The organism is Synechococcus sp. WH 8101 (genome assembly GCF_004209775.1).
Lineage (GTDB): Bacteria > Cyanobacteriota > Cyanobacteriia > PCC-6307 > Cyanobiaceae > Synechococcus_C.
Map to the genome: position 1 here is coordinate 1 of NZ_CP035914.1, position 111,359 is coordinate 111,359.

A 111,359-nucleotide genomic window follows, 5' to 3' on the forward strand; every position below is an offset into this window, starting at 1 on the left:
ATGGTTTGCCCGGACGTTGACGCCATGAAACTGGTCTGTTCTCAGGCTGAACTCAACGCCGCTCTGCAGCTCGTCAGTCGGGCCGTTGCGTCCAGACCCACCCATCCGGTGCTGGCCAACGTCCTGCTCACCGCGGATGCCGGCACCGGACGGCTCAGCCTCACCGGTTTTGACCTCAACCTCGGGATCCAGACGTCCCTGCCCGCATCGGTGGAGAGCAGTGGTGCCGTCACCTTGCCGGCGCGTCTGTTGGGGGAAATCGTGTCGCGTCTTTCGAGTGATTCACCCGTGACCCTCGCCAGCGATGGCGCTGGCGAACAGGTGGAGCTCACCAGCCTCAGTGGCAGTTACCAGATGCGGGGCATGCCCGCCGATGAGTTTCCCGAGCTGCCCCTGGTGGAAAACGGCACGGCCCTGAAAGTGGAGGCCGCTGCGTTGGCTCGCGCCTTGCGCGCCACCCTGTTCGCCAGCAGCGCTGATGAGGCCAAGCAACTCCTCACGGGTGTGCATCTGCGTTTTTCCGGTTCTCACCTGGAAGCAGCGTCCACGGATGGCCATCGCCTGGCGGTACTCGCCGTGACCGATGCCCTCCGCGAGGCCCCCACACTGGAGGGTGGGGAAGCCAGCGAGGGGGAGGCCTCTGATCTATCCGTCACCCTGCCGGCTCGATCGCTGCGGGAGGTGGAACGCCTCGTGACCAGCTGGAAAGGCGACGATCCAGTCACCTTGTTCTACGACCGTGGTCAGGTGGTGGTGCTCGCTGCCGATCAGATGGTGACCAGTCGCACCCTGGAGGGCACTTATCCCAACTACCGCCAGTTGATCCCCGACAGCTTCAGTCGGGTGTTTGAACTGGATCGCCGTGGTTTCGTCGCTGCCCTGGAGCGGGTGGCGGTGCTGGCGGATCAGCACAACAATGTGGTGCGGATCAGCAGCGAGCCCGAGTCGGGGCTGGTGCAGATCAGCGCTGATGCCCAGGATGTCGGCAGTGGTTCTGAGTCGTTGGCTTCTGATCTCAGCGGTGAGCCCGTGCAGATCGCCTTCAACGTGCGTTACGTGCTGGATGGCCTCAAGGCCATGGAAGCCGACCGGATCAAGCTGCGTTGCAATGCGCCCACCACGCCGGCCGTGCTCACCGCCGCCGATGATGACTCCGGGTTCACGTATCTGGTGATGCCCGTTCAGATCCGCAGCTGAGGCCTTGTCCCGTCCTGATCAGATCCTTCTGAGCGATCTGCTGCGCCATCGCGTGCGTTGCGATCAGGGGCTCGACCATGGTCCTGGCGTCATGGCCTGGATGCATCCGCCTGTGCATCGTCTGCTCGGTTGGGTCAGTCGTCCTTCGGCGCTGCGCACCCGTCGCGCGGTCTGGCGTCTCGATCAGTGGCGCGGGCTCAGTGAGCAGGAGGTGTTTGTGAAGGGACCATCGGCTGAGGCTGATCTCGTCACATTGGAACGGCTTCCCACGCTTCTGGAGGCCGATCTTCTGGATCGACACGGTGAACGGCTGGGGAGCATCGCCGATCTGGCGGTGGTGCCGGCTACAGGCCAGATCCTCCACTATCTGGTCTCGCGCAGCGATCCGCGCCTACCCGGCAGCAGCCGTTGGCGACTCACACCCGACCGCATCGTCGATCAGTGCCCCGGCCAGGTGTCCACGGCGCTGACCGAGCTGGATGAGCTGCCCCTGGCCCGCTCCAGTGTTCGACAGGATCTGCTGCGTCGTTCCCGCTCCTGGCGTGAGCAGCTGCAGCAGATCGGTGATCGGGCCGGAGAGCGACTGGAGGGTTGGTTGGAGGAGCCTCCCTGGGACGAACCTCACGATGCGAGGCCGGAAGCCTGGGACGACGACTGGGGAGACGCCAGTCCGAGGCGGCCTGATCGCCCATCCCGCTCCCCCCGTTCTGATGGGGGTGATGACGATCCGGATCCCTGGATCTGAACCGCTGTCGGCAACACTGGAGATAGCTGATCAACCTCCAGTGGCCCAGTCCCCCGCTTCGGCGCCGTCGTTTGACGTGACGGCCGCTCTCCGCAAGGAGGGACTCACCGAGGAGGACTACCGCGAAATTCAGCGCCGTCTCGGTCGTGATCCCAACCGGGCCGAACTCGGCATGTTCGGGGTGATGTGGTCGGAGCACTGCTGTTACCGCAACTCGAGGCCGCTCCTGCGTGGTTTTCCGACGGAGGGGCCACGCATCCTGGTGGGACCGGGGGAGAACGCCGGGGTGGTGGATCTGGGCGAGGGGCACCGTCTCGCGTTCAAGATCGAGAGTCACAACCATCCCTCGGCGGTGGAGCCCTTTCAGGGAGCGGCCACCGGTGTCGGTGGCATCCTGCGCGACATCTTCACCATGGGCGCCCGTCCGATCGCCCTGCTGAATGCCCTGCGTTTCGGCCCCCTGGAGGAGCCTTCCAATCGGGGACTGCTGGAGGGCGTGGTAGCCGGCATTGCCCATTACGGCAATTGCGTTGGCGTGCCCACCGTGGGTGGTGAAGTCGCCTTTGATCCCTCCTACAGCGGCAACCCGCTGGTGAACGCCATGGCCCTGGGGCTGATGGAAACGGAGGAGATCGTCAAATCCGGAGCCTCCGGCGTCGGCAATCCCGTGGTGTACGTGGGAAGCACCACCGGTCGTGACGGCATGGGGGGCGCCAGCTTTGCCAGCGCTGAACTCAGTGGCGCTTCCCTCGATGACCGCCCCGCTGTGCAGGTGGGTGATCCCTTCCTGGAAAAGGGGTTGATTGAAGCCTGTCTGGAGGCCTTCCAGAGTGGTGATGTGATCGCCGCCCAGGACATGGGAGCGGCCGGTCTCACCTGCAGCTGTGCCGAAATGGCCGCCAAGGGGCATGTGGGCGTGGAGCTCGATCTGGATCGGGTGCCAGCACGGGAAGAGGGCATGACCGCCTATGAATTTCTTCTCTCCGAGTCGCAGGAGCGCATGCTCTTCGTGGTGCGTGCTGGTCGTGAGCAGCCGCTGATGGAGCGTTTCCGCCGCTGGGGGCTGCAGGCGGCCGTGGTGGGACAGGTGTTGGCGGAGCCTGTGGTGCGGGTGTTGCAGCACGGAGCGGTGGCCGCTGAAATTCCCGCCCGCGCCCTGGCGGAAGACACGCCGATCAATCAGCACAGCCTGTTGGCCGATCCCCCCCTCGACATCCAGCAGCATTGGCAATGGCAAGACTCCGAGTTTCCCCTTGCCGCGTCGGAGCACGACTGGGGTGCCGACCTGCTCGCCCTGCTCGATGATCCGACCATCGCCAGCAAGCGCTGGGTTTACCGCCAGTACGACCAGCAGGTGCTGGCCAACACCGTGATTCCGGCTGGAGGCGCCGACGCCGCGGTCGTGCGACTCCGTCCTCAGCAGGGGGAAGGGTCCCTGCAGGGAACCGAGCGCGGTGTGGCGGCCACGGTGGATTGCCCGAATCGCTGGGTGGCGCTGGATCCCGAGCGTGGTGCGATGGCGGCGGTGGCGGAAGCGGCCCGCAACCTGAGTTGTGTCGGCGCCGAACCGCTCGCGGTGACCGACAACCTGAACTTTCCCTCACCCGACACCGATCGCGGCTACTGGCAACTGGCGATGGCCTGTCGTGGTCTGGCTGAGGCCTGCCGTCGACTGAACACCCCCGTGACCGGTGGCAATGTCTCCCTCTATAACGAGACCCGCAGTGACGATGGCGCGTCGGTGCCGATCCATCCCACGCCCGTGGTGGGCATGGTCGGGGTGGTCGAGTCCATCGCCAAGGTGATCGGTCTGGGGTGGCGGCAGGCGGCTGATCCAGTGGTGCTGCTGGGGGTGCCGATCGCTGGGCCGGCTGATGACCGGCTTGGGCTGGCAGGCAGTGCCTATCAGGGTGTGATCCACGGTGCCCTCACCGGCCGACCGCCTCGTCCGGATCTGGATCTCGAGGCGAGGGTGCAGGCCCTGGTGCGGGCGGCGATTGCCAAAGGTCTGTTGGCGTCCGCCCACGATTGCAGCGACGGTGGCCTGGCGGTGGCGTTGGCGGAGAGTTGCCTGGCGGTGGGCCTGGGTGCCGCGATTGACCTAGGCAGCGGCGGGGTCCGTCCGGAGCAGCTGTTGTTTGCGGAGGGAGGCGCCAGGATCATCGTGTCGGTGAAGGCGGAAGCCTTTGAGGCCTGGCAGGCGCTGTTGGCTGGAGCGCTCGGTCGTGATGTTCCGGCCACGCCCCTTGGCACCGTCACGAATCAGGGGCGTCTGACGATGCGCTCGGGAGATCAGGCCTTGCTGGATCTCGAGGTCGCCGCCATGCGACTGGCTTACGACCAGGCGCTGCCCCGACGCATGGCCGCTTCGATGCCGGCAGGTGGTGTGGAGGCATGATGCAAAATTGTGACGACTTCATGACGTCGAGGCGCTCTGTGCATCAGTCCGAGACGGAGCGCCCCGACCGGATGGAGGAGGCGTGCGGCGTCTACGCCGTGCTTGCCGCCGAGCAGCCGGTGGCGAACCTCACCTATTTCGGTCTCTATTCCCTGCAGCATCGCGGCCAGGAGTCGGCGGGAATCGCCGTCTTCAACCAGGGCAAAGTGCGCCTGCACAAAGATATGGGTCTGGTCAGCCAGGTGTTCGATCAGGACGTCCTGGCTCGCATGCCCGGCCATCTGGCCGTGGGGCACAATCGCTATTCCACGACCGGCAGCAGCAGGGTCTGCAATGCCCAGCCGGTGGTGCTGATGACGCGCCTCGGCCCTTTCGCCCTGGCCCATAACGGCAATCTCGTCAACGCAGCGGAACTGAGGCAGCGTGTTGATGATGGCCAGGCCGAATTCACCTCCACCACCGACTCTGAATTGATCGCGCTGGCGATTCAGCAGGCGGTGGAGCGCGGCCTCGATTGGCAGCCGGCGATCACGGAAGCCGTGGCGTTATGTCGTGGTGCTTTCAGTCTGGTGATTGGCACCAATGACGCCCTCTATGCCCTTCGCGACGGCTACGGCATCAGACCCCTGGTGTATGGCCGCCTTGGCGAGGCCAGCGAGGGGCACTGGGTGGTGAGCAGTGAAACCTGTGGGCTCGACATCATCGGCGCCAGCTATGAGGCGGATGTGCAACCCGGCGAGATCGTGCGGTTTCATTGCGGTGAAACGGAGCCATCGATTGCGCGGTGGGTGGAGCCCTCCACTCGGATGTGTGTGTTCGAAATGATCTATTTCGCCCGGCCAGACAGCCGCTTCTTTGGAGAATCGCTGTACAGCTACCGGCAGCGCATCGGTCAGATCCTGGCGAAGGAATCGGCGGTGGAAGCAGATCTGGTGATCGGTGTGCCTGATTCGGGTATTCCTGCCGCCATCGGTTATGCCCAGGCGAGCGGATTGGCGTTTGCCGATGGCCTGATCAAAAACCGCTATGTCGGTCGCACCTTCATCCAACCGACCCAGGCGATGCGGGAAGCGGGGATACGGGTGAAATTGAATCCGTTGCCGGATGTGCTGGCCGGTCAGCGGGTGGTGGTGATCGATGACTCGATCGTGCGCGGTACCACCAGCCGCAAGCTGGTGCAGGCCCTTCGCGATGCCGGTGCCACCGAAGTGCACATGCGGATCAGTTCCCCACCGGTCACCCATCCCTGTTTTTACGGCATCGATACCGACACCCAGGATCAGCTCATCGCCGCCCGTCTCACGTTAGCGGAGATTCAGGAGCATCTCAAGGTCGACTCCCTCGCCTATCTCAGCAAAGAAGGGATGGTGGAAGCAGCGCGGGCCAGTTCGTCCCAGTTCTGCACCGCCTGTTTTGATGGCGCTTATCCGGTGCCGATGGATGAGGCGATGCGCTCCAGCAAGCTCATGCTCGAGCCGGCCGGTGTGGCGGCCTCACTCCGCTGAGTCCTTCGTGCCGTTGATCAGCGGCACCAAAGCCTGAAGCGTTTCGCTCTCTCGCAGCGGCAGCTCCAGGCTGTGATCGTTGCTGATCGCCGTGCCGGCGACCCGTCCATGCCGCCCCTGGCTGGTGATTAAGCCCAGGAGCGGTGCCGCCAGGCAGATGGACACGAGTCGATCGTCCGGTGCAGCCGCTGCATTCAGATCGATCGCCAGATCGCCCAGATCGCCGCGATGGCACAGTCTCAGATCGCCGAGCGGGCGTCGGATCAACCGACCCTGATGCGTGGCGGCGATCAACTGGCCAGGAGCGTCGCCAGGCAGGCTGACCGCCCCGACCGGCTGCTCTCCGGGCAGCAGGCGCAGCGCCACCGGCCCCTGGGCCAGCTTTCCCATCAACGGCAGCGCCGTGTCATCCACCGGCAGCCTCAGCACCCGGCCGATGTTGGTCACCAGGGCGATCGTTCCCCCTTCGGAGCAGATCACTCCAGCCTGGAGGCTGACGCCATCCTTGAGCTTCAGCACGCTGGCGGCCCGCCCCGACAGTTCCTGCAGGTCCTGCAATGGCAGACGCTTGAAACGACCGTCGCTGCTCAGCAGACCGAGGGACAGCGTCCGGTTGGCGTGATCGTCGTCGGTGTTGGGGAGAGGCAACAGGTTGATAACGGTTTCACCCTCCATGGCGGTGGGTAGAAACCGTTCGAGCGGTCCTGGTTGTTGTCCGGCGAATTCCCAGCGCACCAGGGCAACCCGGCCCTGGGCGGTGAGGGCCAGCAACCGGGGTGGTGGGGCGATCGGCAGGATCAGGCGGGCTGGTGATGGTTCATCGCCGAGTGCGGCGGCGTCTTGCAGATGCATCCGGCCCAGCACCTGGGGGCTGATCACCTTGACCTGGCCATCGGCTTGGATCAGCAGACGGGCATCGCCAGGGAGAGCGCCCAGGGCCTGCTTGCGTTGCAATTCGGCATTCGGGCGTTGGGTGGCGGCCCGTTCGGCCATTAGATGATCACCGCCTTCGATCAGGCGGGTGCGTCGCGGCGTGGCGAATCGTTTCTTGAGCTGCTTCAGCTCATCCACCAGAGCCGCTAGCAGAACGTCCCGTTGCTCGAGCAGGCGTTGCAGGCGACTGCGTTCCTGGCGAAGTTCCTCGGCTTCCTTCCGCAGGCTCTCCTGCTCCAGCCCGGTGAGTCGACGCAGCGGCATCGCCAGAACGGCATCGGCCTGTCGTTCGCTCAGGTCGAGGTGCACCATCAGGCTGGCCCTGGCGCTGGCCGCATCCCGCGCCTCCTGGATCATGCTGATCACCTGTTGCAGCGACTCGAGGGCGCGGTTGAGACCCTCCACCACCTCGAGGCGATCCTCGGTTTTGCGCAGGGCATGGCTGGTCCGACGGATCAGGGTTTGCTCGCGATAGTCGAGGAAGGTCTGCAGCAGCTGGCGCAGGGAGAGCTGCTGGGGCTGACCGTTCACTAAGGCGAGCAGGATGGCTCCGAAGTTGCTCTGCAGCGACGTGCGTCGCTGCAGGTCGGCAAGAACCTTGCCTGGATCGGAATCCCGTCGCAGTTCCACCACCACCCGCATGCCGTCGCGGTCGCTCTCATCCCGGATGTCAGCGATGCCACCGATGCGCCCATCGTTCACCTGCTCCGCCAGCTTTTCGATCCAGCCCGCTTTGCTCAGTTGAAAGGGCAGTTCGGTGATCACCACGGCATTGCGCTTGTGGCGCCCTTTGCCGGGCTGCACCTCCTCGATGTGAGCCACGCCCCGCATGGGGATGCTGCCGCGACCGGACAGGTAGGTCTCCCGGATGCCAGTGCCTAACAGCACTTCGCCGCCAGTTGGAAAATCCGGGCCGGGAATCAGGGTCAGGAGTTTGTCATCGCTCAGCTCCGGTTGGCGCACCAGGGCCACCAGGGCATCCACCACCTCGCCGAGATTGTGAGGCGGGATGTTGGTGGCCATGCCCACGGCAATCCCGGCACAGCCGTTGAGCAGCAGGAAGGGCAGCTGGGCCGGCAGCACGGTCGGTTCCTGCTGGGAGCCGTCGAAGTTCGGAGCGAAATCAACGGTGTCGTCGCCGATTTCATCGAGCAGTCCCTGATGGGCGATCGGAGCCAGGCGGGTTTCGGTGTACCGCATGGCAGCCGGCGGATCGTCATCCACGGATCCGAAGTTGCCGTGGCCATCCAGCAGGGGGTGGCGGCTGGAGAAGGTCTGCACCAGCCGCACCAGAGCGTCGTAGACCGCCTGATCACCGTGCGGGTGATATTTTCCCAGCACATCGCCAACGACGCGGGCGCACTTGCGGTAAGGCCGATCCGGTGTCAGGCCCAGTTCGTGCATCGCATAGAGGATGCGGCGCTGCACCGGCTTGAGGCCATCGCGGGCATCGGGCAGGGCCCGACCCACGATCACGCTCATCGCGTACTCGAGGTAGGAGCGCTGCATCTCCTGATGCAGGGCGATCGGTTGAACGCGCTCCTCGGCCATCCGGATCGGAAATTCTGAGGGCGGAAGGGGCTCAGCCTACAGATCTCCCCTGGGATGACCAGTCCTGTCAGCTGGCGCTGCTGGGATCGGCGTTGGCTTCTGCACGCTCCACCGCATCCTGGAGGGCCGGGTTCGCCAGCAATGTTCGCGTCGCCAGCCTCAGGTTCAGCCCCCACAGCTGCTGTTTCTGATGCCCGGGGAGCACGTAATTCGGATCCTCGGCCAGGGCTTGTCGCGCCAGGGTCAGCGCCTCTTCATTACCTGGAGATTGGCTGTTCAGTGCAGCGGCCAGGGCGAGCATGGGTTCGGCGTTGCGTTGGATCGTGAGCACGCGTCGCCAGCGTTGAATCGCCTCACGGGTGTTGCCCATTTCGAACAGCACGATCGCCTGGTTGTTCACCGCTTCCCAGAAGGTGGGTTTGAGGCTGGCGGCTTTTTCAAAGGCCTTGAGTGCGGCGCCATAGCGCGACTGCATCACCCTGGCGTTGCCCAGGTCGAAATAGGCGCCGGGGTTGTTGGGATCGAGCTTCAGCCCCTCATCAAGCAGAGGGATGGCATCCTCCGGCCGGTTGTCGCGCAGGGCCAGGGAGGCCTCGGCAAACCAGAGTCCGGCTTTGTTGGGATTGAGTTCCTTGGCCTTGGCCAGGGAGCGGGCGGCCGCATCCAATTGCTGGCTGCGGAGTTGGGCCTCAGCCAGCACTGACCAGAGCCGTTCATCCTCTGGTTGGAGCCGCACGGCCAGCGCCGCCAGCCGGGCGGCTTCTTCCGGCTGCCCCAGCTTGAGCAACTGCGCCGCCGTGCGTCCGATGCCGATGCCGGAACCCTCCAGTTCCTGCTGGCTTGGCACAAACACCGTGGGAATGAGCGCCTTGGCAGGCAGGGGCAGAATTGCGCCCGCCAGGGCGAGCAGGGTCGCTGCACACCTGGTTGCACCGGGTTTGAAGCGCGCGTTGCGACCCATCACTTTGTTGTTGATCCGTCCAGGGTAGGAGGGCTCTCCATACGCGTTGCTTCGGCGTTGCGTCTCCACATCCAGGGCTTGATTCTGCGCAGCGCCGAACCACGCAGTTTCTCCAGCCAGGTGGCGTCATCCCAGCTCAGGGCCTGGTCGCGCTGCAGGTTGAGGATCCAGGGCCGGGGCTGCACATCGGGATCCTCACTGCAGGGCAGGGGCCCTTCATTCCAGGGGCAGACCTCCTGACAGATATCGCAGCCCGCCAGCCATGGACCCAGGGCAGCCTGGATCGCCTCAGGTAGTTGTGGATTGCGGTTTTCAATTGTGTGATAAGCGAGGCAGCGGCGGGCATCGACCACAAACGGCTCCCGGATCGCGTCCGTGGGGCAGGCGTCGATGCAGCGATGACAGCGTCCGCAGAGGGGTTCGGCGGGTTGATCCGGCGGCAGGTCGAGGCTGGTGAGCAGGTGACCGATCACCATCCAGGACCCCCGTTGGCGGTGGATCAGGTTGCTGTGTTTGCCGATCCAACCCAGACCGGCTTCCTCCGCCCAGGCTTTGTCGAGCAGGGGGTCGGCATCCACGCAGGCTCTCCAGCCCACGCCCAGATGCTGCTGCTCCAGCCAGCGTCCGAGCCGCTTCAGCCGTTGCATGACGACGCGGTGGTAATCCCGCCCCCAGCCATAGCGGGCGATCGCCAGCGTTCCCGGGTTCCGCCTGGCCGCCACGTGATAGTTCAGACCCACTGCCAGAAGGCTCCTGGCACCGTCGAGCAGCCGTTCCGCCGCCAGCCGCCGTGGTGCGGCCATCCAGGCCATGTCGGCTTGATGTCCTGCCTCCAACCAGCGTTGCAGGGCTGCCGTCCGCAGTTGGAGTCGGGGACTGCCCGGTAACCGGGCGAGACCCACCGGCTCGAAGCCCTGCTGCCGCGCTTCCCGCTTCAGGGCCGCGGCCAGCCTTGCCAGATCGGTGTCAGCGGACACGGAAAGCGACCGTACAGTTGGGCGACTTCAGGCATCCTGCCGTGTCCGCTTCTGCTCCAGGTTCCTCGTCCACGCTGCGTCTCGCCCCTGTGCTGCGCTGGCTGGGTCTCACTCTGGTGGTGCTCCTGGTTCTGCAGATCGCTGTGGTGCTCAGTGGTGCCGACTGGGCCGAGGCGTCGTTTCAACAGCTGCTGATCGAACGGCTCGTCAGTCAGGCCCCGATGGGATTTGTCGGCTTGTTGCTGATGTTGATTGGGTCGCGCCTGGATCATCCCGTTGCCGATCGGCTGCCGATTCGTTGGGTGGTGTGCGTGCTTTCGGCTCTGCTGGCGATCGCCATGATCGCAGTGGTGCCGATGGCGATCAGTGGCAATCAATCGCTCGCCGGTCAGGCGGATCAGACGCTGCAGCAGCGCCGCAGCCAGCTGGAGATGGCTCGACAGCAGGGCAAGAATCCCGACAACGTGAAGATGCTGGGCGAGCAGCTGGCCCAGGCCGGGCAACTGCCTGCTGACGCCACCGATGACGACAAGGCCAAAGCGGCCCGGGAGTTCATCGATGGTCAGCTGCAACAGATGAATGACCAGATTCAGCAGGCAGAGCGCCAGCGCAATCTGGCGATGAATCAGCGTCGTTTCGGTGGCACTGTCAGCGCGGTGGTGCTGGCCATTGCCTTTGTGTTGCTCGCATTCGCGGCTGTTCTCTGATCGCTGGTTAGGTTGGTTGGATCACGTCATCGCAAGGACCGGGACCTTTCTTGGTGCAGTCCAACCCCAGACCCGATCTGCCGCTCGGCGCCAGACTTCAGCAGGATCTCAAAAATGATCTGATTGCTGGTCTGCTGGTGGTCATTCCGTTGGCCACCACGATCTGGTTGGCGACCACGGTGAGCCGCTTTGTGTTGGCGTTTCTCACGTCGATTCCAAAGCAGTTCAACCCATTCATCACGCTCAACCCACTGCTGCAGGACCTGATCAATCTGGCCCTCGGCCTGACGGTTCCCCTGCTGGGGATTCTTCTGATCGGCTTGATGGCCCGCAACATCGTGGGCCGATGGTTGCTGGAGTTCGGCGAAGGCACCTTGTCACGGATTCCCCTGGCGGGATCGGTGTACAAAACGCTGAAACAGCTCCTTGAAACCTTCCTTCGCGACAATTCCCAGCGGTTTCGTCGTGTCGTTTTGGTGGAGTATCCCCGCGAGGGTCTGTTCAGCGTCGGTTTTGTGACCGGTGTGGTGGGGCCCTCGTTGCAGGCCGAACTTGAGGAGCCCCTGCTCAGTGTGTTCATCCCCACCGCTCCCAATCCCACTACCGGCTGGTACACCCTGGTGCCTGAGTCATCGGTGCGGGATCTCAATCTCTCGGTGGAGGATGCTTTCCGCACGATCATTTCCGCTGGGATCGTCAACCCGGATGAACGGGAAGCCCCTGTGAATCGCAGTTTTTCCAGTCTTCTCTCCCAGTTGCGCGCCTCCTCCCCGTCGTCGTCCCGTGCTTCGGAAGCTTGATCTTCCTGTGCCCACCTTCGCTTGACCTCCATGCAGTCCCGTTCCCTGGCCCGTGAGCTGGCGCTCCTGGTGCTCGGTCAGCTTCCTGACCGTGATGGCCAGGTGATGGCTGATGTCTCCCTGGAGAGCCTGCTCCAGAAGGCGCTCGACACCCTGATGCAGCACTGGCGGGAGACCTTGGATGGCTGTGCCGCTGATCTGGAGAAGGCCCAGCAGCATCTGCTTGACAGCGAACTACAGGATGGTGGCGATCGAGGCGGCACACAGGTTGCTGTGCGTGACCAGCTGCAGGCGTCGATCGGCGCGGCCGAACAGGTGCTCAATGGTCTCTCCGGCTGCCTGGAGCTGCCCCGTTTGCTGGCGCTGGCTGATCAGGATCAGGTGCGTGATGACGCCCGCCGGCGGGTGGCTCTCGTGCTGGAGCAACGCAGCGCGATCGATGCCCGTCTGGATGGGGTGATGGAAGGCTGGCGCCTCAGCCGTCTGCCACGGATTGATCGCGACATTCTCCGCTTGGCGGTGGTTGATCTCACCGCTCTCCACACGCCGGCAGCGGTGGCCTGCAATGAAGCTGTGGAGCTGGCCCACCGTTACAGCGATGATCAGGGCCGGCGCATGATCAACGGTGTTCTGCGCCGACTGCAGCAGGCGGCAACGACTGCCGCCAGCTTCTGAGCCCCGTCTTCTGACCTCTGGTCACCACACTGCCGCTTCGATGGTTTACGACTGGTTCAACCGCTCGTCCGTTCCCAACGGTGAGGATGCAACGTCTCCACCAACCCCAGAGGTTGGTGAAGCTGCGGCTGAAGCGACTGATCAAACAGCTTCTGAAGCGACGGAGGAGGATCCGCTGGAGTGGGCCCGTCAGGCTTACGCCCGCCTGAAAGCGCAGAAGGCCCAGGCCCAGGCGGCTCAGGACACTCCGAAGCAGGAGCGCGCAGCCGAACCTGACTCCTCGCCTGATCCTGACCCTCCGGTTGCGCCTCCATCACCCCCACCAGCCCCGTCGGCTCCCCTGTCGTTGTTGGAGCAGGCGGCGGCGCAGCGTCAGGAGCGTCTGCAGGATCTCGAGAGTCGGGCCTCCCGCGTCGAGGAGCCCGCACCGGTTCCCCCCGTTCGCACTGCGCAGACCTCGGAGACGGTTCAGGACAGTCAGGAGCCCCAGCTCGGTGACTTTGATGACACCTTCACCTGGTCAGCGGAGGTTCTGGCCGCCCAGGGCCGTCAGGTGGATCAGGTGTCGCTGGAGGAGATCGATTGGCTCGGTCGCCTGCGCCGCGGTCTGGAGAAGACCCGACAGGGCTTTGTCACCAGCCTGCTCGAAACTCTCGGTGATGACCCCCTCACCCCCGAGGTGGTCGATGATCTCGAGGCCTTGCTGCTGCGGGCGGATGCCGGGGTGCAGGCCACCGATCAGGTGATGGAGGCTCTGCGGCGTCGCCTCAATGAAGAGGTGGTGGATCCCGGTGAGGGGATCCGTTTTCTCAAGGAGCAGCTTCGCGGTCTGCTGGAGCAGCCGATTCAGGCCAGCGGTGTTGAACTGCTGGCGCCGGAACGGGGTCGTTTGAATATCTGGTTGATGGTGGGCGTCAACGGTGTTGGCAAGACCACCACCCTGGGCAAGCTCGCCAATCTGGCCGTGCGCAGTGGCTACAGCGCTCTGGTGGCCGCGGCCGACACGTTCAGGGCCGCTGCGGTGCAGCAGGTGGCGGTGTGGGCGGAGCGGAGCGACGTGCCGGTGATCTCCAATCCATCAGCGAACGCCGATCCTGCCGCTGTGGTGTTCGATGCGATCGGTGCAGCCCGCTCCAAGGGTGTGGATCTGCTCCTGGTCGACACGGCCGGACGTCTGCAGACCAAGCACAACCTGATGGAAGAGCTCCAGAAGATCCGGCGCATTGTCGATCGATTGGCTCCGGAAGCCAGGGTGGAGTCGCTGCTGGTGCTGGATGCCAGCCAGGGGCAGAACGGCCTCAAGCAGGCGATGGCCTTTGCCAAGGCTGCTGATCTCACCGGTGTGGTGATCACCAAACTCGATGGCACCGCCCGCGGTGGTGTCGCTCTGGCGGTGGCATCGGAAGCCGGCTTGCCGATCCGGTTCATCGGGGCTGGCGAAGGGATTCGAGATCTCCGGCCCTTCAACAGCTTTGAATTTGTCGAGGCGTTGCTGGCTGGCCGCTGAACCCTTGCTACCTTGCGGGTCCTGCCATGGTCGGCCGTGAGCAGCAAGCCACCACGGCGCCATTCCACTCCGCGTCAACGCAACAGCGTTCAGCCGTTGACGGCCACGGCGTCTCTGCGTCAGCTGCTCGATAGTCTTTCCAACGAGCAACGCACCAACCAAGACCTTCTGGTCTCGCTGGGATTCGCTCTGCGCAGCTTCACCAATCTGCATCGGTTTCTGGAACTGGTGCCGGTGGTCGCCTCCCGTTTGGCGGGCGTGGATGGTGCCTTGCTGGTGCCCTTTCAGCCTGATGGTCGGCTCTGGCGGGAACAACTGCAGGTGCTTCCTGTGGAGCGTTCGCAAGAATTGCTCCGCCAGATCGCGGCCTTTGGACCCGGCCATGCGGTTGGTTTTGCCTCCGAAGAGGCTCAGGTGCAGGCCCTGGATCAGCTTGTGCAGCGCCAGCTCGGCCGTTCCGATCTGTTCGCCACCTCCCTGGTGGCGCGCGGGCGGCAGCGTGGGCGTCTGTATGTCTTCAACAGCACCGGGCCGCTGGTGTGGAGTGAGGTGCACCGCCGCCATGTGCAGCTCGTCGCCGATCTCACTGGCGTGGCGATTGAGAACGATCTCATGCTGCAGGAGGCGCGCCGGCATGAGCGGGTCGATCGACAGCTGAGCATCGGCGCCGAGATCCAGGCCCAGTTGCTGCCGGATCACTGCCCGGTGATTGAAGGCGTGGAACTCTCGGCCCGGTGCCGGCCTGCGTTTCAGGTGGGCGGCGACTACTACGACTTCATTCCCACCCGTCCGGAACTGATCGGTCGCCGCCGGGAGCGGGGGCGTTGGGCTCTGGTGATGGGCGATGTGATGGGAAAGGGTGTTCCCGCTGGGCTGTTGATGACCATGTTGCGCGGCATGCTGCGCGCGGAGGTGCTGAGCGGCCTGCCGCCGGATCGGATTCTTCACGATCTCAATCAACTGGCCCAGGAAGACCTGGCCCAGTCGCACCGGTTTGTGACGCTGTTCTATTCCGATTTCGATCCGCGCACCCGTCGGCTCCGTTTTGCCAATGCGGCTCACAATCCACCGTTGATCTGGCGGGCGCAGCAGCGCAGCATCGGGCGGCTGGATGCGCCTGGTCTGTTGATTGGATTGCAACCGGAAGCGGATTACGGCTGTGGTCAGGTGGTGCTCGAACCGGGTGATGTGATCCTCTATTACACCGATGGGGTCACCGAGGCACCGGGAATCACCGGGGATCGCTTTGATGAGGCCAGGCTCATGCGCACCCTGGAAGGTGCTTGCCGATCCGGGATGGGATCCCAGGGAATCCTCGATCAGCTCTTCACCCGATTGGATCGTTTCGTGGGTGCGGACCGGCAGCTGGAGGATGATGCCTCGATGGTGGTGCTCAAGGTGCGCGAGGAGGTGATGCTGCCGTCCGTCCCCCGTGCGTCCCTCTGACAAGCTGAGGCTGTGTGCTGAGATCGGCAGCGATGACAGGCGGGGTGACGGGCGGCGGAACGACGACCTGGAGTGATCGTTTCGATCAGGGCCTGCATCCGGCGATTGAGCGTTTCAACGCCTCGATCGGGTTCGACATTCAGCTGCTACAGGAGGATCTGGATGGGTCGATCGCCCACGCCAGGATGCTGGCGGAGTGTGGTGTGATCAGCGCCGCTGAGGCCGATCAGCTCTGTAGCGGGCTGGAGCAGATTCGCAGCGAGGCTGCGGCGGGAACCTTTCAGCCCGGGCTCGCTGATGAGGATGTGCATTTCGCGGTTGAACGGCGCCTGATCGCCCTGCTCGGACCGGTGGGCAAGAAGCTGCACAGCGGTCGCAGCCGTAATGACCAGGTGGGAACGGATCTGCGCCTCTGGTTGCGGCGGCGGATGGAGGAATTGGAGCAGGGGATCGTGCGGTTTCAGCGTGCCCTGCTGGTGCAGGCCGATCGCCATCGTCAGACCCTCATTCCTGGGTACACCCACCTGCAGCGGGCCCAACCCCTGTGTCTGGCCCATCACCTGCTGGCCTACGTGGAGATGCTCGAGCGCGATCGGCAGCGGTTCGCTGATGTGCGCACTCGCGTCAACATCTGTCCGCTCGGTGCTGCTGCTCTGGCTGGAACCCCGGTACCCATCAACCGGCGCAGCACCGCTGCGGCCCTCGGATTCGATCAGATCTATGCCAACAGTCTTGATGCCGTGAGCGACCGCGATTTCGCCGTGGAGTTCAGTGCTGCCGCCTCCCTGGTAATGGTCCACCTCAGTCGACTGGCGGAGGAGGTGATTTTCTGGGCGAGTGAAGAATGCGGCTTTGTGCGCCTGAGCGACCGTTGCGCCACAGGCAGCAGCCTGATGCCGCAGAAGAAAAATCCCGATGTGCCCGAACTGGTGCGCGGCAAGTGTGGCCGGGTCTTCGGTCACCTCCAGGGTCTGCTGACGATGATCAAAGGCCTGCCGCTCGCTTACAACAAAGACTTTCAGGAAGACAAGGAAGCGCTCTTTGATGTGGTGCGCACCACGGGGGATTGCCTCGAAGCGATGGCGATCCTGCTCGAGGAAGGTGTGGTCTTCCAGCCGGAGCGTCTTGAGCAGGCTGTGGCCACTGATTTTTCCAATGCCACCGATGTGGCCGACTATCTCGTGGCTCGAGGGGTTCCCTTCCGAGAGGCTTATCAGTTGGTGGGTGCCGTGGTGAAACGGTGTTTACAGGAGGGGCAATTGCTGCGGGATCTGAGCCTGGAGCAATGGCGCGCATTTCACCCGGTGATCGAGGCGGATCTGTTGGAGGCTCTGGTGCCGCGTCAGGTGGTGGCGGCCCGTCTCAGCGAGGGTGGAACGGCGTTTGTCCGGGTGGAGGAGCAGTTGGCGCTCTGGTTGGAGCGATTGCCCGTCACGGCCGGCTGAACGAACCGTCTGACTGGGTCTACGCTGAGCAGGCCAGAGGCTCTTGATCCCTTCCAGGACCATGCACCGATGGCATGTCAGGTCCCATCGGTCCCTTTCAACAACGGTCCACCAGGAAAGTGAGCATTTTCGTCGGCAATTTGCCCTTCCGCGCAGAGCAGGAAGACGTCATTGAACTGTTCGCCGCCTATGGCGAAGTCACCAATTGTGCCCTTCCCCTTGAGCGCGATACCGGACGCAAGCGCGGTTTCGCTTTCATTGAAATGGCAGATGAAGCGGCTGAATCCGCAGCCATTGAAGCTCTGCAGGGTGCGGAGCTGATGGGTCGTCCGTTGCGGATCAACAAAGCCGAACCGCGCGGCAGCGCACCCCGTCGCGGCGGCGGTGGTTATGGCGGTGGCGGCTACGGGGGAGGCGGCTACGGCGGTGGTGGTCGCGGCGCAGACCGCGGTGGCTACGGCGGTGGCGGTTATGGCGATGGTGCCGGCTCCGGAGCGCGTGGTTGGGAAGACCGCAGTTATGGCGGCGGCGCACCTCAGGCCGGTGACGACGACGGCCGCAGCCGGCGTCGTCGCGGTGGCGCTGCTCCCGCGCCTCAGAGTGATGACTACGGCGATTACGGCGGTGCCGAAGGCTGAGCGCTGATCGCCATCTCTGGCGCGATGTTCAGATGGAGGGGTGTTCAGAGCCCGGCAGCTTCCAGTTGTCGGGCGGCATCCTCGAACACGCTCAGGTCGGCCCCCTTGCGCTGGGCGTTCTGACCAAGATCGCGGCGCCAGTGCCGCGCTCCCGGCACCCCTTCCACCAGATGCACCAGGTGGCGGCCTAGATCCCAGAGGCGGCCGCCGCGTTGCAGGTGGCGTTCGGCATGGGGAAGCAGCCCTCGCACCACGCCGGCGGCGCTGATCCTCCGGGCTTGATCGCCATAGATCAACGCATCGATGGCCGTCCATCGCAGCGGATGGGCGTACACAGCGCGGCCCACCATGGCGCCATCGCAGTGCTGGAGAGCTTCAAGGCAATCGTCTGGAGTTTCCAGGCCTCCGTTCAGTTCGATCAACAGCTCCGGTCTGCGTCGCTTCAGGGCGATCACCCGGTCATATTGAAGCGGTGGAATCGTGCGGTTCTGTTTCGGATCCAGACCATCGAGCCAGGCCTTGCGGGCATGCACGGCGAAGCGGCTGGCGCCAGCGTCGGCCAGCCGATCCACAAAGGCCTGCAGCAGAGCATCGCTATCGAGGTCATCGATGCCCACGCGGTGTTTCACCGTCACCGGCAGAGGCGAGGCTCTGACCATGGCCTCGACGCAGCGGGCCACGGTGTCGGGTTCGGCCATCAGGCAAGCTCCGAAGTTGCCCGCCTGCACCCTTGGGCTTGGACAGCCCACATTGAGGTTGATTTCGTCGTAGCCCCAGTCGGCTGCCATTCGCGTCGCCTCCGCCAGGAGGGCGGGATCGTCGCCTCCCACCTGCAGAGCCAGGGGATGCTCCATTGGATCGAAGTCCAGCAGCCGCTCCCGCCGCTCGCTGTGGTGCAGGGCCTGCGCCACCACCATTTCGCTGTAGAGCAGAGCCCGGCGGCTGATTTGCCGCATCAAGATTCGGAAATGGCGGTCGGTGCAATCGAGCATCGGCGCCACGCTGAAACGCCATGGGGGTTCCCGTTCGGGCTCGATCGGAGGCTCCATGTCCCCATGCTGCCTCGCACCGGCTCCCGCCTCCTTTAAAACGGAGTCATTGGGTTGTAGGTCCAGTGATGTCATCGGGACTCTCCGACAGGCTTCTGCCCCGCCGGTCGCTTCTGCTCAGCGGTGTGGCGGGTGTGGCGGCGTGGCTCGCGGCGCCGAGGCCTGTCCTCGCTGCCTCCAAGGCCGGTGATTCTGCCTGGAACCTCTCCGATGCGGAGTGGAAGAAGCGTTTGTCTCCCGAGGCTTATCAGGTGTTGCGGCGGGAGGGAACGGAGCGACCCTTCAGCAGTCCGCTCAATGCGGAAAAACGTTCCGGTACGTATCACTGTGCCGGTTGTGATCTCCCCCTGTTCTCCGCCAAGGCGAAATTCGACAGCGGCACCGGCTGGCCAAGCTTCTGGGCACCGCTCACCAGCGCGATTGCCACAAAAGTAGATTTCAAATTGATCATTCCGCGCACCGAATACCACTGTCGTCGATGCGGCGGACATCAGGGTCATGTGTTCAATGACGGCCCAAAGGCCACAGGAAAGCGCTACTGCAACAACGGCGTTGCCCTGCGTTTCCAGCCCGCTGTATGACCTGATCGTGGTTGGGGGTGGTCCCGCTGGTTATCTGGCGGCGATCACGGCGGCGGAGCAGGGGCTGGAGCGGGTTGCGGTGCTGGAGGCCACGCCCGAGCCCCTCACCAAGGTGCGTCTCAGCGGTGGTGGGCGCTGCAATGTCACCCATGCCTGCTGGGATCCCACAGATCTGGTGCGCCATTACCCACGCGGAAGTCGGCCATTGCGGGGCCCGTTCAGTCGTTTTGCCTGTGGTGATGCGGTGGCCTGGTTTTCTGAGCGCGGCCTCGAGCTGGTGGAGGAGGCCGACGGCCGGATGTTTCCCCGCGCCAACCGCTCGGACGCGGTGATTCAGTGCCTGCAACGGGCGTCCCTGGATGCCGGTGTGCAGCTGCACACCGGATCACCGGTGCGGGGGCTGGTGCGCTGTGCCGAAGGGTTTCAGCTGGAGGGTTCCGGTCGGCCGTCCCTGCCCCGTTCGTCCTGGCAGGCCCGACGCGTGCTCCTCGCCACCGGCGGGCATCCCAGTGGCCGCAAGCTGGCTGCTGGCCTCGGTCACCGGATCATCGCGCCCCTGCCTTCCCTGTTCACGCTGGCCCTTGACGCCCCCGGTTTGACGGCCTGTTCCGGCGTTGCCCTTGATGATGTGGAGCTGGAGCTCAGCCTTCCTGGCGGACGCTGGCAGCAGCGCGGCAGGGTCTTGATCACTCATTGGGGACTGAGTGGGCCGGCGACGTTGCGCCTCACGGCTTTTGCGGCCCGGGCGCTCCATGCCGAGCGTTATCGCGGTGTTCTCACGGTGCGCTGGCTCGACGGGTTGAGCCCCGAGCAGGGGGTGGCGGTTGTGCGAGCGCTCCGCCATGACCAGGCCAGACGCACTCTTGCCGCCGCCAGGCCCTGTCCCGATCGCCTGCCCCGTCGGCTCTGGTTGGCTCTATTGGAGCAGGTGGGGGCGGATCCTCAGCGCCGTTGGGCGGATTGTCCCGCCGCCTGGGAACGGGCTCTGGCGCAGGCGCTCCCCGCCAGCAGCTACAGCATCCGTGGTCGTGGCCCATTCGGCGAAGAATTCGTCACAGCCGGTGGTGTTGATCTGGGCGAGGTGAATTTGGCCACAATGGAAAGCCGGCTGGTGCCCGGGCTGCATTTCGCTGGAGAGCTACTCGATGTGGATGGCGTCACCGGTGGCTTCAATTTTCAGCACTGCTGGAGCAGTGGCTGGCTTGCGGGTCAGGCGATCGCGGCAGCGCTTACTACTTGATCTGATCAAAGACCGTGAACATCGGCAGATACATCGCCAGCAGAATCGAGCCGACAATGCCACCCACCACCACGATCATGGCCGGCTCGAGCATCGAGGTGAGCGCTTTCACCGAGGCGGTGACTTCGTCTTCATAGAAGTCGGCCACTTTGCTGAGCATCTGATCCATCTCCCCCGTTTCTTCGCCGATGGCGAGCATGCTCAGGGCCATCTCGGGCAGCACGTTCTGGCGAATCAGAGCAGCACTGAGCAGCACGCCTTCCTGCACAAGGCCGCGGGAGGCGAGGATTGCATCGGAGATGATCGAATTGCCGGCTGTGTCACTGGAAATCTCCAGCGACATCAGGATGGGCACACCCGCTCGGGTGAGGGAACTGAAGATCCGGCAGAACTGCGCTGTGGCGGTTTTCATGATCAGATCGCCGAACAGGGGAAGGCGAAGTAGCAGACGGTCGATTGCGCGTCGCCCCTTGGCGGTGGCGTAATACCGGCTCAGCATCCACACCGCCATCAGTAGGCCGCCAGCCAGAAGCAGGGACACGGGTGAACGCAGCAGCTCGCTGAGATCCACCATCAACTGGGTGAACAGGGGCAGTTCGGCCCCGAGGTCCTTGAAAATGCCGGCAAAGGTGGGAATCAGAAAGATCGTCATCCCCAGGAAGACGAGAATCGCGATCACCAGCACGGCCACCGGGTATCCCAGGGCTCCTTTGATCTGGTTCTGGAGTCGGGCGTTGTCCTCCAGAAGCTTGGCCAGCCGTTTGAGGGATTCGTCGAGCACCCCACCGGCTTCACCGGCTTCCACCATGGCGATGCTCAACTGATCGAACACCTTGGGCCACTGGCGCATGGCCGCCCCCATGGCTGTGCCCTGGTTGACCTCAAGGCTGATCTGCAGCAAGGCTCGTTTGAACATCGGCAGGCGCTGCTGACGGGCCATCAGATCGAGGCTGCGCACGATCGGCACCCCCGCATCCACAAGGGCCGCCAGCTTGCTGGCAAACACCGCTTTCTCTTTCACCCCCGGGGCTTTTTCCAGCGCTGCGTTCCAATCGATGGAGAGCCACGAGCGTGAGCTCCCCCCAGTGCGCGGTTTATCGCCTGTGGTGCTCGGGTCCGCCACCAGGCTGTTGGCGCGGATGCCGCGACGGCGCAGCAGCTTGCGGGCGCTGCTGACATCTTTGGCCTGAATGCGAATGCTGCGGTTGTCGCCGGCAGGACCGCTGTAGGTGGCAACGAAGCTGGCCATGGCTTAGTCGGATCAGGATCCGCCCAGCAAGCGGTCCAGTTCACCCGGTTTACCCGCTTTGGCCATGGCCTCATCCCGGCTGATGCTGCCGGCTGTCACCAGATCGGCCAGGGCCCGTTCGAGGGTCTGCATGCCCAGATCCGCACCGGTTTGCAGCTGGGAATAGAGCTGGGCGGTTTTGCCTTCACGGATCAGGTTCGCGATCGCCGGAGTGTTGATCAGGATCTCCTGGGCCATCACCCGGCCGAACTGCCCCGGTTTCGGATCGAGCCGACGGCAGAGGGTCTGGGCAAAAACGGCCACCAGGCTGCCGGAGAGTTGCACCCGGATCTGGGTCTGCTGGCCGGGCGGGAACACATCCACCATTCGATCCACCGTCTGGGCGGCGGAGCTGGTGTGCAGGGTTCCAAACACCAGATGACCGGTTTCCGCTGCGGTGATCGCCAGCTGGATCGTTTCGAGATCGCGCATTTCACCCACCAGGATCACGTCCGGGTCTTCGCGCAAGGCGGCGCGCAGCGCATTGGCAAAGCTGCGGGTGTCTTCATTGAGCTGGCGCTGGTGCACCATGCTGCGGTCGCTGCGATACACGAATTCGATCGGGTCTTCGATCGTGAGGATGTGTTCGCTGCGGCTGTGGTTGATGTGGTCGAGCAGGGCGGCGAGGGTGGTGGTTTTGCCTGATCCGGTCGGTCCGGTCACCAGCACCAGGCCTCGCGGTCGGGCGCAGGTGTCCACCACCACCGGCGGCAGCTCCAGCGAGGCGATGCTGGGGATCGTGTTGCCCAGGGCCCGCAGGCAGGCGGCGTAGCTCCCCTTCTGCCGATACACGTTGACGCGGAAGCGGGCCACCCCCTTGAGGCCATAGGCGCAATCCAGCTCCCAGGTTTGTTCGAGGGTCTTGCGCTGGCTGTTGTTGAGCATCGAAAAGATCAGCCGGTTGCAGCTTTCTTCGCTGAGCGGCGTTTCCGAGAGGGGGCGGAGCTGTCCGTTGAAGCGGCCGTAGGGCGGCTGCCCGCTGGCCAGATGCAGGTCGCTGCCGCTGCCCTGCACCAGCTGCTCCATCAGGTCTTCGATCATCAGCTCCATGGCGGGCGCCTCACTGACGTGGGGTCAGACAGTACGGACATTCCAGCCAGCCTTCCTGCAGTCCGCCACCGCAGCCCTCGCAGGTGAGGCTGTGCAGGGCTCGGGCGCGGCGTTCCGATTCCAGACCGGCATCGGTGAGGATCATTCGGCCCACCTCCTCCAGGGTGGTCTGGCCGCGGCGCACCAGTTCCAGGCTGTAGCCCAGCAGCGTCGTCATGCCGCTTTCCAGAGCGAGCCGCCGGATCACGTCGGTGGTGGCGCCACGGGCCACCGCCGTCGCCAGCTCCTCATTCATCCGCAGCACTTCATAAACCCCCACCCGGCCCCGATACCCACTGCCCTGGCAGTGGGGACAGGCCTGGCCGTCGCCATCGTGGTGATGGGCGCGCACAAAGCGCACATCCGCTTCGTTGTGGGTCATCAGTCCGAACCGCCCCAGTTCGCTGGCATCGGGCTGATAGCTCTCGCAGCAGTGGTTGCACACCTTGCGCAGCAGGCGTTGCGACACGATGCCGATCAGGGAGGCGCTGACCATGAACGGTTCCACCCCCATCTCGCTCAGGCGGGCGATGGCACTCGGTGCATCGTTGCAATGGAGTGTGGTCAGCACCAGGTGACCGGTGAGCGCCGCTTCGATCGCTGTCTTGGCGGTCTCCAGGTCGCGGGTTTCGCCCACCAGCAGCACGTCCGGGTCCTGGCGCATGAAGGCGCGCAGGGCGGTGCTGAAATCAAAGCCTTTGTCGCGGTTCACCTGGCACTGCGTGATGCCCGGCAGGGTGTATTCGATCGGATCTTCAACGGTGGAGATGTTGATGCCCGGATCGTTGCGCTCCGCCAGCAGCGAATACAGCGTTGTCGATTTTCCTGAGCCCGTTGGCCCGGTCACCAGGATCATTCCGAAGGGTTTGGCGCCGAGATTGCGCACCAGCTCCAGGGCCGCCGGGTCGGTGATCAAGGTGTCCAGCCCCAGCTGGGTGGCGGAGCTGTCGAGCAGGCGCAGCACAATCTTTTCGCCGAAGCGGCTTGGCAGGCTGTTGACCCGGAAATCCACTGTGCGCTCCTGGAAGCGCCTGCGGATGCGGCCGTCCTGTGCCTGGCGGCGTTCGGCGATGTCCAGGTCGGCCATGATCTTGAAGCGGGAGGTCACGGCGGGCACCAACCGACTCGGCAACGGTTCGCTGTAGCTCTGCAGCACGCCGTCCTGTCGGAACCGCACCTGCAGGCCTGCCTGCTGCGGTTCCACATGAATGTCGCTGGCACCCAGTTGCAGGGCCTGCAGCAGGATCCGGTTCACCAGATTCACCACCGGTGAGGTTTCGGAGTCCCTCAGGCTCTGCTCCAGATCTTCGTGCAGGCCTGCCAGTCGGGCGTTCTCGTCGGGGTCCTCCTCAAGAACTCCCTCCGGGTTGAACCCATCGAGCAGGGATGGGGCTGGGGCGTCGTGGCTGTCGTCGCGGCTGTCGTCGCGCCGGGCCAGGAGGGGTTGCAGCTGCTGGGTCAGATCCTTCCGTCGCATCGCCTCCTGCAGTTGCGCATCAGCGGCAGCGTCGAGACGCTCCGGTACTGGTACCTGGAGCAGCAGCTCCAGCTCCAGTCGTTGCTGGTGCCAAGGGTTCTGTGCAGCGGCGGCAGGTGCGTGGACGGTCAAGCGTCACTCCGGGGCAGTTTCTGGAGCGGCAGGTGCGGGCTTCCGCCGCTTGTGGGAGGTGAGCCTCACCCATCAACATGTTTAAACGTGAATCCGCTTTCGGTCAGCATGAGTGGTGATCCCTCCTCCCCCGCGCAAGAGCCCGTCCATGATGCGACGCCTGAAGGCGAGGTCCAGGCATCGGTGGTCGAGCCTGCCGACGCCAATGCTGCGGCCGCGGATCAACCCGCTGCGAACCAATCCCCCGTTGACCAACCTGCTGCGGGCCAACCCGCTGCGGACAACGAGGCCAGGCTGGAACAGCTGGAGCGCGAGCACAGCACTCTGCGCGATGAGCACGAGACCCTGCGCAGTCAATACATGCGCATCGCTGCCGATTTCGACAACTTCCGCAAGCGCCAGAGCCGGGATCAGGACGATCTCAAGCTTCAGATCACCTGCAGCACCCTGAGCGAAATCCTGCCGGTGGTCGACAACTTCGAACGGGCACGCCAGCAACTCAACCCGGAAAGCGAGGAGGCCCAGTCGCTGCATCGCAGCTATCAGGGTCTCTACAAACAGCTGGTGGATGTGCTCAAGCAGCTGGGCGTTGCCCCGATGCGGGTGGTGGGTCAGGAGTTTGACCCGACCCTGCACGAAGCGGTGCTCCGCGAACCGAGTGATGAGCACGGCGAAGATGTGGTGATCGAGGAGCTTCAGCGCGGCTACCACCTGCAGGGCCGCGTGCTTCGTCACGCCATGGTGAAGGTGTCGATGGGTCCGGGTCCTCAGGATCAGGCCGGGGCAACCCCGGCGACGGAGGCCTCGGCCGAGAGCGCTGAGCCGGAGGGCGGACAACCCGACCATGATCAGGCCTGAGGGGCACAAGTTGGCCCTTAGGGTGACGAAGGGATGACGAGCTGATGGCCGATTATTACGACATGCTCGGCGTCGGTAGGGACGCCGATGCCGACACGCTGAAGCGGGCCTATCGGCGTCTGGCTCGCCAGTACCACCCGGATGTGAACAAGGATCCCGGTGCGGAGGATCGCTTCAAGGAGATCGGCCGGGCCTACGAAGTGCTCAGCGATCCCCAGACCCGTGCCCGTTACGACCAGTTCGGGGAAGCGGGGCTCGGTGGTGCTGCCGGCATGCCCGATATGGGCGATATGGGCGGCTTCGCCGACTTGTTCGAGACCTTCTTCAGTGGGTTCGGCGGCGCAGGTGGTGGCGGCCGACAGCGCCGTCGTGGGCCCCAGCAGGGCGACGATCTGCGTTACGACCTCACGATTGATTTCGAGCAGGCTGTTTTCGGGCAGGAGCGGGAGATCCGGATTCCCCACCTCGAAACCTGCACCACCTGCAATGGCAGCGGTGCCAAAAGCGGCAGTGGTCCCACCACCTGCACCACCTGTGGTGGCGTGGGCCAGGTCCGTCGCGCCACCCGCACCCCCTTCGGCAGTTTCACCCAGGTGGCGGAATGCCCCAGCTGCAATGGCAGCGGTCAGGTGATCGCCGATCCCTGCACCGCCTGTGGTGGTCAGGGGGTGCAGCAGGTGCGCAAGAAGCTGCGCATCAACATTCCTGCGGGTGTGGACACGGGCACGCGCCTGCGGGTTGCCGGTGAAGGTAATGCCGGCCTGCGGGGAGGTCCCGCTGGCGATCTCTATGTGTTTCTCACGGTCAAACCCCATCCCAGCCTGCGCCGGGATGGCCTCACCGTGCTCTCCGAGGTGAAGGTCAGCTACCTGCAGGCGATTCTCGGCGACACGATCGAGGTGGACACCGTGGATGGGCCCGCCAATCTCGAGATTCCGGCAGGGACCCAACCCAATGCCGTGCTCACCCTCGAGAACAAGGGAATTCCCAAACTGGGCAACCCGGTGGCCCGCGGCAATCAACGCATCAGCGTCACGGTGCAGCTGCCCACCCGGCTCAATGACGATGAACGCCGTCTGCTTGAGGATCTGGCCGGACACCATTCGGCCCGTGGTGAGCAACACCATCACCACAAGAGCGGCCTGTTCGCCCGGTTGTTCGGGCAACGCTGACCGTGGAGTCGTCTGGGGCCGATCCAAACCTCGATCTGCGCGGCACGCCCTGTCCCGTGAATTTCATCCGTTGTCGCCTGGCCCTGGAGACGCTTCCTTGCGGCGCTCAGCTGCAGGTGACGCTCGATCGGGGTGAGCCGGAGGCGATGGTGCTTCCTGGTTTGCAGCAGGACGGTCACGCCGTCTCGGTGCTTCACACCGATGCGGATTGGTTGCGGATTGTGGTGACCCGTGGACCGGCCTGAGCGCCAGCCCGGTGTGGTGGTGGCGCTTCAGGCCAATTACCTCGAGGTGGAGTTGGAGAGGATTGAGTCTGGGCTGCGTCTTCTCTGCACCCGTCGCACCCGACTCGCCCATCGGGGTGCGGCGGTGCATGTGGGAGATCACGTCTGGGTGGAGGCGATCGATCGACGCCAGGCCCGGGCGGTTGTGGCATCGGTGGAACCACGCAGCAGTTGGTTGGCACGACCGCCGGTGGCCAACGTCACCGCGGTGGTGGTGGTGCTGGCGGTGGAACAACCGGCTTTCGATCTCGACCAGGCCAGTCGGTTTTTGCTCACTGCCGAACAGACCGGATTGGCGGTGCAGGTGTTGCTGAGCAAATCAGATCTGATCCCGGAGGAGCAGTTGCGCTTGCTGGTGCAGCGTCTGCAGGGCTGGGGCTATGGCGTGCTGCCGGTGTCGAGCCAGACCGGCATGGGCTTGGATACGTTGCGTTCCCGGTTGGCGTGCCAACCGCTGTCGGTGCTCTGCGGGCCTTCGGGGGTGGGCAAGAGTTCCCTGCTCAATGCCCTGATTCCTCAGCTTGAACTCCGGGTCGGAGCGGTGTCTGGTCGCCTGCAACGGGGCCGTCACACCACCCGGCACGTGGAGTTACATCCCTTGGCTTCCGGAGCGCGGGTGGCTGACACGCCCGGGTTTAACCGCCCGGAGTTGCCAGCTGATGCGCACAACCTGGAGGTGCTGTTTCCGGAATTGCGCTCTCGGATCGCTCAGCACCCCTGCCGTTTCCGTGATTGCCTCCACCGGGATGAGCCCGGTTGTGGTGTGGATCGCGACTGGGATCGCTACCCCGTCTACCGGCGTGCAGTGGAGGACCTGCTGGCTGTCAGCCGCCCATCCCGGGGAGGTTGAGGTTGAGCCCACCGGTGAGCTCCTCCATGCGCTCTTTCATGGTGCCGGTGGAGCGTTCGTAGGCGGATTGCAGGGCGGCGAGCACAGCGGCTTCGGCAGCGGCCTGGCCTTCGGCGAGCAAGGCGGGGTCGAGACGCACCCGCAGGGGCTGTTGATTGCCCGAGAGCCAGATGCTGGCCTTGCCATCCTCAGAGCTCCCCTCGATTTCCATGGCATCCAGTTCTTCCTGGAGCTTCTGGGCGTCCTGCTGGATTTGCTGGGCCTTCCGGAAGGCTTCCGTGAGCTGACCGAAATTGGGGAGTCCGAACCCTGCCATGACGCGTTGGGAAGAACAGGAAGGTTACGCGGTCAGAGCGGCGTGGCTTCGGGGAAACCGAGTCGCTTCACCTCCGGGTGCAGATGGATGCCGTGATGCTTGGTCACGGTGGTCTGCACCAGTTCGATCAGGTCGCTGATCTGTTCGGCCGTGGCGTGGCCCAGGTTCACAATGAAATTGGCATGCATTGGTGACACCTGGGCATCACCGATGCGCTGGCCTTTGAGCCCGAGCGCTTCGATCAGTCGTCCGGCTTTCAACGGCTCCGGATTACGAAACACACTGCCGCAGCTTGGCCACTGATAGGACTGAGTTCCGGTGCGATGGCTGAGATTGCTGCTGGTGCGCTGGGTCAGTGCTGTTGGGTCGTGGCCGGGTTCCAGCTGGAAGTGACCCCGGATCACCAGATGGTGGCCGTTCTGTAGACGGCTGTGTCGATAGTCGAAGTCAAGCTCGTTGTGCTTAAGCCTGAGCCTGGCTCCGCAGGTCTCGCCATCGAGACTGAGCACATCCACAGCCACCAACCGCTCGGCGGTGCAGCCCCCCTGGGCTCCGGCGTTCATCACAGCCGCTCCTCCCACGGTGCCAGGAATGCCCACAGCCCATTCCAGGCCGTGCAGGCCGGCGCGGGCCGCTCGCCGCGCCAGCGTCGGAATCGGTTCACCGGCCCAGGCGCTCACCGTTCCGCTGTCGGCATCGAGGTCACTGCCCTGCAGTTTGCGTAGGCAGAGCGTCAGTCCGGGCAGGCCGCCATCGTGGATCAACAGGTTGGAGCCGGCACCGATCACGCGGCAGGGAAGGCCTTCGTCCTGAGCCCACTGGAGCAGGGCATCGAGTTGCTCGTCGTTCGAGGGCTCCGCCAGCCATTCAGCTGGGCCACCCACCCGCCAGGTGGTGTAGTCAGCGAGCGAGACCTGACGCTTGAGCAGGCCGGACTCCACCAGCTGCATCAGGCCGCCAATGGGGAATGCTGGGGCTGGGGCGAGGAAACGCTGTCGTCGGTCAGTCGTGTCCACAGGCTGTTCACATCACCGGCCCCCATGGCCAGCACCAGATCATCCGGGCGACTGTGCTCCTGCACCAGAGCGGTCAGCTCGTCCATGCTGTCGGCCACGAGCACGGCTTGTTCCGGCGCTAGATGCCGCATGGAACCTGCGAGAGCATGGCTGCTGACCTCGGCGATCGGCGCTTCACCGGCGCTGTAGACGGGTGCCAGCAACACCAGGTCGGCCACGGTGAGAGCGGCGGCGAATTGATGCAGGAATTCCTGGGTGCGGCTGTAGCGGTGAGGTTGAAACACCACGGTGAGCCGTTGGGGCTGGCGGGGCAGGGGGCTGCGGCCACTGCTCACCATCAATCGCGCCATGGTGAGGGTGGCACTCACTTCGCTGGGGTGGTGGGCGTAATCATCCACGATCTGACGCCCTTGCCAGTCACCGCGGAAATCGAAACGGCGACCCGGTGCCTGCAACTGCTCCAGTCCCCGTTGCAGTCGGCTGAACTCCACCCCAGCCAAACGGCAGGCGGCAAGGGCGCCGGTCACGTTGCTGAGGTTGTGCAGGCCCGGCAGCGGCAGGGTGATACGGCCCACCAGCCCACCCTTTTCGTAGAAGTCGGCGATGGTGCGATCGCCATCGAGCCGCACCGGGAGGGCCGCGAAGTCAACACCTTCGCGGCGTTCCACCGACCACCAGGCGGTCGCCTGGAAATGGTCCCGCAGGATCGGGTCGTCCTGATTGGCCAGCAGTCGCTCGCAGCCGGAGGCAAAGCGCTGCAGGGTGGCCACGAGGTCATCGAGGCTGTTGTAATGGTCGGTGTGGTCGAGCTCCAGGTTGGTGAGCACTCCCAGCTCGGCCTGGAATTTCACCAGGGACCCATCCGATTCATCCGCTTCCGCCACCAGGTAGCGGCCGTTGCCCGCATGACCATTGCTGCCGTAGCAGGGCACCACGCCACCGATCACAGCGGTGGGATCCTCTCCCGCAGCGGCCAGCAACGTGGTGATCACGGTGCTAGTGGTGGTTTTGCCGTGGCTGCCCGCCACGGCGATGGCCGGTTGTTCCGCGATCAGGGCGGCGAGGATGTCGGAGCGGTGCCAGATGCTGAGCCCCCGGGCCCGCGCTGCAATCAATTCGGGATTGGATTCTGGAATGGCGGTGCTGACCACCACCAGAGGTAGGGAAGCTGCACCCGCGACCAGCCGGTCGATGGTGCTGGCCAGCTGGGCATCCATCACGGTGATGCCACGCGCCATGAGCTGTTGCACGATGGCCGAGTGGCGCGGCTCCGAGCCGCTGACGCTGTAGCCCCGTTCCGCCAGGATCAGGGCGAGGGCCGACATGCCGATGCCGCCGATGCCGATGAAGTGAATGGGCTGCTGGCGGCTAAGCAAACGGGCCAATGGGCTGGATCGTGAGTCCGAAAGATAAGTCAGGCGTCGCGAGAAGGCTTGCTTTTGATTCGCCTCTCCGGCCTGGGATTGCGCCGTGTTACGGACTGTGGTGGCACCGGGCGCCAGGAGGGGAATGGAGCCGTGGCATCAGGGAATTCAGAAGATTTCTGTATGATCGGCGGCCAAACCACCCCATGCGGTAAGCCGCTGTTGCCATGACCCTGCGCGTTGCGATCAATGGATTCGGCCGAATTGGTCGCAACTTCATGCGTTGCTGGATCAGCCGTGGTGCCAACACCGACATCGAGGTGGTGGGTCTGAACGACACGTCGGATCCCAAAACCAATTCTCACCTGCTCACCTACGACACCATGCTGGGTCGGATTCAGGGAGCTGAGATCGGTTACACCGAGGACACCCTGATCGTGAATGGCAAAACGATTCAGTGCTATTCCGACCGCAACCCTCTGAATCTTCCCTGGAAGGAATGGGACATCGATCTGGTGATCGAATCCACCGGTGTTTTCAACACCGACGAGAAGGCCAGCATGCACCTCCAGGCCGGCGCCAAGAAGGTGATCCTCACCGCTCCTGGTAAGGGTGATGGCGTGGGCACGTTCGTGGTGGGTGTGAACGCCGACCAATATCGCCACGAGGATTTCAACATCCTCTCCAATGCCAGCTGCACCACTAACTGCATGGCGCCGATCGTGAAGGTGATCGACCAGGAATTCGGCATCGTCAAAGGGTCGATGACGACCGTGCACAGCTACACCGGTGACCAGCGCATTCTCGACGCCAGCCATCGCGACCTGCGTCGTGCTCGTGCTGCAGCAATGAACATCGTCCCCACCACCACCGGCGCCGCTAAGGCCGTGGCCTTGGTTTATCCCGAGGTGAAGGGCAAGCTCGATGGTCTCGCTTTGCGCGTTCCCACCCCCAATGTGTCCTTGGTGGACATGGTCTTCAACGTGAGCAAGAACACCACGAAGGAAGAAGTGAATGCGGCTCTCAAGGCGGCATCTGAGGGTTCCGCCAAGGGCATCATCAAATTCTGCGAACTGCCCCTGGTGTCCACTGACCATGCCGGCACCGATGAATCCACCATCGTTGATGCTGAACTCACCAAGGTGATGGGCGGTGACCAGGTGAAGATTCTTTCCTGGTACGACAATGAGTGGGGTTACAGCCAGCGTGTGGTTGATCTCGCCGAGATCGTGGCCAAGAACTGGAAGTGAGCTGAGTCTGCATCAGCAACTGTGGCCCCCTCTGCGTCGGGGGCTTTTTAGTTTCAAGACCAAAATCCAGCCTTGAATTAGGCCTGGAAATGTTGAAATTCTCCGCCTGCTGACACGACCCCACGGCCGTCACTCCAGAGGATGCCTGCATTGGTGTTGGTCGTGATCCGGCCGATCCGTTGTCGACCCGGTGCCTGGGCGATCCATGGCTTGGCCCACTCCGGCGGCAGGCTGAGCACGAGTTCGAAGTCTTCCCCTCCGGTGAGGCACCAGCTCTCCCGGTTCAGCTCCTGGGGCCAACCTGGAGCCAGGGGCAGCGTTGTGGGATCCAGTTCAGCGCTGCAGCCGCTGCTGCGGCATAGATCCTGCACGGCTCTCAGCAGTCCGTCACTGCTGTCGGTGCCAGCTGCGCGCCAGGGCAGATCCAATGGCTTGCAGGCCAGGAGGTCACGGAGGGCTGCGAAGCGTGGTTGAGGCCGTTGATGCTGCAGGATCGCCGCTGCATGGAGTTGGTCATCGATTGAGTGGTGGTGAAGGTCGACCTCCCCGCGCAACAGAGCGAGCCCCAGCCGGCTGAGCCCATGGGGCCCACTCACCACGAGCCAGTCGCCGGCCTGTGCCTGGTTGCGATGCAGTCGCAGCGGCCCGCAGTGACCCAGGGCGGTGATCGCGAGCATGCGCTGCTGCCCTCCGGTGCAGTCGCCCCCCAGTAAGGAGCCGCCATGGCGGCTCAGGGCTGCGCTGAGTCCTTCATAGACCCCTTCCACCCAGCGCCATGGCGTCTGCGCTGGTGCCACCAGGCCCACGGTGAGCCCCACGGGTTCGGTCACGCCGCTGGCAGCCAGATCGGAGAGGTTGGCGGCGGCGGCCCGCCAACCCACATCTTGTGGGCTGGTGGTGGTGTCGCTGAAGTGAACACCCTCCACCAGCAGATCGGTGTTGATCAGCAGGGTGTCGTTGTCGCCCTGCACGGCTGCCGTGTCGTCATCGAACTGGCCTGGAGGGGCAAAGCGCGCCAGGCGGCGGATCAGCTCCGCTTCTCCCAGATCGCGCAGGCATTCCGTTATGGCCGCGGTCTCAGGCAGGGCCATGCTTTCAGGCGTGGGCCTGCAGCCGATCGGCGCCGTCCGTCACGGTGATGGTCAGCACCCGGTCGTCCACGCCGAGCTCTTCGAGCACGTCGAAGCCATCCACCACGTAGCCGAAGGCGGCGTTGCGTCCATCCACCAGGTTGAGCCCGGCGGGGGTGAGCTCGGCCTCATACAGGAACATGAAGAACTGGGACGATCCGTCATCCAGCGCCTGATCGGAGTGGGCCCATCCCAGGGTGCCCAGGGTGGCGAAGGGAAGGGTCGGCGTCGCTTTGTACAGCCCCACATCCTCGAAGGTCTGGTTGTAAAGCGTTTCAGGCTCTCCGGGCACCCGGATTTCCAGTGGCACGTGGCGTTCCTGCTTGGTGCTCGGATCGATGTAGCCGATTTCCGGACCTTCCGGATCACCCGTCTGAAGGATGTAGAAATCCTCGGCCCGTGTGAAGGGAAGGCCGTCGTAGAAGCCTTTGAGGGCGAGATCGATGAAGGCGCCCGCCGTCAGAGGGGCGTTGTAGCCATCCACCACGGCCGTCATTGCTCCCTGGGTGGTGTTGATCGTCACGGTGGCCCGTCCCAGCAGGCGGGGCAGGGCGTCGAATTCGGAAGGGATCTCGGGGATCGCGTCCTGCATCAGCATCGCTTCCAGGTCACCGATGCGATTCAGGGTGCTGCGGCGGGTTTGCAGGAAGTCGGCTTTGTCCTGGGCCTCCACCTCCTCCTGGAGTTGATGGATGCCGTCTGAAACGGTGTCGAGCAGGTGCTCAGCGCTGGCCTGCTCCGGTTCGGGAATGGCCTCGAGGATGACCCTGCGCCGCGTGGCGAGCAGGGCCTGGCTGCGGCTGAGCGATCGTGACAGGGCACTCCAGCGCTTGGCGCGCAGGTCATCGCTGGTTCCCTCCAGACGATGTTGTAGCTCGCGCAGATCGGGCTGATCGAAGGGCAGGGCATCCCGCAAGATCGCCGCCGGGTCTTTGACGGCGTTGCCCTGCGGTAAGCCGGCATGGGCCGGTTCAGCCAGGACCAGCCCAACGGCGCTGATCAGGGCAACCAGCAGGGCGGAGAGACGCTGAAGTGCCATGGGGAACCCAGGTGCTGCCTGGACTTTGGCACAGCCGTATGATCCCCTGAACCGTTCAGCGGGAATGATCTCCAGCAACGACTTTCGCACCGGCACCACGATCGAGCTCGACGGTGCCGTCTGGCGCGTCGTCGAATTCCTGCATGTGAAGCCGGGCAAGGGTTCAGCCTTCGTGCGCACGAAGCTCAAGGCGGTGCAGAGCGGCAGCGTTGTGGAGAAAACCTTTCGGGCCGGGGAGATGCTCCCCCAGGCCATGCTTGAGAAGTCGACGCTTCAGCACACCTATATGGAGGGTGAGGACTACGTCTTTATGGACATGTCGTCCTATGAGGAGACTCGTCTCACCGCGCAGCAGATCGGCGACAGCCGCAAATATCTCAAGGAGGGGATGGAGGTGAATGTGGTCTCCTGGAACGGCAAACCCCTGGAGGTGGAGCTGCCCAACTCCGTGGTGCTGGAGATCACTCAGACCGATCCGGGTGTGAAAGGTGACACGGCCACCGGAGGCACCAAGCCCGCCATCCTTGAGACCGGTGCCCAGGTGATGGTGCCCCTGTTCCTGTCCATTGGCGAGAAGATCAAGGTGGACACGCGCAACGACACCTATCTCGGCCGCGAGAACGGATGACCATGCAGCTTGATCACGACCAGCTCCATCGCCTGCTTATGGCGCTTGGTGAGAGCGACATCCAGGAATTCCGTCTGGAAGGCGATGACTTCCGCCTCGAGGTGCGTCGCAACCTGCCCTCGGCCGTGGTGCCTGTTGCCGCTGCCGCACCGGTACAGCCCTCCGTGGTCGCCGCCGCTCCCGAGACCGCCGCAGCGGCTCCAGCCACGCCACCGCCGGCGGTGGCGGCCACCCGGTCTGACCTTCAGGATGTGACCGCCCCGATGGTCGGCACCTTCTATCGCGCACCTGCTCCCGGTGAGGATCCGTTCGTGGAAGTGGGCACGCGGATCGGCGTCGGTCAGACCGTGTGCATCCTCGAGGCGATGAAGCTGATGAATGAGCTCGAGTCGGAGGTCTCCGGTGAGGTGGTGGAGATCCTGGTGGATAACGGTACGCCGGTGGAATTCGGTCAGGTGCTGATGCGGGTCAAGCCCGGCTGAGACAGATCCCAGGCGGCACGCAGTGCCGCCACCATGCTGTCGCTCCGAGCGATCCCACGGCCGGCGATATCAAAACCGGTGCCGTGATCCGGTGAGGTGCGCAGAAAAGGCAGGCCGAGAGTGGTGTTCACCGCCTGATCAAAGGCCAGCAGTTTCACCGGGATCAAACCCTGGTCGTGATAGAGCGCCAGGATTCCGTCCGGGCTGTGGCGCTCCGGTCCCTGCATCCAGGCTCGAGCAGCTGGAAGCCAGCAAGTGTCTGGTGGCAGCGGCCCCTCTAGCTGAACCTCCGGGTGCTCTGACGCCCATTGGCGCAACAGGGGGATCAGCCAATCCCGCTCCTCCTTCCCAAGGTTGCCTTGTTCGCCGGCATGGGGGTTGAGGCCAGCCACCAGCAGGCGGGGTGCGGGATTGAAGCGACGGCAGAACTCCGCCAGGTGGTTGAGCTTCTCCAGCAGCCGGTCCGGCGTGAGTGCCTGGGGAACGGCTGCCAGTGGAATGTGCGTAGTGGCCAGCAGGGTGTTCAGGCGCCAGCCGCTCAGGGGCGAGAGCGCGGTGAACAGCATGGCGGCGCGATCGGTGCCGCACAGTTCCGCCAGCCGTTCCGTCTGGCCTGGATAGTCATGGCCAGCGGCGTGCCAGGCATGTTTGGCGATCGGTGCGGTCACGAGGGCGCGACCCTGACCGGCCAGCACCGCCCTGACGGCGTCAGTCAGCCATTGGAAACTGCACGCACCGGTGAGGGCCGACGCCTCCCCAGGTCGGATCGGGGCTGGCACGGGTCGATCGAGAACCTGCAGCCGCTCCGGGTCGGCCAGGGGGGTGATGCCGCGCGCGCACAGATCGCGGTGGACCGCTTCCAGGCTGCGGCGACAGCCCACCAATAACGGTGTCAGGTCGCGGGGAAGTTCCTCTGAAGCCAGAGCTTTCAGGGTCACCTCCATGCCGATGCCCGCAGGATCGCCAAGGGCAATCAGCAGGGTCTGACTAGCGTCGGTGCACTCAATCGACATGGCGATGCTGCGCTGGTTGCTTCTGGGGCTGTTGTTGTATGGGCTCGGGACGGCTCTGCGTCATGGTTGGCTGGAGGTGCAGTGGCATCGTCTGTTGCATGACGCCGGTCTCACCTTCGTCGATCCGGACAAACCGATCGAGCTCCACGAGCTGCCCCTGTTCAAGCCGACGCCCTCTCCGAAGCAGCCTTCGACGCTGAAGCAGCCGATGCCTTGAAGCCCTCCGCCTTCCAGCAGTCGAGTAGACCGCTGCGGAAGGTGGGATGGAGCAGGGTGTATCCAAGCTCCTCGCAGAGCAGAGCGTTGCTGACGCGCCGGTTTTCCGCCCAGAAGGAGCGGGCCATGGCACTCATGGTCTGGCTCGCGTCGCTGTAGGGACGCGGTTGGGGCAGGGTGATGCCGAGCAGCTCGGCCGCATAACCCTGGATCTGCGCTGAGGGAGCCGGTTCGTCGTCGCTGATGTTCACGATCGGCGGCCGCCTGCCTTGGGCCGCCTCCTGGATCAGGTGCCAGCAGGCTCCGGCGATGTCATCCACGTGCACACGAGAAAACACCTGGCCAGGTTTGTCGATCGGTTGGAGATCGCCGCGAAGAATGGCCTGAAACGGTGATCGCCCAGGACCGTAGATGCCTGGAAGTCGCAGGATCTGCACAGGCCCATCGAAGCGTTGCCAGGCCTCTTCGCAGGCCAGACGGCGTTGGCTGCGCTCCTGCATCGGAGTGGCTGGATCGGATTCGCGCACCCAGGCCCCCTGGCGGTCGCCGTAGACGCCGGTGGTGGAGAGGTAGCCCACCCACTGCAGGGGCAAGCGCTGCAGGGTGTCGCCCAGGCAGCGGATCACGGGATCCTGGCCATCCCGTTCGGGTGGGATTGTGCTGAGCACATGGGTCACCCCCTGGAGCTGGGCCGGGTCGGGCAGTTGGTTCAGCTGGCTGTCGAAGCGCAGGGTGCTGGGGTCGCTGCTGTCGGCGGGGAGTCGCACGCTGGTGAGTACGCGCGTTCCCAGCTGCCGGGCCAGGGCGGCGAGGTGGCCACCACTGAAGCCCGCACCCAGCACCAACAAAGTCGCATCAGCGGGCAGGGGCCGGCACCGGTTGACAAGATCCGAAAGCATCAGTACAAGTGTATTAGTTGTTGGTCATCCGTGGCGAATTCCTGCCTCAGCCTCGTTGCGCCTCCCGCCATCATCGCTCCGCCGCGGCGCCAGCCTTTTGCCTCGCTTCGCCTCGGTGTTGTGGCGGCCGCCTGTGTGACCGGGGCGTTTCTGCTGGCGCCGGAACAGCCCCAGCAGCAGGCGGCGATCTGCGAACGGCATCAGCCGGCGGCGGCCTGTCGGGTCTGGTGAGGTTTGGCTCTAATACCTTGCCAATCAGGCCGGTTGGAGTTGCCAGCCGCCCCTGTGGAGGTCATCGTCGGCATCGCGGTTGTCCAGATCGGCAACCTGTGCGGTGTCGAGATCCGGCTGGGCCCACTGCAACAGGCGGAGCGCCAGGCGTAGATCGCCATCCATCCAGGCCCGGATTGCCATCGCGCGTCGCGGGTCGTAAAAACGCTGCCGACGATACCAATCGAAGGCATCCGCATCGGATTTGTGTCCGTTGCAGGAGAGGCAGGCGGGAACACAATTTTCGGTGACGCTCAGGCCACCACGGCTGCGGGGCAGCACATGATCAATCGATTCAGAGGGTTTGCCGCAATAAATGCAACTTTTTCCGGTGTAAGTGTGGAGCGATTGACGCCATCGTCGGACACGTAACTTCGGGCAGAGATCTTCAAGGAAAACCGCATCCCTGCTGTGCATCCGAGTGCCTCGGTTGGGCGCAGTGTGCCGTCTCCAGCCCCGACGTCAATGTGTCGAAGACTGCATTTCCGCCCTTCTGTTGCTGTGAGCCAGCTGCGATTCATCGCCCACTCACAGTCGACTGGTGCCCTTCGCCAGGCGGGCTAAATTCATAGCTTCCGATGGATTGATCACGGCTTCAACGGCGCAGCGCTGTTATCTCGGTTTGTCTCCCACCGGCCTCGTGCGGGTGATGCATCCTTTTGACGCCGTGACCCACGCGCAGGTGCGACGCATTCGGCCGAGGGGTATCTGGCGCGGTGCCGCTCAGGGTTGGGACTTTCCCCTCGCCGCAGCTCAGAGCCTGCAGGAGCAGCTTGGCCCTCGCTTTCCTGTGCGCGACGACCTGGCGCGCTGGCTGCAGTGGCATCGCCATCCTCTGCCGCCACTGCCGCCGCACCGCCAGCTTGTGGCGCTGGCTGATCTGGAGGCGCCCTTGCCGGATGGCCGTCTGCCCTTGCCCCATCAGCGCTCTGGGGCGCGGTGGTTGCTGGCCCGGCGTGGCGCCGTGCTCGCAGATGAGATGGGCCTGGGCAAGACGCTCACCGCTCTGCTGGCAGCACGGGCCATGCTGCGCGCCCAGCCTCTCGCCCTGCAGGTGATCGCTCCGGTGGGTTTGCATGATCATTGGCGCCGGGAGGCCAGTGGTCTGGATCTGGATCCCACCCTGCTCAGCTGGGCCAATCTTCCGCAGGAGCTGCCGGAGGCGGGCACCCTGTTGCTGGTCGACGAAGCGCATTTCGGTCAGTCCATGGCTGCGCAGCGCACCCAGGCCCTGCTGCGCCTGGCTCGCCACCCCCGCTTGCGGGCGATCTGGCTGCTCACCGGAACGCCGATGAAAAACGGACGTCCCGACCAGCTCTTCCCTCTGCTGGCTGCGATCGACCATCCGATCGCTCGCGATCAGCGTCGTTTTGAAGAGCGCTATTGCCAGGGTCACTGGAGTGAGCGGAGTGGTCAACGCCGTTGGCAGTCGGGGGGAGCCAGCCATCTGGAGGAATTACGCCGTCTCACTCGCCCCCTGGTGTTGCATCGACGCAAACAGCAGCTGCTGGGTCTAGCTCCCAAGCGACGGCGACTGCACCCTCTCGTGCTGTCGGAACCGGAAGCTCGGGGCATGGACCATCGCGTCGATCAGGTGATCGACGACTACCGCCGGCGGGTGCGTGCCGGTCTTGTGCGCTCCGATGCCGAAGCCTTTGCCCTGCTCACGGCCCTGCGACAGATCGCTGCCGAATTCAAGCTGCCGGCAGCCGAGCAGCTCATTCGCAAATGTCGTGCCGAGTCCGACACCGTGGTGCTGTTCAGCACGTTCGTGGAGCCGCTGCATCTGCTGCAGCAACGGCTGGGTGGTGCTGTGCTCAGCGGTCGTCTTCGGCCCAGCGAGCGCCAGGCGGTGGTGGATCGCTTCCAGGCCGGTGGCACAGACCTGTTGCTCAGCACCTACGGCACCGGAGGCCTGGGATTCACCCTGCACCGAGCACGGCACATCATTTTGCTGGAGCGTCCCTGGACCCCTGGTGCTGTGGATCAGGCGGAAGACCGCTGCCACCGCATCGGCATGGAGGGAGAACTGATCAGCCATTGGCTGCAGCTCGGCGTAGCCGATCAATTGGTGGATGGCCTGGTGGCCAGCAAAGCGAAGCAGATTGAGGTGCTGCTGGGCCCGCGCCGTCTGTCGTTGCAGCGTCAGCCCTTGCCGGCGTTGCTGACGCGTTGTCTGCAGGACGCCTGACGCACCTTCAGTTCATGGCGCACCATCGGATCCACCGCTGAGCCCTTGCTGTTCATCAGCGTCATGGCCCGATCCACATCCCGGCAGGCCTGATCGATGCGGCCCAGCAGGATGTAGAGCAGGGAGCGATCGGTGAGCGGTGCCGGGTCGGTGCGATGGGCCTGCACCACCGCATTGCAGCGTTGCAAGGCCTGGTCCAGTTGGCTCAGGTCAAGCTCCTCCAGGCAGGCCTGGCTGTTGAGTTCCGATTGATCGGGTCGGGCGCTGGATTCGGAGCGCCCGGCGCTGCCCAGACCTGCAATCAGAAGGCCTGCCATCAATAGGCCGCCCAGCAGGCGCCTGGGATCAGTAGCTGTAGCGCTGTTCACCGTAGGAAGAGGAGGAGTTGGACCCGTAGCTGGAGGTTTTGGGCTGGTTTTCAGGCAGTTGACCAGAGCCGCTGGAGGCCCCGAACAGATCGCCGAGATAGCGGCCGCAATCGGGATAGTTGCCGGGTGAATTGACCACCGCTTCTGTGATCATCACCGATGCATGCTCCGGCGACGTTTTGAACAGACTGTTGCCTTGCCGTTTGATCACGGCATAGGAGGCTTCCCAGCTGACGCTGTGGCTGTTGCCGTTGCTGCGCATGAAGCAGTAGATCTGCGCGCCTTTGGCAGCGGTCGGGTCCGTGCTGGCCTGATTCGCTTGGGCACTGACACCCAGTCCCGTGCCGGTCAGTCCGGCCAGGGAGAGGGCAGCAGCGAGACAGTGACGGATCCTGACCATGGCTGGACGTTGAGGACGATCTGCGCCAACGTATCGATTCACCTGTTTCTGTCCAGGTCTGTTTCAGGACTCACCGATCCCGAGGGGGGTGAGCAGTTTCACCACCAACGGCAGCACTAACAGCACGGTGATCAGGCGCACGGCATGGAGCGCGGCCACGGCAGCTCCGACGCCGAATTCAGCGCCCACCAGACTCATGCCGCTGATGCCGCCCGGAGCGGCGCCGAGCAGGGCGACCACGGGATCAACCCCGAGCAGGCGACTGGTCCAGAGTCCCACCACGAGGCCGGTCATCACCAGGGTGAGCGTGATCAGCACCGCAGGCCGCCAGAGCTGTTGCAGCTGATGCAGGGCGTCCCGGGTCAGGCCTGTGCCGATCACGGTGCCGATGCCGATCTCCAGGGCTGTGCGCGTGCCGTGAGGCCATTCGGCCACAGGCAGGCGTCCGCTCATGCTGACCAGTCCGGCGCCAAGCAGAGCTCCGGCGAGGGGAGCGGCGGGAATGCCGGTGCGCAGGGCCAGCAGGCCCAGGGTTGCTCCAGCCAGCAGATACACCAGAGGCGTTGCCGGAACAGGCATGGAAGGGATTCCGATCAGGAAGCCTTCCAGTCTGATCTGCCATGTGTTGTCATCGGCTCAGTCCTTCCGGCTCGCCGCGGCCATGACCCAGTCCGTGTCCTTTCGCATCACCCGCACCGCTGAGGATGTGGCCCAGACCCTCAATGCCCTTTCGCAACGGTTGGTGAAACTGGAGCAGCGGCTTGAGAGCCTGGAGCTTCAGCTGCGCCAGCAGCAGCAGGCCGGAACGATGGCCGCCGAGGAGCTTGAGCGCCTCGATGGTGTGGATTTGATCCTGCAGGAGTGTCAGGACCTGCTGCGCGAGTCGGAAGCGATCACGGAACCATCCAGTCGTGATCAGGACATGGCGCTGGAGAGCCTGGCTGCCTGAGGCTGAGTGGCCTTGGAACACCAGCACATCCTGGCCAGAGGTGTCAAAATAAAAAGAAAGCCAACCATGGCACACACCAACTCCCTCTCTTGTGCTCCGGGTGCTTCCCTCCGCCCGGCTCGGATTGCTTCTCCCTCCTGTGCCCGCCGAGGTTTCGTTGAGGGTGGGCATCAGTTGGAGAAACTGGAATTCGCCCTCGCTGTGGCGATGAGCCGCGGCGATGATGGCCGCTCCGCCCAGCTGCGTGAGCAGATTGAAGCCCTCGGCGGCAATGTCGAAGAGCCGGGAACCTGACATCTCTGGCTGCGGCATCGATGCAGCGTCGATGCCGCGGGGCTCACATCGGATGGTTGTTTTGTGCTGAGCAGAGATAAGATTGCAGAAGATTGATTGTTTGCATTGACCTCCACATTGCTGAAGTCCACGCCAGCGCGTTCGCTGTCTGTGGCTGGGGCGGATCAGCGACAGTCGCATCTCAACCAGGCACAGTCATTGTTTGCGGAAGCCCGTGCCCATGCCGATGCCGGGCGCATTGATGCCTCAGCTGCATGCATTCTCAAAGCCCTGGATCAGGAGCGGCGTGCCGGTAGCGTTGGACCACAGGTGTTGCAACTGATCAAACCGAGGTCGTAAACACGGTTGATCGCAGTTGAACACTCCTATTAATTCCGTAAGCGGGTGACCGGACTCGAACCGGCGACGTTCAGCTTGGGAAGCTGACATTCTACCACTGAATTACACCCGCATGAGCGGCAGTGTATGTCACTGCCGCCGGATTTTTGGTCGCGCTCAGCCTTGCAGCGCTTCAGCTGCCGCCGCAACGCCGGCTCCCATGCTGCCCTTGTGCAGACCCAGCCCATGGAGTGTGGCTTCGATCGCCGAGACGGCGGTGAGCACATCGCGATCGCAGACGAAGCCGAGGTGGCCGATCCGGAACACCTGGCCCTTGAGATGGTCCTGGCCACCGGCCAGGAGGATGTCGAAGCGATCTTTCACGGCCTTGCGCAGTTGTTCGGCGTCGAGACCTTCGGGGGCCACCGCCGTGATCGCCGGGCTGCCATGACCTTCAGCGGCGTAAAGGCGCAGACCGATCGCTTTCATGCCGGCCTGGGCGGCGGCCCGGTGGCGGGCATGACGGGCAAAGATCGATTCCAGGCCTTCAGCCTGCATCATCTCCAGGGCCGCTTCTAGGGCGAAATAGAGGTTGACCGCCGGTGTGAATGGATTGCTGTGTTTCGCCGCCGTTTTCCGATACGGACCCAGATCGAGATAGAACTTGGGCAGATCGGAGCGCTCGTAGGCCTGCCAGGCCCGCTCGCTCATGGCCACAAAGCTCAACCCCGGCGGCATCATGTAGCCCTTCTGCGAGCCAGAGGCCACCACATCCAGGCCCCAGGCATCCATCGGCACGTTGCTGGCCCCCAGGCTGGTGACACAGTCGGCGATGGTGAGTGCTGTGCCGTGGGCCTTCACGTGGGCGCTGATCGCCTCCAGGTCATTGATCACCCCGGTGGAGGTTTCCGAATGGGTGAGGATCACGGCGCGGATCTCTTTCTGCGTGTCTGCTTCCAGGGCGTTGCGGAAGGCCTCCGGATCGAGGGGCTGCCCCCATTCGGCCTTGATCACCTCCACGTTGAGCCCATAGGCGCGGGCCACTTTCACCCAGCGTTCCCCGAACTTGCCGTTGTCACCGCAGAGCACCCGATCACCGCGGCTGAGGGTGTTGATGATTCCCGCTTCCATCGCTGCGGTGCCGCTGCCCGTGATCACGAGCACATCGCCGCTGGTCTGATGCAGCCAACGCAACTGCTCGGTGGTGCGTTGCACCACGGCCTGGAACTCACCGCTGCGGTGTCCGATCGGATGCCGGCCCATCGCCTTGAGCACCGTCTCGGGCACCGGGGTCGGCCCGGGGATCATCAGGGTGAGCTTGTCCTGCACGGGCCTCGGATCGGGAATCGGACATTGTAAAAAATGACCACAGGCCTCCTGTTGCAACGCGAACACCCATGGCCGAGGCCCCCCGCATGGATTCGTCTGGTCTGACCCTCCCGGTGTGGGTGGCGGCAGCGGCGCGGGCTGCTCTTCAGTGCCTGCTGGGGATGCCGGTAGAGGAGACGCAGGTGTTGACGCTGCCCGATCGCAGCGAGCCCCTGCGCGTGCCGGTGCAGTCGGTCGCTCCCCTCGCCCAGGGTGAGCAGGCTCTGGCGATCAGTCTGTGTGATCCCGGTCAGGGGCTTGACCTGACCCGTGGGCTGGAGATCTGGGTGCGGCTCTGTTGGCGACTGCCGGCGCCGATCGAAACGGAGGGCGACGACTGGTTGGAGCTGGTGGCCGGGGAAGGGGTGGGGCGGATGGAGGCCGATCAGCGGCTCTGCATCTCCTCCTTCGCGCGCCAGTTACTGCAACGGAATCTGCAGCCGTTGTTGCCCCGGGGCCGCGCCCTCAGGCTCGAGGTGATCCTGCCGGCCGGCCGGGCCCTGGCGGAGCGCACCAGCAATGCCGCCTTCGGGGTGGTGGATGGACTGGCCCTGATCGGCACCCAGGCCGAGGTGCAGGCCAGCGCCTCACCCGACCAGCTCAAGGCGACGCTCGAGCAACTGACGCAACTCACCCGGGCTGCCGCTTTTGAGGGCGCTCTGGTGGTGGTGATCGGCGAAAACGGTCTCGATCTTGCCCGCAGCAGCGGTCTGGCCGATCGGCTGCCCGTGCTCAAGGTGGGCAATTGGATCGGTCCGGTGTTGGTGGCGGCGGCGGAAGCGGGCGTTCAGGAGTTGTTGTTGCTCGGGTATCACGGCAAGTTGATCAAACTGGCCGGTGGGATCTTCCACACCCATCACCACCTGGCCGATGGCCGCCTCGAGGTGTTAGTTGCCCTGGCGGTGCGTGAGGGCTGGGCCTCGGAACGGCTGCAGCCCCTGCTCCAACTCCCATCACTGGAGGCGGCTCTCCTGGCCTTGTCGGAGTGCGATCCCGAGGCGGCCGGCGCTTTGTGGCAGGCGATCGCGGCCGCAGTGGAGCAGCGCAGCCGCACCTACCTGGAGCGCTATGGCCGTTGGCCGCTCCGGATCGGCGCCGCCCTGTTCGATCGTTCCCGTTGCCTGCGCTGGGCCGGGCCCGAGGGCCTGCGCCTACTGAACCGTTGGGGCAGCGGTTTGCAGAGGCCGATCTGAGCCCTTCATTACGCTGAAGATCACGACGGTCGTCCTGATTCGACCCACCTGCCGAGATGTCCTCAACCCAGTCCGATGGCCAGCGCAAGCCGGCCATCGTCATTCTTGATTTCGGTTCCCAATACTCCGAGCTGATTGCTCGGCGCGTGCGTGAAACCGAGGTGTATTCGGTGGTGTTGGGCTACAGCACCTCCGCCGAAGAGCTTCGCGAGTTGGCGCCAAAGGGAATCATTCTCAGCGGGGGCCCCAGTTCGGTGTACGCGGAGGGAGCTCCCCTCTGTGATCCGGCGCTCTGGAGCCTGGGGGTCCCGGTGCTCGGCGTCTGTTACGGCATGCAGCTGATGGTGCAGCAGCTGGGGGGCCGCGTCGAGGCGGCCACCGGCAAGGCGGAATACGGCAAGGCCCCTCTGGTGGTGGACGACCCCACCGACCTGCTCACGAATGTGGACGACGGCTCGACGATGTGGATGAGCCACGGTGATTCCGTTGAGGCGTTGCCGGAAGGCTTCGTGGGCCTCGCTCACACGGCCAACACGCCGATGGCGGCTGTGGCCGACCATCAACGCCGGCTTTACGGCGTGCAGTTTCACCCCGAAGTGGTCCATTCCACCTGCGGGATGGCCCTGATCCGCAACTTCGTGTATCACATCTGCGGTTGTGAACCCGACTGGACCACGGCGGCCTTCATTGAAGAGGCCGTGAGGCTGGTGCGGGAGCAGGTGGGTGAGAAGCGCGTGCTGCTGGCCCTATCGGGTGGTGTGGACTCCTCCACGTTGGCCTTTCTGCTCAAGAAAGCGATCGGCGATCAGCTCACCTGCATGTTCATCGATCAGGGATTCATGCGAAAGGGGGAGCCCGAGTTCCTCATGGATTTCTTCGATCGCAAGTTCAACATTCATGTGGAGTACATCAACGCGCGCAAGCGTTTTCTCGACAAACTCGCCGGCATCACCGATCCTGAGGAGAAGCGCAAGATCATCGGCACGGAGTTCATCCGGGTGTTCGAGGAGGAGAGCAAGCGCCTTGGCCCCTTCGATTACCTCGCCCAGGGCACCCTGTATCCGGATGTGATTGAGAGTGCCGGCACCAACATTGATCCCAAGACCGGCGAACGGGTGGCCGTGAAGATCAAGAGCCACCACAACGTGGGCGGTTTGCCGAAGGATCTGCAGTTCAAGTTGGTGGAGCCGCTGCGCAAGCTGTTCAAAGATGAGGTGCGCAAGGTGGGCCGCAGCCTCGGTCTGCCGGAGGAGATCGTGCGTCGCCATCCCTTCCCCGGACCGGGCCTGGCCATCCGCATCCTCGGTGAGGTCACCGATGAGAAGCTCGACTGCCTGCGCGATGCCGATCTGATCGTGCGTGAGGAGATCAAGGAGGCTGGCCTTTATCACGAGATCTGGCAGGCCTTTGCCGTCTTGCTGCCCGTCCGCTCCGTGGGTGTGATGGGCGATAAGCGCACCTATGCCTGGCCGATTGTGTTGCGTTGCGTATCGAGCGAAGACGGCATGACCGCGGATTGGTCGCGTCTGCCGCCGGAGCTGATGGAGCGGATCTCCAACCGGATCGTCAATGAGGTGAAGGGGGTGAACCGGGTGGTGCTCGACATCACCAGCAAGCCACCCGGAACAATCGAGTGGGAGTAGTTCAGGGGGTCTAATCCCTTACTACAACTACCTGTAGGGGGTTTCACCTGCGTTTCACCCCGTGTTTGGGGTGACTGGGGACAAGGGGTTTGGAAGGTCGGTTTCACCCGAGTTTCACCCAATGCCCTGTCTCCGTCTCTACAGAGATGTCGTCCAACTCTGGTTTTCTCTACGGGTGTGTCTCTACGACGTGTAGAGAATTCGTAGAGAACAAGTCCCTTCCTAAACAGCACTTTTCTACGACACAACGTAGAGAAAACGTAGGAAAATACCTATGTCGTCATGGAAGGGAGAACTGAAGTGGGAAGCAGAGGAAACAATCAGACCTCCTATGCCCTGTATGAGGAACTGATGCACCTACGGGTTAGTCCCGAAGCACAGGTGCCTTACCTGTACAAACGAAGGGACAAGCAGGTGCATCTCCCTGTTGAGGAACGCACCTATCAACTCCGCATCCCTGTCCCCAACACCAAAGGTCTTAGGAAGTCTCTGAGGACCTCTGACAGGTCTGCTGCCATAGAGAAAGCAGCAGAGGAGGTTCTGGAACTCAAGTACGTTCTGAAGAACGGAGGGAGTGTCCTGCCTTTGTCTGTGGAGGACCTGGTGGAAAAGTTTCTCCAGACCAAACGTGCCCTCATACGTGGGGAATGGGAGGGGAAGGAAGACGCAGGACGCAGAAGCATCACCAAGGAGAGGTATGCCCTGATTGCAGGGAAACTGCGGAACTACTTGGTTCCGTTCCTTGGTGCCAAGTCAGATGCCCGCAGCATTCCCTATGCCAAGTGGAAAGAGTGGCAGACGTGGAGGGTTGAGAGCAGGCACACCCGCACTGGTGGAAGGCCAAAAGCAATCACCCTCCAAAACGAGATGGGAATGATTAGGGAGTGCTGGAAATGGGGGATGGAGAACTCCCATCTGCCCCTCTCTCCAAAACTCCCCTTCCAGGACGAGAACCTGGTGACTGACGACAAGGTGAGGAGGGACACCTGGGAACCCGATGAGTGGAAACCCTTTAGACGTCGTCTCCGTGAGTGGTTGAAAGAGCAGCAGCAACTACCCCAGGAGGAGTTCTGGGATGCCTGGGTTGCCTATCAGATGGTGTTTTTCCTTGCCAACTGCGGGATGCGTGTTGGGGAACTCGTGAAGGTCAAGAGGAAGGACCTTACGTTTTTTCAACGCAACGTTGGGAAGAATGGAGAGGACGAAACGATGCTTTGCTGCCTCGTTCAGGTTCATAAGTCCAATAAAACGGGTGCCCGTGAGGTGAATGCGATGGGTGGTCTCTTTGCCCGTCGTGTCTGGGATAAGTCACAGCATCGTTCTATGGATGATTTTCTGTTCTGCCATTTGGATGGAACCCCATTCACTACCAAGCAGTTCAGAACTCAGTTCCGAAGGATGATTGCTTTCACAAAGGAGGAAGAGAGGACTGGCAAGCACCTGGTTCCATACGCACTAAGACACTTTTATGCATCCATCCGTTTGCAGAACGGCACGTCTCGTTCTGCACTTTGTGAAAATATGGGATGTACAGAACCTTATCTGCGGAAGCACTATTCCCACTACCTCAACCGACTTGCGACTGCTGACCTAATGAGGATGAATAAGGATATTGGTCTTGGTGGAAAGGTTATTCCTGAAGGAGAAGATTTCCTCGTTCCTGATGTGATGCTTGATTAGAGTAGACCACTTCTTTTGAGGATGGTGTTATTCCAGATTGCCAACTCTTTTCTTTTGCCTAATACCTCTTCTAAACGCAACTTGTAGTTGTATCGTTGTGCTCTGTCTTCTATGCTTGCCATTAGATATTGCACTTTGGAGACGTATGCCTGTCCGTGTGTCTCCCAGAACTTGTCTCTGCCTCCATCTGTCTTGATGAGGAACCCTGTGAATTGACGTAGGGGTGTGTCTCGCACCTCATCAATGGTCTTGAGGTTGAACTGCTTCTTCACGTCCTCAGGAAGTTGCAAGAACCACTTGTGCGTGAGTTCTCCTTCCAGGACTTCTCTCCAGAAGGCAGCACGTTTGCGTCTCTCCTCTTCTCTCAGAGATGCAATGCCTGCTGTGGTTGCTTGCCTCAGGACCACTCCGTGCTCCTGACACACCCTTCTGAGTGCCTCCTCGAGTGCCTTGGATGCCTTCCCTGCCAGAGGTGTCTCTTCGGGTCTGAAGACACTCCAGAGGTGTTCTTGCTTGGCACCCCAACGACCTTTGTCCCCATCTGTTGCTGCAAGTGCAGGGAACCTGACTTGCTTGGCATATGCCCTTGCTGCACTGACGGAAGTAGCAGGAGTGATGCTCTTGCTTCTGATGCCCGTGACCAGTTCCGCAGGGGTAAGGGAGCAGAGGACGTGGATGGTTGAGTAAGAGGCAGGGAGACCCTTAACCACGTCTCTACGTTCCTTGTCGGTCAGTTGCTTCAGGGTCTTGCCGATGACCCGCAACTTGGAGAACACCTTGTCGTTGATGCCTGTCTCCTCCCTGAAGAGGGAGAACGTTGGTCTCTTCAGACGTGTTGCTGTTGCATCTATCCCCAGGCACAGGGTCACGATTTGCTCTGGGGTGCCTGTGTATGGGTTCTCTTCTGCCAGTCGCACGAAGGTGGCAAAACCTTTCTCCAGTTGGTCTGACACGTCACCCGTCTTCCGTATGGAGACACTCTACTGCGGAACGTAGAGATTTTGTAGAGAAAAGACCCAAGGACAAAGAGCACATTTCTACGACACAACGTAGAGAAATTGTGGGATTATATAAGGGTCAAACAAAGCAAAGGAGATTTCCTTATGTCTAATTCAAAAACCCTCACAATCAAGTTTGATTCTGCTCGAAGTGCTAAGTCATTCATGGATGACATTACCGATCTGATTTACTGGAATGATCAGGAAAGGGATTCTGATGATCGTTGTTTTGAGGGTCCTGATGAGTCCAATCAAATTGGATTTTCGTGGGATGGTGATACCTTTCTCTCTGCTAATTCTGCAAGTCGGCAAATCCGTCAAGAGGTGTATGGGGTTTGTGGTTTCTGAAATGAACTCAGCACAGGTCAATCGCAGGATTGAGGACTACCTTCGGGACCTTGCTGATGAAGGAACCTTCCGTATGCGTAAGAAGACAGGGCATCCTGTCTGTGTTGCTTCCTATGGGGGTGAACAGAGATCTTTCACCCTTTGCTCATCCCCTGGAGGGAACTACCAGAAGTATGCGGTCTGGAACCTGAATCGGTTCGTGTCGTCTCTCCCTTTGGAGGAGGCACAAAGGTTCTCTCTACATAAGTTCTTCGAGGACCTCTGACCCTCGTAAAACCCTGGTTTTGGGGACCAGGAGACAGAAGGTAATAACTCCCCTTTTATTCACTTACTATTGGAGAAAATCTTATGAATTACACACCAGAACAACTTGATGCGATGAAGGCAAAAACTCAATGTCTTCATAATGCTCGGAATGCCCTTAAGAAAGCACTTCGACAGGTTTTGAACTCACCCGAGCATGAACGACTTTCCAACTACTGCAAGGCAGATATCCTGTTGGACTTGGAGAACAATGGTGAATATAACCCTCTCGGGTGATTGATCTAATAGGGGATCAGATAATACCTCCTCCTTGATTGCTTGACCCCCTGGGAACTCAAAAATCCTGGGGGATTTTTTTAGACATATGGATTTTTAGTTCGTTTGAGGATGCATACTTTTGTAGCACTAAAGGCCCCATTGATTTTTATCGTATTATCTGCCATGTCACGAATACCTTCATTCGTGTACATAGTTTACAGGTAAAGACAAATTTAAAAAGATTGAAGTTCCAGAAAATGGTGCAAAAATGAAAATTCTCTTATGCACTCGAACTATGATCCTAGGATGTAAGTCAAATGGGACTAATAAAAGTTGGCAAATTGCTAAAGCATAAGCAACTGAACAATTTCACAAAGACAGAAGTGCTCCTGGATCTTCAAAGCAATGAGAAATCATTTGTTTCCTCTGCGATGCAATTCATATTTGCTTGTATTGCAATGCTTCACAGAGAGAGTCTTTTGATACTGTTAGGATCGGTAAAGTGTTCTGATAGTATTGAATGCATATATTGCCCTTTTTAGTTACTTCATGAATTGATTGACTGGTCAATATGCTTTTCCCGTATGCAGTATCAGGGAAAATCATAAACTTAAATGCATTTGCATCTCCCTGATTGCTTTTATGAATGAGTATATCCGTTTTGCCAATCTCAATATTGTTCAATCTTAGGTAGCATGAGTTGTATTTTGACCACATTCCATATGATGTTTTAGCATCAATCTCTCCATCTGAGTTGCAACTGCTCAAAATTTTGTTTCTATAATCTTCATCAAAAAGTAATCTCTCTTCATCTGATCGAATAGATTTGTCAACTTTTTCTGTGTCTTTTGCCTCTGGAAGAGATTTGCTTTGATTTATCGAGGAGCATGAAGTTAATAAAATAGCAAGGAGAATTAGTGGTTTATGCACTTTCCTCCTCTGATTCATTTTCTCTATGATCTAAAATTTCAATATCTGAACTTTGTTTTTCTTTGCAAAAGGTATACAATGCTTCTCTGGTTACAGAAGAAATGGTTCGATTTTCGATAAATGCAAGTTTTTTAAGAGAAAGATGTAAATCATCGGACACCAAAAGAGTTATTCTTCTCATGTGTTTTTAACCACTACACCAAACTCTCATGTTAGAAGCAGGCATGTCAAGTTGCAGCACTGCATTTTGCTGCTTTATGCAGTTTTCGCATTATGTGCTTTGTGGCAGCACAGCAGCACAGCAGCACAGCAGCACAGCAGTTTTACTCTCTTAAACTGCTATTGACTATGTTTTCTCCAAACAATTTGTTCTCTTCTGCTTGAAGGTGTTCTTTTTTCCAGTGCGATATTTGTTCTTTGAGATAGTTTATTGATGATAAATCTTCCTTTTGCTCTTCGTCCAACGCATATAGTTTTGAATAGTAAAACTCAAGTCGTTCTTCGATTTCACGAATAGAATATGTCTTTTGCATTTCTAAATCTCGTTACCTTTTGTGTTTAGTGTTGTAAGAGTCTCTGATTAGATCTTCCAGAAGATCCTCAATAGAGATTCTTCTCTTTTTAGACAACTCTACAAGCATGTGATAATGAACGTTGCTTAACTTGATTTGTTTCATTGTTAATCAGATAAAAGTCAGATCCTTCTGCTGCTGATGCACTTTGTAAAGATACTTAAGTGCATATTTGTGTAGATCAGAACGAGTAGGTATGCATAAGTCGTCTATAAGTGATTTTTCAAGATTCCAGAAAGCACCTGCTTCTCTCTCCTTATAAGACATCTGGAATCTATTTTGTTTCTTGTTTAATACTGGCATTCTTTGTGACTCCTTTTGGTGTATTGATGTTCAAGTGGGGTTTTTCAGATTATCCTGTAACTTTATTGGTCTCAGTCTAGGATCACCAGACATACTTTCTTCAAACCAATTCTAAATTACTTTCTTAATGCTTTCACTCACCTTCGGTTCGTGAAAATGCCTGCGGCATGAACTCTCTTGGGACTTTATGGTTAAGACCAAAGGGACAATTTCCTGAAACCCCTTATGTATTATATAGACAAATTAGAAGTTTAAGATGCACTCTTGCCTTGAATTCACTATGTTTACATTATAATTGAAATTTGATGCTTTGTCAAGTCTATTTGGCTCAGTAGGGTGTTGACTTATGTGGTGTCTTGTGTCATAATTCACTCATGACTGAAGAGTCAATAATATGCATTTCACACTTAAATCTAATGAATATCACGGATTGCGTTAAACAGATCAAAGATGCCCTTGTCATTTCTGTCGAAGGTAAAACAGTCTATCCAGAAGATTTCCCAATTAAAGATGGTTGGGGGATAGGTTTTAAGTTTGCTTGTCCATATTGCTGTCATAGAAAGCAGAGACCATCCAAGAAAAGAGAAAAGTGTGCGAGGATTTACCCAGTAACAGGTTGTTATACCTATAGATTTAGTTGCAATAAGTGTAATCAGTCTATGAGTATTCACAAATTTCTTGAAAACAAATTCCCTTGTGTATATCAAAGATACATGAGGGAAAAGATGATGCGGCAGAAAGACTATCGTCCAAAATTCAATGATTGATTTTTCCCCTTTGATTTGCGTCAAGCAAGATGGTTTTCATCTTCGGTTCTACAGTAATAATAGATTGCCTGAGAATTCCAAAGAAGAGATAGAAGATATCTAGTTCATGATGCTTGTTTTGCATTTTGCCTCCTTTGTCCCAATGTCCTCCCCTTTCTTGTCGAAATTTGCAAGCAACTCGTTTGTTTTTGCATTGTAAATGAAACTTGCTCTTCCCATTGCGTCGTTGCCCATAGATGCGTAGACAATTTCGTCTATCTCTGCTGATGGCATTACTTCGTTGTAGACTTGATTTCCTATCTTGACGAAGACCAATTCATTTTTCTTGGGTCTGTAGATAAAGGTTTCTTCGTTGGTGCAACTAATTAGGATTTGTGGATTGTCGGAGAGGGTCTTGTAAGCAACTGCTCCTGCTGCTGCAACAACTGCTGTTGCTGTTGCCAAAAGGATTTTCTTCATCGGACTGCCTATGCTTCCTTGATGATGCGGGTAATGGTTGCAAGAGCAAGTCCTGTCTGCTCCTTGATTGACCTGTAGGACTCCCCTTCCTTACGGAGACGAAGCACCAAGGACTCCTTCTTCCCAGTGGTCTTGGGTCTTCCACCAAGGTTCCCTCCTGTTCTTCTGCGGTGCTCCACGGACTCTCTGCTCCTCTCTTGGATCAGAGATCTCTCCACCTCAGAAAGTCCCGTAAGCAGTCCCACGACCAGGGGTGCCATCTTTCCCAGTGCTTGCGTATCGATCAGACCATCCAGGGTCTTCACATGGATCCCCTGCTGTTGGAGGTCGTTCAGTCGGTTGATCACTTCGACCTGAGACCTGCCCAGTCGATCCAACTTAGCAACGCAGAGAAGATCTCCTTTGCGGAGGACTGACAAGCAAGCACGGAGTTGGTGTCGTTGATCCAGGGTCGTGGTGCTGGAGACCTTCTCAGAGAAGACCTCTTCGCAACCTGCTTCCTTCAGTTCTTGGACCTGAGCATCCAGACCCTGCTGTTGGTGGGTCGTGGATGTCCTTGCGTAACCGATTTTCCGTCCCATCTGTTCGGAAAGAGTGAGCCTTTCTAGAATTACAACCCGAACACCCTTTCCGAACAACATCGCACCCAAAAAACTTAGTTCCGTCGGTTGTTCGTTTTTGTCTGAGGAACTCCTGAGTCTCCGAACAGCAACCGAACACCGATCTCTTGCTATGACTAATACGCATGTATTCGTGGAGGGTGATCATGGGAGACGGGTGGTTGTCGGACCCCGAAACGACCTGGACCTATCGGTTCCATCGGGATGACAAGTCCTGGGTGAGAGACCCCAAGGTCTTTGTGGATATGGGTCGTCCGATGTCCGATGGGTCTGCTGCTCTGCTGAAGACTCGTCGGCACATACGAAGGGAGCAAGCAGAGTCCATGTGGAAGGACCTGGTGCGTAAGGGGTGGAAGAAGGTCCCTGCTGTCTGGGGTCCTGACGCAGAACCCTGAGACCGCACCAGTCCCTAATGCACCAGGGCTGCCTGAAAGTCATTCGGAATTCGCCTGCGCGAGCCGAACCCCACCCAACGCCAGCATCCCTTTGATGTCGTAGGCCAGCTCCCGGAAGCCCTGGCGGATTGAGCGATAGCCACCACGGCGCAGCAGGTTCATCACCACGGTTCGCAGGAAGGAGAACACGCCGACACCGGTCCGATTGGTGTAGCGGTGTGCGTCCTCACCGAGCTGCGTATCGCGCACCCAGTGCCACTCGTTCTCAATGCTCCATCGCTGACGGACCAGTCGCAGCAGAGCATCTGGTGTGGTGCGCAGGCTGGTGATGAATCTGTGGCAGGCGATGTCCCGCTTGCCTTTGAGGGTCGTGCTGCTGGTGATCACCTCCACGATCCAGGCGCTGCCTGGCCAGTTCGCCTTGATGTGCTCTGGCGCCTCTTTGGCCTTGAGTTCCCAGCGTGTCTGGCGTCCGTGCCGCTTCTCGACATCCGTTGCTGCAAAAGGGATCTTGCGCTTTCCCTCGAACTGGCAGCCGATCTGCCGGTACAGGATCTTTTGGTTGGATTTGACGGTCAACAGGAGGTCGGCCCCCTGCTCCAGGCACCAGCGAAAAACGCCTGTGTCGTGTGCAGTGCGTCGGCCTGGATCAGGACGCCATTGAGATCAAGCGTGCTGAGCAGCTCCTTGAGCGCTGCCTTCTCACTGGACTCGTGGGTGTCATAGGTCGTCTGGGCCAACGCCACCCCAAGGGCTCGGGCGTAGACGGTGACCTGGGCAACGAACCGGTGGTTGCCGTCATCTGTCTCGATGGCGGAGCCCCGCAGGGTTTTCCCGTCGCAGACCAGTTGGTCCAGACCCTCGGCGCCACCTGGGATCTGGCTGATCATCCAGGCCTGCAGCACCTCGCCAAACTGCTGAAGATGCGCCTTATTGAACAGGTAAAGGAAGGTGGCATCTGACGGCCAGCGCTTGAAGTTCAGGTCCAGGGCCTGGTTCAGCGCCTCCCGGTGCCGCTTGGCAAAAGCCTCCAGATCGCGAGAGCTCCTGCAGCCGCTCAGGATCCCAAGCACCGCCACCAACAGCAGGAACCACTGCGGGTAACGCACGCCACGCCGGTAGCGGCCGTCGGGAATGGCCTTGAGAAAGTTGATCAGATCATCCGGTGCGCTCAGATCAGCTGCAACGGAGGCGGTTTCGGGCATCGGGAGCGGTGAGACCCGCTGACGAAACCCAATGGTGACAGGCCCGCCAAGGACTACAGGGACAGACTTTTAGGCGGCCCTGCCTAATGCACGGGTTTCACCTGCGTTTCACCCGACGGGGACACGATTTCTCTGCGTCTGAAGACGTTCCTTCTGCTTCACGACTTCTCTATAGATGCGTCGTCAGACCCCTCTAGAACCCTCTGTGAGAGGTGCTTCTGGGTTTCACCCCCGTTTCCCCACCTAAACTGGGGTTGAATCCACGAGTCCCCAGCAGGACGGGTGCTGAACTGGACTATCGAGTGGGAATAGGGCCGATCAGGGGCTGGTGATCCAGGCCCATCATCGATACCCTGAGCCCCCGGCCTGATTGTGTTGTGACCGCTGCCCAACAGCAGGACCAGCAGCTGCAGCGGCGTCTGCAGCAGGACAGCATTCAGCTGGCCGGTAAGACGATCTACATCAATCCGTTTCTCTACTGGCGCCGTTTCGACAGCAACACCGATCGCTGGTTGCGGGAGCCCGGTCAGCTGGGTGAAGAGCAGATCCGTAGCAACCGCGGTCGCTTTTATCCCGAACTGGCCTGGGATCTGCTCGACGAGGACGCCGTCCGCATCAAGGACGGTGCCGTGGAGATGTTTCTCAAGAGCCTGGAGCTGATCAGTACCTTTCATCCCGAGCTCACCTCCGGCCAGCTGCTGGAGGTGGAGCGCAAGATGGCGGTCACCAAGAAGCGCTCGTTTGAGCGCTGGGTGGAGAAGTCGTATCGCCGGCGCTTCAAGCAGGAGGTGCGGGAGCGGCGCCGTTTCGCCCGCGACCGTTTCCTGCGGGGGTGGCGGGAGTGGCTGGCGCTCGACACCACCCATCAGGCGATCGCTCCCCTGCTGGCTTTGATCGTGTTGGCGGCGGTGGGGGGGTGGACCCTTGGGGCTTCACAGTCGAGTTGCCCCACATTGATGCTGCCCGCAGAGCAGACTGGAGAGCGCTGATCGCCCCGGGCCATGGCCGACTCCCGACCCTTCGACGCCATGCGGCTGGCCCTGATGCAGGACGTGTTGCCGGTGGGGCTGGCGTTGCTGGACCGGGCGCGGCGTGGTGGTCCCGGCCGGGTGGTGGAGAGCTTCACGACCTCGCCCGAGCCGTTCAGTGATCTGCGCTCGGAGGGAGAGCCGGCGGCGCGTGAGCTGCGCGAACGCCTCGATCAGGTGAGCCCTGGTCTGGGTAATCCGGTGATGGAAGTAGCTGTGGAGGTGGAGGAGACGGTCGACGAGAAGGTGAAGGAGGAGTTGCCCGTGACGGTGGAAGACGAACGGCTGGCCCTGCAGGAAGCCCTGACCCGGATCGAGCAACGTCTTGTGCAGCTGCGGCAGCAGCTTGCATCCTGAGGGCATGGTCTGACCCCGCCATGACACGCGCCATCAGCAGTCGGGACGGGCATCGCCACAGCGGCATGCATCAGCAACCACTGGTGTTGCTGGGAGTGGTGTTGTTGTTCTGCGGGGCGATGCTGACCCGCCTCACCTGGTTGCAGGTGCTGGAGGGTGCCCATTACAAGGAGCTGGCCGACGAGAATCGCATCCGCTTGGTGCCACGCTCACCGATTCGTGGCCGTCTGCTCGATCGCCACGGCAAGGTGCTGGCGTCGAGCAAGCTCACCTATTCGCTTTATCTTGAGCCGCGCCTGGTGGATGAGGCCAGCTGGCCGGATCTGCGCGATCGCCTCGCCCGTCTGCTCAACCTTTCGGCGCAGGATCTTGATGCCCGTCGCGGTCGCGGCGTTGATCGCGATGGTTATCGGATCACCCTGGCCACCGACCTGAAACCCGAACAGGTGCTCCGTTTCAGGGAACAGGCCCTCGGGCTCAAGGGTGCCCAAGTGGATGTAGACATCCTCCGCTTTTACCCCCACGGATCGCTCGCGTCTCACGCCCTCGGTTACACCCAGCCGATCACGGAGGAGGAATACAAGCAGCTGGCTGAGAAGGGATACAAGATCCGGGATCGGATCGGCCGCACCGGCGTGGAGGCGGCCTACGAGTCCTGGCTGCGCGGCAAGTGGGGCGGGCAGATGCTCGAGGTGAATGCCATGGGCGAGGTGCAGCGCAACCTTGGCGATCGGCCGTCGGTGGCGGGCAAAGACCTCACCCTCACCCTCGACCTCGATCTGCAGGAGGTAGCGGAACAGGCGCTGGCGGATAAACCCGGTGGCGCGATCGTGGCCATGGATCCCCGCACCGGAGCGGTGCTGGCTCTGGCGAGCAAACCCAATTTCGATCCCAATTTCTTCTCCAAGCTGGTCACCACCCAGAAGGAATACGACGCCCTGTTCTCCAACCCCGCCAAGCCTCTGCTCAGCCGGGCGATGAACCCCTACGACCCCGGCAGCACCTGGAAACCGGTGACAGCGATGGCCGGGATGGAATCGGGCAAGTTTCCGCCCGACACCAAGCTCAACACTATGGCATGCATCACTTACGGCGGCCACTGCTTCCCGGATCACAACGGTGCCGGTTTCGGCCGGATCGGTTATGCCGATGCTCTGCGCTTTTCCAGCAACACGTTTTTCTATCAGGTGGGTGTGGGGGTGGGCTCCCGCGCCTTGAAGAAAGCAGCCACGCAGCTCGGTTTCGGTGGCAAGAGCGGCATTGAGATCGGCTGGGAGGAGAGTGTGGGGTTGGTGGGCGATGAAGATTGGGCTGCCGCCGGTCGGGGCTGGGCCCAGCCGGGCACCACCCCCTGGATTCCGGAAGACATGGCGAGCGCGTCCATCGGTCAGTCGGTGGTGCAGATCACGCCGCTGCAGCTGGCGCGCGCCTATTCCGTTTTCGCTAACGGCGGTTGGTTGGTGACGCCCCATCTCGCCGATCAGGGACTCGACTGGACCGCTCCCTCCCGGCGCACCAAAGTGGACATGAAACCCTCCACGCTGGCCAAGATCAGGGAGGGCTTGCGCAAGGTGGTTTCCGATGGCACCGGCTACGGCCTCAATGGACCCGGTATCCCCTCGGCGGGAGGAAAAACCGGCACGGCAGAGGACAGCACCGGTGGACCTGACCATGCCTGGTTCGCCACCTATGCCCCTTACCCCGAAGGCGAGATCGTGATCGTGGCGTTCGCCCAGAACACCCCCGGAGGTGGCTCGGTGCATGCCCTGCCGATGGCCAAGAAGGTGATGGAGGTGTGGAACCGCAAGCGGGCGAAGTAAGGATCAGGCGACCTGGGCCAGCTCCGGCTTCAGCACCTTGCGGTAGTAGGTGCGCAGCTGTTCCGTGGCTCCGGCCCAGCCCCAGCGCTCCGCTTCCGTACGGGCCGCCCGGCGCAGGGCCTGCCGTTCGAGATCGTTGCCCAGCAGTCGTTGCGTGGCCTGGATCAGACTGGCGGCGCCTCCATCGGCCCCATCCGGCTCGTAAAGGCAGCCGTTGAGGCCATCGCTGATGATGTCAGGGATGCCACCGCGGTTGGCGCCCACCACGGGACACCCCGCAGCCATCGCCTCCAGCAGCACCAGGCCGAGGGTTTCGGTGCTGGAGGGGAAGAGGAAGGCATCGCCACTGGCGTAGGCACTGGCCAGCTCTTCGCCAGCGAGGTAGCCCACGAAGGTGGTGGCGGTGCCCTCGAAATGGCGCTCGAGTTGCTGGCGGTGCGGTCCGTCCCCCACCAGGGCGAGACGGGCATCGGGGAGGGCTTCCAGCACCGGACGGATCCGCTCGATTTGTTTTTCGGCTGACAAGCGGCCCACATAGAGCAGGAGTGCGCCGCGGTCGTCGTGTGCACCCAGCAGCCGCTGACGCATGGCGTCGCTGCGCAGCTCGGGCCGGAACAGCTCGGTGTCGACGCCTCGCTGCCAGAGGGCGGTGTGCTGGATGCCCTTTTCGCTCAGTTCCTTCACCATGGCGGTGGAGGTGCAGAGATTGAGTTCGGCCTGGTTGTGGGCCGCCTTCAGCAACTCCCAGAGCAGGGGCTCGAGCATCCCCATGCCGTAATGCTCCAGGTATTTCGGCAGATGGGTGTGATAGCTGGCGATCAGGGGGATCGACTTGTTTTTGGCCAGCCAGATTCCTCCGAGGCCAAGAACGGCCGGATTCACCACGTGCACCAGATCCGGCTGGAAGGCGTCAATCGCTTCCGACACAGCGGGCCGCGGCAGGGCGAGCTTGAGCTCCGGGTAGAGCGGCAGCGGCATGGCTGGCACACCGATCACCCCTGCGCCCATGTACTCGCTCGGAGCGCCTTCCGGACAGAACACGAGCACTTCATCGCCGGCCTCCACCAGGTGCTTCACCGTCTTGGTGAGACGGGTGACGATCCCATCCACCTTCGGCAGAAAGGTTTCAGTGAAAAAGGCGATCTTCACGGAGTGGGAGAGCAGGCAGGGAACGCGGAATCAGGCCTTGGCCCGGATCGCTTCAGCTTGTTGGTTGGTCCAGGCTGACACGCAGGGGATCCGCTTCCGATCGCAGCGGTCGGCGTAGCGCGTCGCGATCTCCACCACTTCCTTGAGCAGGCCGTCATCGAGGGTGGTCGGGTTGAGCCCCAGTTCGATGAAGCAGCGGTTGTCCACGATCAGATCGTTCTCGACCGCTTCGTTGCGCGGGTTGGGCAGGTTGTTGATGGCGGCGCCGGTGAGGGCAGCCACCTTTTTGGCCAGTTCGCCCACCTGATGGCTCTCGGTCATCTGGTTGAAGATTTTCACCCGCTCACCCTTCTGTGGGGGGTTCTCCAGGGCCAGCTGCACGCAGCGCACCGAGTCGCGGATGTGGATGAAGGCGCGGGTCTGGCCGCCGGTGCCGTGCACGGTGAGCGGGTACCCGATCGCCGCCTGCATCAGGAAGCGGTTCAGCACCGTGCCGTAGTCACCGTCGTAGTCGAAGCGGTTGGTGAGGCGCGGGTCGCGGTCGGTGGCTTCGGTGTTGGTGCCCCAGACGATGCCTTGATGCAGATCGGTGATGCGTACCAAATCGTTTTTGTTGTAGTAGAGGAAGAGCAGCTGATCCAGCGTCTTGGTCATGTGATAGACGCTGCCCGGGCTGGCCGGGTGGAGAATTTCCTCCTCGAAGCGGGAGCCATCCGGCTGGGGCACCTCCACCTTCAGGTAGCCCTCAGGGATCGTGGCGCCGCGGTGGGAGCCGTAGCCATACACGCCCATGGTGCCCAGGTGCACCACGTGGATGTCGAGGCCGCTTTCGACGATGGCGGCCAGCAGGTTGTGGGTGCCGTTGACGTTGTTGTCCACGGTGTAGCGCTTGGTGGCGCTGCTCTTCATCGAATAGGGCGCAGCGCGCTGTTCGGCGAAGTGCACCACCGAATCCGGGCGCTCCTCCAGCAGCAGATCGAGCAGGCGCTGGTACTCATGGGCAATGTCCATGTGCACGAAGCGCATCGGCTTGCCACCGATCTCCTCCCAGGCCTGCAGCCGCACGCCGATGCTGGTGATCGGGGTGAGCGATTCCACTTCCAGATCGATGTCGATCTTGCGACGGCTGAGATTGTCGACGATCAGCACCTCATGGCCCTGATCCGCCAGGTTCACAGCACACGGCCAGCCGCAGAAGCCGTCACCGCCGAGAACGAGAACTTTCACCCCAAACTCCTGCCGAAGCGTGCAAGCCGCTGATCTGAGGCAAGCTACTACAGGCTTTTCAGCTGATTGCTGCGGAGATGGCCATCAGGCTCAGCACCAGCACGGCCCCGCCGAGAATCAGCAGCCGGGAGCCGTTGCTGCGGCTAGCGGAAGCGTCCATCACCTCCATCCGGGGCTCTTTGGCGAAGGCGTTGAGACGGCCGCCGTCTTCCTGGGTGACCTGCATGGCCCTGAGCTGCATCTGCGCAGACCTTATGGAGTCCGTTCAGCTGTGGCCTGCTTCTGCCATGCAGCTTCACGGCCGGTGATCCTTCGTTACGTCACCCGGCCGCTGGTGGGGGAGCTGGCGGAGGCCTCTTGACGGAGGGGCAGGCGACCGGCGCGATGGGCGAGGCGTCCGGCCCGCACGGCGTCAGCCATCGCTTCTGCCATGGTGGCTGGATCGCCCGCCAGGGCGATGGCGCTGTTCACCAGCACAGCGTCCGCACCCATCTCCAGCGCCTGGGCAGCCTCACTCGGCACCCCGATGCCCGCATCCACCACCACGGGCACGCCGGCGTTCTCGATGATCAGGGCGATATTGGCGGCATTGCGCAGCCCCTGACCGGATCCGATCGGAGAGCCCAGGGGCATCACCGTGGCGCAGCCCACCTCCTCCAGGCGTTTGGCGAGCAGCGGATCAGCGTTGATGTAGGGCAGCACGGTGAAGCCCTCGTTCACCAGCTGTTCCGCCGCTTCAAGGGTGCCGAAGGGATCGGGGAGCAGATGGCGGCTGTCGGGGATCACCTCCAGCTTCACGAAGGTGTTGTCCTCCTGTCCGGCCAGCTTGGCCAGCTCCCGGCCGAGGCGGGCAACCCGAACCGCCTCCTCAGCGGTGGCGCACCCGGCGGTGTTGGGCAACATCAAGATCCTTGTCCAGTCGATCGCCTCCATCAAGCCGGCATGGCCGGCGGCCACAGCCTGCACGCGGCGCACGGCCACGGTCACCATCTCGCAGCGCGAACGCTGGAGGCTGGCCTGCATCGTGCTGAGGTCGGGGTATTTGCCTGTGCCGGTGAAGAGCCGACTGCTGAAGCAACGGCCGCCGATGTGCAACGGATCGTCTGCGGCGGACGGGCTTGCGGGGCTGGAGGTGAGATCCATGGCGCGTGCGGCGGATTGGTGTGAGAACCGGATCAGGGGGCGCTCCCGTCGTTCGGGATGGCACTACCGTGCGCCCATCATCCATTTCCATCCATGCCCGTTCCAGTCGCCGTGGATCTGCCGGTTCAGTCTCCGGTGGTGTTCGAGGCTCCTCTGCCGTTGGATTCCTCCCAGCTGGCGACGCCGATGGTGCTGGAGGGAACGGTGGACACCTTTGATCCGGTGGCACGGGCCGCATCGCTGGCCTCTTCGATGTCGCGTCAATGGTGCGGCTCTTACCGCTCCTTCACCGGCGGCGCGGTGCAGCCCGTGCAGGTGACGCTTGCCAGCGTGCAGCCCATGGGTCAGATGGTGGTGCTGCGCGGCGACATGCGCATCGGCGAGACCAGCACGCCGGTGCAGGGCAACCTGAATGCCAAGTCAGATCAACTCGATCTGCTGCCCCTGGCGGATCCGCTCACCGCGGGCCTCGAGCCCGGTGGTTCCTTCCTTGGCCTGCAGGGTGCCACCCTGGCTGGCTGGGTCGCGCCGCGGATGACCTATCCCGGTGGTCGCCTCAACCTTGCCGCTGAGTGTGGGAGCTCAGAAGCCCTTCCGATCCGCGGCCTCTGGTGAGGCGTTGCTCCGAGCAGCACTGCGGCGCAGCTGCTGCTCGACACGCTTCAGGCGACGGGAGGCCGTGGCGTTCGTGGGCTCCAGCTTGAGCGATTGGCGATAGAGCTCGGCCGCCCCATCCAGGTCGAGAAGTCGCTCCCTGGCGAACGCCAGGTTGTTGAGGGCCACGGGGTAGTCGGGCTTCGCCTGCAGTGCCGCTCTGTAGTGCTTCACCGCCCCCTCGAAATCTTTCTGGGCGGCGAGAGCGAAACCAAGCGCATTTTCCACGAGGGCCCGCGCTTCATCGGGCTCACCGGACAGACGTTTCAGCGCCTGACGCAGGGTGGTTGTGGCCTGGGGATAGAGGCGTTTGCGCAGTTGCACCGACGCCAGTTCATAGAGCTGTCCAGCGTCGCGGGAGGCTGCTGCACCCTCCTGTTCAAGGCGAATGAGTGAGAGTTCGTCACGCCGCACACGCAATAACTGCCGACCTACCAGCACGGCCACGATCGACAACAGGCCGATCAGACCGAGCAGGTAAGTCTGGGGAACGAGGATGTCCATGAACGCTGACTCCTCGACTCAGTGTGACCTCAGGCCTTGGCGGTGGAGACCACGGTGGTGAAGGTGCCCGGATCGACCACGGCGAGCTGGGCGAGCATTTTGCGGTTGATGCGCACATCGGCCTTCTTGAGGCCACCGATCAGGCGGCTGTAGCTCATGCCATTGAGGCGAGCGGCAGCATTGATCCGGGCGATCCAGAGACGACGGAAATCGCGCTTGCGACGACGACGGTCGCGGTAGGCGTTGCAGAGGGCCTTCATCACCCGCTGATTCGCGGTGCGGAAGAGGGTGCCGTTGCTGCCGCGGAAACCGCGGGCAAGGCGAAGAATCTTGTTGCGGCGCTTGCGGGCGACGTTGCCTCTTTTGACGCGAGCCATGGATGTGGGGAGAACTAGTTAAAGGACGATCTGAACGCGGTTCCGTGTCTGCTCGATCGAACAGGCCTGGGACTCAGGCGTAGGGCATCATCAGGGCCACACGCTCTTCATCGGTGCGGTCCACCACTGCTTTGGTGGCGAGGTGACGCTTCAGCTTCGGGCTCTTGTGATCGAGCAGGTGATTGCGGAAGGCGCGACGACGCAGGAACTTGCCAGTGGCCGTCGCCTTGAACCGCTTGGCGGCAGCTTTGCGGGTCTTGAGCTTGGGCATGTCTCTGGCTGCGCGTGGCACAAACGACAACAATACGCCTTCGACTGCCACCCTTGGATGACCCGATTCTCCTCCGTTGTGATGAAGGGATGGATTGCGCCCGCCCTGGTGGCGGTCACGGCCTTCACCGGTGGTTGTCGGGCCCAGGATCTCGCCGTGCCGCCCGCAGCTGAGGAGATCAGCCTGCAGCGGCCCACCCACCGGCAGGTGCCCAAGCCACCGGCGGCGACGGCCCAGGCTCTTTGGGTGGCGCTGGCGGACCATCTCGGCCAAGCCGCAGGCGGTGATCATTCGGCTGCTCTGCTGACCCTGCGCAGTGCCGGGGCGGCTCCGCTGCGGTTGCTGGCGCCCGGCGGTGGCTCCAAGCCCTTGGCGACGGGAGCCAGTCTTCGTTTCAGCTGGCGGGCGGTGCCGCTGGCCAAGCCGGTGGAGCTGGCGCGGCAGGTGGCCGGGCCGTTCGCCAGCTTTGAATCCGCCGATCGAGTGGCGCAACGCTGGCGCGCGCAGGGTGTGGAGGCTCTGGTGGCCCATCCCAAGGATTGGCAGGTCTGGGCGCCTGAATCGGCGGCGCCGCTGCCGAACGTGCCCACCCGGCTCTGGACCGCCACGGTGCAGGCCACGGTGCAGCCGGTGCTGGAGGGGCCCAAGGGTGGCCGCACTCTGAAGGGCCCGCTGCTGATCGAGGCGCCGGATGGCTTGCGCTGGAAGGGTGGGGTGATGCGTGGGCCGTTCCGGCTCCAGGCCGATGCCTATGGCAGCTGGACCCTGCTGGAGCAGGTGCCGTTGGAGCGCTACCTCGAGGGTGTGGTGCCCCATGAGATCGGTGCCGGCTCACCGGCTGCGGCCCTGCAGGCCCAGGCGGTGCTCGCCCGTACCTGGGCCTTGGCGAACAGCCACCGCTTCGCGGTGGATGGCTACCACCTCTGCAGCGACACCCAGTGCCAGGTGTACAGCGATCCGCGGCAAGCCGGACCGGCCGTAAGGCAGGCGATTCAGGCCACCGCCGGCCAGGTGCTGCAGTGGCAGGGATCGCCGATCAGTGCGGTGTATCACGCCTCCAACGGTGGTGTGATGGCCGGGGCGACGGAAGCCTGGGCGATGGAACCGGCGCCCTATCTGCGTGCCCAGGCCGATGGCGATCAGAGCTGGCGCGGTGCGGTGGTGCTGCCGCTGCAGAACGATGCGGCCGTGGAGGCTTTACTGAACAAGCGCCAGGGGGCTTACGGCGCCGGCCATCCCCGCTTCCGCTGGTCGCGCACCTACAGCGCCAGCCAGTTGCAGGCAGCCCTAGCCACGCAGACGCCTCGATTGGGCGTGGTGAAGGCGGTGTCGGTGCTGGAGCGGGGCCCGAGTGGCCGGGTGCTGGCGCTGCAGATCAAGGGTGATGGCCCGGGGTCTCCCCAGGTCTTGCGCTTGGATGGGATCCGGCGCACGCTGCGGCGCCTGCCCAGCACCCTGTTTGTGGTGAAGCCTGCCGGCGCCGGGCTCTGGCGCTTCCAGGGCGGCGGCTTCGGCCACGGGGCGGGTTTGTCCCAGGCGGGAGCAATCGATCTGGCCCGGCGCGGCCAGTCTGTCGAACAAATTCTTCGTCATTACTATCCCGGCACAACCCTGGTTCCTGTGTCCGCCCTCAGGCAGGCCCCTTAGAGTCCGGGCATTCCGGGGTGATGGATGGCCGTGGCCGCAGTGACTGGCGATCACCGACGCGGCAAAACAGCCCTGTTTCTAGCGGCGTGCGGCTGTGCGGGGGCCGCTCCCCACTGGCTGGATCCGATCCGCAGCCTTCTGCCAGCGCTCACGCTCGCCCTGGTGCTGGGCGGCTATGGCCTGCGCACGGTGCTGCGCGCCCGTGGGCCTGCTGGCGGCGCCGATGCGGCGTCTGCCGGGGCGACCCAGGCTTTGGACGCCTGGCCCAGCGTGGATGTGGTGGTGGGCGCCCGCGATGAGGAAGCGGTGGTGGCCCGACTGGTGGAGCGGCTTGCGGCTCTGCGTTATCCGGCCGAGAAGCTGACGTTCTGGGTGGTGGATGACGGCAGCCAGGACCGCACCGGGGCGATCCTCGATGCCCTCAAGGCGGAGCATCCCCAGCTGCGGGTGCTGCACCGACCACGGGGCGCTGGTGGTGGCAAATCGGGGGCGTTGAATGCGGTGCTTCAGCAGCTGCGCGGCGACTGGTTGCTGGTGCTCGATGCCGATGCCCAGCTCCAGGAGGATGTGCTCGAGCGAGTGCTCCCCTATGCGGTGCGGGGGGGATGGGCGGCGGTGCAGCTGCGCAAGGCGGTGGTGAATGCGGGCCAGAGCCTGCTCACCCGGGTGCAGGCGATGGAGATGGCCCTGGATGCCCTGATCCAGCAGGGGCGTCTGCTCGGTGGTGGTGTGATGGAGCTGCGCGGCAACGGTCAGTTGTTGCGGCGCCTCAATCTTGAGGCTTGCGGCGGTTTCAACGAGCACACGGTCACCGATGACCTCGATCTGAGTTTCCGCCTGCTGACGGAGGGATCTCGAATCGGTTTGCTCTGGGATCCGCCGGTGCAGGAGGAGGCGGTGGAAACGGTTCCGGCTCTCTGGAAGCAGCGACAGCGCTGGGCGGAGGGTGGCCTGCAGCGTTTCTTTGATTACTGGCCCCAGCTGCTCTCCAATCGGTTGAGCCCGAGCCAGCGGCGGGATCTCGCCTGTTTCTTCCTGCTGCAGTACGCCCTGCCGGTGGTGTCGTTTGCCGATGCCGTCACCAGTGCCGCCACCCGCACGGTGCCGGTGTATTGGCCGCTCTCGATCGTGGCCTTCAGCGTGTCGGGCCTGGCCTACTGGCGCGGTTGCCGGCGACCGAGCGAGGGTCCGGAGCTGCCCCAACCCGATCTGCTGTCGCTGCTGACGGCCATTGCCTACCTCGGCCACTGGTTTGTGGTGATCCCCTGGGTGAGCGTGCGCATGGCGGTGTTCCCCAAGCGATTGGTGTGGGCGAAAACCAGCCACCGCGGTGAGGCAACGGCGGACGCGTGAGCCTGGTCTCCGAGGCCCATCGACGCCACTGGCAGCAGCGGCGACGCCAAGAAGCGGAACGCATTGCAGTGCGGCGTGAACAGGCGAAGCGCAAAGCCGAAGCAGCGGCAGCGCTTCTGAAGCAGCATTGGCCCCAGATCCAGGCTGTCTGGTTGTTCGGCTCGGTGCTGGAGCCTGGATTTGGCCTCAGATCAGATCTTGATCTCTGCGTTGAGGGTTTGCCCGCTGATGCTTTGTTTGCAGCAATGCATCAGGTGGATCAACTTCAACGGGATGTGGCGGATCCTGAATTGCTCATCCCTGTGGATCTGGTGCGACTGGAAGCGTTGCCAGAACATTGGCAGAAGCGGATTCGCGAGCGTGCCCGATTGTTGCTTCCATGACCGCACTTCCGTCTGATCGTGAGCTGCACGATCTCAGAGTGGACCTCAAGGTCGAGCGTTTGAAGTTGGCTTCGCTCGTGGAGAGCTTGGCGGATCTTCTTGCTGACTGGGAATTGGCATCGGCTGCACAGGAGCGCTGTGATTCAGCGGCTCTGCGTTTGCAGAGTTTCTATACCGGGATTGAACGCTGCTTTGTGCAAATTGTGCGAGTTTTGAATGGTGGACCTCCCGACGGGGCCGACTGGCATCGGCGCTTGTTGGAGCGTATGGCTGTTGCTACCGAGAGTCGCCCTTCGTTGTTGACGGCATCCACGCTGAGGGATCTCGCTGAATTGATGCGTTTTCGGCACGTGGTGCGTCATCTTTACTCCTATGAGCTTGAGAGGGGTCAAGTGCTACGTCTGCTTCAGAAAGCGATCCGGCTTTGGCCCGATCTGATGCAAGAGCTGCAAACATTCGAAGCTTGGCTTCATGATGTTGCGCGTTGATTGGCGCTAATGACTTTTGAACAGAAGCAATCAAAAACCCTCCTGGTCAATGACCGGGAGGGTGTGCTGATGGATGGAGGGTCAGGAAGCTAGGAATTCAACCGACGGCGGGAGTTGCCGGGGTGAGGCCACCGATCGAGAAGCCGACGATGTGGTCGTCGTAATCGAGATCACCGCCACCGAGCTTGTCTTCCAAGCCAAAGAGGTTGCTGCCGAGGGAGCGGAAGTGGGAGAGGCCATCGGGGTTGGCATCGGCGTAGGCAAAGAAGGTGTTGCCGTTCACCTGGGCAAATGGTGCGATGTAGGAGGCGTCCTGAAGGCTGAACTCGGTGGAAGAGGATTCACCATCGGCGATGGAGAGATTGTCAAAAGCGCTGATGCGATTGGCCTCCAGCAGAGCGGCGGCGGCGTAGCCGTCATCATCGGGGGTGAGCAGGGAGCCATCGGCGGCACGCACACTGCCGCTGGTGTCGAGCACGCGGTAGAAACCCGTGATGGCGTCGTAGTCGGCTTCCCGAGCCTGAACGATGGTGCCGGTGATGGTTTCGTCGTTGGTGAAGGCGGTGAAATCGAGCAGGGGTGCCACATGTTGCTCCTGAGCGATCAGAGCGCTGAGGTTTTGATCACTGTTGAGCAGGGCCAGGTCAAAGCCAATGCCGCTGGCGCTGGAGAAGGAGGCCGCTCCCGTTGTGGCATCGACGCTGCCATCAATGAAGGAGAAGCGTGAATCCTCGAGGCTGGCGAGATCCGCCAGGGTGCCGTCGGTGACTGAGAAGAAACGGATGCTCTGGCCGTTGCGCAGCAGGAACTGGCTGTTGAACGTCATCGCCTCGGTGAGGGTCACGTCTTTATTTTCCAGGGCGGAGAACAGGAGGCTGGCGCGCTCCTGGAAGGCGGTGAGGTCGCTGACGGTGGAGGCATCCTCGCCCTCGTTGAGGATCACGTAACCGATCTCCGTGACGGCATTGGCGCGGCTCGTGAGAGAGGCCTGCAGAGCGATGGCAGCGGGCGCGGCATTGGCGGCATCAGCCACCTGCAGAAAGCCGTTCTCAAGTGCGGTGATCACCGGATCGAGGGCGACGGTGCCCATTGCGGAGGGATCGTCGATGACGCCATTTTTGACGCCATCCTTGTCCCCGAAGCCACCATCGGTCATCTTGAGCGAGAGGAAATCGGCGATGCCATCACCATCGGTGTCGTAGAAACGCGCACCTGCATTGAGGAGGGGATCGTAGGAGAGGGGCGAGAGCGCACCTTGGGCATCAATCGCGTAGTAAATCGGAGAGATGGAGGGATCACGCTTGCCATCACCAGTGGTGAGTGTGAGGTCGTCTTGAAGAACGACGAGGGAAATGTTGGCGATGGCTGTTGATGACTCGTTGTCAATTTCAACTTTGAAATCAATGGCCTTGTCGCTGAGGACGATTTCAAGATCGTGGAGGGTGCCTAGATTATTGGCGTTCGCTACGTCTTTTGTGGCAACAATTTGGGCGACGGGAGTTTGAGTGCTGCCACTTGTTGAAACCGAGAGTTGAGAGGGTTTTGTTTCCACAGTGATGTCGACCGTATTAATATCACGATCGGAAAAACGAAGCCTCTCAACATCCAAAAGAGTGTCTATTCCGTCACGATTGGCAATCGAATCGGAAACAACCACTCCACCATTTGAAGTTTTTTCTACAGAGTATTCAGAATATTGCCCTTGGAACAAGGCTGTATCAAAACCTCCTTGGCCATCAACTCGATTGTCTTGAGCATCTCCCTCGATGAAGTCATCCGATTGACCCAGTGTGACATTTTCAATGTCTTGTAGAGTGTCATTTCCGATTTCCTGTCCTTCTGCAGTCCCCAGGCGAAGACTGACGTCAATAGGCGCATTAATTGATGAGGAGTAGACAATTGAATCAAGTCCTTCGCCTCCAATGTAGCGATCGTCTCCCCTGCCATCGCCCCCAACGATGACATCATCTCCATCCCCAGCATTCACAATATCGTTTCCATCGCCACTGTATAGATAATCATCCCCATCCAATCCATTCAGGAAGTCATCTCCACCACCACCTATCAAATCGTCATCACCAATATATCCCCCTAAATATTCATCATCGTCGCCTCCCTCAACCTCTTCTCCATCATCAGAATCCACCAACAAGAAAGAGCTTCGATCGAAAGAAACATCATTAAATTGTACAATTTCAACATCAACAGCTAAGTATTCAGCTTCTCCCTTCCGAATTTTAAATAATGTACTAGTATCAGTCGGCTGTGCATTCATAAAGAAGTTATAGCTAAGGTCTTGGTAGACAATTGAATAACCATTTGTCGACAAATCATTAATTCTTAAAATATCAACTGACTCAGAATGTGAAGCAACATCCATATAATCACCCCTTTGCGGGTCATCGCCATCACCCACAAAAATGTGTGCCGTGTTTACATTTTCATAATCGTCAAATCCCCCATCAAAAGATTCGAAATAACCACTGATTTCCATGACATCGCTTCCGTAGCCGCCAACATAGAAGAAGTTAGTTGCAACTGGATCAATCGAAGCAATATCAATACTTATAAAGTCGTTGTGTATTGAACCTTCCCAGTAAAACCCTTCGACGGAGTACAGCGTCTGTAGGTATGATTCTGTCCCCGTAAAAAGATGCTTAGGGAGCCCTTCCATTGTTATTTTATCACTATCAATTGTGACGTAAACTTGATCGCCAGTAGGCGTATATCTAAGTAGTGAATCAAAACACTGACCATTTTCGTCAAGAAGCTGTGGAAGATTTGATGCAACTGTAAATCCACTACCTCCCTCAGTCACATTGGGACTCCCATTGGGCATAAAATATAAAAAGTTTGGCCATTCTTCTCGAAATGGATCTACAAACCATCCATCTGACATCTCGAAAGTAGGACCTCCCTCGAACAGCTCGTAATTCCAGGCCATAACCGAAAAATACCGTGATGGAAGTATATAACACATTAAAAAATATTTCAGGTCGTCTTGGGTGATCCACGACGGCAGCCTGGACCGCTCCCCCCAGCTGTTGGATCAGCTGGCGAAGCAGCATCCCGGGTTGAACGTGATCCATCGGCCGCGCAATGCCGGTGGCGGCAAGTCCGGCGCACTGAACACGGCACTGGCCCAGCTTCGGGGCGACTGGTTGCTGGTACTGGATGCCGATGCTCAGCTCCAGGAGGACGTGCTCGAGCGCTTGTTGCCTTATGCGGTGGGTGGTGGCGTGATGGAGCTGCGCGGGAACGGCCAGCTGCTTAGCCGTCGCAGCCTTGAGGTCTGCGGAGGTTTCAACGAAGAGACGGTCACCGACGATCTCGACCTCAGCTTTCGCCTCCTGACCGAGGGATCTCGGATCGGCCTGCTCTGGGATCCACCTGTTCAGGAGGAGGCTGTTGAGTCGGTGCCGGCGCTCTGGAAGCAGCGGCAATGCTGGGCTGAAGGAGGTCTTCAGCGTTTCTTCGATTACTGGCCCCTGTCGATGGTTGCGTTCAGTGTGTCGGGTCTGGCCTACTGGCGTGGGTGCCGTCGGCCTAGCTGTGTAGTCCCACCAGGTTGTTCAGCTGACAAGTGGGTGTGAGGTCGTCATGGTCCGGGTGTCACCACCGACCCACTGACCTCACACCGCATGCATACCCACCCGAATGCTCGGCTGACACCCCTCGGCCGTGAACGGTTGCTGCGTCGACACATTGAGCACAGTGAAAGCCTCGCCTCCCTGGCTGATCAGGCGGGGATCAGCGTCCGCAGCGCCTACAAGTGGCTGGCGCGCTACCGCTCAGGCGGTGCCACGGCTCTGGTGGATCGACGCAGTGTTCGCCGCACTCAGCGGCGGACGCTCGATCCACAACAACTGCAACGCGCCGTTGACCTCCGCCATGAGCGCTGCACCTTGCGTCGCGTCGCCAGGGTGTTGGCGGCGCCACTCTCCACCGTTGGTCGGGTGCTCAAGGCCCTGGGTCTCGGCCGACTCAAGAACCTGCAGCCCGCTGAGCCAGTGCGCCGCTACCAGTGGGCACAGCCCGGCGACATGATCCACGTCGACACCAAGCAACTGGCGCGCTTTGAGCGGGTTGGTCACCGGATCACGGGTGAGCGACGCCTGGGCTCTACCCGTGGTGCGGGTTGCGAGAAAGCTCATGTGGCCATTGACGACGCCACACGACTGGCTTACGTCGAGGTGCTGCCGGACGAGAAGCAAGGAACCACGGTGGGGTTTCTGTTGCGGGCCGTGGCCTGGTTCGATGGTCAGGGGATCAGCTGCAAGAGGGTGCTCTCCGATAACGGCAGCGCCTACCGCTCGAAACCCTGGCGAGAAGCCTGCTCAGCGCTTGGTCTCACACCAAAACGCACCAGGCCGTACACCCCACGAACCAACGGCAAAGCCGAGCGGTTCATCAAAACCTTGCTGGCGGAGTGGGCGTATTCGATGGCCTTCCAGACCTCAACCGAGCGGAGCCGGTGGTTGCCTCGCTATCTGGCGATCTATAACGGCCGCAGGTGTCATATGGCCCTGGCTGGCCGCACCCCGATTCAGCAGCTCGGTCTGTTGCGGGCTACTGAATGACCTGGTGAGAAAATACACCTAGCGAAGGCCCGGAGCTGCCGAGGCCCGAGCCCCTGTCAGTGCTGCTGGCGATTGCCTATTTAGGCCATTGGCTTGTGGTGATTCCTTGGGTGAGTGCTCGGATGACCCTGTTCCCGAAGCGGCTGGTTTGGGCGAAGACCAGCCACCGGGGCGAGGCGACGGTCGAGGCCTGAACCTCAGCTCTGGTCGTCGAGATCCACGTCAACTACATCGCCATTAAAGAAATCGGCGAAGCGCTTCACTTTGTCGTCCATCGGTGAGCTCAGGGGTCGGGGCTCCAGTGGCTTTTTGACGGGCACTTGGGCCACCGGGAGCTGGGGTTCGCCAGCGCCGATGGGTTTCGCATCGGGGGTGGTCGCAGTCGCTAGGGGGGCAGATGTCAATGCAGTGGATGGGCCTGTGACGGGTTCGGCAGTCGAAGTCGGCTGACTGGTGTGGGGTTCCGGTGCGGCTGTGGGTTTGATTTCGCTGTTGGCAGCCGCGGCAGGCGCTGTGATCTTCATGCGCTCGCTCAGTGGGGTAACTGACGGACTGACCGGTGCCGCTGGGGTCAAGGTCCCGCTTTGGTTTTCCAGCACCAGCTGACGGTTGCCGCCCAGGGCGCGGCTGATCGCCTGCTCCAACAGGCTGGCGCGGCTCTGCACCATTCCCATCCAGTTGCCGGCCACCTGGACCACGGCGCGGTGGGCATCAAGGCGTACCAGCTGGGCTTGCTGGGAGAGCAGCATGCGGGTGGAGGGCAGCTCCAGGCTGCCGAGGATCTGCTGCCACAGCTCCGTCAGGTTGGTGGTATCGGCCGGAGAAGCTGGCTCTCTTGCTGTCTCCGGAACGGGTTCAGCGACTGTGGCGATTGGCGTTGGGGCCTGTGTCTGGGTTGGGGGCAGGCTCACCGCCGCCTTCGCTGGGGCTGCAGGAGGAGCCACAGCTGGGGTGACCGCAGGGGCTGAGTGCACCCCTTGTGATGGCTGGGCCTGGGACTCAGCCTCCGCCAGCAATCCCAGCAGCAGCACCTCCAGCCACAGCCGCGGTTGCACGCTCTGGCGCAGTTGTTGCTCGCTGCCGCGCAGACGCGCTTGCCACTGGAGCAGCCGTTGGCGGCCAATCCGTTGCGCAAGGGGCGGCAGCTGATCGCGCACCTGCGGTGACACGCTGGTGAGCTCCGGACGCTCGGGTGCAGCCGCCATCAGCACCAGATCGCGAAGAATCGCCGCCAGCCCCTGCAGCACCGCGCCCGGATCGCGGCCCCGGTCGAGCAGGCGACGGCTCCCCTCCAGCAGGGGCAGGGGTTCGCCGTTCGCCAGGGCTTCTGCCAGGCCGATCAGCTCCTGTTCCGGCACGGCCCCCAGCAGCTCCCACACCGCCTCGGCCTTGATCGGTGCCGGTAGCAGGCTCAGCTGATCGAGCAGGCTTTCGGCGTCGCGCAGCCCCCCCTGGGCCCGTTGCGCCACCACATGCAGGGCCTCAGGTTCAATTCCGATCGCTTCCTGCTCGGCGATCCAGCGCAGGTGGGCTTCCAGCGCTTCGAGCGGAATGCGGCGAAAGTCGAAGCGTTGGCAGCGGCTCAGGATGGTGGGCAGCACCCGCTGCGGGTCGGTGGTGGCCAGCACAAACACCACCCGCGGTGGTGGTTCCTCCAGCGTTTTCAGCAGGGCGTTGAAGGCAGCGGTGGAGAGCATGTGGCATTCATCCACCACATACACCTTCCAGCGCGCCTGCACCGGTGCGAAGCGCGAGCGCTCGATCAGATCGCGGATGTTGTCGACGCCCGTATTCGAGGCAGCATCGATTTCGATCACATCGAGGGCGGTGCCGGCGCTGATCGTGGTGCACAGCTCGCAGGTGCCGCAGGGCTCAGGCGTGGGGGTGTCGCTGCTGAGGCAGTTGAGCGAGCGGGCCAGGATGCGGGCGCTGGAGGTCTTGCCGGTGCCGCGCGGGCCACTGAACAGATAGGCCGGAGCGATCCGATCGCTGCGCAGGGCGTGGCTGAGGGTGGCGGCGATCGCGTCCTGCCCCACCAGCTGATCAAAGCGCTGCGGTCGGTATTTGTGATGCAGCGGCTGATAAGCCTGACTCATGCGCTGCCAGCGGGACCCAGAGACTACTCAGCCTGGTTCGGCTTCTTTCCTTCTGGAGCCCCCTCCAGCAGGGCCACGATCCGCTGCTCCATCTCCTCCACCGCGGCTAGTTCATCGGCCAGGGTCTGCCCTGCCTGCAGTAAGCGTCGACTTTGAGAGTTGCCCCGCTCGGCGGCGCCGTTGTCGGGCCCGCCCCGGATCCAGCCTTCCGCCTGCTCGAGGGTGGTTTCCAGTTTCTGAAGCAAGCGCAGCCGCAGCTGTTCCAGCTGCTCCAGGCCGCGCCTCGCCCGTTCGCGCGAGCCTTGATCTACCAGCCCCTTGCGTAGCAGCAGGCCGAGGCCCGTGAGCAGGGCTGCCGGCATCAGCTGGCCCAGGGCCAGAGCGCCGAGGCTGCCGGTGTGCAGCCAGTCCTCCACCTGGCCGCTGCGGTGGCGACCCGTTTTGCACCAGGTGGCGAAATGCTCGCAGTTGTTGAAGAGCAGGTTGTAGCGCTGCTCACCGATGCGGCTCATCGCCCGGCGCAGGGTGATGCCTGCGGGCGAGGCCTGAGGGTGGTCCACCACCCGGATCTCCAGGCCTCTGCTGAAGTCGTTCAGCGGGCTGCGCAGGATTTCGCGGCCCTCGAGGTAGTGGGCGACGCTGCCATCACCCAGATCGATGCCGTGATGCAGAAACAGGCCGTGCTGGCGGGGAACGGTGAGGTGATCGGCAGCAGCCACGGCGGTTCAGATCACAGGCCTAGGCCGATTCCTGCTGACGCTCGTTGCCGGGCAGGGGCAGCACCTTGCCGCCGGTGTGTTCCTCCACCATGGCGCGCGTCACGGTGAAGGTCTTCACGTTCTTGCGAGACGGCAGTTCATACATCAGATCGAGCATCAGTTCTTCCACGATGCCGCGCAGGGCTCGGGCCCCGGTTTTGCGGCGGTGCGCCTCATGGGCAATCGCTTCCACCGCTCCCGCTTCAAAGTCGAGTTGCACGTTGTCCATGCTCAGCAGGGTGCGGAACTGCTTCACCAGGGCATCGCGCGGTTCGGTGAGGATCGATTCGAGTGCGTGCTCATCCAGGGGCTCCAGCACCGCACTCACCGGCATGCGACCGATGAACTCCGGGATCAGGCCGTATTTCACCAGGTCGTCGGGTTCCAGGTGCCGCAGCACCTGGGCCGCCTGCAGATCCCGGTTGGCCCGATGCCGGCCCCGGCCACCGTCGGGCATGAAGCCGATCGAGTTGCGGCCGAGTCGTTTCTGCACCACGTCATCCAGGCCCACGAAGGCACCACCGCAGATGAACAGGATCTGGCTGGTGTCGATCTGGATGCAGTCTTGATACGGGTGCTTGCGGCCCCCCTGGGGCGGCACGTTGGCCACGGTGCCTTCCAGCATTTTCAGCAGCGCCTGCTGCACCCCTTCGCCCGACACATCCCGGGTGATCGAGGGGTTCTCGCTCTTGCGGGCGATCTTGTCGATCTCGTCGATGTAGATGATGCCCCGCTGGGCCTGATCCACATCCATGTCGGATTTCTGCAGCAGCCGCAGCAGGATGTTTTCCACGTCTTCGCCCACGTAACCGGCTTCGGTGAGCGTGGTGGCATCGGCCACGGCGAAAGGCACATCCAGCAGCTCCGCCAGGGTCTGGGCCAGCAGGGTCTTGCCGCAGCCGGTGGGGCCGATCAGCAGGATGTTGCTCTTGTGCAACCGCGTGGCGGTCTGTTCGGTTTCGCCATTGCCATCGCCCTGCCAGGCCAGGCGTTTGTAGTGGTTGTACACCGCCACCGACAGCACTTTCTTCGCCGCTTCCTGGCCCACCACCTGGCGGTCGAGGAAGGATTTGATCTCCTGGGGTTTTGGGATCGAGGCGAGTGTGGGAGCGGGCTTGCTGCTCTTGCGGGGGGCCTGGCCGCCCTTGCGGGCCGGTTCGGCGCCATGGCGGGGATTGCCCTGGGCGTCGATCAGTTCCTCATCGAGGATCTCGTTGCACAGATCGATGCACTCATCGCATATGTACACACCGGGGCCGGCGATCAGCTTCCGCACTTGCTCCTGCGACTTGCCGCAGAAGGAGCACTTCAGATGGGCGTCGAATTTGGCCATCGGGCGCTGATCACTTCAACGGTTTGCAGACGGAGGGGCCGTGCGGCCGATCCGGACTCCAAGGATCGCGGCGGAGCTGAGCCATGTCAGCCCTCCGTAACGATTCCTCCGTCCCCGGAACTGTCCACGACGCGATCAATCAATCCGTATTCAACCGCTTCCGCTGGTGAAAGGAAGTAATCCCGGTCGGTGTCTTCGGCGATTTTCTCCAGGGGCTGGCCGGTGTGTTCGGCCATCAGGCCGTTGAGGGTGTCTTTGAGGAAGAGGATCTCCTGGGCCTGGATTTCGATGTCCACCGCCTGACCCTGAGCACCGCCGAGGGGCTGGTGAATCATGATTCGGGCGCTTGGCAGGGCGAGCCGTTTGCCTTTGGTGCCGCCGGAAAGCAGGAAGGCCCCCATGGACGCCGCCAGGCCATAACAGATGGTCACCACATCGGGTGCCACCTGCTGCATCGTGTCGTAGATCGCCAGGCCGGCGGTCACTGAACCACCCGGGGAGTTGATGTAGATCTGAATCTCTTTCTCCGGATCCTCGGCCTCGAGGAAGAGCAGCTGGGCCACGAGGGCATCGGCCACTTGGTCGTCGATGCCGGTGCCAAGGAAGATGATCCGCTCCCGCAACAGGCGCGAATAGATATCGAAGGAGCGCTCACCTCGTCCCGACTGTTCCACCACCGTGGGCAGCACGCCTGGAGATGCCGATGGCAGTCCCGAGACGGGACGGATGCCCCGCCAGCGGTTCTGAATCGGGTGGTGGAGACGGGCGTCGATCACGCGGCGGCAGGTGGCGTTCTCAGCTCAATCTATGGGTGCTGCTCGGCCTGATGTTGATCAGGCGTCCGCCTCAGCGGTGTCGGGCTCGGCTTTGGCCTTGGCTTTGCTCGTTTTGGCAGCGGCTTTTTTCGGTGCTGCTGGTTTGGCTGCAGCGTCCTTGTCTTCGGTTGGCGTTGCCGCGACCTTTTCCGTGATGCTGCTGTTCTCTTCCAGCCAGCCGAGCAGCTTGTCGCGCAGGAGGTCGTCCACCACGGCATCGCGCAGGCGCTGGGGATCGATGTCGCGCTCGCCGGAGAGCTGGCGCTTCACCTCCTTCAGCTTCGCTTCGATCTCCTCCTCGTCCACCTTGAGGTTCTCGGCTTCGGCCAGGGCGCTGAGGGCGAGGCTGCGGCGCAGGCGTTCCTCCGCCTCAGGCCTGGATGACTCCATCAGGGAGCGCACCAAGTCGGGGGTGAACAGCGACTTCACGTCCATGCCCTGCTGGGCGAACTGGCCGGCGGTCTGTTCCACCAGGTTGCGCACCTCCTGTTGCACGAGGCTGGCGGGGAGCTCCACCTCCAGTTGCTCCACCAGGGCTGCCAGCAGGGCGTCATGACGATTGCTCTTCTGACGACGCTCGGCATCGTCCTTGAGGCGCTGCTCCAGCTCCTGGCGCAGTTCCGCCATGGTGGCTTTGTCGCTGGCCTGCTGGGCGAAGGCGTCATCCAGCTCGGGCAACTCGCGGGTCTTGAGATCCTTGAGGTTGATCACGAAGCTGGCTTTGCGGCCGCGCGCATCCTCCTTGGGGTAATCCTCGGGGAACTGGCAATCCACGGTTTTCTCCTCACCGATTGCCATGCCGAGGATGCCCTCCACGAAGCCCGGGATCATCTGGCCGTCTTCCAGCTCCACATCCATGGAGTCGGCACTGCCCCCTTCGATCGCGGAGCCGTCGTCGCTGTAGGTGCCCTCGAAGCTCACCACCGCCACATCGCCGTTGGCAGCAGAGCGATCCTCCACCGGCACCAGGGTGGCCATCTGCTTGCGCGACTGCTCGAGCATGGCGTCCACCTGGGAGGGATCAAAGCGCACGCTCTCGGCTTCCGCCTTCAGTCCTTTGGTGGCTTTGAGCTTCGGGACCGGGGCCACATCGGTTTCGAGGGTCACGGTGAGGTCTTTGCCCGGATCAAAGGCCTCCAGCAGTGGTTCGAAACCGCCGCTCAGATCCGGTTGCCCAAGGGCTTCGATGTTTTCCTGTTCGATCGCTTCGCGCCACACGGCGTCCACGATCGATTCCAGCGCCGTGGCTCGGATGCGCAGCGGTCCGATTTGTTGCAACAGCACGGCGCGAGGCACCTTGCCTTTGCGGAAACCGGGCAGATTGATCGTGCGACTTAGGCGTGAAATCGCCGCTTCGTAACTCTCCTTGCAACGGGCCGCCGGAACCGCCACTTCCACCGACAGGCGGCTGCCAGGGCAGGCGGTGGTTTTGACGGTCAGGGTGGCGGCGCTCATGCGTAAGGGTTCAGGCAGCCCAACACTGTATGGAAGCGCCAGCGCCGGGCCCGCCACGTATTGTTATGGCAGCGTTTTTCCGGTCATCCGGCCCGTTGCTGCCGCCGGAATCCGAACCAGGGCCTGAGGCCTGCATCTTTCTACCGTTCCCCATCCCCACCGCTTGCCATCTCTTCCATCGCTGTCTCGAGGCTCCCTGCCTGATCGCCCGCTCACCGTTGCCGTGCTTGGTGCCAGTGGTGCAGTGGGACAGGAGCTCCTGCAGTTGCTGGATGAGCGTGCGTTTCCAGTGGGTGAGCTGCGACTGCTTGCTTCAGCCCGCTCCGCTGGAACGACCCAGATCTGGAAGGGGCAGGAGCATTCGGTTCAGAACGTGACGGCTGCCTCCTTCGAAGGGGTGGATCTGGTGCTCGCCTCTGCTGGTGGGTCGGTGTCGCGTCAATGGCGCCAGGCCATTACGGAGGCCGGTGCCCTGATGGTGGATAACTCCAGCGCCTTCCGCATGGAGGAGGGCGTGCCCCTGGTGGTGCCTGAGGTGAATCCGAAGGCGGCCTTCCAGCATCAGGGCGTCATCGCCAACCCCAACTGCACCACGATCCTGCTCACCCTCGCCCTCGCTCCCCTTGCGGCGAAACGTCCGATGCGACGGGTGCTGGTCAGCACCTATCAGTCGGCGAGTGGTGCTGGGGCCCGCGCCATGGAGGAACTGCGCCGGTTGAGCCAGGTGGTGCTGGATGGCGGTGACCCCACCAGTGAGGTGTTGCCCCATTCCCTCGCCTTCAACCTTTTTCTGCACAACTCGCCGCTGCAGCCGAATCTCTACTGCGAGGAGGAGATGAAGATGGTGAATGAAACGCGCAAAATCATGGGCCTGCCCAACCTGCGCTTCAGTGCCACCTGCGTGCGTGTGCCGGTGTTGCGGGCCCATTCCGAGGCGGTGAATGTGGAATTTGAGCAGCCGTTTCCGGTGGAGGAGGCCCGCGCCCTGCTCGCAGCGGCTCCCGGTGTTGAGTTGATCGACAACGTCGAGGCCAACCGGTTCCCCATGCCCACCGATGTGACCGGTCGGGATCCGGTGGCGGTGGGTCGGATCCGGCAAGACATCAGTGATCCCCATGCCCTGGAGTTCTGGTTGTGTGGTGATCAGATCCGCAAGGGTGCCGCCCTCAACGCGATTCAGATCGCCGAACTCTTGCTTCCCTCGTCATGAGCCTCGCCGCTGCCCTTTCCCCCACGCCCTTCGGCCGTCTGCTCACGGCGATGGTGACCCCCTTTGATGTCGAGGGTCGGGTCGACCTGGCCCTCGCCGGCCGCCTTGCGCGTTACCTGGTGGAGGAGGGTTCGGATGGGCTGGTGGTCTGCGGCACTACCGGTGAATCGCCCACCCTGAGTTGGCAGGAGCAGGTGCAACTGCTGGAGGCGGTGCGCCAGGCGGTGGGTCCGGGCGTGAAAGTGCTGGCCGGCACCGGTAGCAACTGCACCGCCGAAGCCGTCGAGGCGACCCGGGAAGCGGCTGCGGCTGGAGCCGATGGCGCTTTGGTGGTGGTGCCTTATTACAACAAGCCGCCCCAGGAAGGCCTGGAAGCCCATTTCCGCGCCGTCGCCGAGGCGGCGCCCGAGCTGCCGTTGATGCTTTACAACATCCCCGGCCGCACCGGCTGCTCCATGGCGCCGGGCACCGTCGCCCGCTTGATGGATTGCGCCAATGTGGTGAGCTTCAAGGCCGCCAGTGGTAGCACCGATGAAGTGACGCAGCTGCGCCTGGCCTGCGGCGCCAGGCTGGCGGTGTACAGCGGCGATGACGCGCTCACCCTGCCGATGCTCTCCGTGGGCGCTGTGGGCGTGGTGAGTGTGGCCAGCCATCTGGTGGGTCGCCGCATCCGCGCCATGATCGAAGCCCAGCTCAGTGGCCGCAACGCCGAGGCGCTCGGACAGCACGAGCAGCTGTTGCCGCTCTTCCGAGCCCTCTTCGCCACCACCAATCCCATTCCTGTCAAAGCCGCCCTCGAGGCCAGCGGCTGGCCGGTCGGAGCCCCCCGTCTTCCCCTTGTTCCCCTCAGTGCCGCCATGCGCGATGACCTGAACCAGACCCTCGCTGCCCTGCGTCAGACCTGACGCCACGGCTGGCAGGCGATCACGCCTTTGTTGTTCCTCTTGATCTCACTTTCACCTCCATGACCTCTTCGATCTCCCAATCTCGCCAGGGCACTGCCGCTACTCAGGAGCCCTGTCTGCGCGTGATTCCCCTCGGGGGATTGCATGAGATCGGCAAGAACACCTGCGTGTTCGAGTACGGCGATGACCTGATGTTGGTGGATGCCGGCCTGGCCTTTCCCAGCGACGGCATGCACGGCGTCAATGTGGTGCTGCCCGACACGAGCTTTCTGCGTCAGAACCAGAAGCGCATCCGCGGCATGATCGTGACCCACGGTCATGAAGATCACATCGGTGGCATCGCCCACCACCTCAAGCACTTCAATATTCCTGTGATCTACGGGCCCCGCCTGGCCCTGTCGATGCTCACCGGAAAGATGGATGAGGCGGGGGTGACTGATCGCACCACGCTGCAGACCGTCGGGCCCCGTGATGTGGTGCGGGTGGGTCAGCACTTCTCGGTGGAATTCATCCGCAACACCCACTCGATGGCCGACAGCTTCTCGCTGGCGATCACCACACCGGTGGGCACGATCATCTTCACCGGCGATTTCAAGTTCGACCACACGCCTGTGGATGGCGAGCATTTCGACCTGGCCCGTCTCGCCCATTACGGCGACAAAGGTGTGCTCTGTCTGTTCAGCGATTCCACCAACGCCGAGGTGCCCGGCTTCTGTCCGCCGGAGCGGTCCGTGTTCCCCAATCTCGATCGCCACATGGCGCAGGCGGAGGGCCGGGTGATCATCACCACCTTCGCCAGCTCGATTCACCGCGTGTCGATGATCTTGGAGCTGGCGCTCAAGAACGGGCGCAAGGTGGGCTTGCTTGGCCGTTCGATGCTCAATGTGATCGCCAAGGCCAGGGAACTCGGCTACATGCGTGCTCCCGATGATCTGTTTGTGCCGATCAAGCAGATCAACGACGTGCCCGATCGGGAAACGTTGCTGCTGATGACTGGCAGTCAGGGGGAGCCCTTGGCGGCCCTCAGTCGCATTTCACGCGGTGAGCATCCCCAGGTGAAGGTGAAGTCCACCGACACGATTATTTTCTCGGCCAGCCCGATTCCCGGCAACACGATTTCTGTGGTCAACACCATCGATCGGTTGATGATGCTGGGCGCCAAGGTGGTGTATGGAAAGGGCGAAGGCATCCACGTGTCTGGCCACGGTTTCCAGGAAGACCAGAAGCTGATGCTCGCTCTCACCCGCCCCAAATTCTTTGTGCCGGTGCACGGCGAGCACCGCATGTTGGTGTGCCACGCCAGAACCGGGCACGCGATGGGGGTGCCCGAAGACAACACCCTGATCATCGACAACGGCGATGTGGTGGAGCTCACGGCTGAGTCGATCCGCAAAGGCGATCCGGTGAAGGCCGGGATTGAACTGCTTGATCAGTCGCGCAACGGCATCGTGGATGCGCGGGTGCTCAAGGAGCGCCAACAGCTCGCGGAAGACGGCATCGTCACGATCCTGGCGGCGATCAGCACCGATGGGGCGATGGTGGCGCCGCCGCGCGTGAATCTGCGCGGTGTGGTCACCACGGCGGATGCCCGCAAGATGTCGCTCTGGACTGAGCGGGAGATCAGCTGGGTGCTGGAGAACCGCTGGAAGCAGCTCACACGCAACAGCGGCGGTAAGACGCCGGAAGTGGATTGGATGGGCGTGCAGCGAGAAGTGGAGGTGGGTCTGGGCCGGCGCATGCGCCGTGAGCTGCAGGTGGAGCCCCTGATCCTCTGCCTCGTGCAGCCCGCACCTGGAGGCACGCCGGTCTACAAGGGCCGAGCCGATGCCGAGCCCGATGACAGGCCCGCACCTCGGGGCCGCGGTGGCCGTGGCGGCCACGGTGGTGGCGGTCAGGGTGGACACCACGGTCGGCGTGAGCGTGCGGCAGCACCGGCGAAGGCGGCACCCGTTTCAGCTCCCACCGCTGCAGCCACCGCTCCTGCTCCTGCAGCTGCCAAGGTGGCCGCAGGACGGCCCGAGCCCGAGCAGGAGATGCCTGCCGGTCGCACCCGTCGCCGTCGTTCGGCAGCGGCCTGAGCACTGCCGGCACCTGGACGGAGACTGTTCAGCGATCGCGCAGATCGAGTCGCAGCAGGGCCCCTTCGAGAAGGATCAAGGGGTCAGGCTGGGGAGCTGGTGTCGGTGGCGAGGTCTCTGACGTCTCTGGCTTGATCGGCTCAGGCTCTGCCGGTGGTTCCGGTGGGGTGGCGTCCTCTACGGTTGGCGTCGCTGTGTCGAGCCAAGGTGTTGCCGAGCTCGGCGTCTCTTCCTGCATGCTCACCAGCACCGCTGGCTCGCTGAGGAAGGGATCGCGGGTCAGGGCGTCGGCCTGATTCGCTTGCGAGGGTGGCGGCTCTGACGCCGTCTGCTCACAGGCTTCCAGGCCCTGTTCTGCCAGCTCTCGCAGGGTGTCGGATGGTTGGCTGTCCAGCACCAGGCGGTACGGCCCGTGTGCGGCGATCGGATCCTTGAGGCCATGAAACTGCACGTGGCCCAGCAGAAGGGCCACAAAGGCGCGCCAGGCCAGTCGTGCTTCGTTGTTGTCGCCGCCGGCCGGCACGCTGTCCAGCTCCTGCAGCAACTGTTCGGTGATCGTTGCGGCACGGCGGTAGTCGCCAGCGCCATAGGCCTGCTCTGCATCGAGATAGCGCTGCTGGAAGTCGTCGTTCATGGCGAGCCGTTGCGCTGCTCCAGTTGTACCGAGCGAGCATTCCAGTGAATCCGCCAACCGGCCGGCAGGTCGCGGCCGGCTGCCGCGGCGCCCGGGCATATGGCCTGGGCCAGCTCGGTCAGGCACGCTGCGGTCACGGTGGGAGCGCCGTTGCGGCGCAGCCAGTGGGCCAGAAGATTGCGGCGGAGGGGCTCCGGTTGGCTGGCCAGAGGTCGCCGGGGTAGGCGTCGGCTGGCCTGTGGGGCAGGGTCTGCGTCCAGGCCCACAAGACCCTGCAGGGCCAGATCCATCAGCTCGCTCTGGCTGTCCTGAAGCCCGGCCATCCGGTCCGCCAGGTCCGCCAGGCGCTCCGTGCAGCCAGGGTGCAGGCTCTCCAGCACCGGCAGCACCTCGGCGCGGATGCGGTTGCGTCCGTAGCTGGGGTCAGTGTTGCTGGGGTCCTGCCACACCGGCAGGGCTAGCTCCTGGCAGATCGTGGCGGTGTCTGTTCGGCTGAAATCCACCAAGGGACGCACCAATGGCAGCTCACCCTCGCTCTCCAGGGGGCGCTGGCTGCGCTGACCACCGAGTCCGGCCAAGTCCGTTCCCCGTGCCAGCTGCAGCAGCAGGGTTTCGGCGCGGTCGCTGGCGGTGTGGGCGGTGATCACCACGCGGCATGGGCTCTGGGGGTGCAGGGCGCTGAGCCGTTCGGCTTCGGCGGCGAGGGCGCCATACCGCCAGGCGCGGGCACCGGCTTCGCTGCGCTCATGGCTCTCCAACGCGGCACGCGTCACTGCCAGATCCAGACCCTCCGCACGGCACCAGGCCTGCAGGTCCGCCGCGATCCGGCTGGATCCCGCATGCCAGCCGTGGTCGCCATGCCAGAGATGGAGCTGCCAGCGATGCAGGGGCTGCAGGTCCCGCAGCAGCGCCAGCAGGGCCATCGAGTCCTGTCCGCCCGAGAGGGCCAGCAGCAGTCGACCGCCCTGCGGCAACCAGTGCGGTTGGCGCAGCAGGCGCCGATGCAGGCGGTCGTGCCAGACGGTCCAGCCCATGGGACGCGGCGAGGGTGCGGTGGGAGAATCGACTGATCCGAACTCGAATCATGACGCGCCTCAGCTCCCTGCCTGCTGCCCTGCGTGAGCGCCTCGCGCAGCGCTCGGCCCTGAAGGTGATCGCCGGCCTAATGAATTTCGATGCCGCGTCCGTGGCCCGGGTCGCCCGCGCCGCCGGACGCGGTGGCGCCGATCTGATCGATGTGGCCTGTGATCCGGAGCTGGTGGCCCTGGCGATGCGCGACTCCGGTGGAGTGCCCGTGTGCGTCTCGTCGGTGGAGCCCGAGCAATTTGTGGCAGCCGTGGCGGCCGGTGCGGCGATGGTGGAGATCGGCAATTTCGATGCCTTCTACCCCCAGGGCCGGATCTTCGGAGCGGCTGAGGTGCTGGAGCTCACGCGCCAGACCCGAGCCCTGCTGCCCGAGGTGGTGCTGAGCGTGACCGTGCCCCACGTGCTGCCGATGGATCAGCAGGAGCAGCTGGCGGTGGATCTGGTGGCGGCCGGTGCCGACCTGATCCAGACCGAAGGCGGCACCAGTGCCAAGCCCTTCAGCGCCGGCAGCCTCGGCCTGATCGAAAAGGCGGCACCCACCCTGGCAGCCGCCCACAGCATCAGCACGGCTTTGCATCAGGCAGGCCTTTCAACCCCTGTGCTCTGCGCGTCTGGCCTCTCGGCCGTGACGGTGCCGATGGCGATCGCCGCCGGTGCTGCCGGTGTGGGTGTGGGGTCGGCCGTGAATCGCCTCACCGATGAGCTGGCGATGGTGGCGGTGGTTCGCGGTCTGCGCGAGGCGCTCGGTAGTGCCCTCACCCTGCGGGTCTGATCGAGCTGGTCAGTTCGGCGCGGTGTCTCTAGCGTTCTGGGAGCATCGCGCTGCACGCCATGAACACCCTTGGCTGGTTGCTGCAGTGGCCGATCCGTGCGTTGGTGTTGCTGCTCGTGGCGGCGCTGCCCCTGGGGGTGGAGATGGCCAACTTCGGCACGGCCCTCTGGGCGGCGGTCCTGATCGGCCTGCTCGGAACCCTGTTGATCTGGCCCCTCAAGCTTGTGCTCGGACCGGCCTGGGCGATCACGTCCCTTGGGGGGCTGATTGCGCCGGTGTCGTTCCTGTTCAACTGGTTGATCACGATCGTTCTGTTTGGGATCGCGGCCTGGTTGATCAACGGCTTTCGCCTCAAGCACGGCCTGTTCAGCGCCATCCTCGGGGCGGTGGTCTACAGCGTGATCAGCGCTTTTGTGCTGCGTGCCCTGGGGCTCGTGGATGTGGAGGCCACCAGGGCGGCGTTGATGGATTACGCCGCCAGCTGATCGAGCACCTGGCGGGCTCGCTGCACCACCGGGGCGGGAACGCCGGCGAGGCGGGCGGCTTCGATGCCGTAGCTGCGGCTGGCGCCGCCGGCCTGTACGCGGTGCAGAAACAGCAGGTCATCGCCGGTTTCCTCCACCAGCACCTGGAAGTTGGCCACATTCGGGCGCTCTGCAGCCAGGTTGTTGAGCTCGTGATAGTGCGTCGCGAACACCGTGCGGGCTTTGAGATCGCCAGCCAGGTGTTCGCTCACGGCCCAGGCGATGGAGAGGCCATCAAAGGTGGCGGTGCCACGGCCGATTTCATCCAGCAGCACCAGGGAGCGATCGGTGGCGTGATGAAGGATGTTGGCGGTTTCCGCCATTTCCACCATGAAGGTGGATTGGCCGGCGGCGAGATCATCGACGGCGCCGACGCGGGTGAAGATGCGATCGGTGATGCCCACCGTGGCTGAATCGGCCGGCACCCAGCTGCCGATCTGGGCGAGCAGTTGGATCAGGCCGATCTGGCGCAGGTAGCAGCTCTTGCCGCTGGCATTCGGACCGGTGAGCACCACCAGATCGGTGCCCTGGCCTAGATGCACATCGTTGGCGGTGAAGCTGCGTTCCACCAGCAGTTGCTCCACCACCGGGTGCCGTCCGGCCGTGATTTTTAGTTCGCGACCATCGCTGATCGTGGGCGCGCACCAGGCGCTGGTGGCGGCCACCTCCGCCAGACCACACACCGCATCCAAGGCGGCTACAGCACGGGCGGCCTGGCGGATCGGAGCGGCCATGGCGCCCACCTGTTCGCGCAATTGGCAGAACAGTTCGTACTCCCGCTGGCAGGCGCGGGCCCGCAGCTGAAAGATCGTGCCTTCCCGTTGTTTCAGCTCAGGGGTGATGAAGCGTTCTTCATTGGCGAGGGTCTGGCGCCGGATCCAGTGGTCCGGCACTGAGGCCGCCTTTGCTTTGCTCACCGCCAGGAAATAGCCGAAGGTGCGGTGATACTGCAGGCGCAGGTTGGCGTTGCCGCTGGTCTGCCGCTCCAATCGTTCCTGCTCGGCCAGCCAGGCATCCTGGTCGTCGAGCTGGTTGCGCAGGCCATCCAGCAGCGCATCGACGCCATCGTGGATCAGGCCGCCCTCGCTCAGCGACAGCGGTGGCGTGTCGATCAGGGCATGACGCACCGCTTGAGCCAGCTCCGCCAAGGCCGGATCCGGCGTGCAGAGAGCCTGGAGCCAGTCGGGGTGCCGATCGTCAAGTCCAGCGTTGAGGCGCCCGGCCAGCTGGGGCAGCCGTTCGAGTCCATCGGCGATCGCCACCAGGTCACGGGCACCGGCATGGCCGGCACCGGCGCGGCCCGCTAGTCGTTCCAGGTCGGCCATGGACCGCAGCAGGCGGCGCAGGCCTTGTCGCAGGCTGCGCTGTTCCACCAGGGTCGACACCAGCGCCTGACGCTGCTCGATCTGATGGCGATCCATCAGTGGCGCCTCCAGCCAGCGCCGCAGACAGCGACCACCCATGGCGGTGAGGGTGCGATCGATCGCCCAGAGCAAGGCCCCCTGCAACTGCCCATCTCGCTGGGTGCTGGTGAGTTCCAGGTTGCGGCGCGTCTGGGCGTCGAGGATCAGGGCATCGCCGCTGTGGACAATCTGCGGCACCTCCAAGGGCACGCGCAGGTCGTCCTCTAGGGGCTGGGTGTCGCGCAAGTAGCGCAACAGGCCTCCGATGGCGCGCAGGGCCAGGGGCTGATCGGCCAGACCGAGGCCATCAAGGTTCGCCAGGCCGTAATGCTGCTGGAGGGTGGCTTCCGCTTCCGGACGGCTGAACGGAGTGGTTGCCATCGGCGTCAACCCCAGCCCCTGCGGGCACCAGGCCGGCGCCGCTGCTTCCTCGGGTGGCGCCGCCCAGATCAGTTCTGCAGCCTCCAGCTGGCTCAGCTGCTGATGCAGGCCTGCACTGCCTGTCTGCTCGATCACCTGCACATCGCCGGTGCTCACATCGGCATGGGCCAGGCCCCAGCGGAACGGTTGCGTTCCCTTCGCGGCTTCCACCACCACGGCGGCCAGCCAGTTGTTGCGCCTGGCACGGAGCATGCCCTCCTCCAGCACCGTGCCCGGGGTGAGCACACGGGTGATGTCGCGCTTGAGCAGGGCTCCTTTAGCGGGGGTGGTTTCGAGCTGATCGCAGAGGGCGACGGAGTAGCCGCGACGGATCAGATCGGCGCAGTAGCGCTCTGCGGCGTGATGGGGGATGCCTGCCATCGGCACCCGGCCGATCGCCTTGCCGCCTTCTTTGCCCGTGAGGGTGAGCTCCAACACGCGTGAGAGTTCGATCGCATCCTCGAAGAAACATTCGAAAAAATCCCCCAACCGGTAGAGCAGCACCCGCTCGGGATGGGCTGTTTTCAGTTCCACGTAGTGGCGCAGCATCGGCGTCAGCTGCCGCGGATCCACCTGGCTGTGATGGGCCCAGGGCGGCGTGTCGTCGCCGGCTTCATTGCTGTGGTCGCTCGCCGGTGTTGCCTCCGCCTCCTGCTCGCGGCGTTGGCGCGGCCGTTGGCGGGCATCAGCGCTCAGGCTGGCGTCGCTGAGGTCTGCCGTTGCAGCGGCGACCTGGTCGGAGCGGGTCCGCGGCGGCGATGGATCCGCGGCGGGTTCAGGAGCGCCGAAAAGATTGCCCTGCAGGGCCTGTTCCGGGGGCTGGGCAGCGGACCTTGGCATGGGGCGCGTCCGGTGCGGGCACTAGCGGGATCGTACCGATCCTGGGTGGGGTCATTCCCCGTAACCTGAACCACCGGCTGCCGGCCTTCGACCCATGCCTGCCTACGAGCTTTCGGCGCCTTACTCGCCCAAGGGCGATCAACCGACGGCGATCCAGCAGCTGGTGGAGGGGGTAAATGCTGGTGAACGTTTCCAGACCCTGCTCGGGGCCACGGGAACGGGTAAGACGTTCACGATGGCGAATGTGATCGCCCAGACCGGCCGGCCGGCTCTGGTGCTCGCTCACAACAAAACTTTGGCAGCCCAGCTCTGCAACGAGCTGCGGGAATTTTTTCCCCACAACGCTGTTGAATACTTCATCTCCTATTACGACTACTACCAGCCGGAGGCCTACGTTCCGGTCAGCGACACTTACATCGCCAAGACGGCATCGATCAATGAAGAGATCGACATGCTGCGGCACTCGGCGACTCGCTCTCTGTTCGAGCGACGCGATGTGATTGTGGTGGCCTCGATCAGCTGCATCTACGGCCTGGGGATTCCGAGTGAATATCTCAAGGCGGCGGTGAAGTTCGAGGTGGGGGACACCTTGAACATCCGTGCTCAGCTACGGGATCTGGTGAACAATCAATACAGTCGTAACGACACGGAGATCGCCCGCGGCCGCTTCCGGATCAAGGGCGATGTGCTCGAGATCGGCCCCGCCTACGACGACCGGTTGGTGCGGATCGAGTTGTTTGGTGATGAGGTAGAGGCGATCCGCTACGTGGACCCCACCACCGGTGAGATCCTCCAGAGCCTGGAGGCGGTGAACATCTATCCCGCCAAGCACTTCGTCACCCCCAAGGATCGCCTCGATTCGGCGATCAAGGCGATCCGGCGTGAACTGAAGGAGCGGCTGGAGGTGCTGCACAGCGAGGGCAAGCTGCTGGAGGCCCAGCGGCTTGAGCAGCGCACCACCTACGACCTAGAAATGCTCCAGCAGGTGGGTTATTGCAATGGTGTGGAGAACTACGCCCGTCATCTGGCCGGTCGAGAAGCGGGCAGCCCGCCGGAATGCCTGATCGATTATTTCCCTGACGATTGGCTGTTGATCGTGGATGAGAGTCACGTCACCTGCTCCCAGCTGCAGGCGATGTACAACGGCGACCAGGCCCGCAAGAAGGTGCTGATCGAGCATGGCTTTCGTTTGCCCAGCGCTGCCGATAACCGACCGTTGAAAGGTGACGAGTTCTGGCAGAAAGCGCGACAATCGGTGTTTGTGAGCGCCACCCCGGGCGACTGGGAGCTCAAGGTGAGCAAGGGTCAGGTGGCTGAACAGGTGATCCGGCCCACCGGGGTGCTGGATCCGATCGTGGAGGTGCGGCCGACGACGGGACAGGTGGATGACCTGCTCGGCGAGATCCGCAGCCGCGCCGCCAAACAGCAACGGGTGCTGGTGACCACGCTCACGAAGCGAATGGCGGAAGATCTCACCGACTACCTCGCTGAAAACGAGGTGCGGGTGCGTTACCTGCACTCAGAGATCCATTCGATCGAGCGGATCGAGATCATCCAGGACCTGCGCCTCGGCGAATACGACGTGCTCGTGGGGGTGAACCTGCTGCGGGAGGGTCTGGATCTGCCGGAGGTGTCACTGGTGGCGATTCTTGATGCGGATAAGGAGGGGTTCCTGCGGGCGGAACGCTCCTTGATTCAGACCATCGGCCGGGCGGCACGGCACGTGGAGGGGGTAGCGCTTCTCTATGCCGACACCATGACCGACTCGATGGCCAAGGCGATCGAGGAAACCGAGCGGAGACGCAAGATCCAGCAGGCCTACAACGATCAGCATGGCATCGTGCCGACGGCGGCGGGCAAGAAGGCGAGCAATTCGATCCTGAGCTTCCTGGAGCTCTCTCGCAAACTGAAAAGCGAAGGTCCTGATGCCGATCTGGTGCAGGTGGCCGGCAAGGCGGTGCAGGCCCTCGAGGATGACGCTGAGGGCATGGCTCTCGATGCCCTGCCGGAATTGATCGAGCAGCTCGAAGCGAAGATGAAGGAGGCGGCCAAAAAGCTCGACTTTGAAGAAGCCGCCAACCTGCGCGACCGGATCAAGCAGCTGCGCCACAAGCTGGTGGGCAGCCACTGATCAGGTGGGCAGTGATCACGAGTCCAGGGGCGATGCCGTGCCCTGGGCTGCATGCCGAACGGCGCCCCCGAGGCCGAAGCCGGCATGTACCGCCTGCAGGGCCGCCACCCCATCCGCTTCTGCCACCACGCAGCTGGTGCGGATCTCACTGGTGGCGATCAGTTCGATGTTGAGGCCAGCCTCGGCCAGATAGCGGAACATGCGGCCCGCCGTCCCGGCGGTGGCGGGCATGCCGGCGCCAACGGCGCTCACCCGGGCGATGGCCGGGCCCTCCTCCAGGGCGGCGCCGGGCCATTGGGCCAGCAGGGAGCCGAGGGCCTGGTCGGCGGCGGCCCGATCCTCCCGCTTGAGCGTGAAGCTGATGTCGCGGCTGCCATCGGCGTGTTGCCGCTCCGACTGCACAATCGCATCCACGCTGATGCCCGCGTCGGCCAGGGCCGAGCAGAGGGCCGCCGCGGTGCCGGGCCGGTCGGGCACATGGCGCACGCTCACCTGGGCCTGGTCGCGATCAAGGGCGACACCCCGCACTTCCGGCTCGCCGGCGCCGGAGGCGGGGGGGTTGATCTGCAGTTGCCGCTCCGACAACTCGAAGGCTTCGCTTGCGGCCCGCAGCGCCTTGCCGCCCATGGGGGCTGCGATCACGCAGCTCACCTTCACCTCGCTGGTGGCGATCAGACGCAGGTTGATGCCCTGCCGCGACAGGGTGTCGAACAGGCCGGCGGCAATGCCGGGACGACCCATGATCCCAGCGCCACTGATGCTCAGCTTGCTCATGCCGCCCTCGGCCACCAGCTCGCCGCCCATGGCGTCGACGAGATCGGCACAGATCCTGCGGGCACTCTCCAGATCCGTTTCCGCCACTGTGAAGGTGATGTCATTGCTGTTGCCCTCGTGGGTGGCCTGAATGATCAGATCCACATTCACATCGCCGGCGGAGAGGGCTTCGAACAGGCGGGCGGCGACGCCGGGCTGATCGGGCACATGGGAGAGGGCGAGCACGGCCTGCCGTTCCACCAGCTCTGCACCATCCACAGGACGGCCCAGTTCCAGACCTTCGCGGCCGATCGGCCGGGCACTGCGGCTGGTGAGGGTCGTGCCGGGTTCATCGCTCCAGCTGGAGCGCACCATCAGGGTGACGCCGTAGTTGCGGGCGATCTCCACGGCGCGAGGGTGGAGCACGGCAGCGCCGAGGCTGGCCAGTTCGAGCATCTCGTCGCAGCTGATCTGTTCCATCAGCTGGGCGTCGGCCACCTTGCGTGGATCGGTGGTGAGCACGCCGGGCACGTCGGTGTAGATCTCGCAGACATCGGCGCCGAGGGCGGCAGCGAGGGCCACGGCGGAGGTGTCGGAGCCGCCTCGCCCGAGGGTGGTGATTTCGGCGGTGCCGCCACTGCTCTGACTGGTGCCCTGGAAACCGGCCACCACCACCACCTGCCCATCGCCAAGGCGGCTGCGCAGGCGATCGGTGCGCACGTCGAGGATGCGGGCCCGGCCGTGGGCCGATTCGGTCACGATGCCCACCTGGGCGCCGGTCATGGACATCGCCGGAACGCCGAGGGCATGCAGGGCCATGGAGAGCAGGGCGATCGATACCTGTTCGCCTGTGGCGAGCAGCATGTCCATCTCCCGCTGGGGCGGGTTGCTGCAGAGGGCCCGGGCTTTGGCCGTGAGTTCATCGGTGGTGTGGCCCATCGCCGACACCACGATCACCAGGTCATGCCCTTCGTCGCGGCGGTTGGCGATGCGGCGGGCCACCGCCTGGATGCGCTCCACGCTGCCGACGGAGGTGCCGCCGTACTTCTGCACCAGCAGGGCCATCCATGCGCCTCATGTTGGTGGCGATTGTCTCACTGAGGCCTTGGATTCACGTCAACCCAACAGCCCATCGCGGAAAGCATCGCCGGGTTGGGCGCCTCGTTTGAGAGCGGCTTCCACATCCAGCAGCCGGCCCAGCAGCTTCAGGCAGCGGGTGGGAGGCCGTCCCTTCAGTTGCTTGCGCATCACGTAGATGCGTTTGGGGTTGCCGATGCCGGCCGCTTTGGCGATCACGCCCACGTCTCGTTCGCCCTGCTGCTCCAGCAGGCTTACCCAGAGCCAGCCGCGGATCTGGCCGGTGAGGGTGGCCACGATGCGCAGGGCCGGTTCGCCCGCTTCGATCAGGCCATCGAGGCGGCTGATCGCTTCGCCCACAGCCCCCTCCAGTAGCGCATCCCCCACCTGCAAGGCATTGCTCGCCTGGCCATCGATCAGTTGGGCGATGGCCGTGGCGCTGATGCTGTCGACGCCGCTGCTCTCAGCGTGGAGGGCCAGTTTCTGCAGTTCCATGCTCAGCCTGGCGCTGTCGTTGCCGATCGCTTCGATCAGGGCCTCCACCGCGTCGGGTTCGAGCCTGAGTTTCAGATCGGCGGCGGTGCGCTCCACCAGCTGGCGCTGCCCGGCGCCATCCCACACCGCCGGCAATTGGAAGTGTTGTTCACTGGCGGTGCCGGCCTTCACCAGCTTCTGCAGGGCTTTGGTGGTGCGCAGGCGCCCATCCGGTTTGGCCGGGTTCACGAGCAGCAGATGGCTGCCCTCGGGGATCAGGGGCACCGCTGCTTCGAAACGATCCGCCAGTTCGCTCGGGCAGGCGTTGCAGAATGGCGAGCGCTGCAGTAGCACCAGGCGGCCGCCGCCGCCGAAGGGGGGCGTGCGCGCTTCCTCCAGGGCTTGCTGGGCCTTGCCTGTTTCAGCGCCATCGAGACGGCTCAGGTTGATGCTGCTCCAAGCAGGATCCACCACATCCGCGATCAGCGTGTTGATGGCCCGCTCCAGAGCGGCACTGTCATCACCCCAGAGCAGGTGGATTGGCATGGACGCGCCAGCAGGGTGGCCTGAGCACTGATGATGCCTGAAGCGATCGGCAATGCCCTGGCCAGCGACCACCCGATCTTCACGGAAAGCATTCGGCGCATTCGTGAGCATCTCGGCGAGACCGGTCTGGAGCCGGTGCCACAGCAGGTGCTGGAGCGGTTGGTGCACAGCAGCGGTGATCTGAACCTGGCGCCCCTGCTGCGCTTCAGTGAGGGAGCCTGCGGGCAGGGGATCGAAGCGCTGCGCCATGGCGCCCTGATCCTCACGGATACGGCGATGGCGGCCGCGGCGGTGGCGCCGATGGCGGCACGCACCCTTGGCAATCCCGTGCGCTGTCTGCTCGATTGGGCGCCGGCCTTGGCTCCTGCCGGCTCCACCCGATCGGCGGCGGCGATGGCACAGGCCTGGCCCGAGCTCACCCAAGCGGCCGCGGACACCGGTCAGCCCATGCCCGTGGTGCTGATCGGCAGCGCCCCCACCGCCCTGGAGCAGTTGTTGGATCAGTTGGCTCGGGATGCGACGGCGCCGAGCCTGGTGATCGGCATGCCGGTGGGGTTTGTGGGGGTGGCGGAGAGCAAGCGGCGCCTGGAGGTCAGTGGCTTGGCCCAGATCCGCCTGGAAGGCAGCCGCGGTGGCGCCGGCCTGGTGGGCGCTGCTCTGAATGCGTTGCTGCGGGCGGCGAGCTCAGAGTTCCCTTAGGGAATCGGTTTTGCTGCGGAAGGTGTTGAGCAGCAGCTGCAGGTAACTGACGCTCCGTAATTTGATGTTGGCGGTGAGAGACATGCCCACCTGCAGGGGCAGGTTGGTGCCGTTCTTGAGCTTCAGCTGTTGGCTGTCGAGCGTGATCGTGGCCGGGAAGCGGTATTCATCACGACCCTCCTGGGCATCGGGCGCGAGGGCATCGGAACCTACCGACGACACACTGCCTTCGAGCACACCGAAATCGGTGGCAGGGAAGGAATCGATGCTGATTTCCGCCGGTTGCCCTTTGCGCACGAAGCCGATCTTGCTACTGGGGATCTCCACATCCGCCTCGAGGGTGTTGAAGGGCACCACCTTCAGGGCTGGCTCGCCGGTCTGGGCCACGAAGCCGGGCGTGGTGAGCTTCAGATCGAAGACGACACCATCTACCGGTGCTCGCAACGACTGGTAGCCAAGGGTGACTTCCGCCTCCGTGATCTGGGAGCGCAGCTGAGCGAGGTCGCTGCGTAAGCCGGCGATTTCGGCATTGATCTGCTCCACCTCCTGGTTCAACACGCTCTGCTGGCGGCGCCCTTCCACCAACTCCTTGCTTACGTTGCCGCGCAGCTCCTCCACCTTGTTCTGCTGCTGCAGATACTGCAGTTCCGAGGAGGCTCCCTCCTGCGCCAGTTTGGTTAAGCGGTTGAGAATCTTCTCTTCCAAGGCCAGCCGGGCTTCGAGGCTGCTGATCTGCTCGCGGTTGATCTCGGCACTGCGCAGTTTTTCCTGCTGTTTCAGGGCCAACTGCTGCTGTTTCTGCTGCAGTTGCTGTTGCTTCTGGCGCTGGGATTCCTGCAGGGATTTCAGTTCCTGACTACTGCTCTTCTGATCGAGTTCGATCAGCACCTGGCCCTGTTTCACCCGTTCGCCACTTTTCACCAGGATCGCCTTCACCACGCCACCGGAGGGGATCTGCAGATCCTTCACATCCCCAACGGGCTCCAGTTTGCCCTGGGCCACCACCACCTCTTCGGTGCGGGCGATCGCCAACCAGCCGATGCCGATCACGGTGGTGCCCACCAATGCCCAGGTCACGGAGCGAAGCCAAAAGTGGCTCTGCTGAAGCACCGATTCGTTGTGGGTGAGGGAGCCGGCCCGTCGCTCCAGTTGATCCTGCGCCCTGCGGATCAAGCCGCCCACGGGGTTGGTGTTGTGGTCAGACATCTCAACCGGCCTCCTGCTGGCGATAAAGGGCGAAGTAACGACCGCGTTGCTTCATCAGATCGTCATGGCTGCCGATCTCGGCCACGACGCCGTCATGCATCACCACGATCAGATCAGCGCGACGCACGGTGGCGAGGCGGTGGGTGATGAAAAACACCGTGCAGTCCTGCAGGGCGCTCACCAGGTTGTCGCAGACCCGCCGCTCTGTTTCGTAATCAAGGGCGCTGGTGGCCTCATCGAGCACCAGCAGCTTGGGGTTGCTCAGCAGGGTTCGGGCGATGGCGATGCGTTGGCGTTGGCCTCCGCTGAGTGAGGCGCCCCGTTCTCCCACCGGGGTGCTGTAGCCACTGGGCAGGGCCATGATGAAGTCGTGGGCATCGGCGAGTTTCGCCGCCATCACAATCTCATCGCTGCCGGCATCGGGTTGGGTGAGCGCGATGTTCTCGCTGATCGAACCGGAAAACAGCAACGGGTCCTGAGGCACGATGCCGATCTGGCGGCGCAGGGAATAGAGCTCCACCTTGTCGATGTCGTAGCCGTCGATCAGGATCCGTCCCTGATCGGGGCTGTAAAGCCGCGGCAACAATTTCATCAGGGTGCTTTTACCGCTGCCGCTCTGGCCCACGATCCCCACGAAGGTGCCGGCCTTCACTTCCAGATTGATGTCTTTGAGCACCGGATCCAAGTCGGGCCGGAAGCGGAAGCTGAGGTTGTCGAAGCGCACCTCGCCCTCGATCGGAGGCAGGGGCACCTTGGCTTTGTCAAGCGAATCCGATTCCTGCGGCGTGTCGATCACGTCGGCCAGACGCTCGAAGCTCACCTTCAGCTCCTGGATGCTCTGCCAGATGCTGGAGAGGCGCAGCAGGGGCTGGGTCACGTAGCCGGAGATGATCCGGAAGGCGATCAACTGGCCCAGGGTGAGATCACCGCTGAGCACGAGCGTGGCGCCCACCCAGAGCACGAGCAACTGCGACAGCTTCTGCAGCACCTGAGAGGTCTGGTTCAGCACGGTGCCGCTGATCGTTTTCTCAAACGAGCGGTTGATGTAGGTGGCGTAAAGCTCTTGCCAGGAGAAGCGACTCACCATCTCCACGTTCTGGCTTTTCACCGTCTGAATGCCGGTGAGCACCTCCACAAGATGGCTCTGAGTTTTCGCATTCGCTTCGGCGGCCTGCCGGTATTGGCGGCGGAAGAGGGGGGCGCCGATCAGGGTGAGGGCGATCTGAATCGGCAGCACCGCCAGGGCGATCAGGGTGAGCAGCCAGCTGTAGAGCAGCATCACCACGATGTAGATCACCGAGAAGGCGGCATCGAGCAGGGTGGTGAGCGCCTGGCCGGTGAGAAAGTTGCGGATTTTCTCCAGTTCGCTGATCCGAGAACCCAGTTCACCGACGGGTCGTTTGTCGAAGTAGCCGAGCGGCAGCCTCAGCAGGTGATCGATCACTTCGGCGCCGAGGCGTTGATCGATCCGGTTGGTGGTTTCGGAGAACAGAAAGGTTTTGAGGCTTCCCAGCACACCCTCCAGCAGCGTCACGGCCACCAGGGCAATGCCAAGCACCTGGAGGGTGTCGAGGCTGCGCTGGGTGATCACCTTGTCGATGATCACCTGGATCAGCAGAGGATTGGCCAGGGCAAAGAGCTGCACCACGAAACTGGCGATCAGCACCTGCACGAGCACGTTGCGGTGACGGCGCAGGGCCGGCCAGAACCAGGAGGGGCCGAAGCTCTGGTTGAGCGTGGCGTTGGAGCGCTCGAGCAGCAGCACATCCAGGCCGTCTGGGAAGGTGGCTTCGAGTTGATCGGGTGCCAGCTCGACGATGCCGTCGCGGGGTGAGGCGAGGGTGAGGCCGCTCTGGTTGCTGCGAGCCACCAGCGCGAAGCTGCCCTTCCAGGGCACCAGGGTGGGGGTCTGCAGACGGGTGCCCATGGCGGCAGTCACATGGGCGCCCGACACATGCAGCCCGAGCCCGGCCGCGATCTGACCGCAGAGACGGAGGGTCGGTTCCTGACCGCGTCGGGTCATCTCCCGCAGCACTTTCTCGATCGCATCACGGCGGAAGGGCAGCTTCATCAGCTGCGCCAGCATCTGGAAACAGGCGAGTGTTTCCTGCAGCACGCCCTCCGCCCGGATCAGGCGTAGCCGTTCGAGCCAATCGCCATCCGGGCTGAAGCGGCTCACTGGCGTTGGTCCCGCTGGCATTGGGGCGTCGCCATCGGAGGTCTGATCAGAGGCGCTGGTTGGGGTTGCGTGTGGAGGCGGGGTGCGGAGGATCAGCTCCACCAGGTCGCTCGGCAGGCTGATCAGGCGTGCCGGGAAGGGCTGGTTCTCGGCAGGCAGGGAGGAAGGGGTGATGCGTGAGCCCGGGCTGCTGCCCCCCCAGGCCGACGTCAGAAAGACCTGGCGCCCGGCCGTTTCTGCCTCCTCAAGGGCTTTGGGATCGCTGGGAACGCGGCGAGCGCTTTGGAGTGCCTCCTGGAGCAGTTCTTGAGAGGTGGAGTCGGCGTGGACGCTCTGGCTTTGCAGATCCTCGATCAGGGCGGCGGTTTCCGAGGCCCAGAGCTGGGCCTGGCACCAACGGCGGAAACTGTCGTTGTGTTGATACAGCTCGGCCCAGAGCTCATCCGGAAGCGCTGCGGCGGTGAGGGCATCACTGGCGATCAGATTTTCGATGCCGCGCCCATTGAGCAGGCTGGCGGCACCGAGCACGGCGCCGGCTTCAAATTTGCCGAGGGAGAGGAGTCGGCCCTGGTTCTGGCCAACCAGGCGAGCACGCCCGTTGAGCAGGATCAGCACCCGACCGGGAATCACGCCGGGGTCCACCAGCTGCTGCCCTAACTCAAAGGAGAGCAGCTGGGCCTGTTGCAACACCTGCTGTTGCGCGTCCTTGCTCAGGCAGCCGAACCAGTCTTGCTGGATCAACTGACCGGCGAGTGCCTGGGTCATGGGTGGGAAGCGTCGCCCGCAGTCCGATCGAGCGCGCTCAATCTATGGGCCGTTTCCTGTTGGAGCCATTCCTGCAACAGCTCCATGCTCATTTGTTCGGCTATCCGGGCATCGAAGCTGGCCGCCGCGTAGCGCTCCAGGCGCGCCACCACCCACCAGCGATCGATGCGGAGCGGTTCGAGCAGTGCTCCGGGCTGGGCGGCGCGCAGTTTGTCGGAGAGGGTGGGGTGTGCCTGATTGAGGGGAACTGGGCCCACCACACCGTTGGTACTCCGTTCCGGGCCCTGGGAAAAACGGGAGGCCAGTTCAGGAAAGTCGGCCTCACCGTGGGCGATCTGCAGATACAACTCCTGGGCCTGGGAGCGGCTGTCCAGGCGCAACAGGCTGTAGACGACGCGATCCAGCCGGCCCTTCTGCTGCAGGAAGCGCGCTTCCGCTTTGGCACCGAACTGGTCGCAGGCGAGTTTGGCTAAGCGCAGGGGGCGTTCCACGACGTCGCTGGGGACGGCTTCAGGCGGTACGCGGTTCTGGCGGCTGTAGGCCTCCCGAGCTGCCGCGAGGCTGGCGGCATCCAGTTCCACCTCGGCGATCAAGCTGCTGATCAGCAGCCGCTCGATCAGGGTCTCCAGGAGCCGGTGCTCCCTGAGCAGATCCAGGCCCTGTGCACCGATCAGGGCATGCAGATCGGGCAGCGTTGGCTTGAGCACGGTCTGGTAACAGTCGAGGTGAGCGTAGGTCTCACGTCATCCCCACAACCTGTAACGCTTCACGGCCTGCCTGGGGAAGGCGAGCACTGTTGCGTGTGAGAATCGCGCCATCGACCCGGCGTCGCTCCTCTCCATGCAGATCCTCAACACCCTCACCGTGCTGGCCCTGGTGGTGATGTCTTTCGCCCTGATCGTGGCCGTGCCTGTGCTTTATGCCTCCAGCGAAGACAGTGGTCGTTCCAACCGTCTGATCCTGCTGGGCGGCATCGTTTGGGTGGCCTTGGTGCTGGTGAACTGGGGCATGAGCTTCTTTGTGGTGTGATGCCAGCATGGGAGTTCTGACTCCCAGCGGCGATGGCCACCTTTGAAGGACGTTTCACCGATGTGCAGGAATTGCGCATCGCTGTGGTGGTGGCTCGTTTTAATGATCTGGTGACCGGCAAGCTGCTGAGTGGATGCCTGGATTGCCTGGCGCGACATGGCGTCGACACGTCGGCAGAGAGTTCTCAACTCGATCTGGCTTGGGTGCCGGGATCGTTTGAATTGCCCGTGGTGGCGCAGAGTCTGGCTCGCAGTGGTCGCTATCAGGTGCTGATCACCCTCGGGGCGGTGATTCGCGGTGATACGCCCCATTTCGATGTGGTGGTGGCGGAAGCAAGCAAGGGCATTGCCGCCGTGGCGCGCGATACCGGTGTGCCGGTGATCTTCGGTGTGCTTACCACCGACACGATGCAACAGGCGCTGGAGCGGGCCGGCATCAAGAGCAACCTCGGCTGGAGCTACGCCTTGCAGGCTCTGGAGATGGGCAGCCTGATGCGGGCTTTGCCAGCTGGTTCATGACGTTCGGATTGACCTAGGGCCCCTCGGTGTTGCATGCTCTTCAGGTCGCGAGGGACACAGCCCAAGCGTCCGACCTGCGGATGTAGCTCAGTGGTAGAGCATCTCCTTGCCAAGGAGAGGGTCGAGAGTTCGAATCTCTTCATCCGCTTGCTTTAGTCATTGCTTTCGAACTAGGAGCTGCTGTGGTGCGGCCGGTTCAAATCCCAATTGCTTGTAGAAGCCGGCGCTGTTGGTGGTCATTAGATACACCCGTTCTGCCTGGCGGATCGCTGGGGCACTCAGCAGTGCTTCCACCACCCGTCGTCCCAGGCCGCGGCCCTGTAGATCGCCTGCCACCACCACATCCCAGAGCACAGCCCGGTGGATGCCATCGCTTGTCGCCCGCCCGAAGCCGACCAGTCGCTTGCCGCGCCAGAGACTCACCACCACATCGCTTCCCGCCAGCATCCGTTGCAGCTCCCGGAAGCTGCGGTCTTGGGCCCAGAAGGCGTGCTTTTGAAACAGGCGCCGCAGTTTCAGCAGGCCGCGGCTTGGCCGTAGGTCGGGCCCCATGCCGAACCAGCGCAGCCCGGGAGCTCCGGGCGCATGCTCCACCAGGCGGTAGCGGGTCATGGCTGTGAAAGCGAGCGATCATCATCGGCCATGGCGAAAAGACTCCACCCGGCCTCAGTAGGCTGGCCAGCACTGACCTCGGCCGCCTCCATGCTCAAGCTCCTGCTGGGTGATCCCAATGCCCGCAAGCTGAAGCGCTACCAGCCGATCGTCTCCGACATCAACCTGCTGGAGGAGGAGATCGCTCCCCTCAGCGACGACGAGCTGCGCCGCCGCACCGCTGACTTCCGCCAGCGCCTCGAGAACGCCGGCAGCCTGGATAATCAGCGCCCCCTGCTCGATGAGCTGCTGCCCGAAGCCTTTGCCGTGGTGCGCGAAGCGGGCAAGCGGGTGCTGGGCATGCGCCACTTCGATGTGCAGCTGATCGGCGGCATGGTGCTGCATGAGGGCCAGATCGCTGAGATGAAAACCGGCGAGGGCAAGACCCTCGTGGCCACCCTGCCCAGCTTCCTCAACGCCCTCACCGGCCGCGGCGTGCATGTCGTCACGGTGAACGACTACCTCGCCCGCCGCGATGCCGAGTGGATGGGCCAGGTGCACCGCTTCCTCGGCCTGTCGGTGGGTCTGATCCAGCAGGACATGACCCCCACCGAGCGGCGCCGCAACTACGGCTGCGACATCACCTACGCCACCAATTCGGAGCTTGGGTTCGATTACCTGCGCGACAACATGGCCACCGACATCAGCGAGGTGGTGCAGCGCGAGTTTCAGTATTGCGTGATCGATGAGGTGGATTCGATCCTGATCGATGAGGCGCGCACACCCCTGATCATCTCCGGCCAGGTGGAGCGGCCCCAGGAGAAATATCAGCAGGCGGCCCAGGTGGCGGCTGCGCTGGAGCGGGCGGCGGAGATGGGCAAAGACGGCATCGACCCCGAGGGTGATTACGAGGTGGATGAGAAGCAGCGCAGCTGCACGCTCACCGATGAGGGCTTTGCCAAGGCCGAACAGCTGCTCGGGGTGAGCGATCTCTACGACCCCCAGGATCCCTGGGCCCACTACATCACCAATGCCCTGAAGGCCAAGGAGCTGTTCATCCGCGATGTGAACTACATCGTGCGCGATGGTGAAGCCGTGATTGTGGATGAGTTCACCGGTCGGGTAATGCCAGGACGGCGCTGGAGCGATGGCCAGCACCAGGCGATCGAGGCCAAAGAGAGCCTGGCGGTGCAGCCGGAAACCCAGACGCTCGCTTCGATCACCTATCAGAACTTCTTCCTGCTCTACCCGCGTCTGGCTGGAATGACCGGCACCGCCAAAACCGAGGAGGTGGAATTCGAGAAGACTTATAAGCTTGAAACCACGATCGTGCCCACCAACCGGTCCCGGGCCCGGCAGGACCTGGCCGATCAGGTGTACAAAACTGAGACCGCCAAATGGCGGGCTGTGGCGCGGGAAACCGCAGAGATCCATCGCCAGGGTCGGCCGGTGCTGGTGGGCACCACCAGCGTGGAGAAGAGTGAGCTTCTGAGCGCCCTTTTGGCCGAGGAGGCGATCCCCCACAACCTGCTGAACGCCAAACCGGAGAACGTGGAGCGGGAGGCCGAGATCGTGGCCCAGGCCGGGCGCTCCGGCGCCGTGACGATCGCCACCAACATGGCCGGCCGTGGCACCGACATCATCCTCGGCGGCAACAGCGACTACATGGCCCGGCTCAAGCTGCGCGAGGTGCTGCTGCCGCGTCTGGTGCGCCCCGAGGAGGGCCATCGCCCGCCCGTGCCCCTGCAGCGCAGTGCGGAGCCCTCGGGCTTCGGGGCCAAGGCCACCCCCGCCAGCGGGCCCCATGGCCATGCCCCCAGCGAAGCCAAGGCGATCGGCAGCCTCTATCCCTGCCAACTCAGTGATGACACCGATCAGGCCCTCGCCGATCTCGCCCGCGACCTGGTGAAGGCCTGGGGTGATCGGGCCCTGTCGGTGATCGAGCTGGAGGATCGGATTGCCACGGCGGCGGAGAAAGCGCCCACGGAGGATGACGCGATTGCGGCCCTGCGAGCGGCGATCGCCCGGGTGAAGGCGGAATACGACGTGGTGGTGAAGCAGGAGGAGGCGCGGGTGCGCGAGGCCGGCGGCCTGCATGTGATCGGCACCGAACGCCATGAATCGCGCCGGGTCGACAACCAGTTGCGCGGTCGCGCCGGCCGTCAGGGCGACCCCGGCTCCACCCGCTTTTTCCTGTCGCTGGGCGACAACCTCCTGCGCATTTTCGGTGGCGATCGGGTGGCCGGCCTGATGAATGCGTTTCGCGTTGAGGAAGACATGCCGATCGAATCGGGCATGCTCACCCGTTCGCTGGAAGGCGCCCAGAAGAAAGTGGAAACCTATTACTACGACATCCGCAAGCAGGTGTTCGAATACGACGAGGTGATGAACAATCAGCGCAAGGCGGTGTACACCGAGCGTCGCCGGGTGCTGGAAGGGCGCGAACTGAAGAAGCAGGTGATCGGTTACGGCGAGCGCACGATGAACGAAATCGTGGAGGCCTATGTGAATCCCGACCTGCCGCCTGAGGAATGGGATCTCTCCCAGTTGGTGAGCAAGGTCAAGGAGTTCGTGTATCTCCTCGAGGATCTGGAGGCCGAGCAGCTCAAAGGGCTCTCACTCGACGAACTCAAAGCCTTCCTGCAGGAGCAGCTGCGCAACGCCTACGACCTCAAGGAATCCCAGATCGAGCAGCAGCGTCCTGGTCTGATGCGGGAGGCGGAACGTTTCTTCATCCTCCAGCAGATCGACACCCTCTGGCGCGAACATTTGCAGGCGATGGATGCCCTGCGGGAATCCGTGGGCCTGCGTGGCTATGGCCAAAAGGATCCCCTGATCGAATACAAGAACGAGGGCTACGACATGTTCCTGGAGATGATGACCAACATGCGTCGCAATGTGATCTATTCGATGTTCATGTTCCAGCCTGCTCCTGCGGCTGCGCAGACAGCGACGGCTTGACGCTTCAAGGCGATCTGGCGGTCGCCTACTCCTCCCCTAGAAACTCGAGAATTTCACGATCTTTGAGGCTCTGCGCTTCGCCTCCGCAGATTACGCTCAGCGGTCGGCCCGCCGCCACCGCCTTGAGGCAGGTCTGCAGCGTGCCCACCTGGCTTTCGAGCTGGTCGATCCGCTCCATCAGGTTGCGGATCACATTCGCTTCCGCATCCGGTAAGGCGGAGTGGGCCAGGGGATTGATTCGCACGCCGCTCTGGTGGATCACCCGGCCGGGGATGCCCACCACCGTGCAGTCGGCTTCCACGTTGCGCACCACCACCGAGCCGGCACCGATGCGCGTGTTGCTGCCCACTGTGATCGCCCCGAGCACTTTGGCGCCCGCCCCCACCACCACATCACTGGCCAGGGTGGGGTGGCGTTTGCCGTGCTCCTTGCCCGTGCCGCCCAGGGTGACGCCCTGATACAGCAGGCAGCGGTCGCCGATTTCGCTGGTTTCACCGATCACCACGCCCATGCCATGGTCGATGAACACGCCGCTGCCGATGCGGGCGCCGGGATGGATTTCCACCCCCGTGAGGCTGCGCCCGAGCTGACTGAGCAGCCGTGCCGGCAGTTTCAGCGGCAGGCGTGAGCGCCAGAGCCGATGGCTGATCCGGTGCAGGGTCACCGCCTGGAACCCCGGGTAGCAGAGCAGGATCTCCAGGGGGCCACGGGCGGCCGGATCCCGATCGCGAATGATCGCCAGGTCGGCGCGGATCGCTTTCAACATGCTTCAGCCGGCCTGTAGGCCGATCTCCTTACGCAGCAGTTCGATGGTGTCGCCGCTGAGGTAGCTCTCGGCGCAGTGCACCTGGGGCATGCGCATGAGCTGGGAGCGGTTCTGACGCAGACTCTGCTCCACCAGCGGCAGGCTCGGCCGGTCGCACAGCACATGGCTGGCGGCCCGCAGCAGCGCCAGCAGCCGACTGCCCACATCCGGGGTGGCGGTCATCAACAGCAGCTCATTGCCGCGCATGCTGTGCAGGATCACTTCGGCGGCCCGCAGGATGCCGGGGCTGATGCTCACCAGACCCACGCAGCTGCCGGGCCGGAGCTCCTTGAGCATCGCCAGCTCCTCGCGGAAGTCGTTGAGGTCCACCGCCACGGCGCGCACGCCATGGCGCTTGGCCAGGTCTTCCACTGGCTGCAGGAAGTAGCGGCTGGTCACCACCGTGCCGTTGCTGGCGCTCTCCAGCACGCTCTCCAGCTCCTCCATCGGCACCACCTCCACCGGCACGTCGAGGTTGGGTTCCAGTTCCTCGGCGATTAGCATCGAGGCGCCGATGTCTTCCCTGGGGGTGCTCACCAGCACCCGGGCGCCGCAGCGCAGGCGCCAGTCGATTTCACGGGTGAGCAGCTCGCGGGTCTGCTGCAGCGTGCAGCCGGCATTGAGCAGGCCATCCACGCACTTGCGCACCTCCCGGTCGAGATCGGTGACCCCCCGGTTGCGGATCTGCACCGGTGTGCGGATCTCCCGAGGTTTCTGCTGGTCGCGCACATAGATGCCCGAGCCCGCCATCGCTTCCACAACCCCATCGGTTTCCAGCTGCCGATACACCTTGCTGATCGTGTTGCGATGCAGGCCGGTCTGCATCGCCAGCTGGCGCGTGCTGGGCAGACGATGGCCGGGGGGGTAGTGACGGGCGGCAATCGCGAAGCAGATCTGGTTGTAGAGCTGGGTCGACGCCGGGATGTCGCTTTCCTGTTGGATGTGGAATCGCACGCCGGTGGACCGGATCGGAATGCGGCCACCCTAAGGAGCGATCGGCTCGGTGACAATTGGCGTGGTGGTCTGTGTCCCTATGCCAATCTCCGAATCCGCTACCAATCAGACTGGTTGGTGCATCGTGTCCCAGGGGCCGGTGCCCCTGCGCAGTTGGTGGGCTCCGGCGGGCGGATCAGCGCAGACAGCCGGGCGCACGCCCTCATCCCGCAAGGCGGTGCTGGTGTTGCCTGAGGTGTTCGGCGTCAATGGCTGGGTGCGCAGCGTCGCCGATCGGATCGCTGCCCTCGGCGTTCCCGCCCTGGCCATGCCCCTGTTTGCCCGCACCGCGCCCGATCTGGAGCTCGACTACACCGCTGAAGCGCTCGCGGAGGGCCGCCGCCACAAGGACGCCTGCAGCACCGAGCAGATCCTGACCGACGTGAAGGCGGCGATCACCTGGCTGGAGGCTGCCCTGAAGCCGGCGGAAGCTGCGGCAGCGCCGCTGGAGATCACCGTGGTGGGGTTCTGTTTCGGCGGCCATGCCGCCCTGCTGGCGGCCAGCCTGCCCGAGGTGAGCCACACCTTTGATTTCTATGGCGCCGGTGTGGTGCAGGGGCGTCCGGGGGGCGGTGCCCCCAGCCTGGACTTGTTGCCCCAGGTGCACGGCCAGCTGACCTGCCTCTGCGGCACGGCCGATCCCCTGATCCCTGAAGCGGATCGTCGCGCCATCGCCGCTGCCCTGGCGTCTGCTGATCCCAGTGGCGAGCGCCTGCGCTATGAGGAGCTCGCTGCAGCCGACCATGGCTTCATGTGTGAGGCGCGCGACAGCTTCGATGCCGCAGCCTCGCAGCGGGGTTGGCAGCTTCTCAGGGAGTCGCTGCAGGCTTGAGGCCGGTGGGCCGTGGCGGTGCCGGAATCGTGCGCACCGCCTTGGTGGCTACCTGGGTGTCGTCCCCGTCTTTTTTCGCCAGCGGTGTTTTGCGCGGTGTGAGGAACATGATCATGTTGCGGCCCTCCCGCTTCGGGGCCTGCTGGATTTCCGCCTGCTCCTCCAGATCCTTGGCCATCCTGCGCAGCAGGGTTTCCGCCAGGGCGGTGTGCTGAATCTCGCGGCCGCGGAAGATCACGGTGCACTTCACCTTGTCGCCGGCTTTGAGGAAGCGGGTGGCCTGACCGATCCGCACGTCGTAATCGTGCTGATCGATTTTGTAGCGCATCTTGACCTCCTTCACTTCGGTCTGATGCGACTTCTTCTTGGCCTCCTTGGCTTTTTTCTCCTGCTCAAACTTGTATTTGCCGTAATCCATGATCCGGCACACCGGTGGATCGGCCTTTTCGCTCACCAGCACCAGATCGAGCTCGCGATCCTTGGCCACCTCCAGGGCCTTCTCCCTGTCGATCACTCCCAGCTGCGCTCCGTCGGCGTCCACCACCCGCAGCTGCGGATAATTGATGCGATCGTTGATATTGGGTAGCTCCCTGACAGGAGCACGACGGTCAAAACGGGGACGTGGAGGCATTCAGGGCGTTGAGGGGACAGGGAAGGGCCGCAGCTCGGCTGATCCAGCCGTAGCCCTTGACTTTTCACCTTAGACCGCTCCTGATCTGTGTCATCGCCTCGTTGAGGGCATCCGCATCGCTCAGCCAGCAGGGTTGATGCTGGCGGCGGAACCAGGTGCGTTGCCGTTTGGCGAACTGGCGCGTGCGCTGGCAGGTGCGGGCGATCGCCTCCTCCCGGCTGAGGTTGCCGTCGAGCAGCAGAGCAGCCTCGCCATAGCCGATCGTCTGCAGCAGGGGCAGCTCCGGGCCATACCGCTCGCGCAGGCGGGCGGTTTCCTCCACCAGACCCTCGGCATAGAGCTGTTGGGTGCGGCGGCTGATGCGTTGGCGCAGGTCGGCGGGATCGAGGCCCAGTTCGAGCACCCGCCAGGGCGGAGGGCTGCTGCCTTGCTGACTGCTGATCGGATGGCCGCTGGCATAGAGCACTTCCAGGGCCCGCTGGGTGCGCATGGCGTCGGCCGGGGCGATCCGGGCCGCTGCCGTCGGGTCGGCCTGCTGCAGCAGTTGATGGCACACCGTTTGCCCGAGTGCGTTCAGCTGGGCACGGAGTTCCGGCTGCGGTGGCACCGCCGGTGGCCGCAGGCCACCGGTGAGGGCTTTGAGATAAAGGCCGCTGCCTCCCACCAGAAAGGCGATGCCGCGCTGCGCCAGGCTGGCCTCGACCATCGGGGTGGCGATCGCCTGGAACTCCTGCAGGGTAAGGGGGTGATCGGGGCGGCGCAGATCGAGCAGATGGTGGGGCACCCGCTGGCGTTGCTCTGGCGTTGGCTTGGCAGTGCCGATATCCATTTCGGCGTAAAGCTGCCTCGAATCCACATTGAGCACGTCCAGCTCGAGGCGCTCCGCCAGCTCGAGCGCCAGGGCGGTCTTGCCACTGGCGGTGGGTCCAAGCAGCACCACCACCAGTGGTGTGTCGGTGGGGAGTGGCGGTTGTGGATCGGGCATGAGCAAAAACCGAGGGGGTGCACCCCCTCGGGAAATGGCGCCTGAGAGGCCTCTGCAAGCGCCTCTGGCGCGCCGGTGGTAAATTCAGCCTGACAGGAGGCCCGGCACACGACGAACGCATGAGCGAAGCCTCAAAAGTTCAGGCCGCCTACGGAGCCGAGCAGATCCAGGTGCTGGAAGGCCTGGAGCCGGTGCGCAAGCGCCCGGGGATGTACATCGGCACCACCGGCCCCCGCGGTCTGCACCACCTGGTGTACGAGGTGGTCGACAACTCGGTGGATGAGGCTCTGGCCGGCCACTGCTCCGAGATTCGGGTGGTGCTCGGCGACGACGGCTCCGCTTCCGTCACCGATAACGGCCGCGGCATCCCCACCGATATTCACCCCCGCACCGGCAAGAGCGCCCTCGAAACCGTGCTCACCGTGCTCCATGCCGGTGGCAAGTTCGGGGCCGGTGGCTACAAGGTGTCGGGTGGCCTGCACGGCGTGGGCGTGTCGGTGGTCAATGCCCTCTCCGAATGGGTGGAAGTCACCGTGCGCCGTCAGGGGCAGGTGCATCGCCAGCGCTTTGAACGTGGTGCCCCGATCGGCAGCCTCGCTTCCGAGCCCCAGCCGGCCGATGAGAACGGTCGCACCGGCACCAGCGTCTGTTTTAAGCCGGATCTCGAGATTTTCACCGGTGGCATCGTCTTCGATTACGCCACCCTGGCGGCGCGTCTGCGAGAGCTGGCCTACCTCAACGGCGGCGTGCGCATCGTCTTCCGCGATGAACGGGAGAGCGCCCGCAATGCCGAAGGCGACGCCCATGAGGAGGTGTACTTCTACGAAGGCGGCATCAAGGAATACGTCGCCTATATGAATGCGGAGAAGGATCCGCTCCATCCCGAAATCATCTATGTGAACGCCGAGAAGGATGGCGTTCAGGTGGAGGCAGCCCTGCAATGGTGCGTGGATGCCTATTCCGACAGCATCCTCGGTTTCGCCAACAACATCCGCACCGTGGATGGCGGCACCCATATCGAAGGCTTGAAAACGGTGCTCACCCGCACCCTCAATGCCTTCGCTAAGAAACGCGGTAAACGCAAGGAATCCGACTCCAACCTGGCCGGCGAAAATATTCGCGAGGGCCTCACAGCTGTGCTGTCGGTGAAAGTGCCGGAACCGGAATTCGAGGGACAGACGAAGACCAAGCTCGGCAACACCGAGGTGCGTGGCATCGTCGATAGCCTCGTGGGTGAGGCCCTCAGCCAATACCTGGAATTCAACCCCTCGGTGATCGACATGATCCTCGAGAAAGCGATCCAGGCCTTCAATGCGGCTGAGGCGGCCCGCCGCGCCCGCGAACTGGTGCGGCGCAAAAGTGTGCTGGAGAGCTCCACCCTCCCCGGCAAGCTGGCCGACTGCAGCTCCCGCGATCCGGCTGAATCCGAGATCTACATCGTGGAGGGCGATTCGGCTGGTGGCTCTGCCAAGCAGGGCCGTGACCGTCGCTTTCAGGCGATCCTTCCTTTGCGGGGCAAGATTCTTAACATCGAAAAAACCGATGATGCGCGGATCTACAAGAACACCGAAATTCAGGCCCTGATCACGGCCCTGGGCCTGGGGATCAAGGGTGAAGATTTTGACGCCAAAAACCTGCGCTACCACCGGGTGGTGATCATGACCGACGCCGATGTGGATGGCGCTCACATCCGCACCCTGTTGCTCACCTTCTTCTATCGCTATCAGAAAGAGTTGGTGGAGGGTGGCTACATCTACATCGCCTGTCCGCCCCTCTACAAAGTGGAGCGCGGCAAGAATCACACCTATTGCTACAACGAGCAGGATCTGCAAACCACGCTGGCCGGCTTCGGTGAGAAGGCCAACTACACCATCCAGCGCTTCAAGGGTCTGGGGGAAATGATGCCCCAGCAGCTCTGGGAAACCACGATGGATCCCACCACGCGCACGATGAAGCGGGTGGAGATCGAGGATGCGCTTGAGGCTGATCGCATCTTCACCATCTTGATGGGCGACAAGGTGGCGCCGCGGCGGGAATTCATCGAAACCCACAGCGCCGAACTCGACATGGACAAGCTCGACATCTGATGCCGATGGCGGTGACCTCCGTGTTGCGTTGGAGCTGGCTGCTGGGTGTGGCCCTGCTCGCCCCAGCCGCCTTGCCCGCAGGCGGTGCTGATCGGCGTCAGCCGGAGGTGCGACGCCGCGAAGCCGGCGGGCCATTGCTCAGTGAAGCTGATGCCCTGTTGCAGGGATCGCCTCGTGTGGCCGCACCAACGCTGCGCCGCCTGGAGCTCGGCACGCCCCTGCAGCTGCTGCGCCGTTGGCGCGCCGACAATGGCCAGGAATGGATTCAGGTGCAGGTGGCTCGCAGCGCGGCGATGCCTGCGGACGCGCAACCCCAGCGCGGCTGGTTGCATGGCTGAACCCGTCCTGATGCCCGGCCAGGCCCTGCTGGTGGGGCTGGGTGCCATTCCTGGCGCCTGGTTGCGTCTGCGAGTGGTGAACCACTTTGAGCCGATCGTGCCCCGTAAGCACTGGGGCACCTTCACGGTGAATCTGATCGCCGCCTTTGCCCTCGGTCTGGTGCTCGGTCTGCAGACCAGTGGCCGCTGCCAGCCTGCTGCCGGTGGGGCCTCGCCCCTGATGCTGCTGATCGCCGTGGGGTTCTTCGGTAGCCTCAGCACCTTTTCCACCTTTGCGGTGGAATTGCTCAACACCCTGCGCCAGCGGCACTGGGCGGAAGCGCTGCTGCTCGGTGTGGGCTCGATCGTCGGTGGCCTGCTGGTGGCTGGGCTCGGCTATGGCCTCGGTCTGGCGGAGGGGGCGGCATGACGGCGGATCCGCAGGCACAGCAGAGCTCACTCAGCTTGAGGGCCGAACTGGAGGAGCTGCTGCTGGTGGCGATTGGAGCCGCCCTGGGCGCCCTGTTGCGCTGGCAGGTGGGCATCCACCTGCACGACAAAGACGTGCTCGTGAATGTGCTCGGCGCCTTGATCCTCGGCTGGATGGTTGGTCGCCGCGTGCCGCCCCGCTGGCAGCTGCTGGTGGGGATCGGCTTCTGCGGGTCGCTCACCACGTTCAGCAGCTGGATGGTGAACAGCGTGGCCCTGATCGCCCAGGGCGACTGGGCGTCTGCGTTTGGCCTGCTGGCGCTGACGTTGGGCCTGGGGCTGGGTGCCGCCGCCGCGGGATTCGGGGTCGGCCGGCTCAGGCGGCCAGGGCAGTCTCGATCGCCGCTTTGAGCTCAGGATCCTCGGGGGTAACGCCGCTCTTGAAGCGTCCGATCACCGTGCCGTCCTTGCCCACGAGGAATTTTTCGAAATTCCAAGCCACATCGCCGGCGGGGCTGGTCTGGTTGAGGGTGGTGTAAGGCTCGGTGGTGCTGCCCGTCGCGTGCACCTTGTCGAACAGTTCGAAACTGGCGCCGTAGGTGGTGGAGCAGAAGCTCTTGATCTCATCCAGCGTGCCGGGCTCCTGAGCGCCGAAGTCGTTGCAGGGGAAGCCGAGCACTTGCAGTCCCTTGGGGCCGTAGGCGTCCTGCAGAGCCTGCAGGCCGGCGTATTGCTTGGTGAATCCGCAACGGCTGGCCACATTCACGATCAGCAGCACCTGGCCGCTGTAGTCGCCGAGGCTCTTCTCGCTGCCATCGGCGGCGCGCACGGTCACGGCGCTCACGTTCACGCTCATCGTTCTTGAGTGGGGCGGCCATACACTAAGCACGCCCTGATCGACGCCGATGGACGAGGCCAAAGGGGGGGCGGCATCGGCAAGCGTCACATCCGCTGACGTGGCAGCCGTGGTGGCACAACAGCTCGAGGCGATGCTCGCCACTGGCAACTACGACGCCGTCAAGATGCTGCTGGAGCCAGTGCAGCCGGTGGATATCGCCGAAGCGATCGGCAGCTTGCCCCGCACCCTCCAGGCCCTCGCCTTTCGTCTGCTCAGCAAGGACGAGGCGATTGAGGTGTACGAATATCTCGACCCGGCCGTGCAGCAGAGCCTGCTGGAACGCCTGCGTTCCGGTGAAGTGCTGGAACTGGTGGAGGAGATGTCACCCGATGACCGGGTGCGTTTGTTTGATGAGCTGCCGGCCAAGGTGGTGCGCCGGTTGCTGGCCGAGTTGAGCCCATCGGAACGGCGGGTCACCGCCCAGCTCCTCGGTTACGCGCCGGAAACCGCCGGTCGTCTGATGACGACCGAGTTCATCGACCTCAAGGAATT

107 protein-coding genes, 2 tRNA genes and 2 pseudogenes (1 of these 111 running past the window's edge) are annotated in these 111,359 nt (G+C 62.9%); 58 read left to right on the forward strand and 53 right to left on the reverse strand.

What is annotated here, in order from left to right; genetic code table 11:
* Positions 1–24 precede the first annotated feature (24 nt).
* The 4 genes from dnaN (at position 25) to purF (ending at position 5,845) form a co-directional block, all read left to right on the forward strand.
* Positions 25–1,197 (forward strand): DNA polymerase III subunit beta, encoded by a 1,173-nt coding sequence (gene dnaN / locus SynWH8101_RS00005; protein ID WP_130128043.1) that lies wholly within the window; start codon positions 25–27, stop codon positions 1,195–1,197.
* A 4-nt stretch (positions 1,198–1,201) separates the two neighbouring features.
* Positions 1,202–1,942 carry an RNA methyltransferase gene (locus SynWH8101_RS00010; RefSeq protein ID WP_130128044.1) on the forward strand — a complete coding sequence of 247 codons (741 nt, stop codon included), beginning with the start codon at positions 1,202–1,204 and terminating at the stop codon, positions 1,940–1,942.
* A 76-nt stretch (positions 1,943–2,018) separates the two neighbouring features.
* Entirely contained in the window at positions 2,019–4,340 is a 2,322-nt protein-coding gene (gene purL, locus SynWH8101_RS00015) for a phosphoribosylformylglycinamidine synthase subunit PurL (RefSeq protein WP_174719531.1), read from the forward strand.
* Positions 4,340–5,845, forward strand: coding sequence for an amidophosphoribosyltransferase (purF, locus tag SynWH8101_RS00020; protein ID WP_130128046.1), 1,506 nt, complete (start codon positions 4,340–4,342; stop codon positions 5,843–5,845). The genes purL and purF overlap by 1 nt, the downstream gene beginning before the upstream one ends.
* Here purF and SynWH8101_RS00025 read toward each other — a convergent pair.
* From SynWH8101_RS00025 to queG, 3 genes are all read right to left on the reverse strand, one after another.
* The gene (locus tag SynWH8101_RS00025; protein ID WP_130128047.1) at positions 5,834–8,329 is read right to left on the reverse strand and encodes a DNA topoisomerase (ATP-hydrolyzing) subunit A; all 2,496 of its coding nucleotides are present in this window, start codon (positions 8,327–8,329) and stop codon (positions 5,834–5,836) included. The two genes, purF and SynWH8101_RS00025, sit on opposite strands and share 12 nt — an antisense overlap.
* 67 nt (positions 8,330–8,396) lie before the next feature.
* Positions 8,397–9,290: a tetratricopeptide repeat protein gene (locus tag SynWH8101_RS00030; RefSeq protein WP_130128048.1), complete on the reverse strand. Its 894-nt coding sequence runs from the start codon at positions 9,288–9,290 to the stop codon at positions 8,397–8,399.
* Entirely contained in the window at positions 9,290–10,267 is a 978-nt protein-coding gene (gene queG / locus SynWH8101_RS00035) for a tRNA epoxyqueuosine(34) reductase QueG (protein WP_130128049.1), read from the reverse strand. Before queG ends, SynWH8101_RS00030 begins: the two co-directional genes overlap by 1 nt.
* Positions 10,268–10,308: 41 nt before the next feature.
* On the opposite strand from queG, the gene SynWH8101_RS00040 reads away from it, so the two are divergent.
* The 7 genes from SynWH8101_RS00040 to SynWH8101_RS00070 all read left to right on the forward strand — a co-directional run bounded on the left by SynWH8101_RS00040 (position 10,309) and on the right by SynWH8101_RS00070 (position 17,485).
* Positions 10,309–10,974 carry an HpsJ family protein gene (locus tag SynWH8101_RS00040; protein ID WP_254427989.1) on the forward strand — a complete coding sequence of 222 codons (666 nt, stop codon included), beginning with the start codon at positions 10,309–10,311 and terminating at the stop codon, positions 10,972–10,974.
* Positions 10,975–11,024: 50 nt separating this feature from the next.
* Positions 11,025–11,774, forward strand: a complete 750-nt coding sequence (locus SynWH8101_RS00045; protein WP_130128051.1) for a DUF502 domain-containing protein — start codon at positions 11,025–11,027, stop codon at positions 11,772–11,774.
* 30 nt (positions 11,775–11,804) lie between these two features.
* A complete protein-coding gene (gene nusB / locus SynWH8101_RS00050) occupies positions 11,805–12,449 on the forward strand; it encodes a transcription antitermination factor NusB (RefSeq protein ID WP_130128052.1) in 645 nt (214 codons plus the stop codon).
* A 40-nt stretch (positions 12,450–12,489) separates the two neighbouring features.
* Positions 12,490–13,956, forward strand: a complete 1,467-nt coding sequence (ftsY, locus tag SynWH8101_RS00055; RefSeq protein WP_130128053.1) for a signal recognition particle-docking protein FtsY — start codon at positions 12,490–12,492, stop codon at positions 13,954–13,956.
* A gap of 36 nt (positions 13,957–13,992) precedes the next feature.
* Entirely contained in the window at positions 13,993–15,402 is a 1,410-nt protein-coding gene (locus SynWH8101_RS00060; protein WP_130130262.1) for a PP2C family protein-serine/threonine phosphatase, read from the forward strand.
* 32 nt (positions 15,403–15,434) lie between these two features.
* Positions 15,435–16,847 carry an argininosuccinate lyase gene (argH, locus tag SynWH8101_RS00065; RefSeq protein ID WP_130128054.1) on the forward strand — a complete coding sequence of 471 codons (1,413 nt, stop codon included), beginning with the start codon at positions 15,435–15,437 and terminating at the stop codon, positions 16,845–16,847.
* Positions 16,848–16,966: 119 nt separating this feature from the next.
* Positions 16,967–17,485, forward strand: a complete 519-nt coding sequence (locus tag SynWH8101_RS00070) for an RNA-binding protein (protein WP_130130263.1) — start codon at positions 16,967–16,969, stop codon at positions 17,483–17,485.
* 44 nt (positions 17,486–17,529) lie between these two features.
* Here SynWH8101_RS00070 and dusA read toward each other — a convergent pair whose 3' ends face one another.
* Positions 17,530–18,534 (reverse strand): tRNA dihydrouridine(20/20a) synthase DusA, encoded by a 1,005-nt coding sequence (gene dusA / locus SynWH8101_RS00075; RefSeq protein ID WP_130128055.1) that lies wholly within the window; start codon positions 18,532–18,534, stop codon positions 17,530–17,532.
* A gap of 68 nt (positions 18,535–18,602) precedes the next feature.
* Here dusA and msrB point away from each other — a divergent pair, with 68 nt between their 5' ends.
* Positions 18,603–19,115: a peptide-methionine (R)-S-oxide reductase MsrB gene (gene msrB, locus SynWH8101_RS00080; RefSeq protein WP_130128056.1), complete on the forward strand. Its 513-nt coding sequence runs from the start codon at positions 18,603–18,605 to the stop codon at positions 19,113–19,115.
* Positions 19,042–20,355, forward strand: coding sequence for an NAD(P)/FAD-dependent oxidoreductase (locus SynWH8101_RS00085; protein WP_130128057.1), 1,314 nt, complete (start codon positions 19,042–19,044; stop codon positions 20,353–20,355). The genes msrB and SynWH8101_RS00085 overlap by 74 nt, the downstream gene beginning before the upstream one ends.
* Here the strand turns inward: SynWH8101_RS00085 and SynWH8101_RS00090 are convergent.
* The 3 genes from SynWH8101_RS00090 to SynWH8101_RS00100 are packed head-to-tail and all read right to left on the reverse strand — an operon-like array spanning position 20,348 to position 24,341.
* Positions 20,348–21,604 carry a type II secretion system F family protein gene (locus SynWH8101_RS00090; RefSeq protein WP_130128058.1) on the reverse strand — a complete coding sequence of 419 codons (1,257 nt, stop codon included), beginning with the start codon at positions 21,602–21,604 and terminating at the stop codon, positions 20,348–20,350. The two genes, SynWH8101_RS00085 and SynWH8101_RS00090, sit on opposite strands and share 8 nt — an antisense overlap.
* A gap of 12 nt (positions 21,605–21,616) precedes the next feature.
* Entirely contained in the window at positions 21,617–22,693 is a 1,077-nt protein-coding gene (locus SynWH8101_RS00095) for a type IV pilus twitching motility protein PilT (RefSeq protein WP_130128059.1), read from the reverse strand.
* A 10-nt stretch (positions 22,694–22,703) separates the two neighbouring features.
* Complete coding sequence (locus SynWH8101_RS00100; RefSeq protein WP_130128060.1) at positions 22,704–24,341, reverse strand: GspE/PulE family protein; 1,638 nt, start codon at positions 24,339–24,341, stop codon at positions 22,704–22,706.
* A gap of 108 nt (positions 24,342–24,449) precedes the next feature.
* Here SynWH8101_RS00100 and grpE point away from each other — a divergent pair, with 108 nt between their 5' ends.
* Genes grpE through rsgA form a run of 4 tightly spaced genes read left to right on the forward strand, consistent with a single transcriptional unit; the run spans position 24,450 to position 27,505 of the window.
* Positions 24,450–25,199 carry a nucleotide exchange factor GrpE gene (grpE, locus tag SynWH8101_RS00105; protein WP_130128061.1) on the forward strand — a complete coding sequence of 250 codons (750 nt, stop codon included), beginning with the start codon at positions 24,450–24,452 and terminating at the stop codon, positions 25,197–25,199.
* Between the two features lie 44 nt (positions 25,200–25,243).
* A complete protein-coding gene (dnaJ, locus tag SynWH8101_RS00110) occupies positions 25,244–26,371 on the forward strand; it encodes a molecular chaperone DnaJ (protein ID WP_130128062.1) in 1,128 nt (375 codons plus the stop codon).
* Positions 26,372–26,373: 2 nt separating this feature from the next.
* Positions 26,374–26,616, forward strand: a complete 243-nt coding sequence (locus SynWH8101_RS00115; protein ID WP_130128063.1) for a sulfurtransferase TusA family protein — start codon at positions 26,374–26,376, stop codon at positions 26,614–26,616.
* The gene (gene rsgA / locus SynWH8101_RS00120; protein ID WP_130128064.1) at positions 26,603–27,505 is read left to right on the forward strand and encodes a ribosome small subunit-dependent GTPase A; all 903 of its coding nucleotides are present in this window, start codon (positions 26,603–26,605) and stop codon (positions 27,503–27,505) included. The genes SynWH8101_RS00115 and rsgA overlap by 14 nt, the downstream gene beginning before the upstream one ends.
* Here rsgA and SynWH8101_RS00125 read toward each other — a convergent pair.
* The 3 genes from SynWH8101_RS00125 to murC are packed head-to-tail and all read right to left on the reverse strand — an operon-like array spanning position 27,480 to position 30,222.
* Positions 27,480–27,821, reverse strand: coding sequence for a YbaB/EbfC family nucleoid-associated protein (locus SynWH8101_RS00125; RefSeq protein WP_130128065.1), 342 nt, complete (start codon positions 27,819–27,821; stop codon positions 27,480–27,482). The genes rsgA and SynWH8101_RS00125 overlap by 26 nt on opposite strands.
* A 32-nt stretch (positions 27,822–27,853) precedes the next feature.
* Positions 27,854–28,771 carry a UDP-N-acetylmuramate dehydrogenase gene (murB, locus tag SynWH8101_RS00130; protein ID WP_130130264.1) on the reverse strand — a complete coding sequence of 306 codons (918 nt, stop codon included), beginning with the start codon at positions 28,769–28,771 and terminating at the stop codon, positions 27,854–27,856.
* Positions 28,771–30,222, reverse strand: a complete 1,452-nt coding sequence (gene murC / locus SynWH8101_RS00135) for a UDP-N-acetylmuramate--L-alanine ligase (RefSeq protein WP_130128066.1) — start codon at positions 30,220–30,222, stop codon at positions 28,771–28,773. The genes murB and murC overlap by 1 nt, the downstream gene beginning before the upstream one ends.
* A 206-nt stretch (positions 30,223–30,428) precedes the next feature.
* Between murC and gap the strand changes: the two genes are divergently transcribed.
* Positions 30,429–31,451, forward strand: a complete 1,023-nt coding sequence (gene gap / locus SynWH8101_RS00140; protein WP_130128067.1) for a type I glyceraldehyde-3-phosphate dehydrogenase — start codon at positions 30,429–30,431, stop codon at positions 31,449–31,451.
* A 77-nt stretch (positions 31,452–31,528) separates the two neighbouring features.
* Here gap and thiL read toward each other — a convergent pair whose 3' ends face one another.
* Complete coding sequence (gene thiL, locus SynWH8101_RS00145; RefSeq protein WP_130128068.1) at positions 31,529–32,542, reverse strand: thiamine-phosphate kinase; 1,014 nt, start codon at positions 32,540–32,542, stop codon at positions 31,529–31,531.
* A 4-nt stretch (positions 32,543–32,546) separates the two neighbouring features.
* A complete protein-coding gene (locus SynWH8101_RS00150; RefSeq protein ID WP_130128069.1) occupies positions 32,547–33,620 on the reverse strand; it encodes a peptidylprolyl isomerase in 1,074 nt (357 codons plus the stop codon).
* A 64-nt stretch (positions 33,621–33,684) separates the two neighbouring features.
* On the opposite strand from SynWH8101_RS00150, the gene efp reads away from it, so the two are divergent.
* Together efp and accB are read left to right on the forward strand one after the other, a co-directional pair.
* Positions 33,685–34,248, forward strand: a complete 564-nt coding sequence (efp, locus tag SynWH8101_RS00155) for an elongation factor P (RefSeq protein ID WP_007101105.1) — start codon at positions 33,685–33,687, stop codon at positions 34,246–34,248.
* Positions 34,245–34,730: an acetyl-CoA carboxylase biotin carboxyl carrier protein gene (gene accB / locus SynWH8101_RS00160; protein WP_165380887.1), complete on the forward strand. Its 486-nt coding sequence runs from the start codon at positions 34,245–34,247 to the stop codon at positions 34,728–34,730. Before efp ends, accB begins: the two co-directional genes overlap by 4 nt.
* Here accB and pdxA read toward each other — a convergent pair.
* Entirely contained in the window at positions 34,700–35,743 is a 1,044-nt protein-coding gene (gene pdxA, locus SynWH8101_RS00165; RefSeq protein WP_130128070.1) for a 4-hydroxythreonine-4-phosphate dehydrogenase PdxA, read from the reverse strand. The genes accB and pdxA overlap by 31 nt on opposite strands.
* On the opposite strand from pdxA, the gene SynWH8101_RS00170 reads away from it, so the two are divergent.
* Positions 35,727–35,960, forward strand: coding sequence for a 4-hydroxythreonine-4-phosphate dehydrogenase (locus SynWH8101_RS00170; protein ID WP_254427990.1), 234 nt, complete (start codon positions 35,727–35,729; stop codon positions 35,958–35,960). The two genes, pdxA and SynWH8101_RS00170, sit on opposite strands and share 17 nt — an antisense overlap.
* Here the strand turns inward: SynWH8101_RS00170 and SynWH8101_RS00175 are convergent.
* Positions 35,905–36,858, reverse strand: coding sequence for an SDR family oxidoreductase (locus SynWH8101_RS00175; protein ID WP_130128071.1), 954 nt, complete (start codon positions 36,856–36,858; stop codon positions 35,905–35,907). The genes SynWH8101_RS00170 and SynWH8101_RS00175 overlap by 56 nt on opposite strands.
* A gap of 30 nt (positions 36,859–36,888) precedes the next feature.
* On the opposite strand from SynWH8101_RS00175, the gene SynWH8101_RS00180 reads away from it, so the two are divergent.
* Positions 36,889–37,089 carry a serine protease inhibitor gene (locus SynWH8101_RS00180; protein WP_130128072.1) on the forward strand — a complete coding sequence of 67 codons (201 nt, stop codon included), beginning with the start codon at positions 36,889–36,891 and terminating at the stop codon, positions 37,087–37,089.
* A gap of 24 nt (positions 37,090–37,113) precedes the next feature.
* On the opposite strand, the gene SynWH8101_RS00185 is transcribed toward SynWH8101_RS00180, so the two are convergent.
* The gene (locus SynWH8101_RS00185) at positions 37,114–37,545 is read right to left on the reverse strand and encodes an HNH endonuclease (protein WP_130128073.1); all 432 of its coding nucleotides are present in this window, start codon (positions 37,543–37,545) and stop codon (positions 37,114–37,116) included.
* A gap of 232 nt (positions 37,546–37,777) precedes the next feature.
* Here SynWH8101_RS00185 and SynWH8101_RS00190 point away from each other — a divergent pair, with 232 nt between their 5' ends.
* Positions 37,778–39,319, forward strand: coding sequence for a DEAD/DEAH box helicase (locus SynWH8101_RS00190; RefSeq protein WP_174719533.1), 1,542 nt, complete (start codon positions 37,778–37,780; stop codon positions 39,317–39,319).
* On the opposite strand, the gene SynWH8101_RS00195 is transcribed toward SynWH8101_RS00190, so the two are convergent.
* The 3 genes from SynWH8101_RS00195 to SynWH8101_RS00205 form a co-directional block, all read right to left on the reverse strand.
* The gene (locus tag SynWH8101_RS00195) at positions 39,274–39,636 is read right to left on the reverse strand and encodes a hypothetical protein (RefSeq protein ID WP_130128074.1); all 363 of its coding nucleotides are present in this window, start codon (positions 39,634–39,636) and stop codon (positions 39,274–39,276) included. The two genes, SynWH8101_RS00190 and SynWH8101_RS00195, sit on opposite strands and share 46 nt — an antisense overlap.
* Before the next feature lie 28 nt (positions 39,637–39,664).
* Complete coding sequence (locus SynWH8101_RS00200) at positions 39,665–40,087, reverse strand: DUF6554 family protein (protein WP_130128075.1); 423 nt, start codon at positions 40,085–40,087, stop codon at positions 39,665–39,667.
* A gap of 63 nt (positions 40,088–40,150) precedes the next feature.
* On the reverse strand, positions 40,151–40,666 hold the full coding sequence (locus tag SynWH8101_RS00205) for an AbrB family transcriptional regulator (RefSeq protein WP_007101096.1): 516 nt from the start codon (positions 40,664–40,666) through the stop codon (positions 40,151–40,153).
* An 82-nt stretch (positions 40,667–40,748) separates the two neighbouring features.
* Here SynWH8101_RS00205 and SynWH8101_RS00210 point away from each other — a divergent pair, with 82 nt between their 5' ends.
* Positions 40,749–41,036 carry a hypothetical protein gene (locus SynWH8101_RS00210; protein WP_038001762.1) on the forward strand — a complete coding sequence of 96 codons (288 nt, stop codon included), beginning with the start codon at positions 40,749–40,751 and terminating at the stop codon, positions 41,034–41,036.
* Between the two features lie 66 nt (positions 41,037–41,102).
* Entirely contained in the window at positions 41,103–41,330 is a 228-nt protein-coding gene (locus SynWH8101_RS14280; protein ID WP_130128076.1) for a hypothetical protein, read from the forward strand.
* A gap of 379 nt (positions 41,331–41,709) precedes the next feature.
* On the opposite strand, the gene SynWH8101_RS00225 is transcribed toward SynWH8101_RS14280, so the two are convergent.
* Both SynWH8101_RS00225 and SynWH8101_RS00230 read right to left on the reverse strand, forming a co-directional pair.
* Positions 41,710–41,781, reverse strand: a tRNA-Gly gene (locus SynWH8101_RS00225).
* Between the two features lie 44 nt (positions 41,782–41,825).
* Positions 41,826–42,977: an alanine--glyoxylate aminotransferase family protein gene (locus SynWH8101_RS00230; protein ID WP_130128078.1), complete on the reverse strand. Its 1,152-nt coding sequence runs from the start codon at positions 42,975–42,977 to the stop codon at positions 41,826–41,828.
* Between the two features lie 68 nt (positions 42,978–43,045).
* Here SynWH8101_RS00230 and cbiD point away from each other — a divergent pair, with 68 nt between their 5' ends.
* The 3 genes from cbiD (at position 43,046) to SynWH8101_RS00245 (ending at position 47,532) form a co-directional block, all read left to right on the forward strand.
* A complete protein-coding gene (gene cbiD / locus SynWH8101_RS00235) occupies positions 43,046–44,209 on the forward strand; it encodes a cobalt-precorrin-5B (C(1))-methyltransferase CbiD (RefSeq protein WP_130128079.1) in 1,164 nt (387 codons plus the stop codon).
* Positions 44,210–44,265: 56 nt separating this feature from the next.
* A complete protein-coding gene (gene guaA, locus SynWH8101_RS00240; RefSeq protein ID WP_130128080.1) occupies positions 44,266–45,852 on the forward strand; it encodes a glutamine-hydrolyzing GMP synthase in 1,587 nt (528 codons plus the stop codon).
* 351 nt (positions 45,853–46,203) lie between these two features.
* Positions 46,204–47,532: a site-specific integrase gene (locus tag SynWH8101_RS00245; RefSeq protein ID WP_187007160.1), complete on the forward strand. Its 1,329-nt coding sequence runs from the start codon at positions 46,204–46,206 to the stop codon at positions 47,530–47,532.
* On the opposite strand, the gene SynWH8101_RS00250 is transcribed toward SynWH8101_RS00245, so the two are convergent.
* Positions 47,529–48,485: a hypothetical protein gene (locus SynWH8101_RS00250; protein ID WP_130128082.1), complete on the reverse strand. Its 957-nt coding sequence runs from the start codon at positions 48,483–48,485 to the stop codon at positions 47,529–47,531. The genes SynWH8101_RS00245 and SynWH8101_RS00250 overlap by 4 nt on opposite strands.
* Positions 48,486–48,695: 210 nt before the next feature.
* On the opposite strand from SynWH8101_RS00250, the gene SynWH8101_RS00255 reads away from it, so the two are divergent.
* Positions 48,696–48,878 (forward strand): hypothetical protein, encoded by a 183-nt coding sequence (locus SynWH8101_RS00255; protein WP_130128083.1) that lies wholly within the window; start codon positions 48,696–48,698, stop codon positions 48,876–48,878.
* Between the two features lie 960 nt (positions 48,879–49,838).
* Here SynWH8101_RS00255 and SynWH8101_RS00260 read toward each other — a convergent pair.
* The 3 genes from SynWH8101_RS00260 to SynWH8101_RS00270 form a co-directional block, all read right to left on the reverse strand.
* On the reverse strand, positions 49,839–50,348 hold the full coding sequence (locus tag SynWH8101_RS00260) for a hypothetical protein (protein ID WP_130128084.1): 510 nt from the start codon (positions 50,346–50,348) through the stop codon (positions 49,839–49,841).
* 1,723 nt (positions 50,349–52,071) lie between these two features.
* Complete coding sequence (locus SynWH8101_RS00265; RefSeq protein ID WP_130128085.1) at positions 52,072–52,431, reverse strand: hypothetical protein; 360 nt, start codon at positions 52,429–52,431, stop codon at positions 52,072–52,074.
* A gap of 8 nt (positions 52,432–52,439) precedes the next feature.
* Positions 52,440–53,012: a recombinase family protein gene (locus SynWH8101_RS00270; protein ID WP_130130268.1), complete on the reverse strand. Its 573-nt coding sequence runs from the start codon at positions 53,010–53,012 to the stop codon at positions 52,440–52,442.
* A gap of 185 nt (positions 53,013–53,197) precedes the next feature.
* Between SynWH8101_RS00270 and SynWH8101_RS00275 the strand changes: the two genes are divergently transcribed.
* Positions 53,198–53,446: a DUF1651 domain-containing protein gene (locus tag SynWH8101_RS00275; protein ID WP_130128086.1), complete on the forward strand. Its 249-nt coding sequence runs from the start codon at positions 53,198–53,200 to the stop codon at positions 53,444–53,446.
* 39 nt (positions 53,447–53,485) lie between these two features.
* Here SynWH8101_RS00275 and SynWH8101_RS00280 read toward each other — a convergent pair whose 3' ends face one another.
* Together SynWH8101_RS00280 and SynWH8101_RS00285 are read right to left on the reverse strand one after the other, a co-directional pair.
* On the reverse strand, positions 53,486–54,025 hold the full coding sequence (locus SynWH8101_RS00280; protein WP_254427991.1) for an ISAs1 family transposase: 540 nt from the start codon (positions 54,023–54,025) through the stop codon (positions 53,486–53,488).
* Positions 54,022–54,651, reverse strand: a complete 630-nt coding sequence (locus SynWH8101_RS00285; RefSeq protein ID WP_130128088.1) for an ISAs1 family transposase — start codon at positions 54,649–54,651, stop codon at positions 54,022–54,024. Before SynWH8101_RS00285 ends, SynWH8101_RS00280 begins: the two co-directional genes overlap by 4 nt.
* Positions 54,652–55,028: 377 nt before the next feature.
* On the opposite strand from SynWH8101_RS00285, the gene SynWH8101_RS00290 reads away from it, so the two are divergent.
* The 3 genes from SynWH8101_RS00290 to mrdA are packed head-to-tail and all read left to right on the forward strand — an operon-like array spanning position 55,029 to position 57,856.
* Positions 55,029–55,640, forward strand: a complete 612-nt coding sequence (locus tag SynWH8101_RS00290; RefSeq protein ID WP_130128089.1) for a hypothetical protein — start codon at positions 55,029–55,031, stop codon at positions 55,638–55,640.
* A 12-nt stretch (positions 55,641–55,652) separates the two neighbouring features.
* Positions 55,653–56,036 (forward strand): hypothetical protein, encoded by a 384-nt coding sequence (locus SynWH8101_RS00295; RefSeq protein ID WP_130128090.1) that lies wholly within the window; start codon positions 55,653–55,655, stop codon positions 56,034–56,036.
* Between the two features lie 20 nt (positions 56,037–56,056).
* Entirely contained in the window at positions 56,057–57,856 is a 1,800-nt protein-coding gene (gene mrdA / locus SynWH8101_RS00300) for a penicillin-binding protein 2 (RefSeq protein ID WP_130128091.1), read from the forward strand.
* 3 nt (positions 57,857–57,859) lie between these two features.
* Here mrdA and SynWH8101_RS00305 read toward each other — a convergent pair whose 3' ends face one another.
* The 4 genes from SynWH8101_RS00305 to SynWH8101_RS00320 form a co-directional block, all read right to left on the reverse strand.
* Positions 57,860–59,005: a glycosyltransferase family 1 protein gene (locus tag SynWH8101_RS00305; RefSeq protein WP_130128092.1), complete on the reverse strand. Its 1,146-nt coding sequence runs from the start codon at positions 59,003–59,005 to the stop codon at positions 57,860–57,862.
* Positions 59,006–59,035: 30 nt separating this feature from the next.
* Complete coding sequence (locus SynWH8101_RS00310; RefSeq protein WP_130128093.1) at positions 59,036–60,232, reverse strand: NAD-dependent epimerase/dehydratase family protein; 1,197 nt, start codon at positions 60,230–60,232, stop codon at positions 59,036–59,038.
* 58 nt (positions 60,233–60,290) lie between these two features.
* Positions 60,291–60,458: a photosystem II assembly protein Psb34 gene (psb34, locus tag SynWH8101_RS00315; RefSeq protein ID WP_130130269.1), complete on the reverse strand. Its 168-nt coding sequence runs from the start codon at positions 60,456–60,458 to the stop codon at positions 60,291–60,293.
* An 89-nt stretch (positions 60,459–60,547) separates the two neighbouring features.
* Positions 60,548–61,375, reverse strand: coding sequence for a thiazole synthase (locus SynWH8101_RS00320; protein WP_130128094.1), 828 nt, complete (start codon positions 61,373–61,375; stop codon positions 60,548–60,550).
* 93 nt (positions 61,376–61,468) lie between these two features.
* On the opposite strand from SynWH8101_RS00320, the gene SynWH8101_RS00325 reads away from it, so the two are divergent.
* Positions 61,469–61,990, forward strand: a complete 522-nt coding sequence (locus tag SynWH8101_RS00325) for a hypothetical protein (protein WP_130128095.1) — start codon at positions 61,469–61,471, stop codon at positions 61,988–61,990.
* Here SynWH8101_RS00325 and SynWH8101_RS00330 read toward each other — a convergent pair.
* The 3 genes from SynWH8101_RS00330 to rpmI all read right to left on the reverse strand — a co-directional run bounded on the left by SynWH8101_RS00330 (position 61,958) and on the right by rpmI (position 63,181).
* Positions 61,958–62,533, reverse strand: coding sequence for a tetratricopeptide repeat protein (locus tag SynWH8101_RS00330; protein ID WP_130128096.1), 576 nt, complete (start codon positions 62,531–62,533; stop codon positions 61,958–61,960). The genes SynWH8101_RS00325 and SynWH8101_RS00330 overlap by 33 nt on opposite strands.
* 29 nt (positions 62,534–62,562) lie before the next feature.
* Positions 62,563–62,910 carry a 50S ribosomal protein L20 gene (gene rplT, locus SynWH8101_RS00335; RefSeq protein ID WP_130128097.1) on the reverse strand — a complete coding sequence of 116 codons (348 nt, stop codon included), beginning with the start codon at positions 62,908–62,910 and terminating at the stop codon, positions 62,563–62,565.
* A 73-nt stretch (positions 62,911–62,983) separates the two neighbouring features.
* Positions 62,984–63,181 (reverse strand): 50S ribosomal protein L35, encoded by a 198-nt coding sequence (gene rpmI, locus SynWH8101_RS00340; protein ID WP_038000973.1) that lies wholly within the window; start codon positions 63,179–63,181, stop codon positions 62,984–62,986.
* A gap of 57 nt (positions 63,182–63,238) precedes the next feature.
* On the opposite strand from rpmI, the gene SynWH8101_RS00345 reads away from it, so the two are divergent.
* From SynWH8101_RS00345 to SynWH8101_RS00360, 4 genes are read left to right on the forward strand one after another with little or no spacing between them, the layout of a single operon-like run.
* Positions 63,239–64,828 (forward strand): SpoIID/LytB domain-containing protein, encoded by a 1,590-nt coding sequence (locus SynWH8101_RS00345; protein ID WP_370587003.1) that lies wholly within the window; start codon positions 63,239–63,241, stop codon positions 64,826–64,828.
* A 24-nt stretch (positions 64,829–64,852) separates the two neighbouring features.
* Positions 64,853–66,181 carry a glycosyltransferase family 2 protein gene (locus SynWH8101_RS00350; RefSeq protein ID WP_130128098.1) on the forward strand — a complete coding sequence of 443 codons (1,329 nt, stop codon included), beginning with the start codon at positions 64,853–64,855 and terminating at the stop codon, positions 66,179–66,181.
* Complete coding sequence (locus SynWH8101_RS00355; RefSeq protein WP_130128099.1) at positions 66,178–66,564, forward strand: nucleotidyltransferase family protein; 387 nt, start codon at positions 66,178–66,180, stop codon at positions 66,562–66,564. Before SynWH8101_RS00350 ends, SynWH8101_RS00355 begins: the two co-directional genes overlap by 4 nt.
* Positions 66,561–67,052, forward strand: coding sequence for a hypothetical protein (locus SynWH8101_RS00360; RefSeq protein WP_130128100.1), 492 nt, complete (start codon positions 66,561–66,563; stop codon positions 67,050–67,052). The genes SynWH8101_RS00355 and SynWH8101_RS00360 overlap by 4 nt, the downstream gene beginning before the upstream one ends.
* A gap of 97 nt (positions 67,053–67,149) precedes the next feature.
* On the opposite strand, the gene SynWH8101_RS14320 is transcribed toward SynWH8101_RS00360, so the two are convergent.
* Entirely contained in the window at positions 67,150–69,996 is a 2,847-nt protein-coding gene (locus SynWH8101_RS14320; protein ID WP_254427992.1) for a hypothetical protein, read from the reverse strand.
* Positions 69,997–70,048: 52 nt separating this feature from the next.
* Here SynWH8101_RS14320 and SynWH8101_RS00370 point away from each other — a divergent pair.
* The 3 genes and pseudogenes from SynWH8101_RS00370 to SynWH8101_RS14325 all read left to right on the forward strand — a co-directional run.
* Positions 70,049–70,594, forward strand: a pseudogene (locus SynWH8101_RS00370) (glycosyltransferase family 2 protein); the annotation flags it as partial.
* Between the two features lie 99 nt (positions 70,595–70,693).
* Positions 70,694–71,632 (forward strand): IS481 family transposase, encoded by a 939-nt coding sequence (locus tag SynWH8101_RS00375; protein WP_130128101.1) that lies wholly within the window; start codon positions 70,694–70,696, stop codon positions 71,630–71,632.
* A 20-nt stretch (positions 71,633–71,652) separates the two neighbouring features.
* A pseudogene (locus SynWH8101_RS14325) lies at positions 71,653–71,826 on the forward strand (glycosyltransferase family 2 protein); the annotation flags it as partial.
* A 3-nt stretch (positions 71,827–71,829) separates the two neighbouring features.
* Here SynWH8101_RS14325 and SynWH8101_RS00385 read toward each other — a convergent pair.
* The 5 genes from SynWH8101_RS00385 to tig all read right to left on the reverse strand — a co-directional run bounded on the left by SynWH8101_RS00385 (position 71,830) and on the right by tig (position 78,089).
* Complete coding sequence (locus SynWH8101_RS00385; RefSeq protein WP_130128102.1) at positions 71,830–73,728, reverse strand: DNA polymerase III subunit gamma/tau; 1,899 nt, start codon at positions 73,726–73,728, stop codon at positions 71,830–71,832.
* Between the two features lie 23 nt (positions 73,729–73,751).
* Entirely contained in the window at positions 73,752–74,447 is a 696-nt protein-coding gene (locus tag SynWH8101_RS00390; RefSeq protein ID WP_130128103.1) for a lecithin retinol acyltransferase family protein, read from the reverse strand.
* A gap of 19 nt (positions 74,448–74,466) precedes the next feature.
* Positions 74,467–75,819 (reverse strand): ATP-dependent protease ATP-binding subunit ClpX, encoded by a 1,353-nt coding sequence (clpX, locus tag SynWH8101_RS00395; protein ID WP_130128104.1) that lies wholly within the window; start codon positions 75,817–75,819, stop codon positions 74,467–74,469.
* Between the two features lie 86 nt (positions 75,820–75,905).
* On the reverse strand, positions 75,906–76,595 hold the full coding sequence (gene clpP / locus SynWH8101_RS00400; protein ID WP_130128105.1) for an ATP-dependent Clp endopeptidase proteolytic subunit ClpP: 690 nt from the start codon (positions 76,593–76,595) through the stop codon (positions 75,906–75,908).
* Positions 76,596–76,652: 57 nt separating this feature from the next.
* Entirely contained in the window at positions 76,653–78,089 is a 1,437-nt protein-coding gene (gene tig / locus SynWH8101_RS00405) for a trigger factor (RefSeq protein ID WP_130128106.1), read from the reverse strand.
* 223 nt (positions 78,090–78,312) lie between these two features.
* Here tig and SynWH8101_RS00410 point away from each other — a divergent pair, with 223 nt between their 5' ends.
* Genes SynWH8101_RS00410 through SynWH8101_RS00420 form a run of 3 tightly spaced genes read left to right on the forward strand, consistent with a single transcriptional unit; the run spans position 78,313 to position 82,282 of the window.
* Positions 78,313–79,299 carry an aspartate-semialdehyde dehydrogenase gene (locus SynWH8101_RS00410; RefSeq protein ID WP_130130271.1) on the forward strand — a complete coding sequence of 329 codons (987 nt, stop codon included), beginning with the start codon at positions 78,313–78,315 and terminating at the stop codon, positions 79,297–79,299.
* Positions 79,296–80,204, forward strand: coding sequence for a 4-hydroxy-tetrahydrodipicolinate synthase (gene dapA, locus SynWH8101_RS00415; protein WP_130128107.1), 909 nt, complete (start codon positions 79,296–79,298; stop codon positions 80,202–80,204). Before SynWH8101_RS00410 ends, dapA begins: the two co-directional genes overlap by 4 nt.
* Positions 80,205–80,263: 59 nt before the next feature.
* Positions 80,264–82,282: a ribonuclease J gene (locus SynWH8101_RS00420; RefSeq protein WP_130128108.1), complete on the forward strand. Its 2,019-nt coding sequence runs from the start codon at positions 80,264–80,266 to the stop codon at positions 82,280–82,282.
* A gap of 28 nt (positions 82,283–82,310) precedes the next feature.
* Here SynWH8101_RS00420 and SynWH8101_RS00425 read toward each other — a convergent pair whose 3' ends face one another.
* Positions 82,311–82,916, reverse strand: a complete 606-nt coding sequence (locus SynWH8101_RS00425; RefSeq protein WP_130128109.1) for a hypothetical protein — start codon at positions 82,914–82,916, stop codon at positions 82,311–82,313.
* Positions 82,913–83,950, reverse strand: a complete 1,038-nt coding sequence (gene tilS / locus SynWH8101_RS00430; protein WP_130128110.1) for a tRNA lysidine(34) synthetase TilS — start codon at positions 83,948–83,950, stop codon at positions 82,913–82,915. Before tilS ends, SynWH8101_RS00425 begins: the two co-directional genes overlap by 4 nt.
* Before the next feature lie 50 nt (positions 83,951–84,000).
* Between tilS and SynWH8101_RS00435 the strand changes: the two genes are divergently transcribed.
* Both SynWH8101_RS00435 and SynWH8101_RS00440 read left to right on the forward strand, forming a co-directional pair.
* Positions 84,001–84,774 carry a DUF561 domain-containing protein gene (locus SynWH8101_RS00435; protein WP_130128111.1) on the forward strand — a complete coding sequence of 258 codons (774 nt, stop codon included), beginning with the start codon at positions 84,001–84,003 and terminating at the stop codon, positions 84,772–84,774.
* Between the two features lie 59 nt (positions 84,775–84,833).
* Entirely contained in the window at positions 84,834–85,259 is a 426-nt protein-coding gene (locus tag SynWH8101_RS00440) for a phage holin family protein (RefSeq protein ID WP_130128112.1), read from the forward strand.
* Here the strand turns inward: SynWH8101_RS00440 and mutS are convergent.
* Entirely contained in the window at positions 85,244–87,961 is a 2,718-nt protein-coding gene (gene mutS / locus SynWH8101_RS00445) for a DNA mismatch repair protein MutS (protein WP_130128113.1), read from the reverse strand. The two genes, SynWH8101_RS00440 and mutS, sit on opposite strands and share 16 nt — an antisense overlap.
* Positions 87,962–88,055: 94 nt before the next feature.
* Here mutS and uvrB point away from each other — a divergent pair, with 94 nt between their 5' ends.
* Positions 88,056–90,092, forward strand: coding sequence for an excinuclease ABC subunit UvrB (gene uvrB, locus SynWH8101_RS00450; protein ID WP_130128114.1), 2,037 nt, complete (start codon positions 88,056–88,058; stop codon positions 90,090–90,092).
* Between the two features lie 15 nt (positions 90,093–90,107).
* On the opposite strand, the gene SynWH8101_RS00455 is transcribed toward uvrB, so the two are convergent.
* Positions 90,108–91,910, reverse strand: a complete 1,803-nt coding sequence (locus tag SynWH8101_RS00455; RefSeq protein WP_130128115.1) for an aspartate kinase — start codon at positions 91,908–91,910, stop codon at positions 90,108–90,110.
* Positions 91,911–91,961: 51 nt separating this feature from the next.
* Positions 91,962–92,942 carry a DNA polymerase III subunit delta gene (gene holA / locus SynWH8101_RS00460; RefSeq protein WP_130128116.1) on the reverse strand — a complete coding sequence of 327 codons (981 nt, stop codon included), beginning with the start codon at positions 92,940–92,942 and terminating at the stop codon, positions 91,962–91,964.
* 33 nt (positions 92,943–92,975) lie between these two features.
* Between holA and SynWH8101_RS00465 the strand changes: the two genes are divergently transcribed.
* The gene (locus SynWH8101_RS00465) at positions 92,976–93,641 is read left to right on the forward strand and encodes a precorrin-8X methylmutase (RefSeq protein WP_130128117.1); all 666 of its coding nucleotides are present in this window, start codon (positions 92,976–92,978) and stop codon (positions 93,639–93,641) included.
* On the opposite strand, the gene SynWH8101_RS00470 is transcribed toward SynWH8101_RS00465, so the two are convergent.
* Genes SynWH8101_RS00470 through SynWH8101_RS00480 form a run of 3 tightly spaced genes read right to left on the reverse strand, consistent with a single transcriptional unit; the run spans position 93,627 to position 98,498 of the window.
* Complete coding sequence (locus SynWH8101_RS00470) at positions 93,627–94,847, reverse strand: HlyD family secretion protein (protein WP_130128118.1); 1,221 nt, start codon at positions 94,845–94,847, stop codon at positions 93,627–93,629. The two genes, SynWH8101_RS00465 and SynWH8101_RS00470, sit on opposite strands and share 15 nt — an antisense overlap.
* 1 nt (position 94,848) lies before the next feature.
* The gene (locus tag SynWH8101_RS00475; RefSeq protein ID WP_130128119.1) at positions 94,849–97,791 is read right to left on the reverse strand and encodes a peptidase domain-containing ABC transporter; all 2,943 of its coding nucleotides are present in this window, start codon (positions 97,789–97,791) and stop codon (positions 94,849–94,851) included.
* Positions 97,788–98,498, reverse strand: coding sequence for a peptidylprolyl isomerase (locus SynWH8101_RS00480; protein WP_130128120.1), 711 nt, complete (start codon positions 98,496–98,498; stop codon positions 97,788–97,790). Before SynWH8101_RS00480 ends, SynWH8101_RS00475 begins: the two co-directional genes overlap by 4 nt.
* A 133-nt stretch (positions 98,499–98,631) precedes the next feature.
* Between SynWH8101_RS00480 and psbZ the strand changes: the two genes are divergently transcribed.
* The 3 genes from psbZ (at position 98,632) to SynWH8101_RS00495 (ending at position 99,486) form a co-directional block, all read left to right on the forward strand.
* Complete coding sequence (gene psbZ / locus SynWH8101_RS00485) at positions 98,632–98,820, forward strand: photosystem II reaction center protein PsbZ (protein ID WP_007101046.1); 189 nt, start codon at positions 98,632–98,634, stop codon at positions 98,818–98,820.
* Between the two features lie 32 nt (positions 98,821–98,852).
* Complete coding sequence (gene ribH, locus SynWH8101_RS00490) at positions 98,853–99,338, forward strand: 6,7-dimethyl-8-ribityllumazine synthase (protein ID WP_130128121.1); 486 nt, start codon at positions 98,853–98,855, stop codon at positions 99,336–99,338.
* Positions 99,339–99,414: 76 nt separating this feature from the next.
* A tRNA-Gly gene (locus tag SynWH8101_RS00495) sits at positions 99,415–99,486 on the forward strand.
* A gap of 8 nt (positions 99,487–99,494) precedes the next feature.
* Here SynWH8101_RS00495 and SynWH8101_RS00500 read toward each other — a convergent pair.
* Entirely contained in the window at positions 99,495–99,950 is a 456-nt protein-coding gene (locus SynWH8101_RS00500) for a GNAT family N-acetyltransferase (protein WP_130128122.1), read from the reverse strand.
* 90 nt (positions 99,951–100,040) lie between these two features.
* Between SynWH8101_RS00500 and secA the strand changes: the two genes are divergently transcribed.
* The gene (gene secA / locus SynWH8101_RS00505; RefSeq protein WP_130128123.1) at positions 100,041–102,890 is read left to right on the forward strand and encodes a preprotein translocase subunit SecA; all 2,850 of its coding nucleotides are present in this window, start codon (positions 100,041–100,043) and stop codon (positions 102,888–102,890) included.
* Between the two features lie 25 nt (positions 102,891–102,915).
* Here the strand turns inward: secA and cysE are convergent, their stop codons facing one another.
* Positions 102,916–103,656, reverse strand: a complete 741-nt coding sequence (cysE, locus tag SynWH8101_RS00510; RefSeq protein WP_130128124.1) for a serine O-acetyltransferase — start codon at positions 103,654–103,656, stop codon at positions 102,916–102,918.
* Between the two features lie 3 nt (positions 103,657–103,659).
* Positions 103,660–104,649 (reverse strand): GntR family transcriptional regulator, encoded by a 990-nt coding sequence (locus SynWH8101_RS00515; RefSeq protein ID WP_130128125.1) that lies wholly within the window; start codon positions 104,647–104,649, stop codon positions 103,660–103,662.
* A 79-nt stretch (positions 104,650–104,728) separates the two neighbouring features.
* Here SynWH8101_RS00515 and SynWH8101_RS00520 point away from each other — a divergent pair, with 79 nt between their 5' ends.
* A complete protein-coding gene (locus tag SynWH8101_RS00520) occupies positions 104,729–105,520 on the forward strand; it encodes a dienelactone hydrolase family protein (RefSeq protein ID WP_130128126.1) in 792 nt (263 codons plus the stop codon).
* On the opposite strand, the gene infC is transcribed toward SynWH8101_RS00520, so the two are convergent.
* On the reverse strand, positions 105,498–106,151 hold the full coding sequence (infC, locus tag SynWH8101_RS00525; RefSeq protein WP_130128127.1) for a translation initiation factor IF-3: 654 nt from the start codon (positions 106,149–106,151) through the stop codon (positions 105,498–105,500). The two genes, SynWH8101_RS00520 and infC, sit on opposite strands and share 23 nt — an antisense overlap.
* A gap of 64 nt (positions 106,152–106,215) precedes the next feature.
* The gene (gene miaA, locus SynWH8101_RS00530) at positions 106,216–107,136 is read right to left on the reverse strand and encodes a tRNA (adenosine(37)-N6)-dimethylallyltransferase MiaA (protein WP_130128128.1); all 921 of its coding nucleotides are present in this window, start codon (positions 107,134–107,136) and stop codon (positions 106,216–106,218) included.
* 119 nt (positions 107,137–107,255) lie between these two features.
* Here miaA and gyrB point away from each other — a divergent pair, with 119 nt between their 5' ends.
* The 4 genes from gyrB to SynWH8101_RS00550 are packed head-to-tail and all read left to right on the forward strand — an operon-like array spanning position 107,256 to position 110,380.
* A complete protein-coding gene (gene gyrB / locus SynWH8101_RS00535; protein WP_130128129.1) occupies positions 107,256–109,223 on the forward strand; it encodes a DNA topoisomerase (ATP-hydrolyzing) subunit B in 1,968 nt (655 codons plus the stop codon).
* Positions 109,223–109,561 (forward strand): SH3 domain-containing protein, encoded by a 339-nt coding sequence (locus SynWH8101_RS00540; protein WP_174719479.1) that lies wholly within the window; start codon positions 109,223–109,225, stop codon positions 109,559–109,561. The genes gyrB and SynWH8101_RS00540 overlap by 1 nt, the downstream gene beginning before the upstream one ends.
* Complete coding sequence (locus tag SynWH8101_RS00545) at positions 109,554–109,970, forward strand: CrcB family protein (RefSeq protein WP_130128130.1); 417 nt, start codon at positions 109,554–109,556, stop codon at positions 109,968–109,970. The genes SynWH8101_RS00540 and SynWH8101_RS00545 overlap by 8 nt, the downstream gene beginning before the upstream one ends.
* Positions 109,967–110,380, forward strand: a complete 414-nt coding sequence (locus SynWH8101_RS00550; RefSeq protein ID WP_130128131.1) for a CrcB family protein — start codon at positions 109,967–109,969, stop codon at positions 110,378–110,380. The genes SynWH8101_RS00545 and SynWH8101_RS00550 overlap by 4 nt, the downstream gene beginning before the upstream one ends.
* Here SynWH8101_RS00550 and SynWH8101_RS00555 read toward each other — a convergent pair.
* Positions 110,346–110,825 (reverse strand): glutathione peroxidase, encoded by a 480-nt coding sequence (locus SynWH8101_RS00555; RefSeq protein ID WP_130128132.1) that lies wholly within the window; start codon positions 110,823–110,825, stop codon positions 110,346–110,348. The two genes, SynWH8101_RS00550 and SynWH8101_RS00555, sit on opposite strands and share 35 nt — an antisense overlap.
* A 49-nt stretch (positions 110,826–110,874) precedes the next feature.
* On the opposite strand from SynWH8101_RS00555, the gene mgtE reads away from it, so the two are divergent.
* Positions 110,875–111,359, forward strand: partial view of a magnesium transporter gene (gene mgtE / locus SynWH8101_RS00560; RefSeq protein ID WP_130128133.1) — the 5' portion only. It continues 943 nt past the right edge of the window; only the first 485 of its 1,428 coding nucleotides appear in the window; its start codon is at positions 110,875–110,877; its stop codon lies beyond the right edge, outside the window.

Coding starts and splice junctions, on each gene's coding strand:
- dnaN (WP_130128043.1), top strand. CDS start 25: ATGAAACTGGTCTGTTCTCAGGCTGAACTCAACGCCGCTCTGCAGCTC.
- purF (WP_130128046.1), top strand. CDS start 4,340: ATGCAAAATTGTGACGACTTCATGACGTCGAGGCGCTCTGTGCATCAG.
- SynWH8101_RS00025 (WP_130128047.1), bottom strand. CDS start 8,329: ATGGCCGAGGAGCGCGTTCAACCGATCGCCCTGCATCAGGAGATGCAG.
- SynWH8101_RS00030 (WP_130128048.1), bottom strand. CDS start 9,290: ATGGGTCGCAACGCGCGCTTCAAACCCGGTGCAACCAGGTGTGCAGCG.
- nusB (WP_130128052.1), top strand. CDS start 11,805: ATGCAGTCCCGTTCCCTGGCCCGTGAGCTGGCGCTCCTGGTGCTCGGT.
- ftsY (WP_130128053.1), top strand. CDS start 12,490: ATGGTTTACGACTGGTTCAACCGCTCGTCCGTTCCCAACGGTGAGGAT.
- argH (WP_130128054.1), top strand. CDS start 15,435: ATGACAGGCGGGGTGACGGGCGGCGGAACGACGACCTGGAGTGATCGT.
- dusA (WP_130128055.1), bottom strand. CDS start 18,534: ATGGAGCCTCCGATCGAGCCCGAACGGGAACCCCCATGGCGTTTCAGC.
- msrB (WP_130128056.1), top strand. CDS start 18,603: ATGTCATCGGGACTCTCCGACAGGCTTCTGCCCCGCCGGTCGCTTCTG.
- SynWH8101_RS00085 (WP_130128057.1), top strand. CDS start 19,042: ATGACGGCCCAAAGGCCACAGGAAAGCGCTACTGCAACAACGGCGTTG.
- SynWH8101_RS00090 (WP_130128058.1), bottom strand. CDS start 21,604: ATGGCCAGCTTCGTTGCCACCTACAGCGGTCCTGCCGGCGACAACCGC.
- SynWH8101_RS00095 (WP_130128059.1), bottom strand. CDS start 22,693: ATGGAGCTGATGATCGAAGACCTGATGGAGCAGCTGGTGCAGGGCAGC.
- grpE (WP_130128061.1), top strand. CDS start 24,450: ATGAGTGGTGATCCCTCCTCCCCCGCGCAAGAGCCCGTCCATGATGCG.
- dnaJ (WP_130128062.1), top strand. CDS start 25,244: ATGGCCGATTATTACGACATGCTCGGCGTCGGTAGGGACGCCGATGCC.
- SynWH8101_RS00125 (WP_130128065.1), bottom strand. CDS start 27,821: ATGGCAGGGTTCGGACTCCCCAATTTCGGTCAGCTCACGGAAGCCTTC.
- murB (WP_130130264.1), bottom strand. CDS start 28,771: ATGCAGCTGGTGGAGTCCGGCCTGCTCAAGCGTCAGGTCTCGCTCGCT.
- gap (WP_130128067.1), top strand. CDS start 30,429: ATGACCCTGCGCGTTGCGATCAATGGATTCGGCCGAATTGGTCGCAAC.
- thiL (WP_130128068.1), bottom strand. CDS start 32,542: ATGGCCCTGCCTGAGACCGCGGCCATAACGGAATGCCTGCGCGATCTG.
- SynWH8101_RS00150 (WP_130128069.1), bottom strand. CDS start 33,620: ATGGCACTTCAGCGTCTCTCCGCCCTGCTGGTTGCCCTGATCAGCGCC.
- efp (WP_007101105.1), top strand. CDS start 33,685: ATGATCTCCAGCAACGACTTTCGCACCGGCACCACGATCGAGCTCGAC.
- accB (WP_165380887.1), top strand. CDS start 34,245: ATGACCATGCAGCTTGATCACGACCAGCTCCATCGCCTGCTTATGGCG.
- pdxA (WP_130128070.1), bottom strand. CDS start 35,743: ATGTCGATTGAGTGCACCGACGCTAGTCAGACCCTGCTGATTGCCCTT.
- SynWH8101_RS00175 (WP_130128071.1), bottom strand. CDS start 36,858: ATGCTTTCGGATCTTGTCAACCGGTGCCGGCCCCTGCCCGCTGATGCG.
- SynWH8101_RS00185 (WP_130128073.1), bottom strand. CDS start 37,545: ATGCACAGCAGGGATGCGGTTTTCCTTGAAGATCTCTGCCCGAAGTTA.
- SynWH8101_RS00190 (WP_174719533.1), top strand. CDS start 37,778: ATGCATCCTTTTGACGCCGTGACCCACGCGCAGGTGCGACGCATTCGG.
- SynWH8101_RS00195 (WP_130128074.1), bottom strand. CDS start 39,636: ATGGCAGGCCTTCTGATTGCAGGTCTGGGCAGCGCCGGGCGCTCCGAA.
- SynWH8101_RS00200 (WP_130128075.1), bottom strand. CDS start 40,087: ATGGTCAGGATCCGTCACTGTCTCGCTGCTGCCCTCTCCCTGGCCGGA.
- SynWH8101_RS00205 (WP_007101096.1), bottom strand. CDS start 40,666: ATGCCTGTTCCGGCAACGCCTCTGGTGTATCTGCTGGCTGGAGCAACC.
- SynWH8101_RS00210 (WP_038001762.1), top strand. CDS start 40,749: ATGACCCAGTCCGTGTCCTTTCGCATCACCCGCACCGCTGAGGATGTG.
- SynWH8101_RS14280 (WP_130128076.1), top strand. CDS start 41,103: ATGGCACACACCAACTCCCTCTCTTGTGCTCCGGGTGCTTCCCTCCGC.
- cbiD (WP_130128079.1), top strand. CDS start 43,046: ATGGCCGAGGCCCCCCGCATGGATTCGTCTGGTCTGACCCTCCCGGTG.
- guaA (WP_130128080.1), top strand. CDS start 44,266: ATGTCCTCAACCCAGTCCGATGGCCAGCGCAAGCCGGCCATCGTCATT.
- SynWH8101_RS00245 (WP_187007160.1), top strand. CDS start 46,204: ATGCACCTACGGGTTAGTCCCGAAGCACAGGTGCCTTACCTGTACAAA.
- SynWH8101_RS00255 (WP_130128083.1), top strand. CDS start 48,696: ATGGATGACATTACCGATCTGATTTACTGGAATGATCAGGAAAGGGAT.
- SynWH8101_RS00260 (WP_130128084.1), bottom strand. CDS start 50,348: ATGAATCAGAGGAGGAAAGTGCATAAACCACTAATTCTCCTTGCTATT.
- SynWH8101_RS00265 (WP_130128085.1), bottom strand. CDS start 52,431: ATGAAGAAAATCCTTTTGGCAACAGCAACAGCAGTTGTTGCAGCAGCA.
- SynWH8101_RS00270 (WP_130130268.1), bottom strand. CDS start 53,012: ATGGGACGGAAAATCGGTTACGCAAGGACATCCACGACCCACCAACAG.
- SynWH8101_RS00275 (WP_130128086.1), top strand. CDS start 53,198: ATGGGAGACGGGTGGTTGTCGGACCCCGAAACGACCTGGACCTATCGG.
- SynWH8101_RS00285 (WP_130128088.1), bottom strand. CDS start 54,651: ATGCCCGAAACCGCCTCCGTTGCAGCTGATCTGAGCGCACCGGATGAT.
- SynWH8101_RS00295 (WP_130128090.1), top strand. CDS start 55,653: ATGGCCGACTCCCGACCCTTCGACGCCATGCGGCTGGCCCTGATGCAG.
- mrdA (WP_130128091.1), top strand. CDS start 56,057: ATGACACGCGCCATCAGCAGTCGGGACGGGCATCGCCACAGCGGCATG.
- psb34 (WP_130130269.1), bottom strand. CDS start 60,458: ATGCAGGTCACCCAGGAAGACGGCGGCCGTCTCAACGCCTTCGCCAAA.
- SynWH8101_RS00320 (WP_130128094.1), bottom strand. CDS start 61,375: ATGGATCTCACCTCCAGCCCCGCAAGCCCGTCCGCCGCAGACGATCCG.
- SynWH8101_RS00325 (WP_130128095.1), top strand. CDS start 61,469: ATGCCCGTTCCAGTCGCCGTGGATCTGCCGGTTCAGTCTCCGGTGGTG.
- SynWH8101_RS00330 (WP_130128096.1), bottom strand. CDS start 62,533: ATGGACATCCTCGTTCCCCAGACTTACCTGCTCGGTCTGATCGGCCTG.
- rplT (WP_130128097.1), bottom strand. CDS start 62,910: ATGGCTCGCGTCAAAAGAGGCAACGTCGCCCGCAAGCGCCGCAACAAG.
- rpmI (WP_038000973.1), bottom strand. CDS start 63,181: ATGCCCAAGCTCAAGACCCGCAAAGCTGCCGCCAAGCGGTTCAAGGCG.
- SynWH8101_RS00345 (WP_370587003.1), top strand. CDS start 63,239: ATGACCCGATTCTCCTCCGTTGTGATGAAGGGATGGATTGCGCCCGCC.
- SynWH8101_RS00350 (WP_130128098.1), top strand. CDS start 64,853: ATGGCCGTGGCCGCAGTGACTGGCGATCACCGACGCGGCAAAACAGCC.
- SynWH8101_RS00360 (WP_130128100.1), top strand. CDS start 66,561: ATGACCGCACTTCCGTCTGATCGTGAGCTGCACGATCTCAGAGTGGAC.
- SynWH8101_RS14320 (WP_254427992.1), bottom strand. CDS start 69,996: ATGGCCTGGAATTACGAGCTGTTCGAGGGAGGTCCTACTTTCGAGATG.
- SynWH8101_RS00375 (WP_130128101.1), top strand. CDS start 70,694: ATGCATACCCACCCGAATGCTCGGCTGACACCCCTCGGCCGTGAACGG.
- SynWH8101_RS00385 (WP_130128102.1), bottom strand. CDS start 73,728: ATGAGTCAGGCTTATCAGCCGCTGCATCACAAATACCGACCGCAGCGC.
- clpX (WP_130128104.1), bottom strand. CDS start 75,819: ATGGCCAAATTCGACGCCCATCTGAAGTGCTCCTTCTGCGGCAAGTCG.
- tig (WP_130128106.1), bottom strand. CDS start 78,089: ATGAGCGCCGCCACCCTGACCGTCAAAACCACCGCCTGCCCTGGCAGC.
- dapA (WP_130128107.1), top strand. CDS start 79,296: ATGAGCCTCGCCGCTGCCCTTTCCCCCACGCCCTTCGGCCGTCTGCTC.
- SynWH8101_RS00420 (WP_130128108.1), top strand. CDS start 80,264: ATGACCTCTTCGATCTCCCAATCTCGCCAGGGCACTGCCGCTACTCAG.
- SynWH8101_RS00425 (WP_130128109.1), bottom strand. CDS start 82,916: ATGAACGACGACTTCCAGCAGCGCTATCTCGATGCAGAGCAGGCCTAT.
- tilS (WP_130128110.1), bottom strand. CDS start 83,950: ATGGGCTGGACCGTCTGGCACGACCGCCTGCATCGGCGCCTGCTGCGC.
- SynWH8101_RS00435 (WP_130128111.1), top strand. CDS start 84,001: ATGACGCGCCTCAGCTCCCTGCCTGCTGCCCTGCGTGAGCGCCTCGCG.
- SynWH8101_RS00440 (WP_130128112.1), top strand. CDS start 84,834: ATGAACACCCTTGGCTGGTTGCTGCAGTGGCCGATCCGTGCGTTGGTG.
- mutS (WP_130128113.1), bottom strand. CDS start 87,961: ATGCCAAGGTCCGCTGCCCAGCCCCCGGAACAGGCCCTGCAGGGCAAT.
- uvrB (WP_130128114.1), top strand. CDS start 88,056: ATGCCTGCCTACGAGCTTTCGGCGCCTTACTCGCCCAAGGGCGATCAA.
- SynWH8101_RS00455 (WP_130128115.1), bottom strand. CDS start 91,910: ATGGCCCTGCTGGTGCAGAAGTACGGCGGCACCTCCGTCGGCAGCGTG.
- holA (WP_130128116.1), bottom strand. CDS start 92,942: ATGCCAATCCACCTGCTCTGGGGTGATGACAGTGCCGCTCTGGAGCGG.
- SynWH8101_RS00465 (WP_130128117.1), top strand. CDS start 92,976: ATGCCTGAAGCGATCGGCAATGCCCTGGCCAGCGACCACCCGATCTTC.
- SynWH8101_RS00470 (WP_130128118.1), bottom strand. CDS start 94,847: ATGTCTGACCACAACACCAACCCCGTGGGCGGCTTGATCCGCAGGGCG.
- SynWH8101_RS00475 (WP_130128119.1), bottom strand. CDS start 97,791: ATGACCCAGGCACTCGCCGGTCAGTTGATCCAGCAAGACTGGTTCGGC.
- psbZ (WP_007101046.1), top strand. CDS start 98,632: ATGCAGATCCTCAACACCCTCACCGTGCTGGCCCTGGTGGTGATGTCT.
- ribH (WP_130128121.1), top strand. CDS start 98,853: ATGGCCACCTTTGAAGGACGTTTCACCGATGTGCAGGAATTGCGCATC.
- SynWH8101_RS00500 (WP_130128122.1), bottom strand. CDS start 99,950: ATGACCCGCTACCGCCTGGTGGAGCATGCGCCCGGAGCTCCCGGGCTG.
- secA (WP_130128123.1), top strand. CDS start 100,041: ATGCTCAAGCTCCTGCTGGGTGATCCCAATGCCCGCAAGCTGAAGCGC.
- cysE (WP_130128124.1), bottom strand. CDS start 103,656: ATGTTGAAAGCGATCCGCGCCGACCTGGCGATCATTCGCGATCGGGAT.
- SynWH8101_RS00520 (WP_130128126.1), top strand. CDS start 104,729: ATGCCAATCTCCGAATCCGCTACCAATCAGACTGGTTGGTGCATCGTG.
- infC (WP_130128127.1), bottom strand. CDS start 106,151: ATGCCTCCACGTCCCCGTTTTGACCGTCGTGCTCCTGTCAGGGAGCTA.
- miaA (WP_130128128.1), bottom strand. CDS start 107,136: ATGCCCGATCCACAACCGCCACTCCCCACCGACACACCACTGGTGGTG.
- gyrB (WP_130128129.1), top strand. CDS start 107,256: ATGAGCGAAGCCTCAAAAGTTCAGGCCGCCTACGGAGCCGAGCAGATC.
- SynWH8101_RS00540 (WP_174719479.1), top strand. CDS start 109,223: ATGCCGATGGCGGTGACCTCCGTGTTGCGTTGGAGCTGGCTGCTGGGT.
- SynWH8101_RS00545 (WP_130128130.1), top strand. CDS start 109,554: ATGGCTGAACCCGTCCTGATGCCCGGCCAGGCCCTGCTGGTGGGGCTG.
- SynWH8101_RS00550 (WP_130128131.1), top strand. CDS start 109,967: ATGACGGCGGATCCGCAGGCACAGCAGAGCTCACTCAGCTTGAGGGCC.
- SynWH8101_RS00555 (WP_130128132.1), bottom strand. CDS start 110,825: ATGAGCGTGAACGTGAGCGCCGTGACCGTGCGCGCCGCCGATGGCAGC.